Here is a 91,708-nt window from a genome sequence, read left to right as displayed (position 1 = left end):
GCGTGCAGGCACGCCGCGAACGGCAGCGGGCCGGCAAGAAAGGCGCGTAACCGGACGACAGGTGCTGTGCGCATCGATTGGCTTTCTGTAGGAGCGGGCCTTGGCCGCGATGCGGGCCGGAACGGAGACTTCGCGGCCAAGGCCGCTCCCACAGGTCCGTAGCCCGGATGCGATGCGGAGAGAGGCCGTCGGCGCATAGCCCGGAAGGGCTCAGTCAGGCTCGCCCAGGGCCGCCAGTTCGCGTTCCAGCAGGCTCTCGTCGCCCAGGTTGAGTTCGACCAGCCGGCGCAGGTGGCTGATGGATTCCAGATCGATGTGCCGGCACACGAAGCCGAGCAGGTCGTCGCGGGTGCGGGTCAGCACCACTTCCATCTGCAGCCGGGTGTTGGCGTCCAGGCTGATGGTGGCGACGAAGGGCTGGTTGGGATCGCCGTTCCAGTCGCGCGGCCGTTCCACCAGCAGGCCCTTGAGCGACACGTCGTGCAGCTGGACCGGCCAGTGCCGCTCGCCCTGGGCGAGTTCGGTGGCGGCGTCGAAGGCGATGCGCTGGAAGCGCCGACGCTCGCTGGGCGTATCACTCATGACGGGTTTCCTCCGCAGTTTTGTCCACTATAGCCAAGGCGCGCCGCCGGCGCTGCCAGTAGATGGCTGCGGCGAGCAGGGCCAGCGCGCCCAGTGGCAGCCAGTACTTGTAGGGACGCAGCGCCTGGACCGTCGCTTGCCGGCGCTCGTCCCACTGGCGCTGGCGGGCGCCGTCGAAGTCCGGCTCCTGACAGTCGAAGCCGAAGTTGCCCGCCCACTCCACGTAGGGGCCGTGCTCGACGTAGCGCCGGTAGTAGACCCGGGCGCCTTCCAGGTCGCGGTAGTTGATCCAGCCGCTGGCCTTGCACAGCACGGCGGCGAAGGCCTGGCTGCTGGTGGGCAGCAGGTCGGCCGCGCGGTTGGCCAGGTCGGCGGCGACCCAGCGATAGTGGAAGCGCCGGTTCGGCTGGGCGGCGCTGGCGTTCTGCAGTTGCGCCTCGGCGGCGCTGATCAGGCCACCGGCCTGCACCGGCTTGGCCGTCTCGCCGCCGAAGTTGCCGCCGGTCCAGGCCTCGTCGGGGCCCAGCTCGTAGCCGAGCAGTTCCATGCCCAGGACGCGGGCCAGCTTGGCGGCCTCGTAGTAGCCCTCGGCGCGACCGATCGAGGTCCAGGCCTCTTCGGCCTGTAGCCGGGCCTCGCCGTACTGGCGCGCGGCCTGTTGCAGCTCGGGGCTGGCGAAGTAGGGCACCGCCTCGGCGTAGCGGCCCTCGCGTAGTAGGCGGCGGCCGAGCAGTTCGCGCAGGGCCAGGGCCGGCGGCCGGTTCCAGTAGCCGTACTGCTTGCTGTCGGCCGGCGCGGTGGTGACCTTGGCGTCGACGTAGCCCTTGAGTTCGCTGCTGCTGAGGACTCGCTCGGCGACTTCGGCGGCGTCCTGCCAGTAGAGTTCGCCGCTGCGGTAGAGCTGGTCGAAGGCTTCCAGGTAGTCGCCGCGCTCCAGCGCCAGGATCGCCATCTCGCCCTCGATGCGGCAGCGCGGCTTGAGTGTCTCGTAGTCCCAGTTCTCGGTGCGCCGCCAGCCCCAGTCCTCCTCGGCGGGGAAGGCCGCTGCGGCCTTGGCATAGGCCTTGACGGCGGCGTCCTTGTCGCCGTTCTGCAGCGCCAGCTTGGCCCGTAGCCACCAGGCCAGGCCGCCGTCGCCCGCCTGTTCGGCGAAGCGGCGGGCCGAGTCGTAGTCGCCCTGCTGGTAGCTGAGCGCGGCCAGGCGGTCGGCGATCTGCGGCTGGACCTGCACGGACTGCAGCAGCTGCAACAGGCGCTGGGTCGCCTTGCCATCGGTGTCGTAGGCGTCCAGGCGGCTGAACAGCTGGGCCGTCAGCAACTGCTGGACCTCCGCGACTTCCAGCAGCGGCCGCAACTGCGCGTCGTCCAGGCGCGTCAGCTGGCGGCTCAGTTCCCGCAGTGAGCTGTAGCCGGTCGAGGAGCCCTGCCGGGACTGGCTGGCGTAGAGGCGGATGGCGCTGCTCCAGTCGCCGTCGTCCAGGGCCAGGCGGGCTTCTTCGCCGAGGCTGGCGATGCCCAGTTCCAGCGGGTCGTCGGCGCCGGCCACGGTCATCGCGCGGGCCTGCTGGAAGGCGGCTCTGGCCTGCTGGCGCAGGTCGCGCTGGCGCTGCAGGGCGGCGGCCTCGTCGAGCGGCGTGTCCGGCGCGCTGACTGCGTGCTCGGCCAGGGCGCGGCCGAGGGAGTAGGCGGCCCAGATGCCGCGCAGCGGGCGCTCGGCCTCGGGCAGGGCCAGCACGCGGCGGAAGTAGTCAGCGGCCAGGGTCATGTCGTGACGGGCGAAGGCCACCGCGCCGGCGCTGTACAGGCGCAGTTCGGCCGGCAGGGCGGCGCCTTCGGCCTCGGCCTGGTGGGCGTCGGTCAGGCCGCGCAGGCGGCTGACCAGGGCGAAGCGCTCGTCGCCGAGCTGCTCCTTTTCCACCACGGTGCGGGCGTCCACGTAGCGCTGGTTGTTCTCGTCCCAGTAGGGCTGCAGGGTGGCGTTGCCGGCCTGGCCTAGGCCCGGGATGGCCGGAGCGATGCGGCCGATCTCGAAGGCGAAGTTGCCTTCCGGCAGTTCGCCCAGGGCGCCGGCGCGGTCGGAGAGCAGGCGATAGGGGAATTCCGGCCCGCAGGCCTGGGCCGCGCCGAGCGGCACCAGGGCGCCGAGCGCCAGGGCCAGCAGGGTTCTAGAACTGTACATGCATGCCTCCTTGGTCGATCTGTTCGCAGCGCGCCCAACCCAGGGCGCGGTGTTCGCCGGCATCCAGCCGGCCCTCGCGGCGACGGACGAAGGCCAGGCGGTCTTCACTGCGCTCCACCCGGTAGTCGCCCACGGCGTCGGCCGCCGAGCAGGCCTGGACCGGCAGCTCGATGCGGCTGGGCAGGCGGCTGGCCAGGGTGCCGTTGTTGAACAATTGCAGATGGCTGAAACCCTGCTTCTGCTGGTGCTGCAGGGCTAGCGCGGCTTCCAGCGGCTGGCCGCGCACTACTGCCAGTAGGGTCGGCATCGGCCAGGCGCGGCGGTCGCCGGCTAGCGGCAGGCGGAACCAGATGATGCCGGCCAGGTGGTCGGGGCGTGTGCGGCGCAGCTTGGTCAGCAGCTCTTCCACCTGGCGCGGGTCGGCGCGCAGCTCGTGGCGGGGGCCGCCCTGGCGCAGCGGTGTCTCGCTTTCCACCTGGCCGTCGTCGGTGAGGGCCACGCCATAGGCCGGCAGGGCGAGGTGGAACGGCTTGTGGCTGCGCTTGCCATAGCGTTCGGCCCAGTCGAGGGCCTGCTTCGGATCGAACAGGCCCTGCTGCGGCGCCACCACCGCGTGTACCTGGAGTACCGAGGCATCCACCGCGGCGAGCACTTCGTCCAGCGCCGGGCTGGCGAGCCAGGCGGGCAGGGCGGTGATGCTCAGCGGCAGCTCGTCCGGCAGTTGCCGGCGCAGCTCGCGCAGCAGCGCGGCGTAGGCGGGCAGGCGTGCGGTGGTGCAGTCGTGGTCGATTTCCAGGCCCCGCAGCGGTAGGCCGGCATCACGCCAGTCGCGCACCAGGCCGGCGATCTGCCGCTCGATCTCGGCCGGGTCCAGCTGCGGCAGCTGGCCGTCCAGGCGCACCACCGCGAGCAGCGGGCGGCCGTCGCGCCTGAGCAGTTCGAGGTTGGGGCGGGCGCGGCTCCAGCCCGCCTGCGGGTGCGCCTGCAGGGCCAGCACGCGCAGGGTGGAGAAGTCGGTGCGGCTCTGCGCCAGCGCCTCGGCATGGGAGGTGCGCCACTGGCGCTGCCAGACATAGACCTGCTGGTCCAGCGGCGGGTGTTCCTCGGCGCAGCCGAGCATGCCGGCGAGCAGCAGGACCAGCAGGGAGCGATAGGGGAAGCGGAACATGCGGCGTGGCATCCTTGGCGTCGCCGGAAAGGGAGCTAGTGTAGCCGTGTGGCGGTGACAGGTGCAGGGCGGGCACGCAGCCTTTTTCGCTGCTGGCAAAGTGCTGCTCCGATGCCCATGGCGTCCCTGTCGTGGCTTAGACCAAGGTCGAGTAATGCATTCGCCATCCAGCGTCTAAGCTTGAGCGGCAGCCTGTCTGTCCATCAGTTAGGAGTAATCATGAACAATAACAATAGCCTGCTGCGCCACCTGCCCTGGGCAGTGCTGGCAGTGGTGGGCGCCTGTGCCTTGGGTGTCGTGGCGCTGCGCCGCGGCGAAGCCATCAATGCCTTGTGGATAGTGGTGGCGGCCGTCGCCCTCTATCTCGTCGCCTACCGCTACTACAGCCTGTTCATCGCCAACAAGGTGATGCAGCTGGACCCGACCCGCGCCACCCCGGCGCTGATCAACAACGATGGTCTGGACTATGTGCCGACCAACAAGCACATCCTCTTCGGCCACCATTTCGCCGCCATCGCCGGCGCCGGACCGCTGGTCGGCCCGGTGCTCGCCGCGCAGATGGGCTACCTGCCCGGCACGCTGTGGCTGATCGCCGGCGTGGTGCTGGCCGGCGCGGTGCAGGACTTCATGGTCCTGTTCATCTCCACCCGCCGCAACGGCCGCTCCCTGGGCGAGCTGGTGCGCGAGGAGATGGGCCAGATACCGGGCACCATCGCCCTGTTCGGCGCCTTCCTGATCATGATCATCATCCTTGCGGTGCTCTCGCTGATCGTGGTCAAGGCCCTGGCCGAGAGCCCGTGGGGCATGTTCACGGTGATCGCCACCATCCCCATCGCGGTGTTCATGGGCGTGTACATGCGCTATATCCGCCCGGGGCGCATCGGCGAGATCTCGGTGATCGGCGTGGTCCTGCTGCTCGCCTCGATCTGGGCAGGCGGCCAGGTGGCGGCCGACCCGACCTGGGGCCCGGCCTTCACCTTCACCGGCGTGCAGATCACCTGGATGCTGATCGGCTACGGCTTCGTCGCCGCCGTGCTGCCGGTGTGGCTGATCCTGGCGCCGCGCGACTACCTGTCGACCTTCCTCAAGATCGGCACCATCATCGCCCTGGCCATCGGCATTCTGGTGGTCATGCCCGAGCTGAAGATGCCGGCTCTGACCCAGTTCACCGACGGCACCGGTCCGGTGTGGAAGGGCACCCTGTTCCCGTTCCTGTTCATCACCATCGCCTGCGGCGCGGTGTCCGGCTTCCACGCGCTGATCAGCTCGGGGACCACGCCCAAGCTGCTGGCCAACGAGTCGCATGCCCGCTACATCGGCTACGGTGGCATGCTGATGGAGTCGTTCGTCGCCATCATGGCCATGGTCGCCGCCTCGGTGATCGAGCCGGGCGTGTACTTCGCCATGAACAGCCCGGCCGCGGTGGTCGGTTCCGACGCCGCCGCGGTGGCCGCGACTGTCAGCAGCTGGGGCTTCGCCATCACCCCGGACGCGCTGGAAGCGGTGGCCCGAGATATCGGCGAGAACACCATCCTGGCCCGGGCCGGCGGTGCGCCGACCCTGGCCGTGGGTATCGCGCAGATCCTCCACAGCGTGCTGCCGGGCGAGAACACCATGGCCTTCTGGTACCACTTCGCCATTCTGTTCGAGGCGCTGTTCATCCTCACCGCGGTGGACGCCGGCACCCGTGCCGGACGCTTCATGCTGCAGGACCTGCTGGGCAACTTCGTGCCGGCCCTGAAGAAGACCGAGTCCTGGGGCGCCAACGTGATCGCCACCGCCGGCTGCGTGGCCATGTGGGGCTGGCTGCTGTACCAGGGCGTGATCGACCCGCTGGGTGGCATCAACACCCTGTGGCCGCTGTTCGGCATCTCCAACCAGATGCTCGCGGGCATAGCCCTGATGCTCGGCAGCGTGGTGCTGATCAAGATGAAGCGTCAGCGCTACGTCTGGGTCACCCTGGTGCCGGCCTGCTGGTTGCTGATCTGCACCACCACCGCTGGCCTGATCAAGCTGCTCGACCCGAACCCGGCGGTCGGCTTCCTGGCCCTGGCCAAGAAGTACAGCGACGCGCTGGACGCCGGTCAGGTGCTGGCCCCGGCCAAGGACATCGGCCAGATGCAGCACGTGATCTTCAATGCCTACACCAACTCGGTGCTGACCGTGCTGTTCCTGTTCGTGGTCCTCAGCGTGCTGTTCTACGCGATCAAGGTCGGTCGCGCCGCCTGGGTCAGGCCCGAGCGGACGGACAGGGAAAGCCCGTACCAGTCGATCGCGGACGCCTGAGGAGGTCGCCATGTTCAACGACCTCAGCCGCATGGGTAAGTACCTCGGCCAGGCCGCCAGGATGCTGGTGGGCATGCCCGACTACGACAATTACGTCGAGCACATGAGTCGCAAGCACCCGGACCTGCCGGTGATGAGCTACGAGGCGTTCTTCCGCGAACGCCAGGAGGCTCGTTACGGCGGCGGCAAGGGGCGACCCATCCGCTGCTGCTGAACCTGTGGGAGCGGCCTTGGCCGCGAGCTTTTTTCTTTGGGCGCCTGCGGTGCTCTGGTAAAAACTTCGCGGCCAAGGCCGCTCCCACATGGTTTCAAGGAGTTCCATGATCTTTCAGCCCATTCCCGTCACCGTCCTCACCGGCTTCCTCGGCGCCGGCAAGACCACGCTGCTGCGCCACATGCTGGAGGCCGAGCACGGCCTCAGGCTGGCGGTGATCGAGAACGAATTCAGCGAGACGCCCATCGACGGCCAGCTGCTCGGCGACAGGCCGGTGGAGCTGCTGACCCTGGCCAACGGCTGCGTCTGCTGTTCCATCCATGTCGAGCTGGAGAAGGCCCTGTTCCTGCTGCTGGACAAGCTGGACGCCGGCGAACTGGCCTTCGACCGCCTGGTGATCGAGTGCACCGGCCTGGCCGACCCGGCGCCGGTGGCGCAGACCTTCTTCGCCGACGAGGAACTGGCCCAGCGCTACATCCTCGATGGCATCGTCACTCTGGTCGACGCGGTGAACGCCGAGCGCCACCTGCGGGAGACCATCGCCCAGGCCCAGGTCGGTTTCGCCGACCGCATCCTGCTGAGCAAGACCGACCTGGCGTCGGCGGAGCAGGTGGAGGCGCTACGCGAGCGCCTGGCGCGGATCAACCGCCGCGCGCCGGTAGGCGTGGTGGAGCACGGCCGCGTCGACCTGGCCGAGCTGCTCGACATCCGCGGCTTCAATCTCAACGCCGAGGTGGCGGTGACGCCGGCCCTGCGCCCGCTGGCTCCGGTGGGGCAGTCCCCGGACCGCATCCGCACCCTGGTGCTGCAGAGCGATGGCCCGCTGGACATGGCGCGCCTGAGCGCCTTCATGGACGACCTGCTGGAGCGCCACGGCAACGCGCTGCTGCGCTACAAGGGCGTGCTCAACGTCGCCGGCGACGAGCGCCGCCTGGTGTTCCAGGGCGTGCTGCGCCTGTACGGCTTCGACTGGGACGAGCCCTGGGCCGAGGGCGAGCCGCGCCAGAGCGTGCTGGTGTTCATCGGCGACGACCTGCCGGAAGAGGAAATCCGCGCGGGCTTCGCCGCGCTTGCCCAGTAAGAGCCTGTCTTCTGATTGATCGCAGACGGAGCGATTATTCTCTTCAGAGTACGACGCTCCCAGCCCGTCATACCGGCGCAGGCCGGTATCCAGTTTGCCCGCTCCGAGTTGTCTGTCGGCCTTCTGGACCCCGGCCTGCGCCGGGGTGACGGGGTTGGGAAATACCGCTCCAGCTGGGAACAGATTCAAGAGCGGATGGCAGAAACGAAAAAGCCCGGCGAGTGCCGGGCTTTTTCATGCAGCGCTGACGCTTACTTGCCGTACACCGGGAACTTGGCGCACACGGCCTTGACCTTCTCGCGCACCGCGTCGACCACGGACTCGTCGCCCAGGTTCTGCAGGATGTCGCAGATCCAGCCGGCCAGTTCCTGGCACTCGGCTTCCTTGAAGCCGCGGGTGGTGACGGCCGGGGTGCCGATGCGCAGGCCGGAGGTGACGAAGGGCGAGCGCGGGTCGTTCGGCACGCTGTTCTTGTTCACTGTGATGAAGGCGCGACCCAGGGCGGCGTCCGCGTCCTTGCCGGTGATGTCCTGCTTGATCAGCGACAGCAGGAACAGGTGGTTCTGGGTGCCGCCGGAAACCACGTCGAAGCCGCGCTCGATGAACACGCCGGCCATGGCTTGGGCGTTCTTCACCACCTGCTGCTGGTAGGCCTTGAACTCGGGCTGCAGGGCTTCCTTGAAGCAGATGGCCTTGGCCGCGATCACGTGCTCCAGCGGGCCGCCCTGGGCGCCCGGGAAGACGGCGGAGTTGAGCTTCTTCTCGATCTCCTCGTTCTTCTTCGCCAGGATCAGGCCGCCGCGCGGGCCGCGCAGGGTCTTGTGGGTGGTGGTGGTGACCACGTCGGCGAACGGCACCGGGTTCGGGTACACGCCGGCGGCGACCAGGCCGGCCACGTGGGCCATGTCGACGAACAGGTAGGCGCCTACCTTGTCGGCGATGGCGCGGAAGCGGGCGAAGTCCAGCACCTGGGAGTAGGCGGAGAAGCCGGCGACGATCATCTTCGGCTTGTGCTCGAGGGCCAGACGCTCGACTTCGTCGTAGTCGATCAGGCCGGCGTCGGTGATGCCGTACTGCACGGCGTTGTACAGCTTGCCGGAGGAGGACACGGAGGCGCCGTGGGTCAGGTGGCCGCCGTGGGCCAGGCTCATGCCGAGGATGGTGTCGCCGGCGCTCAGCAGGGCCAGGTAGACGGCGGCGTTGGCCTGGGAGCCGGCGTGCGGCTGGACGTTGGCGTAGTCGGCGCCGAACAGTTCCTTGGCGCGGTCGATGGCCAGTTGCTCGACCACGTCGACGTACTCGCAGCCGCCGTAGTAGCGCTTGCCCGGGTAGCCTTCGGCGTACTTGTTGGTCAGCACGCTGCCCTGGGCTTCCATCACCGCCGGGCTGGTGTAGTTCTCGGAGGCGATCAGCTCGATGTGCTCTTCCTGGCGCTGGGCTTCCTGCTCCATGGCGGCGAAGAGTTCTGCATCGTAGCGGGCAATGGTCAAGTCACGGCTGAACATGGCGGTCCTCTTAGGGATCGGGGTGCTGGGGGAAAGGCGCGCATTCTACCCGATGTGCCACAGCCTGGCACATGAAAGGCGGTCAAGTGGCGGACGAGCGGGACTCACGCACCGCCGATCCTGTTCATGCTCTGGCGAAAGCAGGCGATGCGTGTGTGGGAGCGGCCTTGGCCGCGAACCGGGTCGGAGCACTACGGACTTCGCGGCCAAGGCCGCTCCCACGGCGCCTAGCGCGAGGCCGCCGCTCAGGTGAGCATGAACAGCGCGCTGCCGCCGAACTGCGCCTCGAACTGGTCGGCCGCCATCGGCTTGCCGAACAGATAGCCCTGCACCTCGTCGCAGCCGTGCTCGCGGAGGAAGTCCAGCTGGCCCTGGGTCTCCACGCCCTCGGCGATCACCGCCAGGTTCAGGCTGTGGGCCATGGCGATGATGGCGCGGGCGATCTGCGCGTCCTGCTCGCCGCCGGGTACGCCGTCGACGAAGCTGCGGTCGATCTTCAGCACGTCGATGGGGAACTGCTTGAGGTAGTTGAGCGACGAGTAGCCGGTGCCGAAGTCGTCCACCGCGATGGACAGGCCCAGGCGCTTGAGGCTGGCCAGCACCTGCAGGGTCTCGCCGACGTCGCGCATCAGGATCGATTCGGTCAGTTCCAGCTCCAGGCAGGCCGGCGGCAGGCCGCTCTCGCCGAGGACGCGGGAAATGCGCATGCCCAGCTGGCCGTCGGCGAACTGGCGGGCGGACAGGTTGACCGAGACCTTGGGCACCCTGACCTCGGCGTCGTGCCAGGCCTTGAGCTGGCGGCAGGCCTCGGCGATCACCCAGTCGCCGACCTGGACGATCAGGCCCAGCTCCTCCAGCACCGGAATGAACTCGTAGGGCGCCACCAGGCCACGGCGCGGGTGGTTCCAGCGCAGCAGGGCCTCGACGCCGGTCAGGCGCTTGCCGTCGCTGGACAGCTGCGGCTGGTAATAGAGGAGGAACTGGCCCTGCTCCAAGGCGTGGCGCAGGTCGCTCTCCAGCTCCAGGCGCTGCAGGGCGGTGGCGTTCATCTCCGCCTGGTAGAACTGGAAGTTGTTCTTGCCGCGCTCCTTGGCGTGGTACATGGCGGTGTCGGCGTTCTTCATCAGCTGGCTCAGCTCGTCGCCGTCCTGCGGGCTGAGGGCGATGCCGATGGAGGCGGTGACGAAGAACTCGCGGCCCTGCAGGACGAACGGCTGGGCCAGGCTGGCGAGAATCCGCTCGGCCACGTGGATGGCCCGGTTGAGGGCGCCCGCCCGGGTGTTGCGCGGCTGCAGCAGCAGGGTGAATTCGTCGCCGCCCATGCGCGCCACGGTGTCGTCCTCGTCGACGCAGGCAGCCAGGCGCACGGCCACGTCCTTGAGCATGCGGTCGCCGGCGGCGTGGCCGAGGGAGTCATTGATCGGCTTGAAGCGGTCGAGGTCGAGGAACATCAGCACCACCCATTCGTCGTGCCGCTCGGCGTGCAGCAGGGCGGTGTGCAGGCGATCCTGGAACAGGGTGCGGTTGGGCAGCAGGGTCAGGGCGTCGTAGTAGGCCAGGCGGTGGATGCGCTGCTCGCTGGCCTTGCGCTCGCTGATGTCGTTGAAAAAGCACACGTAGCTGACCAGGTCGCCGTCGTCGTCCTGCACCGCGGTGATGCCCACCCAGGCCGGGAACTGCTCGCCGTTGCGGCGCTTGAGCCAGACCTCGCCTTCCCAGCTGCCGTGCTTGTTGAGCTGGGCGAGGATGTAGGCGAACTGGGCGGCCTGCTGGCGGTCGGCGGTGAGCATGCCGGGCATCTGGTCGAGCACCTCGGCGCCGGCGAAGCCGGTGATGCGCTGGAAGGTTTCGTTGATGCGCACGATGTAGCCGGCCGGATCGGTGACCAGGATGGCGGCGGTGGAGTGGTCGAATACCGTGGCCGCCATGCGCAGGTCGCGCTCGGCGCGGCGCTGCTGGGTGATGTCGCGGCCGATGCCGAGCACGCCCTCGAAGCGCTCCTGCTCGTCCCACATCAGGGTCAGGCGCATCTCCACGGTGATCTTGCGGCCGTCGGCGCGCACGCCGTCGAAGACGAAGGTACGCCCGCCCAGGCCCGCCTGCAGTTCGGCCAGCCGCTGTGCATCGCCGAGGGCGCCGCGCACCTGCTCCAGCAGTTGCAGGAGGTCGGCCAGCTGGCGCGGGCTGGTGGCGATGTCGAGCAGGCCGTTCTCCAGCACCCACTCGGGGCTGTAGCCGAAGAAGCCTTCGGCCGACGGGCTGACGTAGTTGAGCTTCATCGTGCTGTCGGTGGAGAGGATCACGTCGCTGATGCTCTCCGCCAGCAGCCGGTAGCGCCGCTCGCTGTCGAGCAGGCTGGCCTGGGCGTTGATCTCGCCGGTGATGTCCTTGGCCACGCCGATCAGGCGGCTGACCCGGCCGCTGCGGTCGCGGCTGAGCGCGTGCTCGCGGATGTCGAACCAGTGCCAGCTGCCGTCGCGGTGGCGCCAGCGCAGCTGGCAGTGCAGCAGCTGGCCGTCGCCGACCACCTTCTGCAGGTTGCGCACGCGCTGGTACAGCTCGACGTCGTCGGGGTGGAGGATCTTCTCCCACAGCTTGTCGCCGAAGCGGCGCATCTCTTCCTTGCTGTAGCCCAGGTCGGGGCCCAGGCGGTTGTTGCTGAACATCACCCGCATGGTGCCCATGTCGTGCACGTACAGGGTGTCCGGCACCGAACGCAGCACGTCGGACCAGAAGCGCTCGCGCTCGACCAGCGACAGCTCGACGCGCTTGCGGCTGGTGATGTCGTGCACGCTCAGGGTTACCGCGTGCAGTTCCTCGCGGCTCTCCGGGAACTGCAGGTTGAGCCACAGGTAACGCTCGTGGCCCTGGGGCGTGAACATGCGGTTCTCCACCATCATGTCCCGGTTGCCGTCGAGCAGGGCGCTGACCAGGGTGTGGCGCGGGCCGCCCGGGCGCAGGGGGGCGGCGGCGATCAGGTGTTCCCAGACCTGCTGCGGGCTGTCGACGCCGAGCAGCTGCAGGGCCACCTTGTTCACCTCGCTGACGCGGATGCGCCGCAGCAGCTCCTCGTGGCGCGCCTCGTCTTCGTCCAGCCAGGGCTGCAGCTCGGCGCTGCTGTGCAGGCCCTGGGCCTCGAGGTAGGTGCTCAGCTCGTACAGGTCGAGCACGCAGAGGGCCACGCCGCTGCCCTCGAAGATGTCCTGGTAGCGCCGGCGGGTGTCCTGCAGCACGCGCAGGGCCTGCTGTTCCTCGGTCACGTCGCGCAGCACCCAGGCGCGCCCCGGCTCCGGGTTGTCGGTGTAAAGAGCGTGGCAGGTGACGTCGTATAGGCGGCGCTCGCCGTCCTGCAGCACCTCGATCGGTGCGCTCTGCTCGTAGAAGGCGTTCTCCAGCCAGGGCGCCAGCGCGGGCAGCAGCTCCAGCAGGTGCATCTGGCTGGCGGTGGCCAGGTCCAGGCCGAACATCTGCTCGGCACGCGGGTTGAGGTAGCTGATATGGCCGTCGGGCTGGGTCACCAGCACCCGTTCGTCGATCGCGCCGAGGGCGCCAATGGCGTCCTCCATGGAGCGGCGCGACAGCGCGTGGTAGGCGCGCAGGCGGCTCTGTTCGCGCAGCAGGCCGAACAGGGCGAGCAGCGTCAGCGTCCCGCAGAGGATGAACAGCAGCAGCTTGCTGGCCTGGCGCGGCAGCACCTTGGCGCGCAGGGCGGGGGCGTCGAACAGGGCGACCACCTGCCAGTCGCTGCCGGCCAGCGGGGTCCGCTGGATGCTCAGTGCCCGCTCCGCGTCGGTCAGGCGCTCGGCCCGGTCGCCGGCGGGGTGGCGCAGCAGGACCAGGCCGCGAGCCTCTTCATGCAGCAGCCAGGGCAGGTCGGCCGGCTGTTCCGGCAGCCAGTGGCGCAGGGCCTCGGCCGCGAAGCGCAGGCGCCAGCCGCCCGCGTCATCCGGCGACTGCAGGTCGACCTGGATCAGGCCGGGATCGAGGCGGGACAGCGCGAAGTGGTAGGGCTGGCTCCGGTCGAACGGCGCGCCGTCATCGGCGGCCGGGCGGCTATCGCCCAGCACCCGGCCATCGGCGTCGACCCAGGCGAGGCTGTCCAGTGTGGGGTAGTAGCGATGCAGGCGCTCCAGCAGCGCGTCGAGCGGCTCTCCGCTCAGGGGCTGGCGGGCCTGGCTGGCGAGGAAGATACGGCCGGACTCCGCCTTGAGCCGCATGGTCAGGGCCAGATGGCTGGCAAGCTGGCTGGCGTGGTCCAGATGGCGCTGGCGCTCGCTCTGCTCCAGGTGGCTCGCCTCCTGCTGCAACTGCCACAGCAGCAGGCCCAGCATCAGGGCCACCAGCAGTGCCAGGGCACCCTTCAGGGAGCCGCGGCTGGGCCGGGCGAGAGGGTCGCCCGAGGAGCGGGAAGAACGGAGGCGGGATAGTGACACGCGTTATGAACCCTGCACGTACGGTTGCCAAGTCGGGGCCTTCCTGGCAATCGGGACCGCGTAGCATGCCCGTAAAAACGGCACAGTGCCATCACAGCCCATCGCCTGGTTTGCCCCGCGCGGTGCATTCCGGTAGCTTTGCCGCACGCGCGGGCGCACGGTTTCCTGATACTGCCCCTCGCTCCCGGAATTACTGCCTCCGGCCGGTGGGCCGGGGGCGCGGTTTCCTTTTCATTCCCAGTTTACGCAGAACCAAGGTCAGCCATGGCTCAGTACGTCTATACCATGCATCGGGTCAGCAAGGTCGTGCCCCCGAAGCGCGAAATCCTCAAGGACATCTCCCTGTCGTTCTTCCCCGGCGCCAAGATCGGCGTGCTCGGCCTGAACGGCGCCGGCAAGTCCACCCTGCTGCGCATCATGGCCGGGGTCGACACCGAGATCGGCGGCGAGGCCCGTCCGATGCCGGGCATCAAGGTCGGCTACCTGCCGCAGGAGCCGCAGCTCGACCCGGCCAAGACCGTGCGCGAGATCGTCGAGGAGGCCGTGGGCGAGATCAAGCAGGCCCAGGCCCGTCTGGATGAAGTGTATGCCGCCTACGCCGAGCCGGATGCCGACTTCGACGCACTGGCCGCCGAGCAGGCCAAGCTGGAGGCCATCCTCCAGGCCAGCGACGGCCACAACCTGGAGCGCCAGCTGGAAGTCGCCGCCGACGCCCTGCGCCTGCCGCCGTGGGAGGCGAAGATCGAGCACCTGTCCGGTGGCGAGAAGCGCCGCGTGGCCCTGTGCCGCCTGCTGCTGTCGGCCCCCGACATGCTGCTGCTGGACGAACCGACCAACCACCTGGACGCCGACTCCGTCGCCTGGCTGGAACGCTTCCTCCACGACTTCCCGGGCACCGTGGTGGCGATCACCCACGACCGCTACTTCCTCGACAATGTCGCTGGCTGGATTCTCGAACTGGACCGTGGCCACGGCATCCCCTATGAGGGCAATTACTCCGGCTGGCTGGAGTCGAAGTCCAACCGCCTGGCCCAGGAAGCCAAGCAGGAGGCATCCCACGCCAAGGCGATGAAGGCCGAGCTGGAATGGGTGCGCCAGGGCGCCAAGGCCCGCCAGTCCAAGTCCAAGGCCCGCCTGCAGCGCTTCGAGGAAATGCAGTCCCAGGAATTCCAGAAGCGCAGCGAGACCAACGAGATCTACATCCCGGCCGGTCCGCGCCTGGGCGACAAGGTCATCGAGCTGAACAACGTCAGCAAGGGCTACGGTGATCGCGTGCTGATCGACAACCTGTCGCTCAGCATCCCCAAGGGCGCCATCGTCGGCGTGATCGGCGGCAACGGCGCGGGCAAGTCGACCCTGTTCCGCATGATCACCGGCAAGGAGCAGCCGGACTCCGGCACCATCGAGATCGGCGACACCGTGCAGATCGCCAGCGTCGACCAGAGCCGCGACAGCCTGGACGGCGGCAAGACCGTGTGGGAGCAGGTCTCCGACGGTCTCGACATGATCAAGGTCGGCAACTACGAGGTGCCGTCGCGTGGCTACGTCGGGCGCTTCAACTTCAAGGGCGCCGACCAGCAGAAGTTCGTCAAGGACCTCTCCGGCGGTGAACGCGGCCGCCTGCACCTGGCGCTGACCCTGAAGCAGGGCGGCAACGTGCTGCTGCTCGACGAACCGTCCAACGACCTCGACGTGGAAACCCTGCGCGCCCTGGAAGAGGCGCTGCTGGACTTCCCCGGCGCCGCCATCGTGATCAGCCACGACCGCTGGTTCCTGGACCGTATCGCCACCCACATCCTCTCCTACGAGGACGATGGCCAGGTGTACTTCTTCGAGGGCAACTACACCGAGTTCGAGGCCGACCGCAAGAAACGCCTCGGCGAGGCCGCTGCCCAGCCGCATCGGGTTCGCCACAAGAAGCTGGCGCAGTGATGTGCCCGTCTGGTGCGTATCCGCACCAATGACGTGCATGAAGACGGGGCCGGATGGCCCCGTTTTTTCATGGTTTTTCCAGTTGCTTTTACAGAAATGCACCAAATAGATTCATAAAAGCGCCATTTTGTTCTTTATTGGTGCTCTCGCGATTGCTAGAGTCTCGCCCCCTGAAATATCGAATCAGTGCGGGTGCCTCATGATCCAGTCCGTCGACAGCTTTCTCGCGCGCCTCAAGCAGCGCGATCCCGACCAGCCCGAGTTCCACCAGGCGGTGGAAGAGGTGCTGCGCTCCCTCTGGCCTTTCCTCGAAGCCAACCCCCACTACGTGGAAGCCGGCATCGTCGAGCGCATCGTTGAGCCCGAGCGGGCCATCCTGTTCCGCGTGCCGTGGGTCGACGACAAGGGGCGGGTCCATGTCAACCGCGGCTTCCGCGTACAGATGAGCAGCGCCATCGGCCCGTACAAGGGCGGCCTGCGCTTCCACCCGTCGGTCAACCTGGGCGTGCTCAAGTTCCTCGCCTTCGAGCAGGTGTTCAAGAACTCGCTGACCTCCCTGCCCATGGGCGGCGGCAAGGGCGGCTCGGACTTCGATCCGAAGGGCCGCAGCGACGGCGAAGTGATGCGCTTCTGCCAGTCCTTCATGAGCGAGCTGTACCGCCACGTCGGCGCGGACCTCGACGTGCCGGCCGGCGACATCGGCGTCGGCGCGCGCGAGATCGGCTACCTGTTCGGCCAGTACAAGCGCCTGGCCAACGAATTCACCTCGGTGCTGACCGGCAAGGGCCTGACCTACGGCGGCAGCCTGATCCGCCCGGAAGCCACCGGCTACGGCTGCGTGTACTTCGCCGAGGAAATGCTCAAGCGGAAGGGCGAGGGTTTCGACGGCAAGCGCGTGACTGTCTCCGGCTCGGGCAACGTCGCCCAGTACGCGGCGCAGAAGGTCATGGAGCTGGGCGGCAAGGTCATCTCCCTGTCCGACTCCGAGGGCACCCTGTTCGCCGAGGAAGGCCTCACCGAAGAACAGTGGCAGTACCTGATGGACCTGAAGAACGTGCGCCGCGGCCGCATCAGCGAGATGGCCGAGCACTTCGGCCTGCGCTTCCTCACCGGCCAGCGCCCGTGGGGCCTGGCATGCGACATCGCGCTGCCCTGCGCCACCCAGAACGAGCTGGACGCCGAGGACGCACGCACGTTGCTGAGCAACGGCTGCATCTGCGTCGCCGAAGGCGCCAACATGCCGTCGACCCTGGAAGCCGTCGACCTGTTCATCGAGGCCGGCATCCTCTACGCCCCGGGCAAGGCCTCCAACGCCGGCGGCGTGGCCACCAGCGGCCTGGAAATGAGCCAGAACGCCATGCGCCTGCACTGGAGTGCCGGCGAAGTGGACCAGCGCCTGCACGGCATCATGCAGAACATCCACCACGCCTGCGTGCACCACGGCGAGGAAAACGGCCGGATCAACTACGTGAAGGGCGCCAACATCGCCGGCTTCGTGAAAGTCGCCGACGCCATGCTGGCCCAGGGCGTGGTCTGACCTCCCCTGTCGTATCCGAAGGCCGCCATCTGGCGGCCTTTTTCATGGCTTAGTTACGTGCTGGTGGCGCAATCCCGCTTTGTGGGAGCGGCTGGCGGCATCCCGATTGGCCGCGAAATCGCGGATAAATCCTCTCCCACAAGGTGTGCAACAACTCACGTGGACAGAGCCTTTTTCAGGGGCGACGGAAGGCTCAGGCGCTCAGTTCGATGAGCAACGCCCCGCGACGGGGCTCGTTGCAACGGACGACCACGGGCAGGAAACGCTGCAGCACCTCGAGATTGCTCGCCAGATGCTCCGTCATCCGCGGCGTGGTGAAGCTGCCGCCACCGGCCAGCGCCATGGGCAGCAGCAACTGGTCGGCCAGGTGTTCCGCCACCGCGGTGCCGCTCTGCAGCCACTCGCGTGCCTGGTCGATGGCGCTGTCGGCTACCCGCTCGGCGCGTATGCCGTTCTGGCCGAAGGCGCTGAAGATTTCCGTCACCTGCTCGCAGACGATCTCCAGCAATAGCGCGTTGCCCGGTCCTTCCTCCTGTTCCAGCCAGACGAATCGCAGGCCCTCATCCGGCCACTTGAGGCGTTTCATGACCCGGGCAAGCTCGCGCTCGCCGACATGCCCCGGAATACCGGCGAGCAGGGCGCTGGCTCCCTGCCGCAATACCGCTCCTGGCTCGAGCAGGTGCAGGGGCGAAAGGAGGGACGGCTCGACCTGGGACGAGATCACCCCGCCTCCGGCCGGTGCGAAACCATGACGGAGCAACTGCATGTCGACCTTGGCGCCCATGCGCCGCAGGAGCGGCAACCAGGCGCGCATTAGGAAGTCCGCCGGTGGCGCCAGCGGATTGTGAGTGCCGCCGCTGATGTGCAGTGTGCTCGGCGCATCGGCTCGCAACAGGACGGGCAGCAGCGTCTGCAGCACCAGGGTGCAGCTGCCGGCGCTGCCGATGGCGAACCGATAGTCGCCGCCGCGAATGGCGCCGGGGCTGAAGCTCAGCCGCTGCGACCCCAGTTCCGCGCCCTCGACTTCGGCCGAGCAGACCTGCGCCGCCGCCTGCACGGCGGTCAGGTGTTGACGCAGCAGGCCGGGGCGGCTGCGCCTGGCGCGAATATTGTGGATGGAGAACGGCTGGCCGCTGAGCATCGACAGGCTCAGCGCGCTGCGCAGTACCTGGCCTCCGCCGATGGCGCCGTCCAGTTCGAGGATGTCCTTGTTCATTTCTGTTCCCTATCTCGGCGGTGAGCCGAGTTTCATCGCGCGTAGTGCTTGACCAATTCGCGCAAGTAATCATCGAGCAGGTTGCTGTCCGCTTTTGTACGGGGCAACGTTGGTATGGGGCGCTCCAGCTGCCTCTCGATAAAGTCATGCAGTGCCAGGCGCCTCGGACCATAGGCCGACTCGTCGGCACCACGCTTGAGTGCCAGCAGCTCATCGACTTCTGCAAGCAGTGAGGGCTCACCCACCGTCTGCAGCAGTTCGGCGAATGTCATCGGCGGTCGGCCCCGTTCCTGGTCGATCCACAGTACGGCGAGTAAAGGGCGCAGCACGTAGAAGTACTTCTTGAAGCGCACGGATTCGCCCTGCAGGTAGCCGCGGAAGTTTTTCCTGGCCATCGACAGGTAATGGTTGCGTGCCGCTGGCGGGCTGTAGAACAGTTCGGCCAGTTCGCGCAGTCGTGCTGTCGCTTCGTCTTCCTGGCGATACACCAGCGGAGAGTCGAGCCATTCCAGCAGCGTCGGGTTGGATTTGCGAAGCAGGCCGAGCGTCTTGCGCAGCTCCCAACCGCTGACATCCAGTTCGTCGTCCAGCGGGCGCTCGATCACGTCGCGTGGCTCATTCACCTGAACGAACCAGTCCGGCTTTTCCACGTAAACGAAGCGCACGTCGTAGTCGCTATTGGTCGAGGCGAAACCCCAGGCTCGGCTGCCGGACTCGCAGGCATAGAGCACCTTGACGTTGCACTCGCGCTCTATTCGTTCGAGTTCCTCCAGTACCCGTGCACGCATGGCGTCGCTGAGCGGGTGGCGCTGTTCATGATTCATCTTGCAGTTCCTTCTAGCGGGGCAGGCGGCACTGCTGGCTCGCCTGGTTCGCTCAGCCTTTCACGCATACCACCTGTCGCAGGGTATGCACGACTTCTACCAGCTCGCGCTGGGCTTCCATGACATGGTCGATGTCCTTGTAGGCCATCGGGATTTCGTCGATCACGTCGGCGTCCTTTCGGCATTCGACATGGGCCGTGGCGCGAATCTGGTCGTCCACGGTGAACAGCTTCTTGGCCTTGGTCCGGCTCATGGTCCGACCGGCACCGTGGCTGCAGGAGCAGAACGCCTCCTCGTTGCCCAGGCCGCGGACGATGAAGCTCTTGGCGCCCATCGAGCCGGGGATGATCCCCAGTTCGCCTTTCTTCGCCGATACCGCGCCTTTTCGGGTCACCAGTACCTCTTCGCCGAAATGCCGTTCCTTCTGCACGTAGTTGTGGTGGCAGTTCACCGCCTCCAGGGCCACGTCGAACGGCTTGGCGATCATCCCGCGTGCGGCGGCGATCACCGCGTGCATCATCAGTGCGCGGTTCTGCTTGGCGAAGTCCTGGGCCCAGCCCACCGCTTCCACGTAGTCGGCGAAGTGCCGGCTGCCTTCCTCGAAGTACGCCAGGTCGCGATCCGGCAGGTTGGCGATGTGCTGGCGCATATCGGCCTGGGCCAGCTCGATGAACAGATTGCCGATGGCGTTACCCACGCCGCGCGAGCCGCTGTGCAGCATGAACCAGACGCGGTTGGCCTCGTCCAGGCAGACTTCTATGAAATGGTTGCCGGTGCCCAGGGTTCCCAGGTGCTTGCGGTTGTTGGTATTGGCGAGCCTCGGGTATTTGTCGGTGATCGCCTTGAAGCGCTCGCTCAGGGCCGACCAGGCCTGGTCGGTCATTTCCGGCACGTTTTCCCAGGCGCCTTTGTCGCGAGCGCCACGACCGGAGGTTCGTCCGTGCGGCACGGCCTTCTCGATGGCGGCGCGCAGCCCTGCCAGGTTATCCGGCAGGTCGTGGGCCATCAGCGAGGTACGCGCGGCGATCATCCCGCAGCCGATATCCACTCCGACCGCGGCCGGGATGATGGCGCCGACCGTGGGGATCACGCTGCCGATGGTCGAGCCCTTGCCCAGGTGCACGTCCGGCATCACCGCCAGGTGCTTGAAGATGAAGGGCATCTTCGCGGTGTTCATCAGTTGCTGTTTGGCGTCTTCCTCGACCGGAACGCCTTGGGTCCACAGCTTGATCGGCTTGCCGTTGGCGACTTCCAGCAGGTTGTAGGTCTTGGTTTGCATCGTCATTCACTCGTATCCGTGCTGGCCGTGCCAGCCTGTTCTCATTGCGGCGACAATTCGTGGCGAAACATGCGCAGTGCTCTATCCGCTGAGCTACAGCCTTGCGGCTGACGGGAGTCGAACCCGCGACCTTTGCGTTCTGTAGTTCCACCGGCATTCGCCGGGTCGATCGAAAAAGGGTGGAGGCAGGGCCTCCGTGCAGCGACGAGGTGACAGGCACATCTGCTCTACCGACTGAGCTACCCGCTGCCGGGGCGGGATTCGAACCCGCGACACGATGTAGTGCCTGTGGCATTCGCTGCCGGCCCGCCGTGGCGGGCCTGAAAAAGATGCGACGACAAGGGTGGTGAAACGTATTTTCGTGTTCTGCCATTGAACTACGGCCCCCCAGTGATGGAGCCGACGGGATTCGAACCCGCATCTCGACCGTGGAAGGGTGTAGTTCCACCGGCATTCGTCGCAAAACCGTGAATCAGGTGGCACGACAAAATGAGTGGCTGTTCCGTGTTGCCACGGGCGGGAATCGAACCCACTTAACCGATGTACAGCCACTGGCATTCGTGCCTTCGCTCGTGCTCGACAGGGGAGTGATGAGACGTCTTGGATGTAGTCCCATCGGCATTCGAACGCGCTCGAAATCGTTGATCTTTTGCCCCCGACCCCAATTGGTCGGGGGCTTTCTCATATCTCCATCTTCTCGATGGCGTCGACCCAGTGGCCGGTGCCGAAAGTGCCGCTGGCGAACTGCGCCACCACGTCGAACACCGCGTCGCTGAAGCCGCCGACATTCAGGATGTCCGCGCGGTCCGCGGCCTGCGTGGTGCCATGTGGCTGCAGGTCGATGCAGATCAGCCGCGCCTGCGGGTTGAGCCGCTTGATCCGCGCCCACTGGCGCAGGGTTTCCGTGGCGCCATGGCGGCGGGCGTCGATCCAGGATTCGTTGTCGGAAACCAGGATCAGCGTGTCCACCTTGGCCTTGGCGTCCGCCAGTTGCTTCAGCGGGGCGGAACAGCTGGTCCCGCCGCCGCCGATTGCTGCCAGCTTCTGCGCGTTGCTCATCACGCTGTCACGCGGGTTGAGCGCCACCTTCACCACACTGTTCTCGAACGGCAGTATGCGGGCCTGCGGCTGCTTGCGCAGGATCGCCGCCGCCACCAGCGCAGCCACATCGATGCAGCGCACCGCCGTGGTCGCGCCCTGGCGATAACCCGTGACCGGGCTGTGCATCGAGCCGGACACGTCCGGGCATACCACCACGTTGCCGGTCAGCGCCGGCACGTTGGCCAGCGACAGCTCCAGGGCATCCTGCAGCGCCTCTCGCACCGCCGGCGGTATGCCTTCACCGGTCATCCGGTAGGCGGCCAGCAACTGGTACGGGTAAACCCGCGCCTTGGCCACCGCTTCGGCATCGGCCAGGCGTGCCGCTACCGCCTCGGTGCAACCCTCGACCGCGAACGCGCCGTGGCGCGCCAGGGTGTTGAGGTTCATGCGCAGTGCCTGCCAGCCCATCCGGCCCGCCAGCTCGGCCCATTGCACCGGGCTCAGTGTCTCGTTGCCGAGCAGCTGGAACGGCACGTCCGGCAGCTCGCTGCTCGCACCGCTGCGAAACGCCAGCAGGGCGCGGGTCAGCGGCGGCAGGGCGGCGGCATCCACCGGCTTGCCGATCAGCCAGGCGAAGAAGGCTTCGCGCCAGGCCTCGGCCGGTTTGGGATGAGCCATCTTCACCACGTCCGCCAGGGACGGCTGGTTGCCGATCGCGGCCTGCAGCAGCTGGCGTTCGCTGGCCGTGTTCAGCCACGTCTGCACCAGGCGCTTGGGCTGCGAGCCGAGGGACTTACGCCCGGTCACGCCGCTACGCAGGATCTGCACGAAGGTGCGCAGCATCTTGCCGTTGTCCACCACCTGACCGAACAGCGCCGACACCAGGCTCGAACGCTGCGCCGCCAGGGCGGCCAGCAACAGGGCGGGCATGTCTTTCATGTGGCCTTTCCTGCGAGCGTACAGCGCGGCCTTGGCCACGTAGCGGGCGTCCAGTTCGGCGACCAGCTTCAGCACTTCGGCCAGTTGGGTTTCGGCGTCGGCATAGAAGGTCTGGTTCAGGCAACCGGTTACCGCCATCTGCGCCAGCTTGTGCCTGGGTTTGTAGGCGTAGGCCGGAGCCTGCTGGCTGTTCAGCGCATCGCAGGCAGGCAGTTGGGCGTCTCGGGTGTTGAACAATGTGAAGTTGGCCATCTTGGCATCTCGCTCTGTTGTCCTTGCTTGCCAGAACTATTGCAGTGGCTGTGCCAGGTTTGGCTTTGCGAGTCTTAAAATATTTCAACTAATTGAATTTAAAAGAATAAATTTATAGATACGGTGGGATTAACGCCTGTGGCTGGGGACAAGTATCTGATTTTTTATAGATTTATGGATATTAATTTATCCTTATAGATAAGATTGGTTGCGCCCATTAACGGAAACCGAGAGGCAGATGAACATTTCACGCAAGCGTACCGTCGCCATCGGCTTCCTCGGCTCCACTCTCGATCGCGTGGGCAAGGGTGCCAACCGCTGGGGAAAGTGGCGACCAAGCATCGGCCTGTGCCAGCAGGCGGACCTGCTGATCGACAGGCTGGAGCTGATCCATGGCGTGGATGCCCGCGACGTCAGCCTGGCCGAGCGTATCCGCGCCGATATCGAGCAGGTCTCGCCGGAAACCGAGGTGCGCCTGCAGCCGATGCGGTTGCGCGATCCCTGGGATTTCGAAGAGGTCTATGGCGCGCTGCATGACTTCACCAGCGCCTACGCCTTCGATACTGAGCGTGAGGACTATCTGGTGCACATCACGACCGGCACCCACGTGGCGCAGATCTGTTGGTTCCTGCTTACCGAGGCGCGCTACCTGCCGGCGCGACTGGTGCAGACATCGCCGGCGCGTCGACGCGATGAAGAGGCCCAGGTCACCGGCACTCACGCGCTGATCGACCTCGACCTGTCGCGTTACGACCGCATCGCGACCCGTTTCCAGCACGAGCGCCTGGAAGGGCTGGCCTTCCTCAAGTCCGGCATCGCCACGCGCAATGCGGCCTTCAACCGCTCCATCGAGCAGATCGAGCGGGTGGCGGTGCGCTCGACGGCGCCGATGCTGCTGATCGGCCCGACCGGCGCCGGCAAGTCCTTCCTCGCTCGCCGCGTGTACGAGCTAAAGCGCAGCCGACACCAGGTCGATGGCCGTTTCGTCGAGGTCAACTGCGCGACCTTGCGCGGCGATGGCGCCATGTCGGCGCTGTTCGGCCATATCAAGGGTGCCTTCACCGGTGCGCAGAACGCCCGTGACGGCCTGCTGCGAGCAGCCGATGGAGGCATGCTGTTTCTCGACGAGATAGGCGAGCTGGGGCTCGACGAGCAGGCCATGCTGCTCAAGGCCATCGAAGAGAAGCGCTTCTTCCCGCTCGGTTCGGACAAGGAGGTGGCCAGCGATTTCCTGCTGATCGCCGGCACCCACCGCGACCTGCGGGCGCGCGTCGCCGAGGGGCTGTTCCGCGAGGACCTCTACGCGCGGATCAACCTGTGGACATTCGACCTGCCCGGGCTTGCCGGGCGCCGCGAGGACATCGAGCCGAACATCGACTTCGAACTGGAGCGTCATGCGCGCGAGCAGGGGCGACTGGTCCGCTTCAACCTGGAGGCGCGTCGCCGCTACCTAGCCTTCGCCACCTCCGGCGAGGCGGCGTGGCAGGGCAACTTCCGCGAGCTGTCCGCCTCGATCACGCGCATGGCGACCCTGGCGGACAGCGGGCGGATCGACGAGGCTCAGGTCGAGGAAGAGATCGCCCGGCTGCGCCACGCCTGGGGACTGGAGGTGCGGCCGGATGACTTGCAGGCGGTGCTGGGCGAGCGGGTGGCCGACATCGATCTGTTCGACCGTCTGCAGTTGAAGGCGGTGGTTGCGGTCTGCCGCGAAAGCGCCAGCCTGTCCGAGGCGGGGCGGTGCCTGTTCGGGGTGTCTCGCCAGGCGAAGGCCAAGGCCAACGATGCCGATCGCCTGCGCAAGTACCTGGCGCGTTTCGACCTGGGTTGGGCGCAGGTGCGCGGCAGCGCCTGAGTAGTGTTGGCTGCGTCTCGTGCCTCAGAGGATGCGCTCCGACTACCGCCTTGCCAGCGGCGCCGGGGCGGCGCCAGAATGGTCCCATCTTGCGGCTAGCCCGCTTCGACAAGGACTTCCGATGCCCGAATCCTTCGCTGCCAGCCTGCGCCTGGCGCCCGATGCCCTGACCCGCCCCTGCGCCCCCGACCAGTTCAACTTCACCACCACCGACGATCTCGAACCCTTCCGTGGCGTGCTCGGCCAGGAGCGCGCCGTCGAGGCGCTGCAGTTTGGCGTGGCGATGCCGCGCCCTGGCTACAACGTGTACGTGATGGGCGAGCCGGGCACCGGCCGCTTCTCCTTCGTGCAGCGTTACCTCAAGGCCGAGGCCAAGCGCCAGGCCACGCCGGACGACCGGGTCTACGTCAACAACTTCGACGAGCCGCGCGAGCCGCGCGCGCTGGAGCTGCCGCCCGGCACCGCCGCGGAGTTCACCGCCGATGTGGGCCATCTGATCGACAATCTGCTGGCGACCTTCCCCGCAGTGTTCGAGACGCCCACCTACCAGCAGAAGAAGGGTGCCATCGACCGCATCTTCAACCAGCGCTACGACAAGGCGCTGGACCTGATCGAGAAGCTCGCGCTGGAGAAGGATGTCGCCCTTTACCGCGACAGTTCGAACATCGCCTTCACGCCGATGAAGGACGGCAAGGCGCTGGACGAAGCGGAATTCGCCCAGTTGCCGGAAGCCGAGCGCGAGCGCTTCCATGAGGACATCGCCGTGCTGGAAGAGCGCCTCAACGAGGAGCTGGCCAGCCTGCCTCAGTGGAAGCGCGAGAGCAGCAACCAGCTGCGCCAGCTCAACGAGGAAACCATCACCCTGGCCCTGCAGCCGCTGCTCGCGCCGCTCTCGGAGAAATACGCGGAGAACACCGGCGTCTGCGCCTACCTGCAGGCGGTGCAGGTCAACCTGCTGCGCACGGTGGTCGACCAGTTGCTGGACGACAAGCCCGACGTCCAGCGCCGCGAGATGCTGGAGGAGCAGTACTGCCCCAGCCTGGTAGTCGATCATCACGCCGACGGCGGCGCCCCGGTGGTGTTCGAATCGCACCCGACCTACGACAACCTGTTCGGCCGCATCGAGTACAGCACCGACCAGGGCGCGCTCTACACCAGCTACCGCCAGCTGCGCCCGGGTGCCCTGCACCGCGCCAATGGCGGCTACCTGATCGTGGAGGCGGAAAAGCTGCTCGGCGAGCCCTTCGTCTGGGACGCGCTCAAGCGCGCGCTGCATTCGCGCCAGCTGAAGATGGAGTCGCCGCTCGGCGACATGGGGCGCATCGCCACCGTGACCTTGACGCCCCAGGTCATTCCGCTGCAGCTCAAGGTCATCATCATCGGCTCGCGCCAGCTCTACTACGCGCTGCAGGACCTGGATTCCGACTTCCAGGAGATGTTCCGCGTGCTGGTGGACTTCGACGAGGAGATCCCGGTCGCCGACGACAGCCTCGAACAGTTCGCCCAGCTGCTCAAGACCCGCACCTCGGAAGAGGGCATGGCGCCGCTGAGCGCCGCCGCCGTGGCGCGCCTGGCCACCTACAGCGCGCGCCTGGCCGAGCACCAGGGGCGTTTGTCGGCGCGCATCGGCGACCTGTTCCAGCTGGTCAGCGAGGCCGACTTCGTGCGCCAGCTGGCCGGTGATGCGGTGACCGATGTCGGCCATATCGAGCGGGCGCTGAAGGCCAAGTCCGACCGCACCGGGCGCGTGTCGGCGCGGATCATCGACGACATGCTGGCCGGCATCATCCTGATCGACACCGCCGGCGAGGCCATCGGCAAGTGCAACGGGCTGACCGTGCTGGAAGTCGGCGACTCCGCCTTCGGCGTGCCGGCGCGGATTTCCGCCACGGTCTACCCGGGCGGCTCGGGCATCGTCGACATCGAGCGCGAGGTCAGCCTGGGGCAGCCGATCCACTCCAAGGGCGTGATGATCGTCACCGGCTTCCTCGGCAGCCGCTATGCCCAGGAATTCCCCCTGGAGATTTCTGCCAGCATCGCGCTGGAGCAGTCCTACGGTTATGTCGACGGTGACAGCGCCTCCCTCGGTGAGGTCTGCACCCTGATCTCGGCCCTGTCGCGCACGCCACTCAAGCAGTGCTTCGCGATCACCGGCTCGATCAACCAGTTCGGCGAGGTGCAGGCGGTCGGCGGTGTCAACGAGAAGATCGAAGGCTTCTTCCGCCTGTGTGAGGCGCGTGGCCTGACCGGCGAGCAGGGGGTGATCATCCCCCATTCCAACGTCAGCAACCTGATGCTCGACGAGCGCGTGCTGCAGGCGGTGCGCAACGGCCAGTTCAACGTCTATGCCGTGCGCCACGTCGACGAGGCCCTGGCCCTGCTGCTGGGTGAGCCGGCGGGCGCGCCGGACGAGAAGGGGCGCTTCCCCAAGGGCAGCGTCAACGCACGGGTGGTGGAGCGCCTGCGCAGCATCGCCGAGATGGGGATGGAAGAGGAAGAGAAGGACAAGGAGCCGAAGATCAAGGAAGTGAAGACCCGGGCCAAGCCGGCGGCGAAAGCGCCCAAGGAATGACGCTCGCGGTCACGCGACAACTGGTCAGTCTCTGCCCATTCCGGCGGCGCCCTCGGCGGGCGTCGCTGTGACGGCTTTTCCCAGGCGCCGTCCACAGAGTTATCCACAGTCTGCGGGGATAACTTTCACCTTTCCGAAGCGGTGTGGCGGGGTGTAGGCTGAATGCCAGACCTCGCGAGGATCGCCGCCATGCCGCGCAGCCTCTGCCTCACCCGTCAGTGCCTGGGCCTGACCACCCGTATCGAGTGCGAGATCCGTCCGCTGGCCGGCGGGCGTGGCTTGTGGACGCTGCTGTGCGCGGCCGGCATGTCGGGGGCGCAGCCCTCGGCGATCAAGGCGCAAGGCCCATTCCACGGGCCTTTCGTCGCAGAGAGGGTGCTCGATTCGATTGCCGATTGCCTGGCCGTTCAAGGCTATGAGCCCTGTACGGATGAGCCCATCTGGCGCCTGCATCTGCTGGCGGAGCTGCGCAGGTTGAATGGCGCATGCCCAGGCCCGGCCGGCATCTGTCAGTTTCACCCGGAGAGCTGAGCGCTTTTTGCCCAATCCGTACGGGACTCCCGCTGCGCCGGGGATACGGCAATCCTTCCTGCCTCTGCCCACAAGGTTATCCACAGCAGACGGGGATAACCTCTCGGCGACGCGGGTGCCTTGCCCGCCATGGCTGGCTGGGTATACTCGCCGCCTGTTTTTTCCACTCGGCGAGTCAACATGGAACGCTTTATTGAAAACGCGATGTACGCCTCGCGCTGGCTGCTGGCGCCTATCTACTTCGGCCTGTCGCTGGGACTGCTGGCGCTGGCGCTGAAGTTCTTCCAGGAAGTCTTCCATATTCTGCCCAGCGTCTTCGCGATGGCGGAGGCCGAGCTGATCCTGGTGCTGCTGTCGCTGATCGACATGGCCCTGGTCGGCGGTCTGCTGGTGATGGTGATGATCTCCGGCTACGAGAACTTCGTGTCCCAGCTGGATATCGACGAGTCCAAGGAGAAGCTCAGCTGGCTGGGCAAAATGGACTCCAGCTCGCTGAAGATGAAGGTGGCGGCGTCCATCGTGGCGATCTCCTCGATCCACCTGCTGCGGGTGTTCATGGACGCGCGCAATTACGAGATTGATCACCTGAAGTGGTATGTGATCATCCACATGACCTTCGTCGCCTCGGCCTTCGCCATGGGCTATCTGGACAAGCTGACCAAGCACGATTGATCCCGCCTCGTGTCGCAACCGCCCGGCCGTCGCGAGATGCCCGGGCGGTTTCGTTTGCGGGTGGCTGTGCTAGTCTGGCCGACCTTTTTCGACCCCCAGCGGAGCCCGGCCATGTCCGACCTGAATCTTTCCAGCGAGCTTTCCACCGACGAAGGCCGTGTCAGCTACGGCATCGGCCGCCAACTGGGCGACCAGCTGCGCGACAACCCGCCGCCCGGCGCCAGCCTGGAGGCTATCGTCGCCGGCCTGCGCGACGCCTTCAACGGTCAGCCCAGCCAGGTCTCGCCCGAGGCGCTGAACGCCAGCTTCCGGGTGATCCGCGAAGTCATGCAGGCCGAGGCCGCCGCCAAGGCAGAGGCTGCTGCCGGTGCCGGGCGCGAGTATCTGGTCGAGAACGCCAAGCGTGAGGGCGTGACCGTGCTGGAGTCCGGCCTGCAGTACGAAGTGCTGGTGGCGGGTGAGGGTGCCAAACCGTCGCGCGAGGATCATGTGCGTACCCATTATCACGGCACCCTGATCGACGGCACCGTGTTCGACAGTTCCTATGATCGGGGCCAGCCGGCCGAATTTCCGGTCGGCGGCGTGATCGCCGGCTGGGTCGAGGCCCTGCAACTGATGAACGCCGGCAGCAAGTGGCGCCTGCACGTACCGAGCGAACTGGCCTACGGTGGCCAGGCTGTCGGCAGCATCCCGCCGCACAGTGTGCTGGTGTTTGACGTCGAGCTGCTCGACATCCTGTAAAAGGTGATGCCCGGACGGCCTTCCTGACCGATCCGGGCACCTGCGCGGGGCAATCGCTCCGCGCTATCCCGACACGCTCCCTGTGCCGGGTTGCCGACGAGACTGGCGGTCTGGCTGCGCCTCGTCAGCGTGGCTCAGTGCGGCTCGCTGTGGGGCCTGAGTGCTCGGGCGTAGCAGAACAGGAACAGGCCGCGCACCAGCTCCTTAAGCACGCCCGGTTCGCACGAACTGAGGCCGGCGAGGTCGAGGTCGCCCTGATCACGCAACTCGCCTATGGCTTCCTCTTCCAGCACGGCGCACACCTCGCCGGTCTCCCTGTTGAGGATGCGCAGATAGGGGTGGGGGCGATCCAGCCAGGCATCGATCAGATAGGTCATGGCTCATCTCCTTTGTCGTCCATTCAATGGATATGAGAATAATTCCTATTATCAAAATAGCAAGCTTCAATCGCGTCTTTTGTCGGGCACTCGACCGAACGGTCGCCGTGCACGCCGAGATCGGCTCACAAAAAATCGCCCGCAGCGATTCCTGACGTCTCTGCGGGTGATGGCCGAAGAGGATGGCTGGGCACAAAAAAGCCCGTCACAGGGACGGGCTCTTCATCGTGCGGCGCCGTGTCAGTGGGTGCGGGCGACGGCGAAGTGGCTCAGCTCGATCAGGGCGTCGCGGTAGGCGTTGTCCGGAAGGGCCTCCAGGCAGGCGATCGCCTTCTCGGCATGCTCGCGCGCCAGGCGGGCGGTGTAGTCCAGGGAGCCGGAGGCCTGCACGGCGGCACGGATGCTCTCCAGATCCTCGATGCCGCCCTTCTGGATGGCGGTGCGCACCAGGGCGGCCTGTTCGGCGCTGCCCTCGCGCATGGTGTAGATCAGCGGCAAGGTCGGCTTGCCCTCGGCCAGGTCGTCGCCGACGTTCTTGCCCAGGGTGGTGGCGTCGCCCTGGTAGTCGAGCAGATCGTCGACCAACTGGAAAGCGATGCCGAGGTGGTCGCCGAAGTGGCGCAGGGCCTCGCTCTGCGCCTCGCTCGCGCCGGCCAGGGCGGCGGCGCTGTGGGTCGAGGCCTCGAACAGCATGGCGGTCTTGCCGCGGATGACGTCCATGTAGGTCTCTTCGGTGGTGCTGGCGTCGCGCACCTTGGACAGCTGCAGCACCTCGCCTTCGGCGATCACCCGGGTGGCGCGGGAGAGGATGCGCATCACCGGCATGGAGCCGAGCTCGACCATCATCTCGAACGAGCGGGAATAGAGGAAGTCGCCGACCAGCACGCTCGGCGCGTTGCCCCACTGGGCGTTGGCGGTGGCGCGGCCGCGGCGCATGCCGGACATGTCGACCACGTCGTCGTGCAGCAGAGTGGCGGTATGCAGGAACTCGATGGTGGCGGCCAGCAAGCGCAGGTCGTCGGCCTGGTAGCCGAGCGCCTTGCCGCTGAGCAGCACCAGCAGCGGGCGCAGGCGCTTGCCGCCGGCGGAGATGATGTAGTCGCCGATCTTTTCCACCAGGGGCACATGGGACTTCAGCTGCTGGCGGATGATGCCGTCGACGGCGGTGAAATCGTCCGCGACCACGCTTTGGAAGGCCTGGGGTTGCATCAGTGACGGGAGCTCCTGGAACGGGGCCGGCTGCCTCGCGGGGCGGAGGGCGGCGAAATGGCGGGTCTGCCTGGGCAGACCGGGCTGCGCGGCATGCTAGGGGGCGGGGTAGGGGCTGTCAAGGCAAGGCCTGGCAGGGCTTGCCTCGCCTCCGGGCTTTCCGTACAATCGCGGCCCCAAACTTCTATGGGCACTCCCTGCCTTACGCAATTGCACGGGCGTCAGTTCCGGCCCCATGCAGCCATGCCGGCCAATAACTCTTCCTATAAAGAGTCGGGTGAGCAGGTTCAACGGAGAAAAATCCATGTACGCAGTAATTGTTACCGGTGGCAAGCAGTACAAAGTCGCCGAAGGCGAATTCCTCAAGGTCGAGAAACTGGAAGTCGCCACCGGCGAATCCGTGACTTTCGACCGCGTTCTGCTGGTTGGCAACGGTGACGACGTGAAAATCGGCGCTCCGGTGGTCGATGGTGCCAAGGTTGTCGCCGAGGTGGTCTCCCAGGGCCGTCACGACAAAGTGACCATCATCAAGTTCCGCCGTCGCAAGCACCACATGAAGCGTCAGGGCCACCGTCAGTGGTTCACCGAAATCAAGATCACCGGCATCCAGGCCTGATCCCCTTTTAGGAGGCTATGACTCATGGCACACAAAAAAGCTGGCGGTAGTACTCGTAACGGCCGCGATTCAGAAAGCAAACGCCTTGGCGTGAAGATGTACGGTGGCCAGGTCATCAAGGCCGGCAACATCATCGTGCGTCAGCGCGGCACCCAGTTCCACGCTGGCTACGGCGTTGGCATGGGCAAGGATCACACCCTGTTCGCGAAAGTCGACGGCGTGATCAAGTTCGACGTGAAGGGCGAGTTCAACCGCCGTTACGTGAGCATCGTGACCGCCTGAGGTCGCGCTTGCTGAAAAAGCCCTGTCTCGCGACGGGGCTTTTTTGTTTCTGTGTATCCTGTATTCCTGAGTTCACTGGCCCGCCGCTGCGGTGGGAGGCAACCCTAATGAAATTCGTCGACGAAGTTTCGATATTTGTAAAAGCCGGTGACGGCGGCAACGGCATGATGAGCTTCCGTCGAGAGAAGTTCATCGAAAAGGGTGGCCCCAACGGCGGCGACGGCGGTGACGGCGGCTCCGTGTTCATGGAGGCCGATCCGAACCTGAATACCCTGGTCGACTACCGCTATACCCGTCGCTTCAATGCGCGTAATGGCGAGAAGGGCGGCAGTACCGAATGCACGGGTGCCAAGGGCGAGGATCTGATCCTCCCGGTGCCGGTCGGTACCACGGTGATCGACGCGGCGACCCAGGAGATCATCGGTGACCTGACCAAGCCGGGCCAGCGCCTGATGGTGGCGCAGGGTGGCTGGCATGGTCTGGGCAACACCCGCTTCAAGTCCAGCACCAACCGTGCGCCGCGCCAGACCACGCCGGGCAAGCCGGGTGAGCAGCGCGACCTCAAGCTGGAGCTGAAGGTGCTGGCCGATGTCGGTCTGCTCGGCTTGCCGAACGCGGGCAAGAGCACCTTCATTCGTTCCGTGTCCGCGGCCAAGCCGAAGGTGGCCGACTATCCCTTCACCACCCTGGTGCCGAACCTGGGCGTGGTCAGTGTCGGTCGCTACAAGAGCTTCGTGATCGCCGATATCCCGGGGTTGATCGAGGGGGCCTCCGAAGGCGCCGGTCTGGGTATCCGTTTCCTCAAGCACCTGGCGCGTACCCATCTGTTGCTGCACCTGGTGGACATGGCGCCGCTGGATCAGAGTGATCCCGCCGAGGCCGCCGAAGTCATCATCAGCGAGCTGGAGAAATTCAGCCCGGCGCTGGCTGAGCGCGAGCGCTGGCTGGTGCTGAACAAGTGCGACCAGTTGCTCGACGATGAGCGCGAGGAGCGCATGCGGGCGGTGGTCGAGCGTCTCGACTGGAAGGGGCCGGTGTTCGTCATCTCCGCCCTGGAGAGCGAGGGTACCGAGGCGCTGAGCCAGGCGATCATGCGCTACATGGATGAGCGTGCCGTGCGCATCGCCGAAGAGCCGGCGTTTGCCGAGGAGCTGGCGGAGCTGGATCGCCGCATCGAGGACGAGGCGCGCGCCTGCCTGCAGGCGTTGGACGACAAGCGCGCGCTGCGTAAGGCGGGGCTGAAGAGCGTCGATGATGTAGGCGACGACGATGACTGGGATGACTTCGAGGATGACGAAGACGGTCCCGAGATCATTTACGTCCGGGACTGACAATGGGTATCGTGCAGCGCCGCTTTAATAGCGGCGTTGTGCTGATTGGCTTGAATGCAGAGGGCATCATGCGGGACAAGGTGACCGGCGCGCAGCGCTGGGTGGTGAAGATAGGAAGTGCGCTGCTGACCGCCGACGGGCGTGGCCTGGATCGCTCCGCCATGGCGGTGTGGGTCGAGCAGATGGTGGCCCTGCGCAAGGCGGGGGTGGAGCTGGTGCTGGTGTCTTCCGGCGCGGTGGCGGCGGGCATGAGCCGCCTCGGCTGGACCGCTCGCCCGAGCGCGATGCACGAGTTGCAGGCGGCGGCAGCCATCGGTCAGATGGTGCTGGTGCAGGCCTGGGAGTCGAGCTTCGCCGAGCATGGCAAGCACACCGCCCAGGTGCTGCTGACCCATGATGACCTGTCCGACCGCAAGCGCTACCTGAATGCCCGCAGCACCCTGCGCACGCTGGTCGACCTGAGCGTGGTGCCAGTGATCAACGAGAACGACACCGTGGTCACCGACGAGATCCGCTTCGGCGACAACGACACCCTGGCGGCGCTGGTGGCCAACCTGGTGGAGGCCGACCTGCTGGTGATCCTCACCGACCGTGACGGCATGTTCGATGCCGACCCGCGACACAATCCCGATGCCCAGCTGATTTTCGAGGCGCGCGCCGACGATCCGTCGCTGGATGCGGTGGCGGGCGGTACCGGCGGTGCGCTGGGGCGCGGAGGCATGCAGACCAAGCTGCGCGCGGCGCGTCTGGCGGCGCGTTCCGGGGCGCACACGGTGATTGTCGGCGGGCGCATAGAGCGCGTGCTGGATCGCCTCAAGGCGGGCGAGCGCCTGGGGACCCTGCTGGCGCCCGAGCGTGGCCTGCTGGCGGCGCGCAAGCAGTGGTTGGCGGGTCATCTGCAGACTCGCGGCACCCTCGTGCTGGATGCGGGGGCGGTGAAGGCGCTGACGGCCGACCGCAAGAGCCTGTTGCCGGTCGGGGTGCGCGAGGTGCAGGGCAGTTTCCGTCGTGGCGAGATGGTGGTCTGCGTCGGGCCCGATGGGCGCGAGATTGCCCGTGGCCTGGCCAACTACAGTGCCTTGGAGGCGCAGAAGATCATCGGCCAGCCTTCCGATGCCATCGAGAGGCTGCTGGGCTATGTCGACGAGCCGGAGCTGGTGCATCGGGACAATCTGATTCTGGTCTGAAAATCGGCTCACAGGCTGCTGTGCGTCGGCCCTGCCGCGTTAAAAGCAGGCTCGGAAAGCTCATTTACGGCTTGTAAACTCCGCTTCCTCGCCTGCTTTTGTCTTGCATGGCTCTAGCTCGCGAGCCTGTGAGCCGATTTTGGAGGTGTTATGCGTATTGCGAAGGGTTTGCTGGCGGTATGCCTGGCGTTGCCGCTGGTGGCGCAGGCGGAGGAGATCGGCGAGGTCTCCACGGTGTTCAAGTGGGTGGGGCCGAACGACAGAATCGTGGTCGAGGCCTTCGACGATCCCAAGGTGGAGGGCGTGACCTGTTACCTGTCGCGCGCCAAGACGGGTGGGGTCAAGGGTGGTCTGGGATTGGCCGAGGATCGTGCCGAGGCGTCGATTGCCTGTCGTCAGGTCGGTCCCGTCCGCTTCGTCGGCAAGCTGAAGGATGGCGAGGAAGTATTCAAGGAGCGTACCTCGCTGGTGTTCAAGACCATGCAGGTGGTGCGTTTCTTCGACCAGAAGCGCAATACCCTGGTCTATCTGGTGTATAGCGACAGGGTGATCGAGGGTAGTCCGCAGAATGCGGTGACGGCCATCCCGATCCTGCCCTGGGCGGCGCAGTAATCAAGAAGGCCGGAGGATGCTCCGGCTTTTTCTTTTGTTTGAGAAAAATCGCGGGCAATAAAAAACCGGCCCTGAGGCCGGTCTTTTCAAGAACAGAACCAATCAGGCGGCGGTAGCCAGAACCTTGATGTGGCCGTTCAGGCGGCTCTTGTGGCGAGCGGCCTTGTTCTTGTGGATGATGCCCTTGTCGGCCATGCGGTCGATGACCGGAACGGCCAGGGTGTAGGCGGTCTGAGCCTTTTCCAGGTCCTTGGCGTCGATAGCCTTGACCACGTTCTTGATGTAGGTACGGACCATGGAGCGCAGGCTGGCGTTATGGCTACGACGCTTCTCAGCCTGTTTGGCGCGTTTTTTGGCAGAAGGTGTATTGGCCACCGTCAAGCTCCTCGAAAACTAGGGGGATAGCAACAAATAAGGCCGCGAATCATGCCGATGCGCAGCGTGCCTGTCAAGTGGGGAAGTGTCTTCATTGGCTGGTCTGACCAGCGGCGGCTGGTTACACTCCTCGCCTTCATCTGCCGGCCAGCCGCGCCGGCCCTCCGGATCGTCGAGACTCCATGAATCTGCTCAAGTCCCTGGCCGCCGTCAGCTCCCTGACCATGCTCTCCCGCGTGCTGGGCTTCGTCCGCGACACAATCATCGCGCGCACCTTCGGCGCTGGTGTGGCGTCGGACGCCTTCGTCGTCGCCTTCAAGCTGCCCAACCTGCTGCGCCGGATCTTCGCCGAGGGTGCCTTCTCCCAGGCCTTCGTGCCGATCCTGGCCGAGTACAAGACCCAGCAGGGCGAGGAGGCGACCCGCACCTTCCTGGCCTACGTCGCCGGCCTGCTGACCCTGGTGCTGGCGCTGGTGACCTTGCTCGGCATCCTCGCCGCGCCGTGGATCGTCTGGATCACCGCGCCGGGCTTCGCTGACGAGGCCGAGCGGTTCGCGCTGACCACCGATCTGCTGCGGGTGACCTTCCCCTACATATTGCTGATCTCGCTATCGTCGCTGGTCGGTGCGGTGCTCAACACCTGGAACCGCTTCTCGGTGCCGGCGTTCGTGCCGACCCTGCTGAACGTCAGCATGATCGTGTTCTCGGTCTGGTTCGCGCCGTATTTCGATCCGCCGATCATGGCGCTGGGCTGGGCCGTGCTGGTCGGCGGCCTGGCGCAGTTCCTCTGGCAGCTGCCGGCGCTGAAGAAGACCGGCATGCTGGTGCTGCCGCGCCTGAGCCTGCGCGACACGGGCGTGTGGCGGGTGCTCAAGCAGATGGGGCCGGCGATCTTCGGCGTGTCGGTGAGCCAGATCTCGCTGATCATCAACACCATCTTCGCCTCCTTCCTAGTGGCCGGCTCCGTGTCTTGGATGTATTACGCGGATCGCCTGATGGAGCTGCCCTCCGGCGTGCTCGGCGTGGCGTTGGGGACCATCCTGCTGCCGGCGCTGGCCAAGACCTACGCCAGTGCCGACCGCGAGGAGTATTCGCGGCTGCTCGACTGGGGGCTGCGCCTCTGCTTCCTGTTGGTACTGCCCTGCACCCTGGCGCTGGCGATCATCGCCGAGCCGCTGGTCGTCTCGCTATTCCAGTACGGCAAGTTCACTGCCCACGACTCGGCCATGACCCAGCAGGCGCTGGTCGCCTACGCAGTCGGCCTGCTGGCGCTGATCCTGATCAAGATCCTGGCGCCGGGCTTCTATGCCCAGCAGAACATCAAGACCCCGGTGCGCATCGCCATCGTCAGCCTGCTGGCGACCCAGGCGATGAACGCGCTGTTCGTCTTCGGCCTGGATCTTCGGCACGCCGGGCTGGCACTGGCCATCAGCCTGGCGGCGTGCCTTAACGCGGGGCTGCTCTACTGGCAGTTGCGCAGCCGGCGCATGTACCAGCCGCAGCCGGGCTGGACGCCGTTCCTGCTCAAGCTGGTGCTGGCGGTGGTGGTCATGGCGGCGGTGCTGCTGGCGCTGATGCATGTCATGCCGGCATGGGAGGAGGGCGACATGCTGATGCGGCTGCTGCGCCTGGGGGCCTTGGTGGCAACCGGTGCGGTGACCTATTTCGGCATGTTGCTGCTGCTCGGTTTTCGCCCGAGGGATTTCGCCCGCCGCACCATTCATTGACTTGCCCAGCGGCTGACACACTGCCTGTCGCCGATAGTCGCCTGTGCGTATAATCGGCCACTTTGTAAGCAAGAAGCACGCTATGCAGCTGGTCCGCGGCCTCCACAATCTGCTACCTCTGACCCAGGGATGCGTTGCCACCATCGGCAATTTCGATGGCGTGCACCGTGGTCACCAGGCCATCCTGGCTCGCCTGCGTGAACGCGCCATCGAGCTGGGCGTGCCGAGTTGCGTGGTGATCTTCGAGCCGCAGCCGCGTGAGTTCTTCGCGCCCGATACCGCCCCGGCGCGCCTCACCCGTCTGCGCGAGAAACTCGAGCTGCTGGCTGCCCAGGGCGTCGACCGGGTGTTGTGCCTGGCCTTCAATCGCCGTCTGCGCGAGCTGTCCGCCGACGAGTTCGTGCGCCAGGTGCTGGTGGATGGGCTGCACGTGAAGCATCTGGAGGTCGGTGACGACTTCCGCTTCGGTGCCGGCCGCTCCGGTGACTTCGCCTTCCTGGTCCAGGCCGGTGAGCAGCAGGGCTTCAGTGTCGAGGCGGCGCTGACCGTCGAACTGGATGGCGAGCGGGTCAGCAGCACCCGTGTGCGCCAGGCCCTGCAGGCCGGCGAACTGGAGCTGGCCGAGCGCCTGCTGGGCCGCCCCTACGCCCTGGCTGGTCGTGTGCTGCACGGCCAGAAGCTGGCCCGTCAGCTCGGTACACCGACCGCCAACGTGCAGCTGAAACGGCGCAAACCGCCGCTGCGCGGAGTGTTTCTGGTCACTGCGGCGCACGAGGGGCATCGTTTCCCCGGTGTCGCCAATATCGGCCAGCGGCCGACCGTGTCGGGCGATGGCAGCCCGCATCTGGAAGTGCATTTGCTGGAATACGCTGGCGATCTCTATGGCCAGCGCCTGACGGTGGAATTCCACCACAAGCTGCGCGATGAGCAGCGTTTCGCCTCCCTGGAGGCGCTGAAGACGGCGATCGACGCGGATGTCGCCGCCGCCCGGGCCTACTGGCTTGGCCAACCGCTTGATTGATCGAAGAGCCTGAGATGACCGACTACAAAGCCACGCTGAACCTCCCGGATACCGCCTTCCCGATGAAAGCCGGCCTGCCGCAGCGCGAGCCGGAGACCTTGGCACGCTGGGACAGCATTGGCCTGTACCAGAAGCTGCGCCAGCTCGGCGAGACCCGGCCGAAGTTCGTCCTGCACGACGGCCCGCCCTACGCCAACGGCAGCATTCACATCGGTCATGCGCTGAACAAGATTCTCAAGGACATCATCACCCGCTCCAAGACCATGGCCGGCTTCGATGCGCCCTACGTGCCGGGCTGGGATTGCCATGGCCTGCCGATCGAACACAAGGTGGAAACCACCTTCGGCAAGAACCAGCCCGCCGACCTGACCCGCGAGCGCTGCCGTGCCTACGCCGCAGAGCAGGTGGCGGAGCAGAAGGCCGGCTTCATTCGTCTGGGCGTGCTGGGCGAGTGGGACAATCCCTACCTGACCATGAACTTCGTCAACGAAGCCGGCGAAATCCGCGCGCTGGCGGAAATCGTCAAGAACGGTTTCGTGTTCAAGGGCCTGAAGCCGGTCAACTTCTGCTTCGATTGCGGTTCGGCCCTGGCCGAGGCCGAGGTCGAGTATCAGGACAAGAAGTCCGACGCCATCGACGTCGCCTTCCCGATCGAGGACGCCGACAAGCTGGCCGCCGCCTTCGGCCTGGCCAGCCTGGACAAGCCGACCGCCATCGTCATCTGGACCACCACCCCCTGGACCATTCCGGCCAACCAGGCGCTGAACGTGCACCCGGAGTTCACCTACGCGCTGGTGGATGTGGGGGATCGCCTGCTGCTGCTGGCCGAGGAAATGGTCGAGAGCAGCCTGCAGCGTTATGGCCTGCAGGGCGAAGTCATTGCCACTGCCCCGGGCGCCGCACTGGAGCTGATCAATTTCCGCCATCCGTTCTACGATCGCCTGTCGCCGCTGTACCTGGCCGACTACGTCGAACTGGGCGCTGGTACTGGTATCGTCCACTCCGCGCCGGCCTATGGCGAGGACGACTTCTACAGCTGCAAGCGCTACGGGATGAGCAACGACGACATCCTCAACCCGGTGCAGAGCAACGGTGTGTATGTCGACTCGCTGCCATTCTTCGGCGGTCAGTTCATCTGGAAGGCCAACCCGAACATCGTCGCTAAGCTTGAGGAAGTGGGGGCGCTGCTCAAGCATGAGTCGATCAGCCACAGCTACATGCACTGCTGGCGTCACAAGACCCCGCTGATCTACCGCGCCACCGCGCAGTGGTTCGTCGGTATGGACAGCAAGCCAAACGAGGGCGCTACCCTGCGTGAGCGCTCGCTGGCCGCCATCGAACAGACCAAGTTCGTCCCGGCCTGGGGCCAGGCGCGCTTGCACAGCATGATCGCCGGTCGCCCTGACTGGTGCATCTCGCGTCAGCGCAACTGGGGGGTGCCGATTCCGTTCTTCACCCACAAGGAAAGCGGCGAACTGCATCCGCGCACCGTGGAGCTGATGGAGGAAGTCGCCCAGCGTGTCGAGAAGGAGGGCATCGAGGCCTGGTTCAAGCTCGACGCTGCCGAACTGCTCGGTGAAGAAGCCGGTCAGTACGACAAGAGCCGCGACACCCTCGACGTGTGGTTCGACTCGGGCACCACCCACTGGCACGTATTGCGCGGCTCCCATGCCGAACTGGCGCATGTCACCGGCCCGGCGGCCGACCTGTACCTGGAAGGCTCCGACCAGCACCGCGGCTGGTTCCACTCCTCGCTGCTGACGGGATGCGCCATCGATGGTCACGCGCCGTACAAGGAACTGCTGACCCACGGCTTTACCGTCGACGAGCAGGGGCGCAAGCAGTCCAAGTCCCTGGGTAATGTTGTCGCGCCGCAGAAAGTGATCGACAGCCTGGGTGCCGACATCCTGCGCCTGTGGGTGGCGTCGACCGACTACTCCGGCGAGATGGCGGTTTCTGACCAGATCCTGCAGCGCAGCGCCGACGCCTACCGCCGCATCCGCAACACCATGCGCTTCCTGCTGGCCAACCTGGGCGACTTCGATCCGGCCAAGGACCTGCTGCCGGCTGCGCAGATGCTCGATCTGGACCGCTGGGCCGTGGACGCCACCGCGCGCCTGCAGGCTGAGATCATCGAGGCCTACGGCGAATACCGCTTCTGGAACGTCTACTCCAAGGTGCACAACTTCTGCGTGCAGGAGCTGGGCGGCTTCTACCTGGACGTGATCAAGGACCGCCAGTACACCACCGCCGCCGACAGCGTGGCGCGTCGCTCCTGCCAGAGCGCTCAGTACCACATCGCCGAGGCGCTGGTGCGCTGGATCGCGCCGATCCTGGCCTTCACCGCAGACGAGATCTGGTCGTTCCTGCCGGGCGAGCGCAACGAGTCGGTGATGCTGAACACCTGGTACGAGGGGCTCGATCGCCTGCCGCAAGGCTTCGAACTGAATCGCGCCTACTGGGAGCAGCTCACCGCTGTTCGCACGGCCGTGAACAAGGAGCTGGAGAGCCTGCGCAATAGCAAGGCCATCGGCGGCAACCTGCAGGCCGAGGTCACCCTGTACGGCGACGAATCCCTGCAGCAGTCTTTGGCCAAGCTCGACAACGAGCTGCGCTTCGCCCTGATCACTTCCGCCGCCACCGTCGCGCCGCTGGCCGATGCGCCGACCGATGCGGTGGACACCGAAGTGCCCGGCCTCAAGCTGAAGATCGTCAAGTCGGTCCATGCCAAGTGCGGTCGCTGCTGGCACTTCCGTGCCGACGTCGGCGGCAATGCCGCCCACCCGGAGCTGTGCGAGCGTTGCGTGAGCAACATCGAGGGCGATGGTGAGGTGCGCAAGCATGTCTGATGCCTCGCGTTTCGGTCGCCTGGCCTGGCTGTGGTTGACCCTGGCGGTGTTCCTGCTCGACCAGGGCAGCAAGCAGATCGTGCTACAGGTACTGGAGTATGGCCAGCGGGTCACGGTGATCGACGGCTACTTCGACTGGGTCCACGTCTACAACCGCGGTGCGGCCTTCAGCTTCCTGGCCGGCGAGTCCGGCTGGCAACGCTGGTTCTTCGCGGCCATCGCGCTCGGCGTCAGCGCTGTGCTGGTGGTGTGGATGAAGCGCCTGAAACGCGACGAAACCTGGCTGGCCATCGCCCTGGCGCTGGTGCTGGGGGGTGCGCTGGGCAACCTGTACGACCGGGTGGTGCTCGGTCATGTGGTCGACTTCATCCTGGTCCACTGGCAGGACCGCTACCGCTTCCCGGCCTTCAACCTGGCCGACAGCGGCATCACCGTCGGCGCCGTGATGCTGGCGCTGGACATGTTCAAGAGCAAGAAGTCCGGAGAACCCGCCCATGACTGAACAGCGTATCGGCCCGGACAAGGAGGTCACTCTGCACTTCGCCCTCAAGCTGGCCAACGGCGATGTGGTCGACAGCACCTTCGACAAGCAGCCAGCCACCTTCAAGGTCGGCGACGGCAATCTTCTACCGGGCTTCGAAGCTGCGCTCTACGGCTTCAAGGCCGGCGACAAGCGCAGCCTGCAGATCGAGCCGGAAAACGCTTTCGGCCAGCCCAACCCGCAGAACGTGCAAGTGATGCCGCGCACCCAGTTCGCCGAGATGGAGCTGTCCGAAGGACTGCTGATCATCTTCAACGACGCCGCCAATACCGAGCTGCCGGGGGTCGTCAAGACGTTCGACGAGCAGCAGGTGACCATCGACTTCAATCATCCGCTGGCTGGGAAGACGTTGAGCTTTGATGTGGAGATCATTGAGGTTCGTTCGGTCTGATCTGCTTCACTGGGGAGAGGCGTACACTCTCCCCATCGCCTTCTTCGTGCGCCGAGATTCCCAGCATGCAAATCAAACTCGCCAACCCCCGCGGCTTCTGCGCCGGTGTCGACCGCGCCATCGAGATCGTCAACCGTGCTCTGGAGGTATTCGGTGCGCCGATCTATGTACGCCACGAAGTCGTGCATAACAAGTTCGTGGTAGAGGACCTGCGTGCCCGTGGTGCCGTGTTCGTCGAGGAGCTGGACCAGGTGCCGGACAACACCATCGTTATCTTCAGTGCTCATGGTGTGTCCCAGGCCGTTCGCCACGAGGCCGAGCGTCGTGGGCTCAAGGTGTTCGATGCCACTTGTCCGCTGGTGACCAAGGTACACATGGAGGTCGCTCGCTATAGCCGCGACGGTCGTGAATGCATTCTGATCGGTCATGAAGGGCATCCAGAAGTCGAAGGCACCATGGGGCAGTATGACCATCGTAACGGTGGTGCCATCTATCTGGTGGAGGACGAAGAAGACGTAAGCGCGTTGGAGGTGCGCAACCCCGAGGCGCTGGCTTTCGTCACTCAAACCACCCTGTCTATGGACGATACCAGCAAAGTCATAGATGCCTTGCGCGCCAAGTTCCCCAGCATCGGCGGCCCGCGCAAGGATGACATTTGCTATGCCACCCAGAATCGCCAGGATGCGGTGAAACAACTGGCGGCAGAGTGCGATGTGGTGCTGGTGGTCGGTAGCCCCAATAGCTCCAACTCCAATCGTCTGCGCGAGCTGGCTGAGCGTATGGGCACCCCGGCCTATCTGATCGACGGAGCGGAAGATATGCAGCAGGAGTGGTTCGACGGCAAGCTGCGCATCGGCATTACCGCCGGCGCCTCGGCACCGGAGGTGCTGGTACTCGGCGTGGTCGAGCAACTGCGTGGCTGGGGCGCCACTGGCGCGGAAGAGCTGGATGGGCGCCCGGAGAACATTACCTTCTCGATGCCCAAGGAACTGCGAGTCAAGACGCTTTGAGAAAGGCCATGCCTCCGTCGTAGAAGTCTCCTCACCGTCCGTGATGGTGCGCGAAGCAAACAGGGGTAGCGCTGGTGTGGGAGCGGACTTGTCCGCGAGTTTTGGCAGAAACTGAAAGACTCTTTGTTGCACCGTCCCTTCGTTGCAGGAGCGGAATATCCGCGAAATTCGCGGCTGAAGCCGCTCCTACAGGGCGGCCCCATGCCGTAGGAGCCGCGCCTCGCGGGCGAAGCGCGGTGCGGGACTGCCGATGGGGCTATTTCCAGCAGTCTGCTGCATCCTTGCTACCGGTAACATCTTTTACGCCGGTGGCGGTCAGCGTCAGGTCGCCACAGGCATCATCGCTGAATTGCTGCTCTGCAGTGAGGGTATAGCCGCCGTCGCCATCGTTCGTGTCGATGGACAGCGTATATTTCCCTGTCTCCGATGTATCGCCATTCTTCAGGTTGAGTTTGTCCACATCATCGGTGTACTCGTTGTTCTGAGCGAAGTAACGTTCCTGGCGGGCGGCAGCCTCGTTGAGGAATGCCTGGCCTTCGGTGCGGTGGCCGCGCTTTACGAACTCCTGATAGCTGGGATAGGCGATCGACGCGAGGATGCCGATGATCATCACGGTAATCATCATCTCGATAAGGGTGAAGCCGTTCTGGCGGCGATAGTGGTTGCTGAGCACTGGGATCATTCCTCTGTGGGCAGTTGCCGCCAGGTCTGGCGTCCTTCCGTTAGGCCGGAGTTCACGGGGTGTTCGTCAATGCCGTCGCCCTTGTTCACGATCATGTTGCCGTCGAAGAGGCTGAAGTCGCCGCCATCGTAGGTGAAGCCGGAGATGCCGGCATCGTATGTGCCATCGCGATCGAGGTCGAAGGTCGCGTAGTTGGTGGCGCCGCCGGTGGTCGGTTTGATGCCGTAGGCGGTGCCGGTCATGCCGGCTTCGCAGGCGTCGTCACTCGGGGTGATAGTGGTCAGGAGCTGAGTATTGCCCAGCATTTGCATGTTGTAGATCAGGCGCTCGCCACTGGCGGGGAGGTCGATGAACCAGCCCCAGCTGTCGACGTTGCCATCGGCCAGGCCATCGCCGTCGTACCACTCGATGGGGTTCTGGCTGAGGCTGTATACCTGCTTGTTATCGATGGTCTGTGCGGTCAGCTCCTGTTCGACCAAGTTGGTGCGGCCTTTGTCCCCGCTCAACGAGCTGATGGAGGTCTGCCCTGCGGTCTTGCGATCCCAGATACCGTACACGGTCTGCTGGTTGGTATTGGCCTTGTCGTGGATGGTCAGAAACCGCCCGGTACCGAAGGTCACGATATGGCCCAGGCCGGTCTGGTGTCGGGTCAGCAGAGGGGCTGCGGTGATCGGCTGGCGCACATCATCCGCATCTCGGGCCACGTAGAGCGGCTGTCCACCGAAGGAGACCTTGAAGTCATTGGCAGTGGCGGTGGTGGTGAACGGGTTCTCCACGCCGGTCTTGATCAGGTCGAAGCGCCACAGGTTTCCGAGCAGGTCGCCGGCGTAGGCGTAATCGACGATGCCGTCGTTGTTGACGTCATAGGCCATCACGCGCGACAGGCCATTGGCCAGGCTGTCCATGGTTTCGTCTTCTTCCAGCTCCGGGGTGGCGGTCACCTTCTTGATGAGCGAGCCATCCGCGATGTCGAGGAGGAAGAGTACGGCGTTGCTGCTGCCGCTGTCGTAGCCGTTGGGCACGAGGGCCGCCCATTTGCCGTTGTGCAGGCGGACGATGCCTGGCGTTGGCACGCTGTAGCCCATGTCCTCGTCATTCTCGTGGCTGAACTCCCAGAGCAGTTCGGGCTCATCGGGGTTGGTAACGTCCAGGGCGAACACGGCGCGACCACCGGCGCCGAGACTGCCGATCAGCACCTTGTGCCATGCACCGCCGAAGTACACGTCGCGCGCTACGGGCGAGCCGTCGACGAAGTACTGGTGCGGGGTACCGCCTTCCTCGCCGTAGTCGGGAGCGGTGAGGGTCGGCAGGTTCTTGATCACCGCGCTGGGGATGAAGGCGAAGCGCTCGCTGCCGTCTGCGGCGTCGAAGGCATGCAGCATGCCGTCATTGGCACCGACGTAGATGGTGGAGTGCTCGTCCTGCCCGTTCTTGAACTCAAGGTAGTTGCTGCTCTCTTCCATCTGGTTGGCTCTGCCGATGGCGAACAGCGCGCCATTGACCAGCAGCGGGGAGGAATTGACGATATCGCCGAGGCTGCTGCCGCGAATCGTATCCACGCGTGATTCTCCGAGGGTATCGGTCGTACCGTCCGGGGCGGTGTTAAGCAGTGCCTGCTGGTCCTCGTTCAGGTTGTCCCAGGTGAACGACGCCAGCCCGTCATCGCTGGCGAAGAGGATGTTACGGCCACCTGCGCGGGCAGGGTCGGTGATGCTCCATCCTTGATCTTCCGCCGCCGGGTTGTTTTTGTTGGTCTTCTTCAGTGTGCCGCTCCAGGGGTCCACATCGAAGCTGGTGGTGTAGGCGAAGGTGCTGTCGCCGGTGTTGTTGCCTTCCATGCTGACCTTGGGCGAGGTGACGCTGCTGCTACCTTGCGTGATGGCGTTGAAGGCTTTGGTCAACTGCTCCCTGAGTGTCGAGGCGTTGGTTACCAGGAAGTAGTTGTCCGGGGTGCCTGCGGTTTCGGAGTCCCACTTGCCATCCTCTGGTTCACTGTCGGATGCGTTGTTGAAGCCTCCAAAGCCACCCCACTTGGCTGCGTACCAGAGCGGGTTTTCCAAGTTGGTTGTCGAACCTGCTCCGGGGGAAAATGTGCGTGCCTGGGTTGCTATATTGTTCGCTTTTACCAGCGTGCCGTTGCATGTCGACTTGGTCGTTGGGTTACAGGCCCCTGGCTTCTGGCCGGGCTGAGTGTCGAGGCTGTATTTCGTGTAGTTGTTACTGTCACCCCCCGATACTTCGAGGTAGATGCCGTCATCATTACCTGCGCCTGCAATGGTGTAGCCGATGTGCGACTGGTAGCCAGCATTGGCGTAGGTTCGGGTCAGAACGACCTCCACCCTGTTGTCGGCGGTGACTTTCACGTCATATTGCACCGTGACGTCCACATCATAGTCGGCGCCCTGGGCGGCATCGTCGAATACCACGCGGAAGCGAGCCTGCGGTCGCCCGCCGTTGATGGCTAGTGCCTGATCCTGACCCGGCATGTTGTTCATGTAATCGACGAAGAAGCCGGTGATCTGCATGGTAACGTTAGGGTTGCCGGTCACTACCTTGCCGAATGGCACCAGAGTGATGCTACTGTCGCCTACCGGCATGCGTATTTCCGGGAGCGGGGAGGACAGGGCCACTGCGTAAGTTTTGACCCGCTGATCGCCCTTGCTGGTAATCGGGTTGGTATTGGCGTAATAAGCGACGCTGGCGGAATAGTAGGTGCCGCCCTTGGTCGGTTCGTCCGGCAAGCCCCGGATATTGCCAAAGCTGGAGGCCGACTTGGCCGTGGGGGCGTAATCGCTGGCAGCCGTGCCGACCTGGCCGATATTGATGTTTTTGGTGCCACCGATCTCCGCATCCCAGATGGTTTGGCCCCGGGTTGAAACATTCAGGCTCGAGAGCGCCGTGGTCGTTGCCGGTGCAGTTTCATTGAAAGCATTGCCCGGCAGGCTGGAGTCGTAGTTCGGGTTGACGTCGCTGATGACGGTCATGAACGGGCGGGAGCAACGTTTCCCCAGGCCATCGTCTGCGTAAGGGTTGCTCCAGTTGCTGACCTTGGGCAGGGCGAGATTGACATCGTTGTTGCTGGCGTAGGAGTAACTGGCGGTCGGAGCGCTTGCGCCACTCAGGTAGCGCAGCGTTTCGAACATCATCTCGCCAAGGGGGTTGCCCCAGTTGCGGCATTTGCCATTGGCTAACGTGTTGCCGGTGTCGCAGTTGTTATAACTGCCGGTGCTGTTGGGGTCGTCGATCTTCAGGGTGTTCAGGGTCTTGACGATGCCATTGGTCGCAGAGACGAACTGCCCGGTAGTGGAGCTGACCTCGTCCTGGAACGAGCTGAGCGCCTTGCGCAGTACGCCACCCTGGAGGTTGTTGGTGTAGGAGCCGGTCAGCAGGCCGAAGTACATGGTGTCGCTTTCACCGAAGTCATGCAGCAGTCCGGTCGGCCTGTAGTTCTTGCCGTCGTAGCGCTTGCAGTTGTCTTCCAGCAGCCCTTCCTTGCACACCTCGACCCGGACGGTGTAGTCCTGAACATTATCGATGTTTCGGGCCTGTGTGACTTCGGCAGCCACCCAGTCCCAGATTCTAAGTGCCCCTGTTTGCGCCCGCGCGACGCGAAGCGTGGGCGCTCCGTCGGTGGTTAGGCTGGTGCTGGCGAACAGAAGGCGAGTCCCGCTGGTGAAAGGGGTGTAATCCTTGATGTTGTAACCATCGGTGGCGGTATTCACATACTCGGAACCCCAAGTATGGGCGTCCCGGCGTATATAGGCACGCTCCAGAATGGTTCTCGATGCACTGTTGCCGGAGGCCGCCGTTTCGGTCGAGCGGTAGCCTCCGTAAAGCACCTTGCGCAGGGCGTCCATGCGGGAAGTGGTCAGGTAGTTGAGGTAGTCGCCGCTCCACAGGTCGCCAGCACAGGTTTTGTCCGCAGTTTCACTCTGAGGGACGAACACATTGCTGCTGTACTCGTAGCACTTATTCGAGTCGAAGTAGCCGAAATAATCTAGGCCGCCGTCCTCAACAGACAGATGGCCTTTATAGCCAACGTCGATGACCCCGTCGCCATCGAGGTCGGAGGTGTTGTCGTAGGCGGGGGCATACAGGCTGTGGTCGCGGCCCATGACCAGCATGTTCAGCGGTGGGACGGACTCGCTGACGAACAGCGGGGTTTGCGTGAGGGAGCCGCTGTCGGCCCAGACCACGGGCAGGCTGATGGACATGCCGAGCAGGGAGCCGAAGGTGAAGGATGCTATCCGCTGGATCATGGGAGTCTCCTGGCGGCTCATTTCTTGATGAGCAAGGTGGTCGAAGTCAGGCAGAGGGTGGCGGCGGTGCAGGTGTCTCCCGCGTCGCCATCCTTGTAGGCCTGGGCGTTGACTTCGTAGAAGAACTGGCTGCCCGATGGCGCCGCCTCGACGCTGCAGAGGGCGCCGCAGCCGCTGCCGTCGTCATTGGTACCGCCGCCGAACGAGCTTTGTGCGAATGTGACGTAGCGGATGTACCAGCGTGCCTCGCGCTCCAGCGTGGTTTCGCCATCGAGACCGCTGTAATCGACGACGTTCGAGTCCGAGAAGTCGTAGCTGTAGTCAAGGGCATCCGCGATATAGCATGGGCTGTCGCTGTAGTCGCAGTGGTCGATGTCGCCAGCCAGGGAGATGCGTCTTTCCGCCTCGCGCAAGGCCGACTCCGCTGCGTTGCGCAGTCGCTTCTGTTCGATCAGGTTGCCGGTGATGCGGCCTTCCAGCACGACCTCGCGCATGCTGCCGATACCCAGCAGGGTGATGATCAGCAGCATGACCAGGGCGATGACCAGTACGGCGCCGCGTTGTTGGTGGCGTTGGGGGAGGGTCATGGCATCAGGTTCCTCAGGGTAGAGCTGCCGCTCGCCATTTGATAGAGCTTGCCGGCCTCGCACGTGAGCGACTGGCCGGTGAGGTTTTCCCAGTCGCCGACCTCATCCTCATTGTCCGGGTTAGTGCAGACCTTGCTGTCGATGCCCTGGGTTAGGTTGTTCGGCGTGGCGATCAGCAGCACGGAGTAGCGCAGGGCTCGAATGGTTTCGCTCGCATCGGGCGTGGCGGTATAGGAGTCGACTTTCAGCGTATAGGCGTCATCGTTGACGCCATAGTCGAAGTACAGGCCGTCGATGTTGCCGACCAGTTCCTGGCCGTTGCATTTGAGCGTGCCCTCTTCCAGGGTGAATTTCTCGATCATGATTTCGTTGGTGTCGAAGTCCGGGCGGCCGTTGACGTCGTAGGGGGCTTCGAGGTCGCTGCCGCCGCTGAAGGTGTTGCCCAGGCAGTCGGTTTCGCTGTCATTCTTGGGTTGGTAGCGCAGGCACAGGGTGGCGTCATCCACGCGCACCACGGCCTGGCCGGCAGCAAAGTCGCAGTTTTCTGTCGCACTACTACCGCTTTGGGCGGGGAAGGCCGTTTCCATATCGAAGACGGGGTTGCGCCGGTAGCCTGCCTTGGACAGGCGTTCACCGAGCAGCATCAGGGCGAAGCGGCCATTTTCCAGGTTCTCGCCCTGGCCTTGCTGGTAGAGGTAGTTGCGCTTGTTGTCGATGAATATTTGGGTGACGCCCAGAATCAGGAAGCTGCTGACGGCCAGGGCCACCATCAGCTCGACCATGGACAGGCCGCGCTGGTTTCGGAAGGATGTGGGGAACATGGTCAAAACTCCACGCGCACCGAGTAGGTGCAGTATTCGTTGGCGCTGCTATCGTCGCTGCCATCGAGGCATTCTCCGGCCTTGACGGCCCAGGCGAGCTGGATTTCGATGGTGGAGCCTTCGTCATCGCAGTCGCCGGAGGTTTTGGTCCGGCAGATGTGGAATACGCTGTTCATCAGGTCTTCCTCGCCCTGATTCGTCGGCAGGCTGGCCTTGACCCTTTCCGCCCAGCAGCCGAGCCGCTGCGAGGCGCTGGCGTCGGCGAGGGAGGTGCAGTCGTCCGCAGGGTCGGGGAAGTCCTCGTCGGCGGCCTTGTAGTAGTCGGACGACGCGCGCGGCAGGCCGTCGGCGATGACCTTGTCGAGGTCGGCGCGCATCATTTCCTGAAGGTCGTCGGCCAGCATGGCGGCGACGTTGCGCTGGGCCGAGTCCTGGGTATAGGCGATGGTGCGCCCTTGCAGGGCGACTAGGCCCAGCACGCCGATGCAGATCAGCAGGATGGTGACGAGGACTTCGATCATGCTGAAGCCGCGAGAGTCATGCGCTCTGTTCATGCTCAGTCCTGAGTCTTTCTGATGAATCCGGCTGCCTGGGTCGCGACGGTGAAGGACAGACTGTCGTCGCTGTTCTTGAATACGGTGCTGGACACCGTGGCCGTGCCGTTCGGATTGAAGACGATGCTGGTCACGCTGGGGGTGACGGTGACGCTGGCGGGGATTTCCACGCTGCGGTCGCCACTGCTCCAGGCGTCGCTGCCCTGGGTTACGGTGATGCTGGTGCGCTTGGTCACCGCGTCGCTGCGAGCGGAGAGCAGCAGCGCATGAAATTCATTGGTGGTAGCTGTGACGCGGTTGTTTTCGATCAAGCGGCTGAAGGACGGTATGGCGATTGATATGAAGATCGCCAATATGACGAGCGTGATCATCAGCTCGATCAACGTGAAGCCGGCAGTATGTTTTCGGGACATGAAGAAACTCCTGATACGGGTTGCTATATGCCCCGGTTTTTTGTCCAGTGCTCGGGGTATGGGATGAGCGGATGTTCGGGAGGCATGGCCGGTTGGGCTGTGCGCTCCAGCGATGCTTATGGCGTGCAGGTGATGGCATGTGTGCTGCGGACTCGTCCCTGTCTGTTCAGTGTGATACTCCAGCCTTGGCCCGGCTTTGCGCCGCAGTAGGTGAAGGTGCCGTTGCTGGCATGGGAGTGGCCGTCGGGATGGTAGCGGATACGTTTCGACAGGCCTTTCCAAATCAGCGGTGCGGCACTGGATAGGCGGGTGCTGTGGAGCACCTGGCCGCTGTTCTTTTCTCGAACCAGCCAGCCGCGTCGCCAGTCGTTTCTGCAGGTGATGCCGTTGCCGGAGCCGCAGATTTCCACTTCCTGGCGCTGTTCGATGCTGTGGACTCTTGCTGCCTGCAGGCTGGCCCTCAACTGGTCGTGCAGGGTGCGGGCGCGATTGGCATGGAGCATGTCTTGCAATGTCGGTATGCCCAAGGCAAGGGTGATGGCGAGTACACTGATGACCGTAAGCAATTCGAGAAGAGTCGTCGCGCGCTGAGCTTCTTTCATGGTGCAAGTCCTTTGCATGATCTGTCTGGCGCAGTCTTCCTGACCGCATAAGTGTTTATGGTTTGTTTGGCGAATATCGCAAGGTGAATGCGAGGCGCTGGTGGAGGCGTTGTGACACGGGAAACACTAATCGTGGGGGCCGGAGTGATCGGGCTTCTGACCGCCTGGCAACTCGCCCGGGCAGGCGTGCCAGTGGCGTTGCTGGAGGCAGGTAATGTCGGTCGCGAGGCTTCGTGGGCCGGCGGGGGTATCGTTTCGCCACTCTATCCCTGGCGATATGAGGCGGCGGTGACGTCACTGGCGCAGTGGTCGCAGGATTTCTATCCGTGGCTGGGCGAGCACCTGCTGGTGGCGAGTGGGGTAGACCCCGAGGTACATGCCACCGGCCTGTACTGGCTGGATCTGGATGACGAGACCGCCGCGATGGAGTGGTCGATGCGAGGGGGGCGAGGGTTGTGCTCAGTGGGTATCGACGAGGTACGTAGCCGGGTACCTGCTCTGGGGGGGGGCTTTAGGCGGGCTCTGTATCTGTCGGGCGTGGCCAATGTGCGCAACCCGCGTCTGGTGCGGGCATTGCGAGCAGCGTTGGCACAAATGCCGAACGTCGAGTTGCATGAGCACTGTCCGGTAAGCGGTTTCGTTGTCCGTGACGGGCGTGTAGTCGGAGTACGAACTGCGCGAGGCGAACTGCATGCCGGGCGAGTGGTGCTGGCTGCCGGGGCATGGAGTGGCAATCTGCTGGGTGAGATTGGTCTGAGTTTGCCGGTGGAACCGGTGAAGGGGCAGATGATTCTGTACAAGTGTGTCGAAGATTTCCTGCCAGCGATGGTGCTGGCCGGTGGGCGCTATGCGATTCCGCGCCGGGACGGGCATATCTTGGTAGGTAGTACGCTGGAGTATAGGGGCTTTGACAAGACTCCGAGCAATGAGGCCCTGGCAAGCCTCAAGACGTCTGCCGAGGGCATGTTGCCGGCGCTGGCTGGCTTCGAGGTAGTCGGGCACTGGGCGGGATTGCGGCCGGGCTCGCCGAATGGGGTGCCCTTTATTGGTGAAGTGTCGCAGTTTCCTGGGCTGTGGCTGAACTGCGGCCATTACCGCAATGGGCTGGTGCTGGCGCCGGCCTCCTGCGAGCTACTGAAGAACCTGATGTTGGGCGAGACTCCGATCATCGATCCAGCGCCCTATGCGCCGACGGAGCGGTTGGAGGGGCACTGAGAAAATCTTCACACGCAGGAGGGACACCATGTCATGGATGCTCCTGGTTTCTCGCTCGTGCGGAGAGGAGGGCTTCTCGGAGCACTTTAAGCGTAGGGCGGTCGGGCTCATCCGCCCTACGCTCAGTCGATACCCAGCTTCTTCAGGCGGTAGCGCATGGAGCGGAAGGTCAGGCCCAGGCGCTGGGCCGCCGCGGTGCGGTTCCAGCGGTTTTCCTCGAGGGCCTGCATGATCAGTTTGCGCTCGATTTCCTCCAAGTAGTCTTCCAGGTTGTCGATCTGCGCCAGCGAGGCCGTGTCGCCGTCGGCGACCGGGGCGGCGTCCGCGAGGCGCAGGTCGGCAGCCTGGATCTGGTCGTTCTCGCATAGGGTGTAGGCGCGCTCGAGCATGTTCTCCAGCTCGCGCACGTTGCCGGGGAAGCGGTAGCACTTGAGCTTGTCCAACGCCTCCGCGGTCAGCTGCGCGGCGGGCAGGCCGCTGCCGTCGGTCAGGCGCTGCAGCATGGTTTCGGCCAGCAGGGGAATGTCCTCGCGGCGCTCGCGCAGCGGCGGCACGCGCAGTTCGATGACGTTGAGGCGGTAGAACAGGTCCTGGCGGAAGCGGCCCGCCGCCACTTCGGCGGCCAGGTCCTTGTGCGTCGCGCAGAGGATGCGGACGTCGACCACCAGTTCCTGTTGGCCGCCCACGGCCCTGACGGCCTTTTCCTGGATGGCCCGCAGCAGCTTGACCTGCATGGTCAGCGGCAGGTCGGCGACTTCGTCGAGGAACAGGGTGCCGCCGTTGGCCGCCTGGAACAGGCCCTGCTTGTCCTCGATGGCGCCGGTGAAGCTGCCTTTCTTGTGGCCGAAGAATTCGCTCTCCATCAGTTCGGATGGGATGGCGCCGCAGTTGACCGGCACGAACGGTTTCTCCGCCCGCGGGCCCTGTTCGTGGATCAGGCGGGCCACCAGTTCCTTGCCGCTGCCCGATTCGCCGCTGATGTAGACCGGGGCCTGGCTGCGGGCGAGCTTCTGGATCTGGTTGCGCAGGGCCTTCATCGGCGGCGACTCGCCGAGCAGGCGGGTGTCCACCGAGCCTTCCTCGCTGTCGCCCGCGCGCAGGCGCAGCGCCGTGCCCACCAGTTCGCGCAGACGACCGAGGTCCACCGGCTTGGTCAGGAAGTCGAACGCACCGGCCTTGAGGGCGTTGATGGCGGTGTCCAGGCTGCCGTAGGCGGTGATCATCGCCACCGGCACTTGGGCGTGGCGCTGCTGGATGTGCTGGACCAGGTCGAGGCCGGTGCCGTCGGGCAGGCGCATGTCGGTCAGGCACAGGTCGAAGGGCTCGCGCGCCAGCCACTCGCGCGCTTCCTTGACGTTGCGCGCGCTGCGCGTGTCGAGCTTCATGCGCCCCAGGGTGATTTCCAGGAGTTCGCGGATGTCGGGTTCGTCGTCGACGATCAGGGCTCTCTGCCGGGTGCTCATGGTTCAGCTCAACTTGCGTGGATGGGCGAAGGTGATGCGGAAGCAGCTGCCTCCGCCTTCGCGGGGTTTGTAGTCGAGCCGTGCCTGGTTGCTTTCGCACAGCTCGCGGGAAATATACAGGCCCAGGCCGGTGCCCTTGTTGTCGGTGGTGTAGAAGGGCTCGAAGATGTGCTGCATCTGCTCGGGGGCGACGCCGGGGCCGTCGTCGAGGATTTCCAGGGTCGGCAGGTCGCTTTCCTCGTCGCGGTACAGCTTCAGCCAGACCTGGCCCAACTGGTGGGCCTGGGCGCTGTAGCGCAGGCCGTTCTGCACCAGGTTGTTGAGCACCTGGGTCAGCTGGTGCGGGTCCATGCGGGTCTGCAGCCCGCTACCGTGGGTCTCCAGGTGCAGCGTCTGGTCCAGGCGCGCCGAGCTGCGGAATTCGCTGGCGAAGCGGTGCATCCAGTACTTCAGGTCGAGCAGCTGGGGCTCGGCCTGGCGCCGGCGCGACAGCTGCAGGACGTTCTCGATCACCATGTTCATCCGCCGCGAGTGGTCCTGGATGATCTGGGCGAGGCGCCTATCCGGTTCCTCCAGGTCTTCCGATTCCTGCAGTAGCTGCGCCGCGTGGCTGATGGCGCCGAGCGGGTTGCGGATCTCGTGGGCGATGCCGGCGGTGAGCCGCCCTAGGGAGGCCAGCTTCAGCTGCTGGGCCTGCTGGGTGATCTGCGAGATGTCGTCGAGGAAGACTAGGGTGTGCTGATCCTCGCCGCGCTGCAGCGGGATGAAGCTGGGCTGCAGCACCGGGCCATCGGGCATGGCCTGCAGGCTCTGCGGGCGCAGCGTGGGGTTGTGCAGCCATTGCTGGAGCCGCTTGACCAGCTCGGGGCAGTGCGGGTCGAGCACCTTGCCTTCCAGGCTGCCGCGTCCGAGCATGCCCAGCGCGCCCTGGTTGGCCAGGAGCACCCTGTGCTGTTTGTCCAGCACCAGGATGCCGGTGCGCATGCGCTGCAGGATCAGCGAGTTGAGCGCCTCCAGGCTGGCCACGTCGACGGCACGCTGCTCGGCCAGACTTTCGCTCATCTGCAGGCGCTGGGTCAGGCCCTGGAGCAGGACCGCTGCAGCGAAGCAGAGTGCGCCGAGTGTGCCGGCCTGGACGAACTGGGTGCTGGCCGTGGGGCGGGTCAGGCTCAGATAGAGCGTCAGGGACAACATGCCTATGGCGGCGGTGGCGGCGATCAGCAGGCCGATCCGCCCGCGCAGCAGGATGTTGGCGATGGCCACTGCCACGATCAGCAGGTTGCCGATGCCGCTGGGCGTGCCGCCCGCCGAATAGAACAGCGCGCAGAGCATCAGTACGTCGAGCAGGGCCAGGCCGAACACCTGGAGCAGATGCCGTGGCCGGTGCATCAGCACCGCCACCAGCACGTTGACGATCAGGTACGCCCAGCTGCCGTAGCGGAACAGCTGCACGTGGGCCAGTTCCAGCAATTCGCTGTCCAGCTTGGTGGAGATCAGCAGGATCAGGGCGAGGCTGACGGCGACACGGTACAGGTGGTAGAGACGTAGTATCCGCCGCCCGGGAATGCCGTTCAGGGCCAGCTGGTCGGCGATCATTGGCCGGACTGTTCCTGCGGCAGGTGGGCCTGGCTGCAGTACCAGTTCTCGCCCTGGGGCAGGGCCTTCTCGCGCGGCACGTGCACGCCGCAGCGGGCGCAGCGGACCATCGGCGAGGCCTGCTCTTCCCGCGGCCGGGCGGCCGGTCGGGCGGGGCGTTTGAAGCGGCGCCACAGCCACACGGCGGCGGCGATCAAGGCGATCCAGAACAGCAGACGGAACATGTTGTGCCCTTCTTGTTGGCAGAGGCGCAGTGTAGCCAAGGAGGCCGTGCCGGCGCAGCAGGAAATGGTCGTCGCGCGGGCATGAAAAAGGGAGGCATGGCCTCCCTTGTTCGTGTCGTGGCGTGGATCAGTCGAACAGACCGAAGGTCATGTAGCTGAACCAGGAGCGGTCGCTGCCGCCGGCTTCTGCCTCGCTGTCCAGGTCTTCCCGGGCTTCTTCCCGGTTCTCCGGCAGCAGTTCGTCCGGAATCTGCTCCTGGGCGTCTTCGTACTGGCGGATCACGTCCTGGTTGGCGCGGGTCTCGCCGGGCGGCAGCGGCGCATCGGACTCGATCAGGCCCAGGGTGGCCTTGGCTAGCCAGGAGCGGTTGTCCGCTTCCTCTTCCTGGGGCACGAACTGGCCGTCGACCAGAGACGGGTGGTCGGGGTAGTTCAGCTTCAGGGTTTCCAGGCTGGTGGCGGCCAGGTCGTTCAGCTCCAGGCGCTGGTAGGCCTCGACCATCAGGGCCAGGCCGTCGCCGACGGCGGGGGTCTCCTGGAAGTTTTCCACCACGTAGCGGCCGCGGTTGGCGGCGGCGACGTAGGCCTGGCGGGTCAGATAGTAGTGGCCGGCGTGGATCTCGTAGGCGGCCAGCAGGTTGCGCAGGTAGATCATGCGCGCCTTGGCGTCCGGCGCGTAGCGGCTGTTGGGGTAGCGGCTGGTGAGCTGGGCGAACTCGTTGAACGAGTCGCGAGCCGCGCCCGGGTCGCGCTTGGTCAGGTCCAGCGGCAGGAAGCGGGCCACCAGGCCGCGGTCCTGGTCGAACGAGGCCAGGCCCTTGACGTAGTAGGCGTAGTCGACGTTGGCGTGCTGCGGGTGCAGGCGGATGAAGCGCTCGGCGGCGGACCTGGCCGCTTCCGGCTCGACGTTCTTGTAGTAGGCGTAGATCAGCTCGAGCTGGGCCTGCTCCGCGTAGCGGCCGAACGGGTAGCGCGACTCCAGGGCCTTCAGCTTGCTGACGGCGCTGTTGTAGCTCTTGTTGTTGAGGTCTTCCTGGGCCTGCTGGTAGAGCTCGGTCTCGCTCAGGTTCTCATCCACTTCCGGCTTGTTGGAAGAGCATGCGGCGACGACGAGGGTGGCGATCAGCAGCAGGTGTTTCACTTGCATGGTGGCTTGCGTCCCTGTGACGGCGGCTGTCTAGGCCTCTACCGTCCTGTTATGATGGGCGCCCCGGAAAAGGCCGGGACAAAGACGCCGTATTTAACCACAGCGTGCAGCCGAAACCAAAAGCCGCACCGCCCTCCGCAGCAGCCCATGTCCGAAGATTCCGATCAGCTCATCCAACTCTCCGCCGAAGTACCGTCCGACCTCGGTGGCCAGCGCCTCGACCAGGTCGCCGCCCAGCTGTTCGACGAGTATTCGCGCTCGCGCCTGTCCGGCTGGATCAAGGACGGCCGCCTGACCGTCGACGGCGCCGTGCTGCGCCCGCGCGACATCGTCCACGGCGGCGCCGTGCTCAGCCTGCAGGCCGAGCAGGAGGCCCAGGGCGAGTGGGTGGCGCAGGACATCGCGCTGAACATCCTCTACGAGGACGAGCACCTGCTGGTGATCGACAAGCCGGCCGGCCTGGTGGTCCACCCGGCCGCCGGGCACGCCGACGGCACCCTGCTCAACGCCCTGCTGCACCACGTGCCGGACATCGTCAACGTGCCGCGCGCGGGCATCGTCCACCGCCTGGACAAGGACACCACCGGCCTGATGGTGGTGGCCAAGACCCTGCAGGCGCAGACCCGGCTGGTCGACCAGTTGCAGAAGCGCAGCGTCAGCCGCATCTACGAATGCATCTGCATCGGCGTGATCACCTCCGGTGCCACCATCGACGCGCCGATCGGCCGCAGCTCGGCCAACCGCCAGCGCATGGCGGTGATCGACGGCGGCAAGCCGGCCATCACCCACTACCGGGTGCTGGAGCGCTTCCGCTCGCACACCCACGTGCGGGTCAAGCTGGAGACCGGCCGTACCCACCAGATCCGCGTGCACATGACCCATGCGGGCTACCCGCTGGTGGGCGACCCGCTCTACGCCGGGCGCTTCCGCATCCCGCCGGCCGCCAGCCCGACCCTGATGCAGACCCTGCGCGAGTTCCCCCGCCAGGCCCTGCACGCGCGTTTCCTGGAGTTGGAGCACCCGGCCACCGGCCAGCGCATGCGCTGGGAGTCGCCGCTGCCGGAAGACCTGGTCTGGCTGCTGTCGCTGCTGCGCCAGGACAATGAATCCTTCGTCTGACTGGCTGCTGCCGGACTGGCCGGCCCCGGCCAACGTCCGCGCCTGCGTCACCACTCGGGCCGGCGGTGTCAGCCTGCCGCCCTTCGACGGCCTGAACCTGGGCGACCATGTCGAGGACGAGCCCGCCGCCGTCGCCGAGAACCGCCGCCGCCTGAGCGAGCGCCTCGGTTGCTGGCCGGCCTGGCTGCAGCAGGTGCACAGCGCCGACGCGGTCGAGGCTGACCCTGAGCGGGTGGCGGTCGCCGACGCCAGCTGGACGACCACCTCGGGTACCGCCTGCGCGGTGCTGACCGCCGACTGCCTGCCCGCCCTGTTCTGCGACCGTGCCGGCACCCGCGTGGCCGCCGCCCATGCCGGCTGGCGCGGGCTGGCCGGCGGTGTGCTGGAGAACACGGTGGCCGCCCTCGGCGTAGAGCCAAGCGAGCTGCTGGTGTGGCTGGGGCCGGCCATCGGTCCCGGCTCCTTCGAGGTCGGCCCCGAGGTGCGCGAGGCGTTCCTGGCGCAGCATGCCCAGGCCGAAAAGGCCTTCGGCGCCAGCCGCAACGCCGGCAGGTTCATGGCCGATATCTATGCCCTGGCGCGCATCCGCCTGGCCGCCGTCGGCGTCACCGCCGTGCATGGTGGCGGGCTGGATACCTTCGCCGACCCGCGCTTCTTCTCCTACCGCCGCGTGGCCCGCACCGGCCGCTTCGCCTCGCTGGTGTGGCTCGAACCCTGACAGTGGTGCCCCCCATGTTCCTGTGGGAGCGGCCTTGGCCGCGAAACCTCCTGCGCGGCCCCGGGCAAGAGCTCGCGGCCAAGGCCGCTCCTACAGAGCGCTCAGTCCCGGCCGTAGCGGACCGGGACTGATCCGCGTCAACGGGCCGGCGCTTGAATCGGTGAAAACTGTCCTTATCTAAAGAGCTATTCCGGGCTTCACTATCGGGAGCAGTTCAGCGCTCCGGCCCGCTATCTGAAGGAAGGACATATTCATGCGAATCGACCGTCTCACCAGCAAGCTGCAACTCGCTCTGTCCGACGCCCAGTCCGTGGCCGTCGGCCTCGACCATTCCGCCATCGAGCCGCTGCACCTGATGCAGGCCCTGCTGGAGCAGCAGGGTGGCTCGATCAAGCCGCTGCTGATGCAGGTCGGCTTCGACGTAACGGCCCTGCGCCAGGCCCTGGCCAAGGAGCTGGACACGCTGCCCAAGCTGCAGAACCCCACCGGCGATGTGAACCTGTCGCAGGACCTGGCGCGTCTGCTCAACCAGGCCGACCGCCTGGCCCAGCAGAAGGGCGACCAGTTCATTTCCAGCGAGCTGGTGCTGCTCGCCGCCATGGACGAGAACACCCGGCTCGGCAAGTTGCTGCTGTCCCAGGGCGTGTCGAAGAAGGCCCTGGAGAACGCCATCGCCAACCTGCGCGGCGGCCAGGCGGTCAATGACCCGAATGCCGAGGAATCGCGCCAGGCGCTGGACAAGTACTGCGTCGACCTGACCAAGCGCGCCGAGGATGGCAAGCTCGACCCGGTGATCGGCCGTGACGACGAAATCCGCCGCACCATCCAGGTCCTGCAGCGGCGCACCAAGAACAACCCGGTGCTGATCGGCGAGCCCGGTGTCGGCAAGACCGCCATCGCCGAGGGCCTGGCCCAGCGCATCATCAATGGCGAAGTGCCGGACGGCCTCAAGGACAAGCGCCTGCTGGCCCTGGACATGGGCTCGCTGATCGCCGGCGCCAAGTTCCGCGGCGAGTTCGAGGAGCGCCTCAAGGCGGTGCTCAACGAGCTGTCCAAGCAGGAAGGCCGCATCATCCTGTTCATCGACGAGCTGCACACCATGGTCGGCGCCGGCAAGGCCGAGGGTGCCATGGATGCCGGCAACATGCTCAAGCCGGCGCTGGCCCGCGGCGAGCTGCACTGCGTGGGCGCCACCACCCTGGACGAGTACCGCCAGTACATCGAGAAGGACGCCGCGCTGGAGCGCCGCTTCCAGAAGGTGCTGGTGGACGAGCCGAGCGAGGAAGACACCATCGCCATCCTGCGTGGCCTCAAGGAGCGCTACGAGGTTCACCACGGCGTGACCATCACCGATGGCGCGATCATCGCCGCCGCCAAGCTGAGCCATCGCTACATCACTGACCGCCAGCTGCCGGACAAGGCCATCGACCTGATCGACGAGGCCGCCAGCCGCATCCGCATGGAGATCGACTCCAAGCCGGAGGCCCTCGACCGCCTGGATCGCCGCCTGATCCAGCTGAAGATCGAGCGCGAGGCGCTGAAGAAGGAAGACGACGAGGCCACCCGCAAGCGCCTGACCAAGCTGGAGGAGGACATCGCCAAGCTGGAGAAGGAATACGCCGACCTGGAGGAAATCTGGAAGTCGGAGAAGGCCGAGGTGCAGGGCTCGGCGCAGATCCAGCAGCGGATCGAGCAGGCCAGGACCGAGCTGGAGGCCGCCCGCCGCAAGGGCGACCTGAACCGCATGGCCGAGCTGCAGTACGGGGTGATCCCGGATCTGGAGCGCAGCCTGCAGATGGTCGACCAGCACGGCAAGAGCGAGAACCAGTTGCTGCGCAACAAGGTGACCGACGAGGAGATCGCCGAGGTGGTCTCCAAGTGGACCGGCATCCCGGTGAGCAAGATGCTCGAGGGCGAGCGCGAGAAGCTGCTGAAGATGGAAGGGCTGCTGCACCAGCGGGTGATCGGCCAGGACGAAGCCGTGGTCGCCGTGGCCAACGCCGTGCGCCGTTCCCGCGCGGGGCTGGCCGACCCGAACCGGCCGAGCGGCTCGTTCCTCTTCCTCGGCCCGACCGGGGTGGGCAAGACCGAGCTGTGCAAGGCGCTGGCCGAATTCCTCTTCGACACCGAGGAGGCGCTGGTGCGCATCGACATGTCCGAGTTCATGGAGAAGCACAGCGTCGCTCGCCTGATCGGCGCGCCGCCCGGTTACGTGGGCTATGAGGAGGGCGGCTACCTGACCGAGGCGGTGCGTCGCAAGCCCTACTCGGTGGTGCTGATGGACGAGGTGGAGAAGGCCCACCCGGATGTGTTCAACGTGCTGCTGCAGGTGCTGGAGGACGGTCGCCTGACCGACAGCCACGGCCGCACGGTGGACTTCAAGAACACCGTGATCGTGATGACCTCCAACCTGGGCTCGGCGCAGATCCAGGAGCTGGCCGGCGACCGCGAGGCGCAGCGTGCGGCGGTGCTGGATGCGGTGAGCAGCCACTTCCGGCCGGAGTTCATCAACCGTATCGACGAGGTGGTGGTGTTCGAGCCGCTGGGCCGCGAGCAGATCGCCGGCATCGCCGAGATCCAGCTGCAGCGCCTGCGCAGCCGCCTGGCCGAGCGCGAGCTGCGCCTGGAGCTGACGCCGGAAGCGCTCGACAAGCTGATCGCCGTCGGCTACGACCCGGTGTATGGCGCGCGGCCGCTCAAGCGCGCGATCCAGCGCTGGATCGAGAACCCTCTGGCCCAGCAGATCCTCGCCGGCCGCTTCACGCCGGGGGCGCTGGCGCAGGCCGGGGTCGAGGGCGAGGAGATCGTGTTCGCCTGAGGCGCCCGTTCTTCCCGGATTGCATCCGGGCCACGAAGCCGCGACTTCCGTGAGGAGGCGCGGCTTTTTTATGGGCCCGGGAAACGGCGGTGCGCGCGGCGCACCCTACGGTATTCCCCAGCGTTTTATAGGCTATGTCCCCGTTAGTTGTTGCACGCCTTGTGGGAGCGGATTTATCCGCGAATTTCGCGGCCAATCGGAATGCCGCCCAGCCGCTCCCACAAAAGCGGGATCGGTGCAGCAACACGTAACGGGGACATAGCCTTTTTCATGCGCGTGTGCTCCGTAGGGTGCGCCATGCGCACCGTAGCCGGACGAAATTCGGGGAGCGGTCTGCGTTCAGCCGATTGCCGAGTTCCGACTGCCCTCCTGGGCGAGTTACTTGACTCGCTACGCTCACTCTTCGGGCCAGCCTGCGGCCGTTACTCCGCTTTGCTTCGTTGCGCTTGTCTGCGGATCGCCGCCCGAGCCGTAGTAGCCAAATAGAAGGCCTCTCCGGTATCCGGCCCCGCCTGTGGCGGGGAGCCCTCCCTAGGGAAGTGTCATCCCTGGCCCGTTGAGACCCGTGTAGGCAATGGAACTCAAAGGGTGCGTGGCTGGCGGGTGAACAGCCGTAGCAGGCCGCGCGCCACTTCCCGCAGCAGGCGCCCGGCGAAGCTGAAGTCGAGCACGCCGGTCTCGTCGACGTAGCGCTGCCAGTGCTCCACCAGTCGGCGCAGGCGTTCGGGTTCGGCCTCGGCCAGGTCGTGGACCTCGCCGGGGTCGCGCTTGAGGTCGTATAGCTGCCAGCGCCCCGGGCCGTCGGGTTTGGGGATGTACAGTGCCTTCCACTGGCCCTGGCGGATGGCGCGGGCGCGGAACAGCTCCCAGCCGGTGGTCTCGTCCTGGCTGTGGGGCTGCTCTTCCTCGCCCTGCAGGTAGGGCAGCAGCGAGCGCCCGCGCAGCGGCAGTACCTCGCGGCCCTGGTAGGTGGTGCCCGGATGCTGGGTGCCGGCCAGTTCCAGCAGGGTCGGCACGATGTCCATCACGGTGGCGAATTCGTGGCCGATGGCGCCTTGCCGACGCAGGCCCGACCAGGTGACGAAGGCCGGCACGCGGATGCCGCCCTGGCTGGTGAACAGCTTGAACTGGCGCGACGGCGCGGTGGCCGCCTGGGCCCAGCGCGGGCCGTACCAGAGGTAGGAGTTGGCGCGGCCGAGGTTGTCCAGGCTGTTGTCGTAGTGCTTCTCGATGAAGCGCTGGGCGCGCTTGCCGACGATGGGCAGGGCCTCCAGCGCCGCGCCCTCGGCGCCGTTGTCGGAGATGAACAGGATCAGGGTGTCGTCCAGCTCGCCCGAGGCGCGCAGGTGCTCGATCACCCGGCCGACGTTCCAGTCCAGCCGCTCGACCATCGCCGCGTAGACCTCCATGGCCCGGGCGGAACGGCGCCGGCCCTGGTCGTCCAGCTCGTCCCAGTTGGGTGTGTCGGCAACCACCGGGTGGGCCTCGACGTCCGCGGCCACCAGGCCCAGCTCCTTGAGCCGGGCCAGGCGCTGCTGGCGCAGGGCGTCCGGGCCGGCGTCGTAGCGCCCTTTGTACTTGGCGATCAGCTCGGCCGGGGCCTGCAGCGGGAAGTGCGGCGCGGAGAACGGCAGGTAGGCGAAGAACGGCCGCTGGTCATCCTGCGGGCGCTCGCCCAGGTACTGCAGCAGGCGGTCGGTGAAGGCGTCCGAAGAGTAGAAACCCTCGGGCAGCTCGGTCACCGGCTCCAGGCCGTCGCGGTAGGTGCCTTCGACCGCGTGCAGCAGGCGCGGCATCTTGTGCGGCGGCACGTTCGGCGACCAGTCGTAGTGGTTGTGCGCGGCGCCTTCGAGGATGAACGAGCGCTCGAAGCCGCGCGCCGCCGCCGAGGTCTCGGCCGTGCGGCCCAGGTGCCACTTGCCGGAGATCAGGGTGTGGTAGCCGGCGTCGCGCAGCAGCTCGGCGAGGCTGACCACGCGCTGGTTGAGGTGACCCTCGTAGCCCGGGTGGCGGCGGATGGTCTCGTCGCTGAACTCGGCCATGGCGCCGATGCCGGCCAGGTGGTGGTCGGTGCCGGTGAGCAGCATGGCGCGGGTCGGCGAGCAGGCCGAGGCGGCGTGGAAGTCGGTCAGGCGCAGGCCCTGTTCGGCCAGGGCGTCGAGGTGGGGCGTGGCGATCTCGCCACCGAAGGCGCCGAGGTCGGAGAAGCCGAGGTCGTCGGCGACGATCAGCAGGAAGTTGGGACGGCGGGACATGGAGGCTCCGGTGGGAGGTTGGTGCCGGCACGGGGACGACGGAAACCCACGGGTCCATCACCCCTGCCCAGGCGTCATCCCCGCGCAGGCGGGGACCCAATAAAAAACGATCAGTAGGCCAGGGAGGCGAGGGGCAGGTCTTCCAGACGCGGCGGCGGAGCGCGGTAGTCGCCGTCGCCGGTCAGCTCGAACAGCAGCTCGCCGCGCAACTGGTGGAAGTCGTAGCCGGCGCGGTCGCGCAGGTGCGGCAGGTCGATCTCGACGATGCGCTTGATCCGCCCCGGGCGCGGCGCCAGCACCACCACTCGGTCGGCGAGGAAGATCGCTTCCTCCACGTCGTGGGTGACCAGCAGGCTGGTGATGCCGGCGCGGGCGCGGATGGCCAGCAGCTCTTCCTGCATCTGCTGACGGGTCAGGGCGTCGAGGGCGCCGAAGGGTTCGTCGAGCAGCAGGATGCGCGGGCTGGCCACCAGGCCGCGGGCGATCGCCACGCGCTGGGCCATGCCGCCGGACAGCTGGTGCGGGTAGGCGCGCTGGAAGCCGTCGAGGCCGACCAGATGGATGAATTCCTCGACCCGGCGGAAGCGCTCGGCCTGGGTCAGGTCCTCGTTGACCAGGCCGAGGCCGACGTTCTGCTGCACCGTCAGCCAGGGGAACAGGCGGTGCTCCTGGAACACGATGCCGCGCTCGCCGCCGATGCCCGCCACCGGCTGGCCGGCCACTTCGATGCGGCCGTCGAACTCGCGGTCCAGGCCGACCAGCAGGCGCAGCAGGGTGGATTTGCCGCAGCCGCTGGAGCCGAGGATGGCGATGGATTCGCCCTCGCGGATGTCGAGGTTGAAGTCGCTGACGGCCTGCAGTTCGCCGAAGCGCTTGCCGACGCCGATGAAGCTCACCAGCGGCGGGGACGGCGGCAGGCCCTGGAAGGTGCGCGAGTCGGGCAGGGTCAGGCTGTTCATGCGGTTCTCCAGCGCGTCGCGCGCGCTTCGATCGATTGGCCGAGGGTGTTGAGCAGGGCGCCGGTGAGGCCGATCAGCAGCATGCCGGCCATCACCTGGTCCATGCGGAACAGCTGCTGGGCGCCGATCATCAGGCTGGCCAGGCCGCCGTTCGACGGCATGAAGTATTCGGCGCCGATGGTGCCCAGCCAGGCGAAGATCAGCGCCAGACGCAGGCCGGCGAAGATGGCCGGGGCGGCGCCCGGCAGCACCAGGCGCAGCAGGCGCTGGCGGCGGTTCAGGCGCAGCGCGCGGGCGGCCTCGTCCAGTTGCGGCGAGAGGGCGGCGATGCCGCGCTGGCTGGCGATCAGCAGGGGGAAGAAGGTGGCCATGCCGACGAACACCAGCTTGGCCGTCTCGCCAAGGCCGAACCAGGCGGTGAGTAGCGGCACCCAGGCGAAGATGGCGACCTGGCGCAGCGCCGACAGGGTCGGCCCGAGCACGCGCTCCGCCGGGCGCCACAGGCCGAGCAGCACGCCCAGCGCGAGGCCCAGGCCGCCGCCCAGCAGAAGGCCGCCGAGGGCGCGGCGCAGGCTGAGCAGCAGGCCCTCGACCAGGCTGCCGTCGGCCAGGCCCTGCCAGGTGGCCTGGGCGACCTGGGCCGGGCTGGCGAGGATGTTGGCGTCGACCCAGCCGGCGCTGCAGGTCAGTTGCCACAGGGCGAGCAGCGCCAGCGGCAGCCACCCGGCCTGCAGGCGCTGCCAGCCGCGCCCGGCCGGCGCCCGGCGGAACTCGGCGGCCGGCGGGTGCGGCCAGTGCAGCAGGCGGCCGTCGAGCCACTGGATGCCGCGGTCCAGCACCACGCCGAACAGGCCGATGACGAGGATGCAGACGAACACGATATCGAGCATGAACAGCTGGCGGCCCCACACCATCAGGTAGCCGATGCCTTCGCTGGAGGCCAGCAGCTCCACCGCCAGCAGCGAGGCCCAGCCGGTGGCCAGGGCCAGGCGCAGGCCGGCCATGAACGAGGGCAGGGCGGCCGGGATGGTCAGCCGCCACAGGCGCAGCAGCGGCGGCAGGCGCAGCACCTCGGCGGCTTCGCGCAGGAGCGGCTGGGCGTCGCGCACGCCGACCAGGGTGTGGATGGTGACGGGCACGACGATGGCCTTGACCAGCACCACCAGCTTGAGCGCCTCGCCGATGCCGAACAGCAGCATGAACAGCGGAATCCAGGCCAGGGTCGGGATCTGCGCCAGGGCGGCGAAGGTGGGGAAGATCAGCCGTTCGGCGCGGGCGCTGGAGCCGAGCAGGGCGCCCAGGGCGATGCCCGCGGCGACGCCGCCGAGCAGGCCCCAGGCCAGGCGCTTGAGGCTGATCGCCAGGTGCTGCCACAGCTCGCCGCGGCTCAGCTCCAGCAGGGTCTGCCAGACCTGTTCGGGCGCCGGTAGCACCTGCCCGCTCATCCAGCCCCAGTGGCTGGCGGCCTGCCAGAGCAGCAGCAGGCCGATCGGCAGCAGCCAGGGCAACAGGTGTTCGCCGGTGGGGCGGGAGCGACCCAGGGGCAGGGCGGTGGCCAGGCTCATCGCGGGGCGCCCCCGCGCTGGCCGATATAAGCGATTTGCAACAAAAGCATATAAAAGCTCATATCAATTCGATTGAGTGATAAGAGCGGTCATTTAAAGAAGGTGCACATGCCTCGGCCAATGCCTTTGGCTCATATTTTTTATGCCTGCCGGGCATTCGGTCGGGAAGCCGCAGCGGTGCTGGTTTAGGTCTTTAAGTGATAAAAAAATAATCTTTTAGTATTTAAATTCGCTAAGGCGGGCGTGCCTAAGTGCCGGCCAAGGGAGCGCCGACCGCGCGCTCCGGGCCAGACATTCCAGGAGCCACCGCCATGAAAAGCCTCTTCACTACCTTCGCCGCGCTGTTCGCCGCGCCGGCGCTGATCGGCCTGCTGGCCTACCTGCCGCCCGTCCAGGCGGCGGACCGGGTCGAGGAAATCCGCATCGCGGTGCCCGACGTCAGCGCCGGCAGCCAGCCGAGCGGCGGCGGCGTGGTCGACGTGCTGCGCGCCCAGGAGATCTTCGAGCAGGAGTTCGCCGCCGACGGCATCAAGGTGCAGTGGAGCTTCTTCAAGGGCGCCGGTCCGGTGATCAACGAGGCGCTCGCCAACGGCCAGGTGGACTTCGCCTACCTGGGCGACCTGGCCGCCATCATCGGCAAGGCCAACGGCCTGGACACCCGCCTGCTCAGCGCAACCGCGCGCGACATCAAGCACTACCTGGGCGTGGTGCCCGGCTCGGGCATCCACACCCTGGCCGACCTCAAGGGCAAGCGCGTCGGCATCTTCCGCGGCACCGCCTCGCAGCTGTCGTTCGACGCCGCGCTGGCCAGCCAGGGCCTCGCCGAACGCGACCTGCAGGTGATCAACCTGGACTTCAACGCCGCCACCGCGGCGCTGGCGGCCAAGCAGATCGACGCCACCTGGGGCCTGTCCAACCTGATCGCGCTCAAGGCCCGCGGGGTGGCCGAGCTGCCGCTGTCCACCGACGACCTCGGTGGCGTCGGCAGCATCCAGGGCGTGCTGGTGGCCGACGGCCGCTTCGTCGACCGCCACCCGGAGATCACCGCGCGCCTGGTCAAGGCCCAGCAGAAGGCCGTGACCTGGCTGCGTGACGAGCACAACAAGCAGGCCTACATCGACCTGGTGTCGGGCCTGGCCAACTACCCGACGCTGATCCTGCAGAACGACCTGCACAACGCCAGCTTCAGCAAGATCTTCGACCCGCAGCTGGACGCCGGCTTCCTCGGCCGCCTGCAGCAGAGCGTCGACCTGGCCGCCGAGCAGCGCCTGGTGCGCAAGGGCTTCGTGGTGGCCGACTGGGCCGAGCCGAAGTTCCTCGACGCCGCGCTGGGCGAGCGCAAGGCCGTGGCGGCCGCTCAGTAGCGCGCCTGCTGCATCTCGCGCAGGCGGCTGAGGGTGCGGCGGAAGGGGAATTCCAGGTAGCCGCGGGTGTACAGCGCGTCCAGCGGCACCGCCGCCTCCAGGTACAGCGGGCGACGGCGGTCGTAGCACTCGTCGACCAGGGCGATGAAGCGGCGCACGCCGTCGTCGTGGGGCGCCAGGCGTGGCAGCTCGCGGTCGCCGGCGACCACCCGCTCGGCGGCGTCCTCGGTGCCCCGGGCGATGCGCCCCTCGCGCGGCTCGCCGGACAGGCACGGCACGCCGCCGAGGAGGATCGCCGGAAAGCGCTCGCACAACTGCATGAAGTCCAGGGTCGAGTACGGCCCCTCGCACAGGGTGGTGAAGTCCAGCCACACGGCGCCCGGCGCCTGGCGGATCACCGGCAGCCGGCGCGGCCCCAGCTCCAGCGGCGCGTCCGACACCGGGCCGGTGCCGGCCAGGCGGGCGAAGGCTTCGGCCAGCGCGGCGGGGTCGTCGACCCAGTAGCGCTGCACCGCGGCGCCGGGGTGCAGGCGGTGGTCCTGGCCGCCGTCCACTTCCACCACGTCCAGCTTCTCCTGCAGGGCGGCGATGGCCGGCAGCAGGCGCTCGCGGTTGAAGCCACCGGCGTACAGCTGCTCCGGCGGCTGGTTGGAGGTGGCGACCAGCACCAGCCCTTCGTCGAGCAGCGCGCGCAGCAATCCGCCGATCAGCATGGCGTCGCCGATGTCGCTGACGAACAGCTCGTCGAAGCACAGCACCCGCACCTCGCCGGCCAGCTCGCGGGCCAGGGCGCGCAACGGGTCGGCGGTGCCGCTGAGCTGGAACTGGCGCTGGTGGACCCAGCGCATGAATTGATGGAAGTGCTGGCGCCGCGACGGCACCGTCAGGCTCTCGTGGAAGCGGTCGAGCAGCCAGGTCTTGCCCCGGCCCACCGGACCCCAGAGGTACACGCCGCGGCACGGGCGCCCGGTTCGCAGCGCTTCGCGGCAGCTCTCCAGGCATTCGGCGGCGCGTTGCTGGGCGGCGTCCGGGTACAGCTCGCCGCGCGCCAGGGCCTGGCGGTAGGCGTCGAGGGGGGAGGGCGGTGTCGGCATGGGGCGCCACTGTAGCGGGATGCGGCGGCCTTGCCCATGGCTCGGGAGCGTCTGGGATACGGGGGGATATGTGGGAGCGGACTTGTCCGCGAGCTTTTACCAGGATCAGAAAAACTCGGGGCCAAGGCCCCTCCCACAAGAGCGGTGGGCTTGCCCGGGCCTAGCTCCTGCGACTGGGATGCGGGGGATGTGTGGGAGCGGACTTGTCCGCGAGCTTTTACCGGGGCAGAAAAGCTCGGGGCCAAGGCCCCTCCCACAAGAGCGGCGGGCTTGCCTGAGCCTAGCTCCTGGGACTGGGATACGGAGGGGATGTGTGGGAGCGGACTTGTCCGCGAGCTTTTACCGGGAGCAGAAAAGCTCGGGGCCAAGGCCCCTCCCACAAGAGCGGCGGGCTTGCCTGAGCCTAGCTCCTGCGACTGGATGCGGGGGATGTGTGGGAGCGGACTTGTCCGCGAGCTTTTGCCAGGGGCAGAAAAGCTCGGGGCCAAGGCCCCTCCCACAAGAGCGGTGGGAGTGCCCTGTGTCCTGCGCGGCCATCCACCCCGGCGCGCCGGGGTGGTTGTCGGGCCGGCCTAGAAGCTGAGGCGCATGCCCACGGTGAGGTTGCGGCCCGGCAGCAGCACGTCGTCCTTGATGAAGGAGCTGTGGTTGCGGGCGCGCTCGTCGAGCAGGTTGTTGCCCTTGAGGAACAGCTGGTACCTGGTCTCGTTCAGCGCGCCGCGATAGCTCAGGCCGGCGCCGAGCATGTTGTAGCCCGAGGTCTCGGTTTCGTAGTCGGCGAGGTCGTCCTGGCGCTGCACCCGGTAGAACTCCAGTTCGCCGCTGACGGCCGGGGTGAACGCCTGGTTGACGCGCACGCCGAGGCGGTCCGCCGGGATGCGCGGCAGGTCGCCGTCGCCCTTGAGCTTGCCGCGTACGTGGTCGCCGAACAGGGTGATGTCGGTGGCGTCGGTGAGCGCGTAGGTGACCGAGCCCTCGGCGCCGGTCAGCACCGCGTCCTGCTGGCGGTACTCGATCTCGCGGTAGCCGCCGCCCACGTCGTGGCCGGTGTCCGCCGCATAGATGAAGTCGCTGACCTGGTTGCGGAACAGGCTGAAGCTGAAGGTGGTGCGCCCGGCGAACTTGCGCAGGGTCAGCTCGGCGTTGTGCGAGGTCTCCTCGTCCAGGTCGACGTTGCCCAGCTCGACGGTGCGGGTGGCCGCGTGCGGGCCGTTGGCGTACAGCTCCTCGGCGGTGGGCAGGCGCTGGGAGCGCGACAGGGAGAAGCCCAGCGAGTATTCCGGGGCGAAGGTCCAGACCGCGCCGGCGGATACCGAGGTGCCGCTGTGGCTGGTGTCGGGCTCGCCCTCGGCGTCGATGTCCTGCCATTCGTGGCGCAGGCCCAGTTCGTAGCGCCAGTCGCCGACGCTGTATTCCTCGAGCAGGAACAGCGCGTGGTTGCGGGTCAGGGTCGGCGGCACGTAGGCCTCCTCGCCCAGGGCCTGGAAGTCGCGGCGCTGGGTCTGCCCGCCGAGCACGCCGCGCCAGCCGAACAGCGGTTCATGGGTCAGTTCGAGGCGCGCGTCGGTGGCGTCGTTGCTGAAGCGCGTGGCCGCCTCGCCGCCTTCGATCTCGTCGTGGCTGTAGTTGCTGTGGCCGACCCGCAGCCGGGCCAGCTCGAAGCCCGGCAGCGGGTCGTTCAGCTCGCCGCGCAGGTCCCAGCGCTTCTGCTTCATCTTGATGTAGGGCACGCCGGCGTGGTCGTGATCATGGCCGTGGTCGTGGTCATGCTCATCTTCGTGATCGTGATCGTGATCGTGATCGTCGTGGCCGTGTTCATCCTCGTCGTGGCCGTGTCCGCCGTGGCCGTCCTCCTCGCCGACGCAGTGCCAGTCGCGGGCGGCGTGGGTGTGGCAGTCGGCATGCTCGTGGGCGAGCAGCCCGTAGCTCAGGTTCTGCTCGCCGTAGGCCAGGCCCAGGTAGCCGCGCTCGCCGATGAAGCTGGCGCCCAGGCTGTAGCTGTCGGTGTCGTTGAAGGAGCCGGCCTGCTTGCCCGGTGAGCCGGGAATCTCGTACTCGTTGTCCTGGCGCTTGGTGCCCTCGGCGCGCACGGCGAAGTTGCCGCTGCCGGCGGTGATGCCGAACACCCCCGCGCCCTGGTTGGCGACGGTGTTGGCGCGCAGCTCCAGTTCGCCCTCGTAGCCCTTCTCCGGCACCCGGGTGGGAATTCGCTTGTCCAGCACGTTGACCACCCCGCCGATGGCGCCGCCACCGTAGAGCAGCGTGGCCGGCCCCTTGAGCACCTCGATGCGCTCGGCCAGCAGCGGCTCGCTGGTCACCGCGTGGTCGGGGCTGATGGTCGAGGCGTCGAGCACGTCCACGCCGTCGCTCAGTACCTTTACCCGCGCGCCGTCCAGGCCGCGGATCACCGGCCGGCTGGCGCCCGCGCCGAAGCTGCTGGAATGCACGCCCGGCAGGCCGTTGAGGGTCTCGCCCAGGGTGGACTCGCGGCGCTGCACCAGTTCCTCGCCCTCCAGCACCTCGGCGGGGCTGGCCATCTCGGCGAGGGTGCTGTTCAGGGCGCTGGCGCTGATCACCGAGGAGCCGAGCTGCAGCGGTTCCCGGGTTTCGGCGGCCAGCAGGGGAGCGTTGGGCGCCAGCGCGAGGGCGATGGCCCAGGCCAGGGGGTGACGACGGTTCATGTTGACCTCATGTCTAGGGTTTCAGGGGCAGATGGAGCGGCGAGCGAGGCTCGCCGATCTCTTTTTAATGACGTTATAGTGTTTCTTTTTTGGTGCGGATCGAAGAGGCCCGCACCCCTGCGGATCAGCTCTTGCCGGCGGACGACACGAACCCGGCGAAGCGCTTCTGGAAGCCCGCGACCCGGCCTTCGCTCTTGGTCTGGCGTTGCTGGCCGGTGTAGACCGGGTGGGAGGCGCTGGATACGTCCAGGGCGACGTAGGGGTAGGTGTTGCCGTCTTCGTGGACGTGGGTCCGGTCGGTCTCCACGGTGGAGCCGATCAGGAAGAACACGTTGGCGGAGGTGTCGTGGAACAGGACGGGGCGGTAGGTGGGGTGGATGCCGGGTTTCATGGGGTAGTCTCCATAATGTTATGTAATAACGATACACTTGGATGAGAAATTCTTTCAATAGGTTCTTGGCATTCCGTGGAGCTTGGGCTGGGTGACGGTGGTTCCAGGCGCAGGCTGTTTGCCAGGGGTGCTTGCCCTTCGGGGCCGCTGCGCAAGCGTCGCGCCGAGGGCGGCGGAGGGCGGGCTGGCCGTTCTGCAGGCGCGGGCTTTCTGTAGGCGTGTATTTGGTCCGCAAGCCGGTGCCGCGAACCGGGGCCGCAAAGGGCTTCGCGGGCAAGCCCGCTCTCTCGGAAGCGGAAGCGAGCCACCGGACGGGTGTGCGACAAATCGCCAGCCCGGCTTTCGGCATCCCGGGGCCGGTGCTAGATTTCCGCTCCATGAAGCTCATTTCCCGCCACCGCGCGCTGACCACCTGGACGCTGTACTGCAGCCTCCTGTTGGGCCTGTTCGCCTGCGGTCTGCACCACGGCCAGGCTTCCGGCCTCGCCCTCAGCGGGCTCGGCGGCGGGTTCTGCTCGCTGGTCGGTGGCAACGGCCCGAGCATCGACCTGGGCGACGCCTCCCACGGCGGCTCCGCCGTCCAGGCGATGGATTGCCCGCTGTGTTCCTCGTTCGGTGCCTCGGTGGCGGTCAATACCGCCGGCTGGGGCATCGACCTGCTGCCCGCCGCCGGTGGGCCCGCGCCCATCGCCACCCTGTGGGCGCAACCGCCGCCGCGCTTCCTGCGCCACAGCCTCAACCCCCGCGCCTCGCCCGCCGCCTTCCACGCATGACGCCCGGGGTCCGCCCACGCGGACCCGCACAGCCCTTTCCGCCTGGAAGCCAGACATGTCATTGAAGAACACCTCGCTGGTGCTCCTGATGAGCACCAGCGCCATCGCATGGGCGGACCACGCCCCGTTGAAACTCGACGCCCTGACCATCGAGGGCGAGCAGGACAGACCCTCCGGCCTGACCCTCGACCAGCCGATCCGCACCGGCTCGCGGCTGGGCCTCACGGCGCGGGAAACGCCGGCCTCGGTCAGCGTCTCCGACCGCGCCGTGATCGAGGAGCGCGGTGCCAAGGACACCCAGGACGTGATCAATGCCATGACCGGCGTGAACGCCTCGGCCAACCCCGGCTACGGCGGCTTCGTCTCCTACCGCGGCTTCACCCAAAACCAGATCACCCAGCTGTTCAACGGCATCAACCTGGGCTACAGCAGCGCCACACGGCCGGTGGACGCCTGGATGATCGACCGCGTCGAGCTGATCGGCGGGCCGTCCACCTTCCTCTACGGTGCGGGCGCTGTGGGCGGCTCGATCAACTACATCTCGCGCCTGGCCAGCCGCGACGAGAGCCTGTTCGAGGGCCGCCTGCGCTACGGCAGCTTTGACGACTCCGAGGTCTCGCTGGGCCTCAACCGCGCCCTGGGCGGCGCCGACGCCCGGCACTTCCTGCGCCTGGACGTGAGCCGTGGCGACGGCAACGGCTACATTGACCGCAACCGGCGCGAGACCAACAGCTTCGCCATCTCCCTGCTCAGCGACTTCACCCCGGACCTGAGCCATACCCTGGCGCTGGAATACCTGGAGGACCAGGAAGACAGCCCGTACTGGGGCTCGCCGGTCCTGCGCGGCAGGGACACCCTGAAGATCGACCGCAGCCGCCGCTTCGAGAACTACAACGTCGGTGACGGCCGCTACGAGCAGCGCGTGCGCTGGCTGCGCTCGATCACCGACTACCATCTGGGCGAGGCCAGCAGCCTGCAGAACACCCTCTACCACTACGCCGCCCAGCGCGACTACCGCAACCTGGAGACCTAGGCCTACAACGCGGCCGGCGACGTGGTGCGCTCCGGCGCCTACCTGCAGCGGCACGACCAGAACGTGCTCGGCAACCGCCTCGAATTGCGCCACGACGCCGCCCTGTTCGACCTCGCCAGCCAATGGTCGCTGGGCCTGGACTACTCGCGCATGCGCCAGACCCTGCACCCCACCGGCAGCGCCTGGAGCGACACGGTCGACCCCGACCGCTTCGACCCGGGCAGCTTCGACGACATCCCCGGGGTCAACGCCGGCCTGCGCAAGCAGCGCCGCCACGAGATCACCACCGCCGCCGTGTTCCTGGAAAACCGCCTGATGCTGAGCGAGCGCCTGGCGCTGCTCACCGGCCTGCGCTACGACCACCTGGACATGGAGGTGACCAACTACGGCCCGGTATCGCCCACCAGCCCGGCCTACTTCGAGCGCACCTGGGAGCCGCTCAGCGGGCGCGTCGCCCTGCTCTACGACCTCACACCCACGGCCAACCTTTACCTGCAATACAGCACCTCCGCCGACCTGCCGGCCGGCGCCCTGGCCTCGGCCACCTACTCCAACGTCGGCCTGTTCGACCTCTCCGAGGGCGAGCAGTGGGAGGCCGGCAGCAAGTTCGACTTCTTCGACGGGCGCGGCTCGGCCACTGTGGCGCTGTACCAGATCGTCCGCCGCGACTTCGCCGTGCGCGATTCGAGCAACCCCAACCTCACCGTCCAGGCCGGCCAGCAGACCTCGCGCGGCATCGAGCTGGCCGGCAAGCTGCAGATCACCCCCAAGCTGCTGGCCGAGGCCAACTACGCCTACGTCGAGGCCGAGTACGACCGCTTCAACGAGGCGGTCGGCGGCGTCTCCGTGTCGCGCAAGGGCAACACCCCGGTCAACGTGCCGGACAACGTCGCCAACCTCTGGCTGACCTACGACATCGCGCCGTCCTGGGCCGCCGGGGTGGACGTGCGCTATGTCGACGCGGTGTTCGCCGACAACGCCAACACCCTGGAGGCGCCGTCCTACACCCTGTACGGCGCGTTCGCCCGCTACCGGGTCGACGAGCACACCGCCATCACCGCCCGCGTGCGTAACCTCACCGACGAGGTCTACGCCAGGCAGGCCTACGGCAGCCAGTACTACATGGGGGCGCCGCGCAGCTTCGAGGTGGCGGTCGATACCCGGTTCTAGGAGGCGGCGATGAAGCGCTACCTGTACCTCTGGCACCGCTGGCTGGGCATCGTCCTGTGCCTGTTCATGGCGCTGTGGTTCGTGTCCGGCGTGGTCATGCTCTATGTCGGCTACCCCAAGCTGACGCCGGCGGAACACCTGGCCCACCTGCCCGAGCTGCCGGCGCAGGATTGCTGCGTCGACCCGGTCCGGGCCCTGGCGGCCAGCGGCCGCGGCGACGCCCCGCAGGCGCTGCGCCTGAGCAGCGTGGCGGGCGGCCCGCGCTACCTGCTCGACTACGCCGACGGCACCCGCCTGGCAGTGGATGGCCGCAGCGGCCGGCGGATCGAGCAGGTCGACGCGGCCGCCGCGCTGGCCAGTGCGCGGCAGTTCGCCGGCACCGCGCCGGTGCGCTACTTCGACCGCATCCAGGAAGACGCCTGGAGCCGCTCGCGGGCCCTCGACCGCGACCGGCCGCTGCACCGGGTGCAGGTGGACGACGCGGCCGGCAGCCTGCTCTACGTCTCCGGCCGCACCGGCGCCGTGGTGCGCGACGCCAGCCGCACCGAGCGGGCCTGGAACTGGCTGGGCGCCTGGCTGCACTGGCTGTATCCGCTGCGCGACAGCGCCTGGTGGACACCCATCGTCATTTACCTGTCGCTGGCCGCCACCCTCATGGCCGTGCTCGGCCAGGCCGTCGGCCTGCTGCGCTGGCGCTTCGGCAGACCCTACCGCAGCGGCTCGCGCTCGCCCTACGCGGGCGGCTTCGCCCGCTGGCACCACCTCGGCGGCCTGCTGTTCGGCCTGGTGCTGATCGCCTGGATCTTCAGCGGCCTGATGTCGATGAACCCCTGGCGCCTGTTCGCCAGCGCATCGACGCTGCCGGCCGCCGCCTATCGCGGCGCCGAGCTGGGCGCCGGCAGCGACCCGCAGCCGGTGGCCGAGACCCTGGAGCGTTTCCGCCAGGCCGGGCTGGCCGTGCGCGAGCTGCACTGGCAGGTGGTCGGCGGCGAGGTCTACCGGGTGGCCTACGACGGCGCGGGCGACAGTCGCATCCTGCCGGTCGCCGAGGGCGCCGTCGTGCTGCAGCGGCTGCCCGCTGCCACCCTGGAAAGTGCCGCCCGCGCCATGCGGCCCGCCGGCGCCGTGCGCTTCGACTGGCTGGAGGACTACGACGCCTACTACTACCGGCGCGCCGAGCAGAGCATGTACGGCCACCAGAGCCGGCGCCTGCCCGTGCTGCGTGTGCGCTTCGACGATCCGGCCGCCACCTGGCTACACCTCGACCCATACAGCGGCGCGCTGCTGGAACAGCTCGACGCCCGCCAGCGCACCTCGCGCTGGCTGTTCAACCTGCTGCACAGCTGGGACTGGCAACCGCTGCTGGAGCGCCCGCGGCTGCGCGAGGCGCTGATGATCGCCTTCAGCCTCGGCGGCCTGGCCATCAGCGTCACCGGCATCGTCCTCGGCTGGCGCCGCCTGCGCGGCCGCCGCCGGCGTATCCTGCGAACACTCATCCCCCAAGGAGACACCCCATGAAGCTGACCGGATTCCTCCTCCTCGCCACCCTGGCGGGCTTGCCCGCCATGGCCGCTGCCCACGGGCACGACGATGGCGGCGCGCTGCACATCGACGCGCCCTGGTCGCGGGAGATGCCGCCCACGGCGCCCACGGCCGCGGTGTACTTCACCGTGCGCAACGAAGGCGGCGCCGACCGCCTGCTGGGCGCCGCGACCCCGGCCGCCGGCAAGGCGGAACTGCACGAGCACCTGCACCAGAATGGCATGATGAAGATGCAGCAGGTCACCGCCGTGGACATCCCCGCGAACGGCTCGGTGGCCTTCGCCCCCATGGGCTACCACGTGATGCTGTTCGACCTGCCGAAGCAGCACACCGACGGCGACCGCTTCCCGCTGACCCTGCGCTTCGAGCACGCCGGCGAGGTGCAGGTCGAGGTGCCGGTGCTGCGCGATCCGCCGGCGAGCCAGGGCCAGGGGATGCAGCACCACGGGCATTGAACCGGGAGCCCGGAGGGGCGTGAGAACGGGGTGGGTTACACTCGCCCCGACGCGTCAGGCCGCGTGATCGAGCCTGGTGATGGCCGGCAGCGGACGCTGGCGGGCCTGCCACAGATCGTAGTCGGCCTGGATGCCGAGCCAGAGGCGGGCGCTGCTGATGCCCGCCATTTCCAGGCGCAGGGCCAGGTCGGGCGAGATCGCCGTGTGGCCGTGGAGCACCCGCGACAGGGCCTCGCGGGAATAGCCCAGGTGCCTGGCGAACGCGGTGACGCTCAGGCCCAGGGCGGGCAGTACGTCTTCGCGCAGGGTCTCGCCGGGATGAGGAGGATTGTAGAGAGGCATGTCGGTTCTCCTGCTCAGTGGTAATCCAGATAGTCGACCAGCTCCACGTCTGAGCCGATGAAGCGGAAGATCAGCCGCCAGTTGCCGGATACCGTGATGGACCAGAAGCCGGCCAGGTCGCCCCGCAGCGGGTGGAGGCGCCAGCCCGGCACGTTCAGGTCACCGGGTACGGTGGCGCGGTCCAGTATCTGCAACTGGCGTTTCAGGCGGGCGCCATGGGCGGCCTGGATGCCCCGGGTGTTGCCGGTCTCGTGGAAGAGGTGCAAGCCCTTGTGCCTGAAACTGACGATCATCGCCTTGCCGCTCCCGATCCTTGGAAGGTCGAGGGATTGTGACTCTATGGGTCACAGTTCGCAAGCGATCCGAGGTCTAGCGCAGCAACGCCGCCAGGCCATCGGGATACAGTGGCAGCTCGGCGGAGAACGAGTCGAGGGTGCGCCACCGGGCCTGGAAGGGTTCGCCGTTGCTTTCCTCGCCGGCCAGGAACGGCCGCTCGTACAGTGAGGCATCGGCGAACTCGCCGTCGTAGATCACCACCAGTTCGTGGCCGGGCTCGCCGTTGTAGATGAACAGGTTCTCCAGGGTGCCGAGCTTGCGCAGGTTGACGACTTCGGCGCCCAGCTCCTCGCGGATTTCCCGCACCAGGGCCTCGGCCGAGGTCTCGCCGAACTCGATGCCGCCGCCCAGCGGGCGGCAGTAGTCCTGCTGCTTGATGGCGTCGTGAGCCTGGTTGACCAGGATGCGGTCGCCCTGGCGAAACAGGCAGAGCGCCTTGGCGCGTATCTGGCGGGGCATGGGGATGGTCCTTGAACGGTGATGTCAGCGCCGGAGCAGGTCGGGCAGGGCGGCGATCAGGTTGCCGAGGTCCTGCGCGTCCTTGTCTTCCAGCGCCTGGCGGTTGGCCTTGTAGAGGAAGGTGATCAGCGGGTTGAGCAGGGCGATGCCGTCCGCGCCGGCGACGGCGTGGCTGCACTGCGGCCAGCGGATGCGCGGGTCGCGGCGATAGTAGACCTCGTCGCCTTCGTCGTCGAATACCAGGATCTGCAGGACCCAGTGTTCCCGCGTGGCATCGCTGATCCAGATGTCGTGGACCCGCGCCGGCACCTCGCCGCCGTCCCAGGCGCGGTGCTGGCCCGGCGGGTCGCAGAGGAACACCCGTTCGCGGCCGATGGCGTTCAGGCAGGCCGTCAGCCGGGAGCGGAGCACGCCGATGTCGATGTCGCCGTGGGCGCGGGTCTGGCGGCCGAGGAGGGCGTCCACGGAGTGGCCGCCGCAGAGCACCCAGTCGCGGAAGTCTGCCAGGTGGGTCTGCAGCTGCGGGATGCTCGGGGATTGCCAGCGGGTGGGGGTGTGCATGGGTGTCTCGTCCTCCGGGAGCGCGCGGCCGGGCGGCCGCGCGTCACCCTAGCGGAGGTTTCACAGGCCGAACAGGCGCTCGGCGTTGCCGTGGAAGAACTTCTCCAGCACCTCGTCCTTCAGTCCCAGGCGCTGGGCGTCCTCGATGCTCTGGCGGATCGGGCGGAAGGTGTAGGACGAGCCGAACAGCAGCTGGTCGGCGAGGAAGCCGTTGGCCGCCTGCACGTAGCCTTCGCTGCCGGGCAGGAACAGGTACATGTCCGGCACCAGGGAGATGTTTTCGTAGCGGAAGGCCACGCCGATGGCCTGCTGCACGTTGGGCCAGTAGCCGTGGTAGGCGACGATGCGCAGCTCCGGGAAGGCGCGGGCCACGGCCGCCAGGCGGCCGGGGTCGTTGTAGGCCGGGTCCGGGGTGGTCGGCCCGCTCATCAGGAACAGCGGGATGCCGCGTTGCTGCAGGTGCTCGTAGATCGGCCAGTACAGCGCGTCGTCCGGGTGCCGCGCCGGCTCGGCGAAGCCCGGCTCCAGGTCGATGCCGGCCAGGCCGAGCACGTCGATGGCACGGTCGATTTCCGCCAGCGCGCCTTCCACGCCCTGCAGCGCCGGCTCCACCGAGCCGACGCCGAGCAGTTCGGCGTGGCCGTGGACGATGCCGTGGATGCGGTCGTTGGGCAGGTGCTGGCCCGGCGTGTGGCGGCCAACCACCACTGCCTTGTGCAGGCCGGCCTCGCGCACTTCGGCGAGGAAGCCCTCCTGGGTCAGCGAGCGCTCGAAGTGGTCGTCCGCGCCCCGGGTGCCCACGCGCCGGTTGAGCCAGCGGGCCACGTCATGCTCGGGCGAGCCCGGCACGCCGCCGAAGAAGGGATGCAGGAAGGCCGGCCGGCAGCGCAGGTCGATGACCTTCATGCCACCTTCTCCTTGCCGGCGCGCACGTCGAAGGCGCCGCCGGTGAAGGCGCCGTCCACGGTGACCTTGCCCTTGCCGGGCAGCAGCGGGAACACCAGCTCGGCGAAGCGGTAGGCCTCTTCCAGGTGCGGGTAGCCGGACAGCACGAAGCTGTCGACGCCCAGTTCGGCGTATTCCAGCAGGCGCGCGGCCACGGTCTCGGGGTCGCCGACCAGCGCGGTGCCGGCGCCGCCGCGCACCAGGCCGACGCCGGCCCACAGGTTGGGTGCCACTTCCAGCTTGTTGCGGTCGCCGCCGTGCAGCGCGGCCATGCGCCGCTGGCCCTCGGAGTCCATTTTGGCGTAGTTGGCCTGGGCGGCGGCGATGGTGGCGTCGTCGAGGTGGCTTATCAGCTCGTCGGCGGCGGCCCAGGCGGCCTCGTTGGTCTCGCGCACGATCACGTGCAGGCGCACGCCGAAGCGCACGGTGCGGCCGTGCTTGGCGGCGCGCTCACGCACGTCGGCGATCTTCTCGGCCACGGCGGCCGGCGGCTCGCCCCAGGTCAGGTAGGCGTCCACGTGCTTGGCCGCCAGTTCGTGGGCGGCGGGGGAGGAGCCGCCGAAGTACAGCGGCGGATAGGGCTGCTGCACGGGCGGGAAGAAGTTCTGCGCGCCCTCGACCCGGAGGTGCTTGCCAGTGAAGTCGACGGTCTCGCCTTCGAGCAGGCGGCGCCAGATGGTGAGGAATTCGTCGGAGGCCTCGTAGCGCTCGTCGTGCTGGAGGAACACGCCGTCGGCGGCCAGTTCGGTGGCGTCGCCGCCGGGCACCACGTTGAGCAGCAGGCGTCCGCCGCTGGCCTGGTCCAGGCTGGCCGCTTGGCGCGCCGAGGCGGTGGGGTTGCCCAGCGAGGTGCGCAGGGCCACCAGCAGCTTGATGCGCTGGGTCACCGGCACCAGGCTGGCGGCGGTCACCCAGGGGTCGAGGCAGCTCGCCCCGGTGGGGATCAGCAGGCCGTCGTAGCCGAGCTGGTCGGCGGCCACGGCGATCTGCCGCATGTAGGCGTTGGTGGCCGGCCGGCCGCTGGCCGAGTGGCCCAGGTAGCGAGTGTCGCCGGAAGTAGGCAGGAACCAGAAGATATCCAGACTCATGATGTTGTCCTCGTTGCCATCGTCGATAGGGTGGGGGTGCACGCGTGGCATTCTTGTGTGGCCATGGTCCCCGTCGGCCGCCGCAGGGCACCGTGCGCATCGGTGCGCGCGGCGCACCCTACGGTTCTGGCGTTGGCGGGTGACATGGCGTCTGTCGTTCAGATCGAAAGGTTGATGACCCGGCTGGCGGAGGGGCTCTCCACCGGCCGGCGTTTGTTCACCACCAGTTCGCCGATGCGGATCAGGTGGCTGCGGGTGATGTTGCGCGACAGCCCCAGCAGGTTGGCGGTGTGCACTTGGTTGTGGTGGCAGAAGCGGTAGGCGGCGCGCAGCAGGGCGTCCTCGACCTTCTCGTGCAGCGCCCCGCCCTGTTCCTCGAACAGCCGGTGGAAGGCCCGCAGCAGCTGCTCGTCGGCGCTCTCCGCGCGTGGCCGGCTGTCTTCCTCGCGCTCGATGCGCAGGTTGGACAGGTGCAGGTCCTCGGCGCGGATCAACTGGTCGCGGCAGATCAGCAGGGTGTGGTGGATGACGTTTTCCAGCTCGCGGATGTTGCCCGGCCAGTCGTAGCCGGCCAGGCGCTGGCGGGCGTCCTCGCCCAGGCTGACTTCGGCGTAACCCAGGCGCCGGCTGTACTCGGCGATGAAGTGGCGGGCCAGCGGCAGGATGTCGCCGGGCCGCTCGCGCAGCGGGTGCAGCTGCAGGCTGACCACGTTGAGGCGGTAGTACAGGTCCTCGCGGAAGTGGCCGGCGTTGATCGCCTTTTCCAGGTGCACGTTGGTCGCCGCCAGCACCCGCACGTTGATCGGGATGCTCTTGCGCGAGCCCAGGCGCACCACCTCGCGCTCCTGCAGCACGCGCAGCAGCTTGACCTGGATCGGCATCGGCAGGTCGCCGATCTCGTCGAGGAACAGGGTGCCGCCGTTGGCTTCCTCGAACCAGCCGGCCTTGGCCGCCAGGGCGCCGGTGAAGGCGCCCTTCTCATGGCCGAACAGTTCGGCTTCCACCAGCGACTCGGAGAAGGCGCCGCAGTTGACCGCCACGAACGGGCCGTTGCGCCGGCCGCTGAGGTTGTGGATGTGACGCGCGACCAGCTCCTTGCCCGTACCGGTTTCGCCGATGATCAGGACGCTGGCCTCGCTGGGGGCGACCTGTTGCAGATGGGCGAGCAGCGCCTGCGATCTGGGGTCTTCGAAGACCTGAGCGGTCGCCCTGATCGAGGTGGCCAGTGTCGGTGACGGGGGGAGGGTCAGCAGTTGCATGGGCGTGCCTTACGAGTAGAAGGACGGGGTAGGGCGCGTGCCGTTCAGTGCCCAGTCGCCCAGCTCGTGGATGCGGTAGTCCACGGGGTCGTGCAGGGTCTGGGTGCGCAGGTTGCGCCAGAAACGGTCCAGGCGCAGCGAGGCGTGGGTGGCGCGCGCGCCGGTGACTTCGAACAGCCGGTTGCACAGGTCGAGCCCGTGGCGGGTGGCGGCCACCTTGGCGGTGCCGATGGCCAGCGCCAGCTGGGCGCGTTCCTCGGTGCTCAGCGCGTGCTCCTTGCTCCAGGCCTCGTCGAGCTGGGCGGCGGCGCGCTCGATGAGCAGGCGCACGCTCTCCAGGCCGACCCAGAACTCGCCGTAGTGGCGCAGGATGTACGGGTCCTCGCTGCTGTGGCGGGCGCTGGAGCGGAACCAGGGGCGGCTCTCCTTGAGGCTGTACTGGCGCGCCTCCTCGAAGGCGCCTTCGGCGATGCCGAGGAACAGGTTGGCGAAGTGCAGCTGGGCGATCAGTGGGCGCAGGCAGGCGAACGGCGTGCTCAGCGGGCCGGGGTCGAGCAGCAGCTCGCCGTGCTCGACCCGTACCCGCTCGAAGGTGGCGCTGCCGCTGTCGGTCTGGCGCTGGCCGATGTTGTCCCAGTCGTCGTGCAGGCTGATGCCGGTGCGGCCGCTGGGGATGGCGGCGATCAGCAGCTTGCCGCCGGCGCCCTCGTCCACGGCGGAGGCGATCAGCATCTCCGAGTCGCTGGCGCCGGAGCAGAAGCTCTTCTTGCCGGAGAACTCGTACCAGCCGTCGAACTTCTTCACCACGGTGCGGGTGTCCAGCGGGTTGAGGGCGTTGCCCCAGAACCAGTTCTTGCGCGCGGTCTGCTCGAACCAGGGTTGCCACTGCTCGGGGCGGGCGAACAGGCGCACGGTGGCCAGCATCAAGTGCTGGAAGCCGAAGACGTGGGCGATGGAGCTGTCGACCCGGGCGAACTCGCGGTTCACCTCGAAGATTTCGCTCCAGCTGGCGCCGATGCCGCCGAACTGGGTGGGGATCGCCAGCGCCAGCAGGCCGCTGGCGCGCAGCGCGTCGCGCTCGGCCTTCGGCGTGCCGCCACGGGCGTCGCGCTCCACCGCGGTCTCGGCGAACTGGGCGGCGAGGCGGCGCGCGGTCTGCAGCGGTTTGAGGAGGGTGGGTTGCTGATTCAGGCTCATGGTGGTCTTCCCGCTCGGCTCGTCAGGCGATCTTGCGCAGCGCGGCGGCGCGCGGCTCGGTCGCGCCGCGCAGCACCTGGGCGGCCCGTTCGGCGGCCAGCTCGACGCGCGCCTGCAGCGCCGCGCTGGCGATGCGGTAGTCGTGGAAGTCGGCCTCGGCGGCGTACACGCCGATGGGCAGGGTCAGCGACTGGAAGAAGCTGAACAGCGGGCGCAGCTGGTGATCGATGACCAGCGCATGGCGCTCGCTGCCGCCGGTGGCGGCCAGCAGCACCGGGGTGTCGATCAGCGCGTGCTGGTCGATCAGGTCGAACAGGTGCTTGAACTGGCCCGGGTAGGAACCGCGGTAGACCGGCGCGGCGACGATCAGCAGGTCGGCGCGCTCGATGGCGGCGAGCTGCGCTTCCACGTCGGCGGGCAGTTCGCCGCGCGACAGGGCGCCTCCGACCGGCCGGGCGATGTCGCCCAGCTCGATCAGTCGGCTGTCGAAGTCCAGGTGCCGGCCGAGGGCCTCGACGAGGGCCACGGTCAGGACCTGGGTGCGCGACGGGCGATAGGCTCCACCCGAGACAGCGACGACGTTGAAGGAGGTGCTCATGGTTGGTGTTCCTTTGGCAGGGGGCGGGGCCTGTTCCAGAGCAAGTCCCGTTCCATGCCGTTAAATCCTTGCCAATCAATGGTTTGGCGTTTTTCTGCGCCGGACGCGGCTGTTGTCCGGCGGGCGAACTGTTGATTCGCTGTTGCCCGGCGGACAGTTGCCCGGCTGTTGCTCCGGCAACACTCGTCAGGCGGCGGCCGTCTGGCTCTGCTGGCCGTCCAGCTCGATCAGCAGCTCGATCATCGCCTTGGCCGCCGGCGACAGGCGGAAGCCGGTGCGGGTGACGATGCCGCAGCGCGCCTGCAGGCTGTCCAGGTTGGTCGGCAGGTTGCGCAGGTGCAGTTGCACCAGCTCGCCGCTGCGCAGGTGCTGCCCCAGCGACTCGAAGGTGGCGATGCCGATGGCGTCGCTGCGCCGCACCAGTTCCTCCAGCAGGGGGAAATGCTCGCACTCCAGCTGTGGCTCGAAGCTGGCCTTGCCGCTGAGGTTGGCCAGCGCCTTGCGCGCGCCCATGGGGATGCGCGTGGCGGCCAGCGGGTAGTCGAACAGGTCGTTGGTCGACAGGCTCTCCTTGATCAGCAGCGGGTGCCCGGGGCGGCAGAAGAACAGGCCGGGTCGTGGCCGCAGCGCCTGGGTCTGCACGCTGGGGTCGGACTCGAAGTGGCGGATGTCGGCGATGAAGAACTCGATCTCGTCGCGCCCCAGGCTGCGGCTCAGGCTCTCCCAGTTGTTCACCTCGAAGCGCGCGCGGATGCGCGGGTAGCGCTGCATGAACTGCAGCAGGGCGTCCGGCACCAGGCGCGCGGCCAGCGCCGGGCCGCAGCCGAAGCGCAGCTCGCCGGCGTCGAGCTTGGTCATCTGGTTGATTTCGTGGGTCAGGTTGCTGGCGCCGCGTACCAGCGCCAGGGCGTGCTGCAGCACCACCTGGCCCTCCGGCGTGGGCCGCAGGTCCTTGCTGGCGCGGTCCACCAGCACGCAGCCCAGCTCGTGCTCCAGGCCCTGGATGCTGCGGCTGAAGGCCGGCTGGGTGATGCCCATGGCATCGGCTGCGCGGACGAAGCTGCGGTGTTCGTGGAGAGCGAGGAAATAGCGGAGCTGGCGCAAATCCATGATGCGTTACCGGCATTGAAAATATAGGACGAAGGCATTTGTGCCTTCCGTGGTGCAGGTTTTAAATGCAGGCTCTTATTCCGTCAATCTAAGTAAATTAATAAAACTAGATCAAAAAAGAATATGAATATGGCCGAGCAATCCGAGGGCACTGTCATGCGGGCATCCGTTTCCCCGTGGTCCGCGCCGCGCTGTCGCTGATCCGTTGCCGGGCCTTCCCGGCCCGACCCCCACCACCCCGACCGTTTCCGCCATCGCCCCGCGTGCGCGATGCGGCCCGCTGCCGCCCGCATCCGGCGGCGGGCGATCAGCCAAGGAACACACCATGAGTCATCTCCGAACGCCGCAGACCCTCGCCAGACCCTTCTCGCTGCCACGCTCCCGGCCGCTCTCGCCGTGGCGCGTGGCGACACCCGAATATGCCCTGACCCTGCTGCTGGCCCTGGCCGCGCCGGGCCATGTGCTGGCCGAGGAGGCCGCCGCCGCGCCGAGCGTCGCTACGCCGGGCGTCGCCACGCCGGGCGCCGAGGAGGACGTGGCGCTGGGCAAGGTCACCGTCACCGCGCGCCGCCGCGAGGAGAACGTGCAGGACGTGCCGACCCCCATCACCACCCTCAGCGGCGCCACCCTGGAGCAGCAGAAGGTGTACAAGGTGCAGGACCTGCAGCAGGTGCTGCCCAGCGTCAACGTCGCCTACATCCACGCGCGCCAGTCCAGCGTCGCGGTGCGCGGCATCGGCAACAACCCGGCCAGCGACGGCCTGGAGGGCAGCGCCGGCATCTACCTGGACAACATCTACCTGGGCCGACCGGGCATGGCCGTGTTCGACCTGCTCGACGTGGAGCAGCTGGAACTGCTGCGCGGCCCCCAGGGCACCCTGTTCGGCAAGAACACCACGGCCGGGGTGATCAACATCAGCACCCGCAAGCCGACCTTCACCCCCGAGCGCAGCGTCGAGATCACCGGCGGCGAGCGCGGCCTGTTCCAGGGCAAGGGCACCGTCTCCGGGCCGCTGACCGAGACCCTGGCCGGGCGCCTGTCGCTCTACCGCACCCGCGACGACGGCTACATCGACAACCGCCACGACGACCGCACCTTCGTCGGCGGCGATCGCGAGGGCGCGCGCGGCCAGCTGCTGTTCGAGCCGAACGACGACTTCAGCCTGCGCTGGATCGCCGACTACAACCAGGAAAACTCCACCAATGGCGTGTGGGCCCTGTACGGCGTCACCGACCGCTTCCGCGAGCGCGCCGCGCTGATCGGTGGCAACCCGCAGTACGACCCGAAGAAGCGCGAGGTCAATATCAACGGCGCGCAGTCGGTCAACGTCTACCAGGGCGGCTCCTCGCTGGAGGCCAACTGGAACCTGGACGGCGGCTACACCTTCACCTCCATCAGCGGCTACCGCTACTGGCACTTCATCCCGCGCAACGACGTCGACTTCACCGAAGCCGACGCCTTCATCCACAGCGGCGTGGAGGTGCACGACCGGCAGTTCTCCCAGGAATTCCGCCTGGCCTCGCCCACCGGCGGCAGCTTCGACTACGTGGTCGGCGCCTACCTGTTCAACCAGAACCTGGGCAACAAGACCGTGCAGGACTTCGGCCCCTACGCCGACCCGTTCCTGACCGGCGCCAACCTCGGCATCTTCAACAACACCCGCACCCAGACCAACGGCAAGATCGAGACCGACAGCTTCGCCCTGTTCGGCCAGGCCAACTGGCACCTCAGCGACCGCCTCGACCTGACCGTCGGCGTGCGCGGCACCTACGAGGAAAAGACCGCGCGCCTGCACCGCTTCGCCCCGGACGGCGGCGCGGCCCTGCCGCCGGCGCTGGACGCCATCCGCCAACGGCAGATGGGCGCCCTCGACACCGGCGACTTCGGCCTGCACAACGCCGCGCCGTCCGGCCTGGTCAGCCTCAGCTACCGCTTCCGCGCCGACCTGCTCGGCTACGCCAGCCTGGCCCACGGCGAGAAATCCGGCGGGGTCAACCTGGTGGCGCCGGTGGCCGGCTTCGGCGCGGACTCGCTGGTGGTCGGCCCGGAGCGCGCCAACGACGCCGAGCTGGGCTTCAAGAGCACCCTCGATGATGGTCGCCTGCTGTTCAACGCCAACCTGTTCTGGACCGGCATCCACGGCTACCAGGCCACCACCCTGACCACCCCGGCCGGCTCGCTGACCCCGGTGTCGGTGCTGGCCAACGCCGGCAGCGTGCGTTCGCGCGGCGTGGAGTTCGAGGCCAGCTACCGGCCGCTGCGCGGCCTGACCCTGAACTTCAACGGCTCCTACAACGACGTCACCTACCTCAGCTTCGAGAACGCGCCGTGCCCGGGCGAGGTGAACACCGTCAACCCCAACGCCGTGTGCGACCTGACCGGCGAACGGGTGGTGGGCGCCTCCAAGTGGATCGGCAACGCCAACGGCGAATACACCTGGCAGCTCGACGGCGGCCTGCGTCCCTACGTCAACGCCGGCTACGCCTACCGCTCCGAGGCCGAGGGCACGCTGGACAACTCCGGCCTCTCGAAGATCGACGGCTACGGCCTGCTCAACCTGGCCGCCGGCGTGCGCGCCGACCTGGGCGACGGCGAGCTGGACGCCTCGCTCTGGGTACGCAACGCCACCGACGAGGACTACTACCTGACCGCCTTCGCCATGGCCAACGGCGCCTACACCGCCTCCGTGGGCCAGCCGCGCACCGCCGGCCTGACCCTGCGTTACGACTTCTGATCCTTAGCCCTGCTTACGATCTTTCGAGCGGCACGGTTCTTTTACTGAAACCTTGGTTTGCAACCCGTCACCCCGGCGCTGGACGGGGTCCGGGAAACCGACAGGCGACTCGGCTCCGGCCACTGGGTACCGGCCTGCGCCGGTATGGCGGGCTTCGTAGCCCCGCGTTTTAGAGAAGGACCGAGCGGCTGGCAGGTTCGGAAAGATCGCAAACAGATTCTTAGCCCCCCAAGGAGCACTACCCATGAGCAACGCCGCAATCGCAGTACCTGCTTCTACAAAAGCCGCCGTACAACTCGATATCCACCCGGTCGCTGGGCGCATCGGCGCCGAAATCCGCGACATCCGCCTCTCCGCCGAGCTGGACGCGGCCACCGTGGACGCCCTCCAGGCCGCCCTGGTCGAACACAAGGTGCTGTTCTTCCGCGACCAGACCCAGCTCGACGACCAGGCCCAGGAAGCCTTCGCCAAGCTGCTCGGCGAGCCGGTCGCCCACCCGACCGTGCCGGTGCGCGACGGCACCCGGTACCTGCTGGAGCTGGACGGCGCCCAGGGCCAGCGGGCCAACTCCTGGCACACCGACGTGACTTTCGTCGACGCCTACCCCAAGGCCTCGATCCTGCGCTCCGTGGTGGCCGCCCGGGCCGGCGGCGACACCGTCTGGGCCAACACCGAGAGCGCCTACGACGACCTGCCGGAGCACCTGCGCGAACTGGCCGACAAGCTCTGGGCGGTGCACAGCAACGAATACGACTACGCCGGCGTGCGCCCCAACGTCGAGCTGGCCAGGCTGGAGGAATACCGCAAGGTGTTCGCCTCCACCGTCTACGAGACCGAGCACCCGGTGGTGCGCGTGCACCCGGTCAGCGGCCGCCGCAGCCTGCTGCTCGGCCACTTCGTCAAGCGCATCAAGGGCCTGTCGCGGGACGACTCGCAGCGCCTGTTCGACATCCTCCAGGGCCACGTCACCCGCTTGGAGAACACCGTGCGCTGGCGCTGGCGCGAAGGCGATGTGGCCATCTGGGACAACCGCGCCACCCAGCACTACGCGGTGGACGACTACGGCACCCAGGACCGCGTGGTGCGCCGCGTGACCCTGTCCGGCGACGTGCCGGTCGGCGTCGACGGCCGCCGCAGCCAGACCACCCGCAAGGGTTGAGGAGAACGCCATGAGCCACAACGTCACCGCCCTGCGCCAGCCCGCCGACGGCCTGCGCATCCAGCCGCTCACCGCGCCCCTGGGCGCCGAGATCCACAATCTGGATGCGCGCGTCGACCCGACGCCCGAACAGGTCCTGGCCCTCAAGCAGGCCCTGCGCGACCACCACATCCTGATCTTCAAGCGGCAGCAGCTGGACGACGCCCAGTTCCTGCGCTTCACCTCCTGGTTCGGCTCGGTGTTCCAGCCGCACCCGGACTTCCCGGTGCTGTCCTCCGGGGCCGACGGCAAGGCGCCGGACATCGTCAAGGTGGCCAACACCGAGGACGGCGAACTGGGCAACTTCGCCCTGCCGGCGCACAGCGACCACCAGTGGACGCCGACGCCCTCGGCCGGCTCGCTGCTCTACGCCCTGGAAGTGCCGGAGGAGGGCGGCGAGACCCGCTGGACCAACCTGGCCCTGGCCTACAGCGCGCTGGACGAGGACACCCGGCGCGAGATCGACGGCCTCAAACTGATCAACTACAACCCCTTCGTGCGCATCAAGAGCGGCGGCTACAACGGCGGCTTCGTCACCTACCGCACGCCGGACATCGAGCCGATCCAGGGCACCGAGCACCCGCTGGTGCGCACCCATCCGGAGAGCGGCAAGAAGCTGCTGTTCCTCAGCGTGCACACCGAAGTGGAGATTCCCGGCTACGACCCGGAAAAAGGCGCGGCACTGATCGCGCGCCTGCGCGAGCACCTGGGCGACCCGCGCTTTTCCTACACCCACACATGGGAGGTGGGCGACATCGTGTACTGGGACAACCAGGCCACCCTGCACGCCCGCAACGCCTTCCCGGCCACCCAGCGGCGGCGCTTGAAACGCATCAGCCTGGCGGGGAGCCGGCCGTTCTGAGAAGGGCTTCGGAGGCTTGATCCTCGGCGGCGCGCTCCCTGGTGGGGTACGCCGTTTTTTGTGCGTGATGGGGGCCGAGGGTGGTTCGTAGGGTGCGCCGCGCGCACCGCCACCAAACCATCGGTGTGCGCGGCGCACCCTACACGCAACGCCGCTTTTTGTAGGAGCGAGCTTGCTCGCGAACCAGGCCCGCAAAGAGCTTCGCGAGCAGAGCTCGCTCCTACAGGTAGCCCGGATGAAATCCGGGGAAAGGTGCCGATCTATCCCGGATTGCATCCGGGCTACGTGAAAGCGTTGCTTTCATTCCAACGCCCAAGAAACTTCCAGACAACTCGGAGTTCGAGTTTCCGTCAGGAGGCCGAGTGGAGGTGTCGCGTAGGGGACGAGCCGCAGGGTGCGGCGAAAGAATTAGGCGTCCCCGCATAACGGGCCATGGATGGCCCGTGTATGCCAGCCCCCGGATGCTGGAGGTGTGCTTTCTTTTGCTTACTTTTCTTTGCGCCGGACGGCGATCCGCAAACAAAGCAACGAAGCGAAGCGGAGTAACAGCCGCAGGCTGGACCGAAGGGTGAGCGAAGCGAATCAAAGTGAGTCGCCCGGGTGGGCGAAATCAGAAGTGTCGAAGCACACAGCAATCGGCTGGAAATCCAAGCACCAAACCAACACCGCCCCCGGATTTCATCCGGGCTACGAACGGTGCGCACGGCGCACCCTACGCGGCACTCCCAATTCGTCGTGGGCTTTCAATGCCTATCAGGCAATTTTTCCATGCCTTAAAGGCATGAGATTTTTAATAACCAATAAATTCAATAACTTAATCGTTATATATTCCTTAAAGATATTTAAAAGTTATTAAAAATTACTTTAAGGGATAAGCAGGCTCGCCAATCATGCCTCCCACGAACGAACCGCTCTGCCCCGAGGCTTTGCGCGGTTCGCCAGCGAAAGTCATGAATCAGGGAGTCTTGCCGATGGGCAATGTCCTCAAGGCCGACCAGATCGGCGAAGTGTTCCGCCGCGATGCCGAGGTCCTCGACCTCGGTGTCTCGCTGCGCCAGGCCCTGGGTCTGCAGCGCCACGTCCCGTCGCGGCAGCGGCCGGTGCTGGGCCGGCGCGAGGCCGTGCTGCTGGGGTTGTTCGCCCTGACCCTGCACGGCGCCGTCATCTACTGGCTGAGCCAGCGTACCGAGCCGGTGCTGCCGGAAGTGCCGGTGCAGATACCGCCGATGACCATCGAGTTCGCCGCTCCGCCGCCTCCGCCCGAGCCGGTCATCGAGCCGCCGCCACCGCCGGTGGTCGAGGAGCTGGCGGTCAAGCCGCCGCCCCCCGAGCCGCCGCCCAAGCCGAAGCCCCAGCCGCCGAAGCCCAAGCCGAAGCCGGTGCCCAAGCCGGTCGAGCCGCCGCCCACGCCGCCCAAGGCCGAGACGCCGCCGACCCCGCCGGCTCCGACACCGCCGCCGGCCCCGGTGGAAACGCCGCCTTCGGCCAACGCCGCGTACCTGAAGAACCCGGCGCCGGAATACCCGAGCCTGGCCCAGCGCCGTGGCTGGGAAGGCACGGTGCTGCTGCGGGTGCACGTCCAGGCCAACGGCAAGCCGAGCGAGATCCAGGTGCAGAAGAGCAGCGGCCGCGACGCCCTCGACGAGGCCGCGGTGCGCGCGGTCAAGCGCTGGAGCTTCGTGCCGGCCAAGCGCGGCGACGAGACCATCGCCGGCTGGGTGACCGTACCGCTGGACTTCCGTTTGAATTGAAAGCCGCCTGAACCGACCGAAGCGGCGCCCGCCGGCGCCGCACCTGCACAGACTGCAACACGATCCACGAGGAATGCGACATGAACCTGCTTACCGACTCCCCCTTCCAATCGGTCGAACACAGCGTCATCTGGCTGCTGATCGGCTTCTCCGTCATCACCTGGGGCCTGGCCCTGATCAAGGGCATCCAGTTCGCCCGCCAGCGCTACCAGGACCGCCGCTTCCACAAGCAGTTCTGGGCCGCCACCAGCCTGGAGTCGGCCGCCGAGCAGGGCCAGCAGCAGAGCGGCGCGGTCGCCCGCCTGGCCCAGGCCGGCTTCGCCGCCATCCAGGTGCAGGACGGCCACGCCCATGACCTGGCCCAGTCGATCAACCACCAGGACCGCCTGGAGCGCTCCCTGCGCCAGCAGATCCAGCGCGAGCGCCGCTCCCTGGAGTCCGGCCTGGCGGTGCTCGCCTCGATCGGATCGACCTCGCCCTTCATCGGCCTGTTCGGCACCGTGTGGGGCATCATGGAAGCGCTCAAGGGCATCAGCGCGGCGGGCAACGCCAGCCTGGAAACCGTGGCCGGCCCCATCGGCGCGGCGCTGGTCGCCACCGGTGTGGGCATTGCCGTCGCCGTGCCGGCGGTGCTGGTCTACAACTACTTCCTGCGCCGCCTCAAGCTGACCGCCGCCGACCTCGACGACTTCGCCCACGACTTCTACAGCCTGGCGCAGAAGAGCGCGTTCAAGGTCATCAGCCACCCCGGCGCGCGCAAGCCGCAGCAGCCGCAGAACGTGAAGGAGGCCGTCTGACATGGCCTTCTCCACCCAGGACAGCGACGAAGTCCTCTCCGAGATCAACGTCACCCCGCTGGTGGACGTCATGCTGGTGCTGCTGGTGGTGTTCATCGTCACCGCGCCGCTGCTGACCAACTCCATCCCGATCAACCTGCCGAAGACCGAGGCCGTGGCCCCGGCGGACCAGAAGGACCCGCTGGTGGTGAGCATCGACGGCGACGGCAAGCTGTACATCAACAAGGACGAAATCCAGCCCGAACTGCTGGAGAGCAGCCTGGCCGAAGCCAAGGCCAAGGACGCCGAGATCAAGGTGCAGCTGCAGGCCGACGACACCGTGGACTACGGCGTGGTGGCCAAGGCCATGGCCAGCATCGAACGCGCCGGCATCACCAAACTGGCGGTGATCACCGCCCGCTAGACCCTTTCTCGAGGACCGTTCTTACCAGGCAGGGGGACGGTCCTTTTTTTATTCATGGAGTGGGCCCCGTCCAGCCGGAAACCATCCTCGCAGCGGCAGAAAGATCCACCAGGCAACGCGGAGCCCGAGTCCCCGTCAGGAGGCCGAGTGGAGGTGTCGCGCAGGGGGACGAGCCGCAGGGACGCGGCGAGAGGCATAACGGGC

Annotated in this window: 74 protein-coding genes, 1 tRNA gene and 1 pseudogene; 36 read left to right on the top strand and 40 right to left on the bottom strand. The window is 66.8% G+C overall.

Translation table 11 applies throughout. The features are described from left to right. Positions 1–210: 210 nt before the first annotated feature. From N5D30_RS17900 to N5D30_RS17890, 3 genes are read right to left on the bottom strand one after another with little or no spacing between them, the layout of a single operon-like run. Positions 211–582 (bottom strand): PilZ domain-containing protein, encoded by a 372-nt coding sequence (locus N5D30_RS17900; protein ID WP_279910046.1) that lies wholly within the window; start codon positions 580–582, stop codon positions 211–213. Further along, positions 575–2,761 (bottom strand): hypothetical protein, encoded by a 2,187-nt coding sequence (locus tag N5D30_RS17895; RefSeq protein WP_279910045.1) that lies wholly within the window; start codon positions 2,759–2,761, stop codon positions 575–577. Before N5D30_RS17895 ends, N5D30_RS17900 begins: the two co-directional genes overlap by 8 nt. Continuing rightward, a complete protein-coding gene (locus tag N5D30_RS17890) occupies positions 2,748–3,929 on the bottom strand; it encodes a DUF3142 domain-containing protein (protein ID WP_279910044.1) in 1,182 nt (393 codons plus the stop codon). The genes N5D30_RS17895 and N5D30_RS17890 overlap by 14 nt, the downstream gene beginning before the upstream one ends. Positions 3,930–4,148: 219 nt before the next feature. Here N5D30_RS17890 and N5D30_RS17885 point away from each other — a divergent pair, with 219 nt between their 5' ends. The 3 genes from N5D30_RS17885 to yjiA all read left to right on the top strand — a co-directional run bounded on the left by N5D30_RS17885 (position 4,149) and on the right by yjiA (position 7,510). Further along, on the top strand, positions 4,149–6,215 hold the full coding sequence (locus N5D30_RS17885; protein ID WP_279910043.1) for a carbon starvation CstA family protein: 2,067 nt from the start codon (positions 4,149–4,151) through the stop codon (positions 6,213–6,215). Between the two features lie 10 nt (positions 6,216–6,225). Next, entirely contained in the window at positions 6,226–6,429 is a 204-nt protein-coding gene (locus N5D30_RS17880; protein WP_220814574.1) for a YbdD/YjiX family protein, read from the top strand. 106 nt (positions 6,430–6,535) lie between these two features. Continuing rightward, positions 6,536–7,510 carry a GTPase gene (gene yjiA, locus N5D30_RS17875; RefSeq protein WP_279910041.1) on the top strand — a complete coding sequence of 325 codons (975 nt, stop codon included), beginning with the start codon at positions 6,536–6,538 and terminating at the stop codon, positions 7,508–7,510. Positions 7,511–7,761: 251 nt separating this feature from the next. Here the strand turns inward: yjiA and glyA are convergent, their stop codons facing one another. Both glyA and N5D30_RS17865 read right to left on the bottom strand, forming a co-directional pair. After that, positions 7,762–9,015: a serine hydroxymethyltransferase gene (gene glyA / locus N5D30_RS17870; protein WP_220814572.1), complete on the bottom strand. Its 1,254-nt coding sequence runs from the start codon at positions 9,013–9,015 to the stop codon at positions 7,762–7,764. A 245-nt stretch (positions 9,016–9,260) separates the two neighbouring features. Next, the gene (locus N5D30_RS17865; RefSeq protein ID WP_279910048.1) at positions 9,261–13,346 is read right to left on the bottom strand and encodes an EAL domain-containing protein; all 4,086 of its coding nucleotides are present in this window, start codon (positions 13,344–13,346) and stop codon (positions 9,261–9,263) included. A 366-nt stretch (positions 13,347–13,712) separates the two neighbouring features. On the opposite strand from N5D30_RS17865, the gene ettA reads away from it, so the two are divergent. Together ettA and gdhA are read left to right on the top strand one after the other, a co-directional pair. Beyond that, positions 13,713–15,380, top strand: coding sequence for an energy-dependent translational throttle protein EttA (gene ettA / locus N5D30_RS17860; protein WP_279910040.1), 1,668 nt, complete (start codon positions 13,713–13,715; stop codon positions 15,378–15,380). A gap of 199 nt (positions 15,381–15,579) precedes the next feature. Further along, a complete protein-coding gene (gene gdhA / locus N5D30_RS17855; RefSeq protein ID WP_279910038.1) occupies positions 15,580–16,917 on the top strand; it encodes an NADP-specific glutamate dehydrogenase in 1,338 nt (445 codons plus the stop codon). Positions 16,918–17,110: 193 nt separating this feature from the next. Here the strand turns inward: gdhA and rtcA are convergent, their stop codons facing one another. The 5 genes from rtcA to N5D30_RS17830 all read right to left on the bottom strand — a co-directional run bounded on the left by rtcA (position 17,111) and on the right by N5D30_RS17830 (position 22,468). Further along, positions 17,111–18,133, bottom strand: a complete 1,023-nt coding sequence (gene rtcA, locus N5D30_RS17850; protein WP_279910037.1) for an RNA 3'-terminal phosphate cyclase — start codon at positions 18,131–18,133, stop codon at positions 17,111–17,113. Between the two features lie 32 nt (positions 18,134–18,165). Further along, complete coding sequence (locus N5D30_RS17845) at positions 18,166–18,957, bottom strand: nucleotidyltransferase domain-containing protein (RefSeq protein WP_279910036.1); 792 nt, start codon at positions 18,955–18,957, stop codon at positions 18,166–18,168. Positions 18,958–19,009: 52 nt separating this feature from the next. After that, the gene (locus N5D30_RS17840) at positions 19,010–20,236 is read right to left on the bottom strand and encodes an RtcB family protein (protein WP_279910047.1); all 1,227 of its coding nucleotides are present in this window, start codon (positions 20,234–20,236) and stop codon (positions 19,010–19,012) included. 247 nt (positions 20,237–20,483) lie between these two features. Next, positions 20,484–20,620: transfer RNA gene (locus tag N5D30_RS17835), tRNA-OTHER, on the bottom strand. Between the two features lie 297 nt (positions 20,621–20,917). Beyond that, positions 20,918–22,468 (bottom strand): TROVE domain-containing protein, encoded by a 1,551-nt coding sequence (locus N5D30_RS17830; protein WP_279910035.1) that lies wholly within the window; start codon positions 22,466–22,468, stop codon positions 20,918–20,920. Positions 22,469–22,706: 238 nt separating this feature from the next. Here N5D30_RS17830 and rtcR point away from each other — a divergent pair, with 238 nt between their 5' ends. The 5 genes from rtcR to N5D30_RS17805 all read left to right on the top strand — a co-directional run bounded on the left by rtcR (position 22,707) and on the right by N5D30_RS17805 (position 28,836). Continuing rightward, positions 22,707–24,320, top strand: coding sequence for an RNA repair transcriptional activator RtcR (rtcR, locus tag N5D30_RS17825; protein ID WP_279910034.1), 1,614 nt, complete (start codon positions 22,707–22,709; stop codon positions 24,318–24,320). 121 nt (positions 24,321–24,441) lie between these two features. After that, positions 24,442–26,892, top strand: coding sequence for an AAA family ATPase (locus N5D30_RS17820; RefSeq protein WP_279910033.1), 2,451 nt, complete (start codon positions 24,442–24,444; stop codon positions 26,890–26,892). A 189-nt stretch (positions 26,893–27,081) separates the two neighbouring features. Beyond that, positions 27,082–27,423, top strand: coding sequence for a hypothetical protein (locus N5D30_RS17815; RefSeq protein WP_279910032.1), 342 nt, complete (start codon positions 27,082–27,084; stop codon positions 27,421–27,423). Positions 27,424–27,603: 180 nt separating this feature from the next. Beyond that, positions 27,604–28,095 carry a TIGR00645 family protein gene (locus tag N5D30_RS17810; protein ID WP_279910030.1) on the top strand — a complete coding sequence of 164 codons (492 nt, stop codon included), beginning with the start codon at positions 27,604–27,606 and terminating at the stop codon, positions 28,093–28,095. 111 nt (positions 28,096–28,206) lie between these two features. Beyond that, entirely contained in the window at positions 28,207–28,836 is a 630-nt protein-coding gene (locus tag N5D30_RS17805) for an FKBP-type peptidyl-prolyl cis-trans isomerase (RefSeq protein ID WP_220814565.1), read from the top strand. Between the two features lie 134 nt (positions 28,837–28,970). Here N5D30_RS17805 and N5D30_RS17800 read toward each other — a convergent pair whose 3' ends face one another. Both N5D30_RS17800 and ispB read right to left on the bottom strand, forming a co-directional pair. Beyond that, complete coding sequence (locus N5D30_RS17800; RefSeq protein ID WP_220814564.1) at positions 28,971–29,213, bottom strand: hypothetical protein; 243 nt, start codon at positions 29,211–29,213, stop codon at positions 28,971–28,973. Positions 29,214–29,453: 240 nt separating this feature from the next. Continuing rightward, positions 29,454–30,422, bottom strand: a complete 969-nt coding sequence (gene ispB / locus N5D30_RS17795; RefSeq protein ID WP_220814563.1) for an octaprenyl diphosphate synthase — start codon at positions 30,420–30,422, stop codon at positions 29,454–29,456. Between the two features lie 304 nt (positions 30,423–30,726). On the opposite strand from ispB, the gene rplU reads away from it, so the two are divergent. The 5 genes from rplU to N5D30_RS17770 all read left to right on the top strand — a co-directional run bounded on the left by rplU (position 30,727) and on the right by N5D30_RS17770 (position 34,450). Beyond that, positions 30,727–31,038, top strand: coding sequence for a 50S ribosomal protein L21 (gene rplU, locus N5D30_RS17790; RefSeq protein ID WP_043308929.1), 312 nt, complete (start codon positions 30,727–30,729; stop codon positions 31,036–31,038). Between the two features lie 24 nt (positions 31,039–31,062). After that, a complete protein-coding gene (gene rpmA / locus N5D30_RS17785; protein WP_043308927.1) occupies positions 31,063–31,320 on the top strand; it encodes a 50S ribosomal protein L27 in 258 nt (85 codons plus the stop codon). 107 nt (positions 31,321–31,427) lie between these two features. Further along, positions 31,428–32,651 (top strand): Obg family GTPase CgtA, encoded by a 1,224-nt coding sequence (gene cgtA, locus N5D30_RS17780; protein WP_279910029.1) that lies wholly within the window; start codon positions 31,428–31,430, stop codon positions 32,649–32,651. Between the two features lie 68 nt (positions 32,652–32,719). Then, positions 32,720–33,838: a glutamate 5-kinase gene (gene proB / locus N5D30_RS17775; protein ID WP_279910028.1), complete on the top strand. Its 1,119-nt coding sequence runs from the start codon at positions 32,720–32,722 to the stop codon at positions 33,836–33,838. A gap of 150 nt (positions 33,839–33,988) precedes the next feature. After that, complete coding sequence (locus N5D30_RS17770) at positions 33,989–34,450, top strand: CreA family protein (RefSeq protein ID WP_220814560.1); 462 nt, start codon at positions 33,989–33,991, stop codon at positions 34,448–34,450. A gap of 102 nt (positions 34,451–34,552) precedes the next feature. Here the strand turns inward: N5D30_RS17770 and rpsT are convergent, their stop codons facing one another. Next, positions 34,553–34,825, bottom strand: a complete 273-nt coding sequence (rpsT, locus tag N5D30_RS17765; RefSeq protein WP_192318572.1) for a 30S ribosomal protein S20 — start codon at positions 34,823–34,825, stop codon at positions 34,553–34,555. A gap of 182 nt (positions 34,826–35,007) precedes the next feature. Here rpsT and murJ point away from each other — a divergent pair, with 182 nt between their 5' ends. From murJ to ispH, 6 genes are all read left to right on the top strand, one after another. Next, positions 35,008–36,552, top strand: coding sequence for a murein biosynthesis integral membrane protein MurJ (gene murJ / locus N5D30_RS17760; RefSeq protein ID WP_279910025.1), 1,545 nt, complete (start codon positions 35,008–35,010; stop codon positions 36,550–36,552). 82 nt (positions 36,553–36,634) lie between these two features. Further along, the gene (gene ribF / locus N5D30_RS17755) at positions 36,635–37,573 is read left to right on the top strand and encodes a bifunctional riboflavin kinase/FAD synthetase (RefSeq protein ID WP_279910023.1); all 939 of its coding nucleotides are present in this window, start codon (positions 36,635–36,637) and stop codon (positions 37,571–37,573) included. A 14-nt stretch (positions 37,574–37,587) separates the two neighbouring features. Then, on the top strand, positions 37,588–40,422 hold the full coding sequence (gene ileS / locus N5D30_RS17750; RefSeq protein WP_279910022.1) for an isoleucine--tRNA ligase: 2,835 nt from the start codon (positions 37,588–37,590) through the stop codon (positions 40,420–40,422). Further along, positions 40,415–40,924: a signal peptidase II gene (gene lspA / locus N5D30_RS17745; RefSeq protein ID WP_220814556.1), complete on the top strand. Its 510-nt coding sequence runs from the start codon at positions 40,415–40,417 to the stop codon at positions 40,922–40,924. Before ileS ends, lspA begins: the two co-directional genes overlap by 8 nt. After that, on the top strand, positions 40,917–41,354 hold the full coding sequence (gene fkpB / locus N5D30_RS17740; RefSeq protein ID WP_279910020.1) for an FKBP-type peptidyl-prolyl cis-trans isomerase: 438 nt from the start codon (positions 40,917–40,919) through the stop codon (positions 41,352–41,354). The genes lspA and fkpB overlap by 8 nt, the downstream gene beginning before the upstream one ends. A 65-nt stretch (positions 41,355–41,419) precedes the next feature. After that, positions 41,420–42,364: a 4-hydroxy-3-methylbut-2-enyl diphosphate reductase gene (gene ispH, locus N5D30_RS17735; RefSeq protein ID WP_279910019.1), complete on the top strand. Its 945-nt coding sequence runs from the start codon at positions 41,420–41,422 to the stop codon at positions 42,362–42,364. 256 nt (positions 42,365–42,620) lie between these two features. Here ispH and N5D30_RS17730 read toward each other — a convergent pair whose 3' ends face one another. From N5D30_RS17730 to N5D30_RS17700, 7 genes are all read right to left on the bottom strand, one after another. Next, positions 42,621–43,037: a type IV pilin protein gene (locus N5D30_RS17730; RefSeq protein WP_279910018.1), complete on the bottom strand. Its 417-nt coding sequence runs from the start codon at positions 43,035–43,037 to the stop codon at positions 42,621–42,623. Between the two features lie 5 nt (positions 43,038–43,042). Then, a complete protein-coding gene (locus N5D30_RS17725) occupies positions 43,043–47,305 on the bottom strand; it encodes a PilC/PilY family type IV pilus protein (protein WP_279910017.1) in 4,263 nt (1,420 codons plus the stop codon). 17 nt (positions 47,306–47,322) lie between these two features. Beyond that, the gene (locus tag N5D30_RS26120; RefSeq protein WP_347881194.1) at positions 47,323–47,892 is read right to left on the bottom strand and encodes a PilX N-terminal domain-containing pilus assembly protein; all 570 of its coding nucleotides are present in this window, start codon (positions 47,890–47,892) and stop codon (positions 47,323–47,325) included. Continuing rightward, positions 47,889–48,713, bottom strand: coding sequence for a prepilin-type N-terminal cleavage/methylation domain-containing protein (locus N5D30_RS17715; protein WP_279910016.1), 825 nt, complete (start codon positions 48,711–48,713; stop codon positions 47,889–47,891). The genes N5D30_RS26120 and N5D30_RS17715 overlap by 4 nt, the downstream gene beginning before the upstream one ends. Positions 48,714–48,715: 2 nt before the next feature. Further along, positions 48,716–49,267 (bottom strand): type IV pilus modification protein PilV, encoded by a 552-nt coding sequence (pilV, locus tag N5D30_RS17710; RefSeq protein ID WP_279910014.1) that lies wholly within the window; start codon positions 49,265–49,267, stop codon positions 48,716–48,718. A 2-nt stretch (positions 49,268–49,269) separates the two neighbouring features. Further along, positions 49,270–49,680: a GspH/FimT family pseudopilin gene (locus N5D30_RS17705; RefSeq protein WP_279910013.1), complete on the bottom strand. Its 411-nt coding sequence runs from the start codon at positions 49,678–49,680 to the stop codon at positions 49,270–49,272. Between the two features lie 116 nt (positions 49,681–49,796). Then, entirely contained in the window at positions 49,797–50,282 is a 486-nt protein-coding gene (locus N5D30_RS17700) for a GspH/FimT family pseudopilin (RefSeq protein ID WP_279910012.1), read from the bottom strand. An 87-nt stretch (positions 50,283–50,369) separates the two neighbouring features. Between N5D30_RS17700 and thiO the strand changes: the two genes are divergently transcribed. After that, positions 50,370–51,497 carry a glycine oxidase ThiO gene (gene thiO / locus N5D30_RS17695; RefSeq protein WP_279910011.1) on the top strand — a complete coding sequence of 376 codons (1,128 nt, stop codon included), beginning with the start codon at positions 50,370–50,372 and terminating at the stop codon, positions 51,495–51,497. Between the two features lie 122 nt (positions 51,498–51,619). Here the strand turns inward: thiO and N5D30_RS17690 are convergent, their stop codons facing one another. From N5D30_RS17690 to N5D30_RS17675, 4 genes are all read right to left on the bottom strand, one after another. Further along, positions 51,620–52,960 carry a sigma-54 dependent transcriptional regulator gene (locus N5D30_RS17690; RefSeq protein WP_279910009.1) on the bottom strand — a complete coding sequence of 447 codons (1,341 nt, stop codon included), beginning with the start codon at positions 52,958–52,960 and terminating at the stop codon, positions 51,620–51,622. A 3-nt stretch (positions 52,961–52,963) separates the two neighbouring features. Further along, a complete protein-coding gene (locus N5D30_RS17685) occupies positions 52,964–54,556 on the bottom strand; it encodes an ATP-binding protein (protein WP_279910008.1) in 1,593 nt (530 codons plus the stop codon). Beyond that, the gene (locus tag N5D30_RS17680; RefSeq protein WP_279910007.1) at positions 54,553–54,780 is read right to left on the bottom strand and encodes a PP0621 family protein; all 228 of its coding nucleotides are present in this window, start codon (positions 54,778–54,780) and stop codon (positions 54,553–54,555) included. Before N5D30_RS17680 ends, N5D30_RS17685 begins: the two co-directional genes overlap by 4 nt. Positions 54,781–54,907: 127 nt before the next feature. After that, entirely contained in the window at positions 54,908–55,927 is a 1,020-nt protein-coding gene (locus N5D30_RS17675) for an outer membrane protein assembly factor BamD (protein WP_279910006.1), read from the bottom strand. A gap of 147 nt (positions 55,928–56,074) precedes the next feature. Between N5D30_RS17675 and rluD the strand changes: the two genes are divergently transcribed. The 3 genes from rluD (at position 56,075) to clpB (ending at position 60,582) form a co-directional block, all read left to right on the top strand. Further along, positions 56,075–57,046 (top strand): 23S rRNA pseudouridine(1911/1915/1917) synthase RluD, encoded by a 972-nt coding sequence (gene rluD / locus N5D30_RS17670; RefSeq protein WP_279910005.1) that lies wholly within the window; start codon positions 56,075–56,077, stop codon positions 57,044–57,046. Next, on the top strand, positions 57,030–57,764 hold the full coding sequence (pgeF, locus tag N5D30_RS17665; protein WP_279910004.1) for a peptidoglycan editing factor PgeF: 735 nt from the start codon (positions 57,030–57,032) through the stop codon (positions 57,762–57,764). Before rluD ends, pgeF begins: the two co-directional genes overlap by 17 nt. 253 nt (positions 57,765–58,017) lie before the next feature. Further along, a complete protein-coding gene (gene clpB / locus N5D30_RS17660) occupies positions 58,018–60,582 on the top strand; it encodes an ATP-dependent chaperone ClpB (RefSeq protein WP_279910003.1) in 2,565 nt (854 codons plus the stop codon). 581 nt (positions 60,583–61,163) lie between these two features. Here clpB and N5D30_RS17655 read toward each other — a convergent pair. The 3 genes from N5D30_RS17655 to N5D30_RS17645 all read right to left on the bottom strand — a co-directional run bounded on the left by N5D30_RS17655 (position 61,164) and on the right by N5D30_RS17645 (position 65,361). Further along, a complete protein-coding gene (locus N5D30_RS17655; protein WP_279910002.1) occupies positions 61,164–62,837 on the bottom strand; it encodes an arylsulfatase in 1,674 nt (557 codons plus the stop codon). Positions 62,838–62,947: 110 nt separating this feature from the next. Next, on the bottom strand, positions 62,948–63,796 hold the full coding sequence (locus N5D30_RS17650) for an ABC transporter ATP-binding protein (protein ID WP_279910001.1): 849 nt from the start codon (positions 63,794–63,796) through the stop codon (positions 62,948–62,950). Further along, on the bottom strand, positions 63,793–65,361 hold the full coding sequence (locus N5D30_RS17645) for an ABC transporter permease subunit (protein WP_279910000.1): 1,569 nt from the start codon (positions 65,359–65,361) through the stop codon (positions 63,793–63,795). The genes N5D30_RS17650 and N5D30_RS17645 overlap by 4 nt, the downstream gene beginning before the upstream one ends. Before the next feature lie 311 nt (positions 65,362–65,672). Here N5D30_RS17645 and N5D30_RS17640 point away from each other — a divergent pair, with 311 nt between their 5' ends. Continuing rightward, positions 65,673–66,725 (top strand): ABC transporter substrate-binding protein, encoded by a 1,053-nt coding sequence (locus N5D30_RS17640; RefSeq protein WP_279909999.1) that lies wholly within the window; start codon positions 65,673–65,675, stop codon positions 66,723–66,725. Here N5D30_RS17640 and zapE read toward each other — a convergent pair. The 3 genes from zapE to N5D30_RS17625 all read right to left on the bottom strand — a co-directional run bounded on the left by zapE (position 66,719) and on the right by N5D30_RS17625 (position 70,891). After that, complete coding sequence (zapE, locus tag N5D30_RS17635) at positions 66,719–67,819, bottom strand: cell division protein ZapE (RefSeq protein ID WP_279909998.1); 1,101 nt, start codon at positions 67,817–67,819, stop codon at positions 66,719–66,721. The genes N5D30_RS17640 and zapE overlap by 7 nt on opposite strands. Before the next feature lie 572 nt (positions 67,820–68,391). Next, positions 68,392–70,500 (bottom strand): TonB-dependent receptor, encoded by a 2,109-nt coding sequence (locus N5D30_RS17630; RefSeq protein ID WP_279909997.1) that lies wholly within the window; start codon positions 70,498–70,500, stop codon positions 68,392–68,394. A gap of 124 nt (positions 70,501–70,624) precedes the next feature. Continuing rightward, on the bottom strand, positions 70,625–70,891 hold the full coding sequence (locus tag N5D30_RS17625; protein ID WP_220815544.1) for a type B 50S ribosomal protein L31: 267 nt from the start codon (positions 70,889–70,891) through the stop codon (positions 70,625–70,627). A 377-nt stretch (positions 70,892–71,268) separates the two neighbouring features. Here N5D30_RS17625 and N5D30_RS17620 point away from each other — a divergent pair, with 377 nt between their 5' ends. The 4 genes and pseudogenes from N5D30_RS17620 to N5D30_RS17605 all read left to right on the top strand — a co-directional run bounded on the left by N5D30_RS17620 (position 71,269) and on the right by N5D30_RS17605 (position 75,864). Further along, the gene (locus tag N5D30_RS17620; protein ID WP_279909996.1) at positions 71,269–71,664 is read left to right on the top strand and encodes a DUF2946 domain-containing protein; all 396 of its coding nucleotides are present in this window, start codon (positions 71,269–71,271) and stop codon (positions 71,662–71,664) included. 55 nt (positions 71,665–71,719) lie between these two features. After that, a pseudogene (locus N5D30_RS17615) lies at positions 71,720–73,867 on the top strand (TonB-dependent receptor). A 9-nt stretch (positions 73,868–73,876) separates the two neighbouring features. Then, entirely contained in the window at positions 73,877–75,385 is a 1,509-nt protein-coding gene (locus tag N5D30_RS17610; RefSeq protein ID WP_279909995.1) for a PepSY domain-containing protein, read from the top strand. Continuing rightward, complete coding sequence (locus tag N5D30_RS17605) at positions 75,382–75,864, top strand: copper chaperone PCu(A)C (protein ID WP_279909993.1); 483 nt, start codon at positions 75,382–75,384, stop codon at positions 75,862–75,864. The genes N5D30_RS17610 and N5D30_RS17605 overlap by 4 nt, the downstream gene beginning before the upstream one ends. Before the next feature lie 54 nt (positions 75,865–75,918). Here the strand turns inward: N5D30_RS17605 and N5D30_RS17600 are convergent, their stop codons facing one another. The 10 genes from N5D30_RS17600 to N5D30_RS17555 all read right to left on the bottom strand — a co-directional run bounded on the left by N5D30_RS17600 (position 75,919) and on the right by N5D30_RS17555 (position 83,759). After that, the gene (locus N5D30_RS17600) at positions 75,919–76,206 is read right to left on the bottom strand and encodes a HigA family addiction module antitoxin (RefSeq protein WP_279909992.1); all 288 of its coding nucleotides are present in this window, start codon (positions 76,204–76,206) and stop codon (positions 75,919–75,921) included. Positions 76,207–76,220: 14 nt separating this feature from the next. Beyond that, complete coding sequence (locus N5D30_RS17595) at positions 76,221–76,499, bottom strand: type II toxin-antitoxin system RelE/ParE family toxin (protein ID WP_279903274.1); 279 nt, start codon at positions 76,497–76,499, stop codon at positions 76,221–76,223. Positions 76,500–76,575: 76 nt separating this feature from the next. Further along, on the bottom strand, positions 76,576–77,001 hold the full coding sequence (locus tag N5D30_RS17590) for an NUDIX hydrolase (RefSeq protein WP_279909990.1): 426 nt from the start codon (positions 76,999–77,001) through the stop codon (positions 76,576–76,578). A gap of 24 nt (positions 77,002–77,025) precedes the next feature. Then, positions 77,026–77,562 carry a hypothetical protein gene (locus tag N5D30_RS17585; RefSeq protein ID WP_279909989.1) on the bottom strand — a complete coding sequence of 179 codons (537 nt, stop codon included), beginning with the start codon at positions 77,560–77,562 and terminating at the stop codon, positions 77,026–77,028. 60 nt (positions 77,563–77,622) lie between these two features. Continuing rightward, positions 77,623–78,468: an amidohydrolase family protein gene (locus N5D30_RS17580; protein ID WP_279909988.1), complete on the bottom strand. Its 846-nt coding sequence runs from the start codon at positions 78,466–78,468 to the stop codon at positions 77,623–77,625. Beyond that, positions 78,465–79,595 carry an FMNH2-dependent alkanesulfonate monooxygenase gene (gene ssuD, locus N5D30_RS17575; RefSeq protein ID WP_279909987.1) on the bottom strand — a complete coding sequence of 377 codons (1,131 nt, stop codon included), beginning with the start codon at positions 79,593–79,595 and terminating at the stop codon, positions 78,465–78,467. The genes N5D30_RS17580 and ssuD overlap by 4 nt, the downstream gene beginning before the upstream one ends. A 158-nt stretch (positions 79,596–79,753) precedes the next feature. Beyond that, positions 79,754–80,854 carry a sigma-54 dependent transcriptional regulator gene (locus N5D30_RS17570; RefSeq protein WP_220815535.1) on the bottom strand — a complete coding sequence of 367 codons (1,101 nt, stop codon included), beginning with the start codon at positions 80,852–80,854 and terminating at the stop codon, positions 79,754–79,756. Between the two features lie 9 nt (positions 80,855–80,863). After that, positions 80,864–82,051: an acyl-CoA dehydrogenase family protein gene (locus N5D30_RS17565; RefSeq protein WP_220815534.1), complete on the bottom strand. Its 1,188-nt coding sequence runs from the start codon at positions 82,049–82,051 to the stop codon at positions 80,864–80,866. Between the two features lie 22 nt (positions 82,052–82,073). Beyond that, positions 82,074–82,649 carry an FMN reductase gene (msuE, locus tag N5D30_RS17560; protein ID WP_279909986.1) on the bottom strand — a complete coding sequence of 192 codons (576 nt, stop codon included), beginning with the start codon at positions 82,647–82,649 and terminating at the stop codon, positions 82,074–82,076. Between the two features lie 186 nt (positions 82,650–82,835). Then, complete coding sequence (locus N5D30_RS17555; RefSeq protein WP_220815532.1) at positions 82,836–83,759, bottom strand: LysR family transcriptional regulator; 924 nt, start codon at positions 83,757–83,759, stop codon at positions 82,836–82,838. 325 nt (positions 83,760–84,084) lie between these two features. On the opposite strand from N5D30_RS17555, the gene N5D30_RS17550 reads away from it, so the two are divergent. The 6 genes from N5D30_RS17550 to N5D30_RS17525 all read left to right on the top strand — a co-directional run bounded on the left by N5D30_RS17550 (position 84,085) and on the right by N5D30_RS17525 (position 91,504). Next, positions 84,085–86,493: a TonB-dependent receptor gene (locus N5D30_RS17550; RefSeq protein ID WP_279909985.1), complete on the top strand. Its 2,409-nt coding sequence runs from the start codon at positions 84,085–84,087 to the stop codon at positions 86,491–86,493. A 244-nt stretch (positions 86,494–86,737) separates the two neighbouring features. Next, a complete protein-coding gene (locus N5D30_RS17545; RefSeq protein WP_279909984.1) occupies positions 86,738–87,652 on the top strand; it encodes a TauD/TfdA family dioxygenase in 915 nt (304 codons plus the stop codon). Positions 87,653–87,662: 10 nt separating this feature from the next. Beyond that, the gene (locus N5D30_RS17540; RefSeq protein WP_279909983.1) at positions 87,663–88,553 is read left to right on the top strand and encodes a TauD/TfdA family dioxygenase; all 891 of its coding nucleotides are present in this window, start codon (positions 87,663–87,665) and stop codon (positions 88,551–88,553) included. 971 nt (positions 88,554–89,524) lie between these two features. Continuing rightward, positions 89,525–90,304: an energy transducer TonB gene (locus tag N5D30_RS17535; protein ID WP_279909982.1), complete on the top strand. Its 780-nt coding sequence runs from the start codon at positions 89,525–89,527 to the stop codon at positions 90,302–90,304. Between the two features lie 80 nt (positions 90,305–90,384). Then, on the top strand, positions 90,385–91,101 hold the full coding sequence (locus N5D30_RS17530) for a MotA/TolQ/ExbB proton channel family protein (protein ID WP_220811673.1): 717 nt from the start codon (positions 90,385–90,387) through the stop codon (positions 91,099–91,101). A 1-nt stretch (position 91,102) separates the two neighbouring features. Then, positions 91,103–91,504 (top strand): biopolymer transporter ExbD, encoded by a 402-nt coding sequence (locus N5D30_RS17525; RefSeq protein WP_220811675.1) that lies wholly within the window; start codon positions 91,103–91,105, stop codon positions 91,502–91,504. Positions 91,505–91,708 lie beyond the last annotated feature (204 nt).

This window comes from Pseudomonas sp. GD03875, assembly GCF_029840585.1.
Taxonomy (GTDB): domain Bacteria; phylum Pseudomonadota; class Gammaproteobacteria; order Pseudomonadales; family Pseudomonadaceae; genus Aquipseudomonas; species Aquipseudomonas paralcaligenes.
Note: the sequence above shows the minus strand (reverse complement) of the source record. Positions and strands in the feature narration are given on the sequence as shown.

Coding starts and splice junctions, on each gene's coding strand:
- lspA (WP_220814556.1), top strand. CDS start 40,415: ATGTCTGATGCCTCGCGTTTCGGTCGCCTGGCCTGGCTGTGGTTGACC.
- N5D30_RS17625 (WP_220815544.1), bottom strand. CDS start 70,891: ATGAAACCCGGCATCCACCCCACCTACCGCCCCGTCCTGTTCCACGAC.
- ssuD (WP_279909987.1), bottom strand. CDS start 79,595: ATGAGTCTGGATATCTTCTGGTTCCTGCCTACTTCCGGCGACACTCGC.
- N5D30_RS17540 (WP_279909983.1), top strand. CDS start 87,663: ATGAGCCACAACGTCACCGCCCTGCGCCAGCCCGCCGACGGCCTGCGC.
- N5D30_RS17675 (WP_279910006.1), bottom strand. CDS start 55,927: ATGCAAGTGAAACACCTGCTGCTGATCGCCACCCTCGTCGTCGCCGCA.
- yjiA (WP_279910041.1), top strand. CDS start 6,536: ATGATCTTTCAGCCCATTCCCGTCACCGTCCTCACCGGCTTCCTCGGC.
- N5D30_RS17535 (WP_279909982.1), top strand. CDS start 89,525: ATGGGCAATGTCCTCAAGGCCGACCAGATCGGCGAAGTGTTCCGCCGC.
- N5D30_RS17800 (WP_220814564.1), bottom strand. CDS start 29,213: ATGACCTATCTGATCGATGCCTGGCTGGATCGCCCCCACCCCTATCTG.
- ispB (WP_220814563.1), bottom strand. CDS start 30,422: ATGCAACCCCAGGCCTTCCAAAGCGTGGTCGCGGACGATTTCACCGCC.
- N5D30_RS17595 (WP_279903274.1), bottom strand. CDS start 76,499: ATGATCGTCAGTTTCAGGCACAAGGGCTTGCACCTCTTCCACGAGACC.
- murJ (WP_279910025.1), top strand. CDS start 35,008: ATGAATCTGCTCAAGTCCCTGGCCGCCGTCAGCTCCCTGACCATGCTC.
- N5D30_RS17565 (WP_220815534.1), bottom strand. CDS start 82,051: ATGAGCCTGAATCAGCAACCCACCCTCCTCAAACCGCTGCAGACCGCG.
- N5D30_RS17650 (WP_279910001.1), bottom strand. CDS start 63,796: ATGAACAGCCTGACCCTGCCCGACTCGCGCACCTTCCAGGGCCTGCCG.
- N5D30_RS17550 (WP_279909985.1), top strand. CDS start 84,085: ATGAGTCATCTCCGAACGCCGCAGACCCTCGCCAGACCCTTCTCGCTG.
- N5D30_RS26120 (WP_347881194.1), bottom strand. CDS start 47,892: ATGACCCTCCCCCAACGCCACCAACAACGCGGCGCCGTACTGGTCATC.
- N5D30_RS17630 (WP_279909997.1), bottom strand. CDS start 70,500: ATGAACCGTCGTCACCCCCTGGCCTGGGCCATCGCCCTCGCGCTGGCG.
- N5D30_RS17805 (WP_220814565.1), top strand. CDS start 28,207: ATGTCCGACCTGAATCTTTCCAGCGAGCTTTCCACCGACGAAGGCCGT.
- N5D30_RS17585 (WP_279909989.1), bottom strand. CDS start 77,562: ATGCACACCCCCACCCGCTGGCAATCCCCGAGCATCCCGCAGCTGCAG.
- N5D30_RS17645 (WP_279910000.1), bottom strand. CDS start 65,361: ATGAGCCTGGCCACCGCCCTGCCCCTGGGTCGCTCCCGCCCCACCGGC.
- N5D30_RS17840 (WP_279910047.1), bottom strand. CDS start 20,236: ATGCAAACCAAGACCTACAACCTGCTGGAAGTCGCCAACGGCAAGCCG.
- pilV (WP_279910014.1), bottom strand. CDS start 49,267: ATGAACAGAGCGCATGACTCTCGCGGCTTCAGCATGATCGAAGTCCTC.
- N5D30_RS17820 (WP_279910033.1), top strand. CDS start 24,442: ATGCCCGAATCCTTCGCTGCCAGCCTGCGCCTGGCGCCCGATGCCCTG.
- ettA (WP_279910040.1), top strand. CDS start 13,713: ATGGCTCAGTACGTCTATACCATGCATCGGGTCAGCAAGGTCGTGCCC.
- N5D30_RS17885 (WP_279910043.1), top strand. CDS start 4,149: ATGAACAATAACAATAGCCTGCTGCGCCACCTGCCCTGGGCAGTGCTG.
- msuE (WP_279909986.1), bottom strand. CDS start 82,649: ATGAGCACCTCCTTCAACGTCGTCGCTGTCTCGGGTGGAGCCTATCGC.
- N5D30_RS17680 (WP_279910007.1), bottom strand. CDS start 54,780: ATGTTCCGTCTGCTGTTCTGGATCGCCTTGATCGCCGCCGCCGTGTGG.
- gdhA (WP_279910038.1), top strand. CDS start 15,580: ATGATCCAGTCCGTCGACAGCTTTCTCGCGCGCCTCAAGCAGCGCGAT.
- N5D30_RS17640 (WP_279909999.1), top strand. CDS start 65,673: ATGAAAAGCCTCTTCACTACCTTCGCCGCGCTGTTCGCCGCGCCGGCG.
- N5D30_RS17620 (WP_279909996.1), top strand. CDS start 71,269: ATGAAGCTCATTTCCCGCCACCGCGCGCTGACCACCTGGACGCTGTAC.
- N5D30_RS17895 (WP_279910045.1), bottom strand. CDS start 2,761: ATGTACAGTTCTAGAACCCTGCTGGCCCTGGCGCTCGGCGCCCTGGTG.
- N5D30_RS17685 (WP_279910008.1), bottom strand. CDS start 54,556: ATGATCGCCGACCAGCTGGCCCTGAACGGCATTCCCGGGCGGCGGATA.
- N5D30_RS17610 (WP_279909995.1), top strand. CDS start 73,877: ATGAAGCGCTACCTGTACCTCTGGCACCGCTGGCTGGGCATCGTCCTG.
- N5D30_RS17705 (WP_279910013.1), bottom strand. CDS start 49,680: ATGTCCCGAAAACATACTGCCGGCTTCACGTTGATCGAGCTGATGATC.
- cgtA (WP_279910029.1), top strand. CDS start 31,428: ATGAAATTCGTCGACGAAGTTTCGATATTTGTAAAAGCCGGTGACGGC.
- rtcA (WP_279910037.1), bottom strand. CDS start 18,133: ATGAACAAGGACATCCTCGAACTGGACGGCGCCATCGGCGGAGGCCAG.
- N5D30_RS17600 (WP_279909992.1), bottom strand. CDS start 76,206: ATGCCTCTCTACAATCCTCCTCATCCCGGCGAGACCCTGCGCGAAGAC.
- rluD (WP_279910005.1), top strand. CDS start 56,075: ATGTCCGAAGATTCCGATCAGCTCATCCAACTCTCCGCCGAAGTACCG.
- N5D30_RS17530 (WP_220811673.1), top strand. CDS start 90,385: ATGAACCTGCTTACCGACTCCCCCTTCCAATCGGTCGAACACAGCGTC.
- N5D30_RS17830 (WP_279910035.1), bottom strand. CDS start 22,468: ATGGCCAACTTCACATTGTTCAACACCCGAGACGCCCAACTGCCTGCC.
- rtcR (WP_279910034.1), top strand. CDS start 22,707: ATGAACATTTCACGCAAGCGTACCGTCGCCATCGGCTTCCTCGGCTCC.
- N5D30_RS17725 (WP_279910017.1), bottom strand. CDS start 47,305: ATGATCCAGCGGATAGCATCCTTCACCTTCGGCTCCCTGCTCGGCATG.
- ispH (WP_279910019.1), top strand. CDS start 41,420: ATGCAAATCAAACTCGCCAACCCCCGCGGCTTCTGCGCCGGTGTCGAC.
- N5D30_RS17655 (WP_279910002.1), bottom strand. CDS start 62,837: ATGTCCCGCCGTCCCAACTTCCTGCTGATCGTCGCCGACGACCTCGGC.
- rplU (WP_043308929.1), top strand. CDS start 30,727: ATGTACGCAGTAATTGTTACCGGTGGCAAGCAGTACAAAGTCGCCGAA.
- N5D30_RS17580 (WP_279909988.1), bottom strand. CDS start 78,468: ATGAAGGTCATCGACCTGCGCTGCCGGCCGGCCTTCCTGCATCCCTTC.
- fkpB (WP_279910020.1), top strand. CDS start 40,917: ATGACTGAACAGCGTATCGGCCCGGACAAGGAGGTCACTCTGCACTTC.
- clpB (WP_279910003.1), top strand. CDS start 58,018: ATGCGAATCGACCGTCTCACCAGCAAGCTGCAACTCGCTCTGTCCGAC.
- N5D30_RS17770 (WP_220814560.1), top strand. CDS start 33,989: ATGCGTATTGCGAAGGGTTTGCTGGCGGTATGCCTGGCGTTGCCGCTG.
- N5D30_RS17810 (WP_279910030.1), top strand. CDS start 27,604: ATGGAACGCTTTATTGAAAACGCGATGTACGCCTCGCGCTGGCTGCTG.
- rpmA (WP_043308927.1), top strand. CDS start 31,063: ATGGCACACAAAAAAGCTGGCGGTAGTACTCGTAACGGCCGCGATTCA.
- ileS (WP_279910022.1), top strand. CDS start 37,588: ATGACCGACTACAAAGCCACGCTGAACCTCCCGGATACCGCCTTCCCG.
- glyA (WP_220814572.1), bottom strand. CDS start 9,015: ATGTTCAGCCGTGACTTGACCATTGCCCGCTACGATGCAGAACTCTTC.
- N5D30_RS17545 (WP_279909984.1), top strand. CDS start 86,738: ATGAGCAACGCCGCAATCGCAGTACCTGCTTCTACAAAAGCCGCCGTA.
- N5D30_RS17690 (WP_279910009.1), bottom strand. CDS start 52,960: ATGAGCACCCGGCAGAGAGCCCTGATCGTCGACGACGAACCCGACATC.
- N5D30_RS17570 (WP_220815535.1), bottom strand. CDS start 80,854: ATGCAACTGCTGACCCTCCCCCCGTCACCGACACTGGCCACCTCGATC.
- N5D30_RS17525 (WP_220811675.1), top strand. CDS start 91,103: ATGGCCTTCTCCACCCAGGACAGCGACGAAGTCCTCTCCGAGATCAAC.
- zapE (WP_279909998.1), bottom strand. CDS start 67,819: ATGCCGACACCGCCCTCCCCCCTCGACGCCTACCGCCAGGCCCTGGCG.
- N5D30_RS17590 (WP_279909990.1), bottom strand. CDS start 77,001: ATGCCCCGCCAGATACGCGCCAAGGCGCTCTGCCTGTTTCGCCAGGGC.
- N5D30_RS17715 (WP_279910016.1), bottom strand. CDS start 48,713: ATGTTCCCCACATCCTTCCGAAACCAGCGCGGCCTGTCCATGGTCGAG.
- N5D30_RS17555 (WP_220815532.1), bottom strand. CDS start 83,759: ATGGATTTGCGCCAGCTCCGCTATTTCCTCGCTCTCCACGAACACCGC.
- N5D30_RS17890 (WP_279910044.1), bottom strand. CDS start 3,929: ATGTTCCGCTTCCCCTATCGCTCCCTGCTGGTCCTGCTGCTCGCCGGC.
- ribF (WP_279910023.1), top strand. CDS start 36,635: ATGCAGCTGGTCCGCGGCCTCCACAATCTGCTACCTCTGACCCAGGGA.
- N5D30_RS17865 (WP_279910048.1), bottom strand. CDS start 13,346: ATGCTGGGCCTGCTGCTGTGGCAGTTGCAGCAGGAGGCGAGCCACCTG.
- N5D30_RS17845 (WP_279910036.1), bottom strand. CDS start 18,957: ATGAATCATGAACAGCGCCACCCGCTCAGCGACGCCATGCGTGCACGG.
- N5D30_RS17700 (WP_279910012.1), bottom strand. CDS start 50,282: ATGAAAGAAGCTCAGCGCGCGACGACTCTTCTCGAATTGCTTACGGTC.
- proB (WP_279910028.1), top strand. CDS start 32,720: ATGCGGGACAAGGTGACCGGCGCGCAGCGCTGGGTGGTGAAGATAGGA.
- N5D30_RS17900 (WP_279910046.1), bottom strand. CDS start 582: ATGAGTGATACGCCCAGCGAGCGTCGGCGCTTCCAGCGCATCGCCTTC.
- thiO (WP_279910011.1), top strand. CDS start 50,370: ATGCGAGGCGCTGGTGGAGGCGTTGTGACACGGGAAACACTAATCGTG.
- N5D30_RS17605 (WP_279909993.1), top strand. CDS start 75,382: ATGAAGCTGACCGGATTCCTCCTCCTCGCCACCCTGGCGGGCTTGCCC.
- N5D30_RS17815 (WP_279910032.1), top strand. CDS start 27,082: ATGCCGCGCAGCCTCTGCCTCACCCGTCAGTGCCTGGGCCTGACCACC.
- N5D30_RS17880 (WP_220814574.1), top strand. CDS start 6,226: ATGTTCAACGACCTCAGCCGCATGGGTAAGTACCTCGGCCAGGCCGCC.
- pgeF (WP_279910004.1), top strand. CDS start 57,030: ATGAATCCTTCGTCTGACTGGCTGCTGCCGGACTGGCCGGCCCCGGCC.